Here is a 114,516-nt window from a genome sequence, read left to right on the forward strand (position 1 = left end):
ACCAGGGTGGTGACCGTGTCCCAGCCATAAACGTTCAACAGTGCTCCGGATGAGAAGGAGGCAGCCGCAACAAAGCCGAAAACCAGGAAATCATTGACCGCCTGCACCAGGTTCCGCTCTTCGGGGCGGTAGGTGTCCGTCAGCATGGCGGTGGCGCCTATGAAACCGAAGTTCCAGCCAAGGCCGAGCAGGATCAGTGCGATCCAGAAGTTGGCGAGGTCTACCCCCATCAGCGCAACCGTCGAACATCCGGCCAGCAGCAGCAGGCCGATGGAAACAATTCTCTCTTTGCCGAAGCGGGTGATGAGGTTCCCGGTGAAGAAGCTTGGACCGAACATGGCCAGAACATGCCATTGAATGCCAAGCGTGGCGTCGTTCTGAGACAGACCGCAACCGATCATGGCCAGCGGCGTGGCCGTCATCACCATGCTCATGAGTGCATAGGAACAGATGCCGCAGGCTGCCGCGACAATGAAACGGCGTTGCGTCATGATCTGCAGCAGCGGACGCCCACCCGCTTGGGCATGGCTTTGCCGTTTCGGTTTGGGAATTCGAAGGAATGCCACCAGGAAGAAGGCGACCAGCGACAACCCCGCCTGCGCCAGGTAAGTGCCAGCGAACAGGATCGGCGAGAACAGGTCCTTGGTGGCTATAACCGATTGCGGACCGACAATGCCCGCCAGCACGCCCCCTGCAAGCACCCATGAGATAGCCTTGGGCTTGAAGGCGTCACTTGCGGTATCGGCCGCTGCAAAGCGGTATTGCTGCACGAATGCGCCGGCAAAACCGCTAATGCAGCACCCGAGCGCGAACAGCAAAAACGCATCCTGAAAAACCGCAAAGGCTGCCAGCAGCCCTGCTGTGGCACCGAGAAGCGCTGCGCCCATGAAGCCGGTGCGGCGGCCATAGCGGCGCATGATTATGCCCGCAGGTATGGTCCCGAAAGCGGTTCCCAGGACCATGGCCGACACAGGCAAGGTGGCCAGCGACTTGTCCGTATCCAGCATCGAATACCCGACAAGCGGCGCCGTTGCGATCACGATCGACGCGGAAGCCCCGCCAATCGCCTGGGCCAGAGCCAGAAGCAGCGCGTTTCGTTTTGCCAGACTGTCGTCGACAAAGCTATCGGAGGTCGTCACGGTCATGCGGATACTTTCAGGAAGGCATAAGTTTGCATCGCACATACCACGCCGAGGCCTGAGCGGGAAAGACCGGAAGTTTCATTTGTAACTGGCGACCAACCAGAAAACTACCGGCATGCTGACATGCCACTCTACCTAAGCGGAAACCGCAAAAAAGTGATGTGCATCATCGAAGCGGTTCAATTTTAGCGATAGTCATCTTTCAGGAAAATCCTTGACTGGAACGCCAACTGACAAAGGCGCAACAGCCTTGAACAACCCAAGATCGCATCAGGGAAACAGAGGCGACGATCACCGATAGCGGTGGTCGACCGGTCAATCTTAGGAACTCGATTTTGCTTACAAGAATTTATCTGCTGATACACTCCAAGGAGTACCTGTCATGGGACGTATTATTGCGCAATACGGCAGCAAAGGCAGCCACGTAGAAAGAATACAAAAAGAACTCAATAAATTTTTCAAGGACGAAGGCCGAAAACCGCTCATACCGGACGGCGATTATGGGAAAAATACCAAGGAAGCTGTAATACAGCTTCAAAAAGACTTCTTTCTTTATGTCGACGGTGTCGTCGGCGAATTTACAAACGCGGTCCTGTTCAAACGGGAAATCGCGACGTTGACGCCTCGTCCACGCGATGTCACCCAGGGGCTTTCAATGAGATGCTGGGCTGCGTCCTCGGAGAGCTGGCTGGAAACACGGCCGACGCTCACCAACCGTAACCAGGTCAACATTCTGAACCGGCTCATTGCCCTGGGAGGAGCCACCCCCACTACTGTGCAGCGGCTTGGCATCAATGTACCCAACCCCTTCGGTGGCGCACTTCGGATTCCCCTTGGCCAGACCCAATGGCAAGACCGACTTGGACTGACACCGATTGAGGAACCCTTCGAGAATTTCTATGCCGAAATATGTGCCAGCAGGCTGCAGCAGCACGGCCCGTTGCTTCTCGGTGTCTTTCGCGAAAGAGGTCGCGTCGGACATGTCGTGGTCATGTGGGGAGCGGGAGTAACCGGATCGGACGCCGGTATCCAAGTCATGGATCCTGCAAGAACTCCAAATTCCAGGTTTCTAAGGATTGCAGGTATCCAGGCTGGCGATTTTATGGACGGTGAACACGTGGGAGGAACGGTCATTACCTGGATCCCGGACCGTACTGCGTCAGCCTGGTAAATTCTCAAGATCGTCCGTGGCGATGCTCAAAAGTGGCTGAAGCCCGCGAAGCGGCCGTAGTCGACAGGCTGGCCGTCGTCCACAAGCCGAAGCCCTGCCTCCCCTGCCCGGGCATAACCGATCTGTGTGACGGGACACCCCGCCAGGTGGGCGACCCGGCGAAGGGTATCGGAGCGCTCCTGCGGCACTGCCATCAGGATTTCGTAGTCGTCGCCGCCGTTCAGGCAACGGGCGAAGTCCTCGGGCGACTTGACCTTGAGATGGGCGAGCGCCTGTGACAGCGGAACGAGGTCCAGATCGATCGTCAGTTCCAAAGCCGAAGCATTGGCCATATGGGCACAGTCGGCAATCAGGCCATCCGAAACATCCATGGCAGCCGAAGCATAATCGGCTACTGCCCCGGCAAGCCGCGTACAGGGTCGCGGTAGCAGGTAGCGGTCCAGAATATGTGCTTCTTCGCTCTCGGTCAGATCGTGATCGCGGCAGAAGTCGGGGTTAAGACGGGCCTGGAGACCGGCTGCAGCGTCGCCAATGGTGCCGGTAACAAACAGGAGATCTCCGGGCCGCGCGCCGGAACGCCGGACTGCCTTGCCGGTTTCAACCTCGCCAATTGCGGTGATCGACACCTGCAGTCCGTTGCCGGAGCGAACAGTGTCACCGCCATAGAGATGGAAATCATAGGCTGCCTGGTCGGCAGCAAGCCCGTTGCAGAACCGCTCCAGCCATTCGACCGTCCAGTCTGACGGCAAGGACAGGCCCATCAGATAGCCGCGCGGGCGGGCTCCCTTCGCGGCCAGGTCTGAAAGATTGACTCTCAAGGCCTTGGCGGCGATGGCCTCCGGTGCATCTTCTGCAAAGAAATGAATATCGGCTGCCAGCACGTCCTTTGTCAGAACGAGGTCATAGCCTGGTTGAGGTGTGAGCACTGCGGCGTCATCGGTCAAACCGAGGCTGCCCGGGTCTTTTGCCAGGGGGGCAAAGAAACGCCGGATCAGCTCGAATTCGCCTGGCCGGTCAGCGCCCATGATCAGGAAGCGCCGTCCGTTTTCTTTTCCTCAAGTTCGCCACCGCGCAGTTCATGCGCAAGGCGGTCAAGGACACCGTTCACAAGTCCCGGTTCGTCGTCTTCGAAAAAGGCCTTCGCGACGTCGATATACTCCGAAATGATCACCTTTGCCGGCACGTCCTTGCGGCGCAGCAGCTCGTAGGAGCCGGACCGCAGGATTGCCCGCAGCAGGCTGTCGATCCGCTTCAGGGGCCAGTCTTCAGCCAGCGCGGTGTGGATGTAGGGGTCCAGAAACTTCTGGTCTTCCACGACGCCGGCAAGGATCTGCTTGAACCACTGCTCGTCGGCTTCACGATACTGCTCGCCGTCGATCTCCTTGCCGAGGCGAAAGGCGGTAAACTCGCTGACCACACTGGTCAACGGGGCGCCGCCCACATCCATCTGATAAAGAGCCTGAACGGCGGCAAGGCGCGCCACGCCGCGTTTGTTGGCGGGGCGCACAGTTTTTCCAGCCGGTTTTTCCGGGTCGGCCTTTCCGGTCATTCTTCTTATACTCCAAGACGCTCGCGCAGGGCGATCATGTCGAGGGCGGCACGGGCAGCCGCACCGCCTTTGTCCTTGTCGTCCACCTTCGCGCGGGCCCATGCCTGCTCGTCGTTTTCAACGGTCAGGATACCATTTCCGACAGCCAGATCCGCATCGACGATCAAGTCCATGATCACCCGGTTCGATTCATTGGCAACAATGTCGTAGTGGGTGGTTTCGCCGCGGATGACGACACCCAGCAGAACGAAGCCATCATAGAGCACGCCCTCGTTTTCCATTGCCGTCAGAGCCATGGACAGGGCAGCCGGAATTTCCAGGACACCCGGTACGGCTATCCGGTCATAGCTTGCGCCGGCAGCCTCTATGGTCTTGATCGCGCCCTCAGCGAGCGCATCGGCCAGATCCTCGTAGAAACGAGCTTCAATGATCAGAAGTTTCGGTGCAGCGCTCATGGGTTTTCGTTCCTATGTAAGGCCGCGACAGGAACCACGTCTGCCCCGGTTTGTCCAGTCTCATTCGTAAAGGACCGCGACATCCCGGTGACGAGTTCGTCCCGTGGTTAAGGCGGCAAGCGATATTAGCTCTTTTAGAAGGTGTTGGGACTTTCCCCTATCCGGTCTTGGAGAATTCCGCAAGGCGGGCGGCGTAGCGGGCCATCATATCCACCTCCAGGTTGATCTTGTCGCCGACCTGGCGGTCCGACCAGGTGGTGACTTCCAGAGTGTGCGGGATCAGGAAGACGGAAAACAGAAGGCCGTCGACCTCATTCACTGTCAGGGATGTGCCATCGAGCGCGACCGAACCCTTCTTGGCGATGAACGGTGCGGCTTCCGCCGGTGCCTCGAACTGGAAATAGACCGAATCCGGATGGTCTTCCCGCCTGGTCACCGTCGCCAGTCCGTCGACATGACCGAGGACCAGATGTCCGCCCAGTTCGGCGCCCATCGTCAGCGAGCGTTCCAGATTGAGTTTCTGTCCCACTTTCCAGGCTGCGACATTTGTGAGGGCAAGGGTTTCGGCTGCCGATTCCACCTCGAACCAGTTGCCGTTGGAGCCATTGTCCTTGGCCGTCACCGTGTGGCAGACGCCCGCGCAGGAAATCGAGGCTCCGATGTCGAAGCTGTCCGTATCATAGGCGGTGCGTATCCGCGTTCTCATCCCGGCAGGGATCTTGTCGACAGCAAGGATCTCGCCAAGGTCGGTCACAATTCCGGTGAACATGTCAGGCTCCGCGCCGTCTGAGATAAACAAAACTGTCGGGACCGAAGCGGCCGGCGTCGACCCGCTCGAATTTGGGGTCTTTGAGAACATCTGCAAGGTCAAGACCGTGCAGAGCTGGTATGCCGCCCTCGCCGATTACGATATCGCCGGTCACGACACACAGGTCGTCCACCAGGTCTGCTGCCAGGAAGGACGATGCCAGGCGGGAACCGCCCTCCACCATGACCCGCGTTACACCGCGTGTCGCCAGCGCGCTGAGGATGACGGATGGTTTGATGCCGGTCTCTTCCGCCGGTACCCGGATCACGTTGACGCCTGCGGCTGCCAAATCCGCGATCTTGTCGGCATCTGCCGTGTTGCTGCAGACTAGCCAGACCGGCACATCCACGCAGGTTTGCACCAGTTTGGAGGTCAGTGACAGCCGGGCACACCGGTCGATGATGACGCGCACGGGCGAGCGATCGGCAAGGCCCGGCAGTCTACAGGTAAGCTGAGGGTCGTCGGCAAGGGCCGTGCCGGATCCGACCAGGATCGCATCGCATTCGGCGCGATATCCGTGAACCTTTCGCATCGACAAGGGCCCAGAAATCTTGACCTGCCCTTCGCCCGCCCGGCCGATAAATCCATCCCGGGACACCGCAAGTTTCAGGAACACCACCGGGCGCTGTTTCAACTGCCTGTATGTGAAGCCGCGGTAGAGCGCGTGCATGGCTTTCTCGCGCACGCCCACTTCCACCTCGATACCCGCCTCGCGCAGCATGGCAACGCCCCGGCCCGCGACGCGCGGATTGGGGTCCAGCATGCCAATGACGACACGTTTCACACCGGCTTCGATCAGGGCCTTGGCGCAGGGCGGTGTCCGTCCGTAGTGAGAGCATGGCTCCAGGGTGACATAACACGTTGCCCCTTGCGCCTTTTCCCCCGCCTGGTTCAAAGCGTTGACTTCCGCATGCGCCATGCCGGGACGCGATGTGACGCCCCTGCCAGCGACAATCGCAGTCCCCTCTTCGAAACGGACGATAAGGGCGGCTACGGACGGATTTGGCCACACCCGGCCCAGACCACGACGGGCAAGACGCTCGGCGGCCGCCATGAAACGGGCATCAAGATTGGAAAGCTCGGACATTTATAACCGGATGCTGCGGGTCAGGAGTTCTTGAGAGGATGTCCGTCAGGATCGCTCAGCTCATCGAGAAGGGCTTCGAAATCCTTCGCCTCGCGGAAATTCTTGTAGACGGAAGCAAAACGAACATAAGCAACGTCATCGATGGCCTTGAGGCCTTCCATCACGTGATTGCCGATGGTTTCCGCAGTGATTTCCGTTTCGCCAGAACTTTCAAGCTGGCGAACGATGCCGGAAACCATGCGTTCGATCTTGTCCGGATCTACCGGCCGCTTGCGCACCGCGATCTGCACGGACCGCATCAGCTTTTCCCTGTCGAAGGGAACACGGCGTCCGGAGCGTTTGAGCACCAGGAGCTCGCGCAGCTGCACGCGCTCGAAAGTGGTGAACCGGCCGCCGCAAGTGTTGCAGATCCTGCGGCGGCGGATGGCTGTATTGTCCTCGGTCGGGCGGGAATCCTTGACCTGGGTTTCCTCGCCCCCGCAAAACGGACATCTCATGTCTTAAAGCTCCTGACCGAGCCCTTGATCAGCCCCCGTAGATCGGGAACCGGGCCGTCAGTGCTTCTACCTTGGCTTTGACCGCCGCTTCAACTGCTGCGTTGCCCTCTTCACTGTTTGCGGCCTTCAAACCGTCCAACACTTCCGTGATCAGCAGGCCAACTTCGCGGAATTCCGCTACGCCGAAGCCGCGGGTGGTTGCTGCCGGGGTGCCAAGACGGACACCGGAGGTGACAAACGGCTTTTCCGGGTCGAACGGAATACCGTTCTTGTTGCAGGTGATATTGGCACGGCCGAGAGACTTTTCGGCCACCTTGCCGGTGGCGTTCTTCGGACGCAGGTCCACCAGCATCAGGTGGTTGTCGGTGCCACCGGAAACGATGTCCAGCCCCTGCTCTTTCAGGACTTCGGCCAATACCTTGGCGTTTTCCTGAACAGCGCGGGCGTAGGCCTTGAATTCCGGCTGTAGCGCTTCCTTGAAGGCAACGGCCTTGGCGGCGATGACATGCATCAGCGGACCGCCCTGAAGACCCGGGAACACGGCCGAGTTCATCTTCTTGGCAATCGCTTCGTCGTTGCTGAGGATCATGCCGCCGCGCGGACCGCGCAGAGACTTGTGGGTGGTGGTGGTGACGACGTGCGCGTGCGGCACCGGCGACGGGTGAACGCCACCTGCAACCAGACCTGCGATGTGCGCCATGTCGACCATCAGATAAGCACCGATGCTGTCAGCGATTTCGCGGAACCGCTTCCAGTCCCAGATTCGGGAATAGGCAGTACCGCCAGCAAGTATCAGCTTGGGCTTGTGTTCGTGGGCAAGGCGCTCGACCTCGTCCATGTCGAGCAGGTGATCGTCTTCACGCACGCCATAGGAGACGACGTTGAACCACTTGCCGGACATGTTGACCGGAGACCCGTGGGTGAGGTGACCACCGGAATTCAGGTCCAGGCCCATGAAGGTGTCGCCCGGCTGCAGCAGAGCCAGGAACACGGCCTGGTTCATCTGGCTGCCGGAATTCGGCTGAACGTTGGCAAACTGGCAGCCGAAAAGTTCCTTCGCGCGCTCGATTGCCAGCGTTTCGGCGATATCCGCAAATTCGCAGCCACCATAGTAGCGCTTGCCCGGATAACCTTCGGCATATTTGTTGGTGAAGATCGAGCCCTGTGCTTCCAGCACAGCGCGAGACACGATGTTTTCCGAAGCAATCAGCTCGATTTCATGTTGCTGACGGCCGAGTTCCTTGCCGATCGTGTCGAAGATATCCGGATCGGCCTCAGCGAGGCTGCGGCTGAAGAAACCGGACTGCAGGGACTGATCGGAGCTTTCCATCAAAGACATAGCACCATCCTTGTGTTCTTTTGATAGATCAGGAGCATCGGCGGCCAATGTCCTGAGGGACGCAATCGACCGTCATGCCTGTGTGTGGCGAGGAATTAACACACCCCCCGGCCATAACCAAGGGGCATACCGACGCGTCGCGCTTGGAAAACGACACGGCCTGCAGATCTTGAAGGAATAAAGTCTTCGCAGTCCGGGGCAGGACAAATCAGGTCACGCGATCAGGTTACATTTGTAACTTAGAAGGCATTTCACGTTGTCAATTCGGCGTGAGCCAAAGATTTACGCTACGGCCACAGAACACTGTTAGCGCAAAACGAATTGCGGTGTCGTTTTTGTTGAAACGTTTTAAATGGATAGATTGTTTGCCGTAATTGATCGCAGTTTCTGTCGATCGGGGCGCCCCATCAATAAAGGGTCGGATCAGGCCTGTCTTGCGTGGTCAGGGCCTCCTGTTCCAGGCGGCGGCGCAGCTTGCGGACAGCAAGACGCTTGAGATCTTCCTGCGCGGCAGAGGCAGGGCCAAAAACAGACACTTCAAGACCCGTTTCCGCGTCGATGGCAGTGACCTTGACCTGTTGGCCGATGGGCCGGAACTCAAGATAGATTTCACCACGCCGCTCGTCGCGACTCATTGCCGTTCTCCCGATTCAGCACCCTGTCTTCGATCAGGTGCGCGAATGGAGCTAGAATCCATGAAACGCCGACCTGATCAAGACCGGCGTTTCATGACAAGACAGAATTGCGTGATACTGAGCGCAGCTTACAGGCGCGCCTGCTCACCTGTTCCGTAGAGGTCGTCGCGGTCGTAGATATCTTCGCGGAAATGCACCACACCGTCGGCATTCGCCCAAGCGGTGATGTAGGTGAGGTAAAGCGGAATTTGCGATTTCAGCTTCACATCTTCCCGCTCACCGTTCCGGATAACACCGTCGACCCGACCACGATCCCAGTCCGGAGTGGTCGACTGCAACAGCCAAGTGACCAGCTCACGAACGTTCTGAACGCGCACACAGCCGGAAGAGTGGAACCGGTTCGCTTCGCCGAACAGGGTCTTGGACGGCGTGTCGTGCAGATAGACCTGGTGCTTGTTATGGAAGTTGATCCGCACAGAACCGAGCGAGTTTTCAGAGCCGGGATCCTGGGTAAACCGGTACTGGGTCGCCTCGTCGGTGTTCCAGTCGATCTGCTGCCAGGTCAGCTCGTTGTTGCTCCAGTCGAAGATGCGGATGTTGTTCTTCGCAAGATACTGCGGATCCTCTTTCATCTTCGGGATCAGGTCTTTGCGAATGATGGACTTCGGCACCGTCCAGTACGGATTGAAGTTCAGTTCATAGATCTTGCTGTTGAGGATCGGCGTCTGACGGTCGATCTTGCCCACGACGGCCGTGTGGCGCGAGCGGACCATGCCGTTTTCGACGGCCTCGATCTCTGCAGCCGGAATGTTGACCATCACGTAGCGGTCGCCCAGGAAACCGGACATGGACCGCATGCGGATCATGTTGGTTTCGAGCTGACGAAGGCGCACATCGGCCGGAATGTTCAGGGCGGTAACGGTGCTGTCGCCCATTACGCCGTCCGGAATCAATCCGTGACGCAGCTGGAAGCGGCGCAAACCTGCATCCACGTAGGAATCAAACGTATCGGACAGGCCGGCCTGCTGCTCCAGATCGCCGGACACCATCAAACGGCGGCGCAGTTCGACGACGCGCGGATCCTTGGCACCGATACGAAGCGCCTTGCCACCGGTGGAGACCGTTCCCCAGCCACCGGCCTGAACGATGCGCTGATAGCGATCGATGGCCGCGGCGATGTAGTCGGCCGTCTGAGGCGACAACGTCGGAGCGGAAGACTTCACTTCGGTGATGTGGTCCGTCGCGATATCGAAGTTGTCCGCCCATTCAACCTGCTGGTTCTGCGCGAATGTCATCGGGGCCGTCTGTGCCTGGGCAGCAGTTGCAACCATGACCGGCGTTGCGACGCCAAGCATGATCATGCTCTTGAGCGTTTTTCCAGCAGTCCACTTCCAGTGACGCTTTATCCTGAACGATCCGGATAAAAGGTTCATCGCCGACCCCATGTTGCAGCGCAATTGAGCGCAAAATTTCTTCATGTACTCGGGGTCAGACCAACACAATGAGGCCACCCCGGCGGTTCCTGCTCCCAGTCCTAGCGGAAGGGAGTTAACAAATCGCTTGATTTTTTAACCATCTCGGTTTCAGGAGCACCGCACAAAGCCATTTCAATGTGACCACAAGATGTCAAATTTTCGGGAACAGGTGAAAGTCGGCCAACCATAGCTTCGTTTCTCTGCCGCAACAGAATCTTCACCGTGCAAATTTGCGTGAGGTCGATAACTTCTGGCTCAAAAACAGAAAGCACCGCCCGAGGGGCGGTGCCTTGTCATCTGAATGTCCCGCGAAAGTCTTACAGGCGGTACAGGATCTGGTCGGTCCAGAACCGCTCCAGGCGGCGCAGGGACTTGTTCAGTGCAACGAAGTCCTGCGGGCCGATTTCGCCGACCTGTTCCACCGACAGCATGTGACGCTCATAAAGATCGTTCACGATCTTGGCCACTTCCCGTCCTTTTTCCGTCAGGCTCACGCGGACGGACCGGCGGTCCATGCGCGAACGCTGATGGTGAATGTAACCGGTCTCGACCAGCTTTTTCAGGTTGTAGGAGACATTCGACCCCAGGTAGTAGCCGCGTGTCCTCAGCTCACCAGCCGTCAGTTCGCTGTCGCCGATGTTGAACAGCAGCAGGGCCTGCACGCTGTTCACGTCGGACCGGCCCATACGGTCGAATTCGTCCTTGATGACGTCGAGCAGACGGCGATGCAGTCTCTCAACGAGTGTCAGAGCCTCCAGGTAAAGCGGCTTGATCTCAAGCTCTTCCCCTTCGTTCTGCCCAACAGTATCAACTGCCCTACTTGCGGTGATCATGTGATTGCGCCTCTTATAGTACCTGTCTTTGGACGGATATTTTCCCGCCTTGTTTCGCAATCTAACCGAGCGATTCTAAAATCCGCTTAAGAGACACGCTGAATCATCCGTTAACTTCTCAGGGCCGTTTTAGACTTCCCTTTAACTTGTTGTTCATGATGTTCCCCGCAGGAACTTCACAATCCCAGAGAAATCCTGGGTTTCGCCACCCGAGTTACAGAAGAGAGAGTAGAGCGCCGCCGCTTCCGCGCCCAAAGGCGTTGCCGCACCTGCCGAATTTGCTGCCTCCTGAGCAAGTTTTAAATCCTTGAGCATCATCGCGGCTGCAAACCCAGGTTGATAATCCCGGTTCGCCGGCGAGGACGGCAGCGGCCCCGGCACCGGGCAGTAGGATGTCAGAGACCAGCACTGGCCGGAGGCCGTCGAAGAGATATCGAACAACTTCTGCTTGTCGAGACCCAGCTTCTCGGCAAGCACGAATGCCTCCGATACGGCGATCATGGAAATGCCGAGGATCATGTTGTTGCAGATCTTCGCCGCCTGCCCCGTTCCCGCATCACCGGCATGAACGATGGTCTTGCCCATGATGTCGAGATAGGTCCTGGCCGCCTCGAACGCCTCCACCGATCCGCCGACCATGAAGGTCAAGGTGCCACCGGCAGCGCCGGCTACGCCGCCGGAGACCGGTGCGTCGACCATCTTCATGCCCTTGGCCTGTGCCGCTGCGCTGACCGCACGGGCGCTGTGGACGTCAATCGTGGAGGAATCGATCATGAGCGTGCCGGGTTTGGCATTATCCAGAATGCCGCCCTCACCTTCATAGATCTGACGGACATGTTTGCCGGCCGGCAGCATCGTCACGATCACATCGGCAGCGGCGGCCAGTTCGGCAACTCCGGCGGCCTTTTCACCGCCTTCCGCCTCGTGCGCCGCCATGGCCTTATCGGACAGATCGAAGCCAAGAACCCTGTGCCCGGCCTTGACGAGATTGATCGCCATCGGTCCACCCATGTTGCCGAGGCCGATAAATCCGATAGTGCTCATGATGGTTTCCTCCCAGAGAGATTTTCTGTTGGTTTTGAATCTGTTGGCTGGCCGTCTTGAACCGCTGATCCAGCCTCTTCAAAAACTGATTCAACTGCCGTCAGACAGCATTGGCCTTGTTTTCCCTGTCCATCAGGAAAGCCAGCGCGGCGTAAATCGCAATTGTCAGCAGATAGAATGCGATCTCATAGGGCCGCCGGCCGTAGAGATCGGAAAAGGCGGTGTGCATGACGATCTGACAAAAACAGCGGAAAATCCACATGACCGTGCCCCATGACACGGTCAGCCAGAGGCCCGTCGCGGCCACAAGGTCCAGGACCGCAAAAAAGATGATTGCACCCTGCATGGTCACGGGCATGTCCCAGAACCACAGGCCCCGCCATTCGACAATGCCAATGATGCGCGCCCAGTAGATCATGCCGCCGCCAATCAGAATGATCGCGATGCCGCGCAGGTACCAGATCAGCAACGTGCTCCAGGGTGGGCGGGAATCGATCAGGTCCTGAAAGCTGGTAATCATGTCGTGTCCGGGTCAGATAGGGCTTAGCCGAGCGGCAGGTCTCCGTCAGCAGGTTCCTCGAAATACGACGCCAGCTCGGCGCTGTCCACTTGGCTAATCTGGGAAGGCGACCATTTCGGGTCCTGATCCTTGTCGACCAGCACCGCGCGTATGCCTTCGTAAAACTCTGTCCCCTTCAGAATGCGGGACACGATGCGATATTCAAGCTTCATGCAGTCGTTGAAGGAAAGCTGGCCGCCTCGTTTCATTTGCTCAAACGCGATGAGCACGCTCGTCGGCGACTTTTGCCGGATGGCCGCCGCCGCCTTGCCGGCGAAGTCCGAGCCGGACTTTTCCAGGCGAGACAGGATCTCTTCGACAGAGGATGCTGAAAATGTTTCGTCGATCAGATCGAAACTTTCCGCCACGGGCCCATTTTCCGGTGTAACGAGATAGGGAGCAAGCACGGCGCCGATATCGTCCGCCGTTTCCAGATCCCGTTCCAGGTCCGCAAGGGTTGCTTCTGAAACGGCGTGGGTCAGCACACCGGTTGCCAGGGCGTCGCCCTGCTTCAGCCGGCCTGCGCTGAGCGCACAATATATACCGCTGCTGCGGGGCATGCGCGGCAGGAAGTATGTTCCGCCAACGTCGGGGAAAAACCCGATCCCGGTTTCGGGCATCGCAAACAGCGTCTTTTCAGTGCCGATGCGATGGCTGCCATGAACCGACACCCCAACGCCACCGCCCATGACGATCCCGTTGATAAGCGCAATATAAGGCTTCGGATAGGCCTTGATCTGAGCGTTGAGAATATACTCGTCACGGAAAAAGGCACCCAGCCCGTCCATCTGGCCGCTCATGCGCGCATCGTAAATGCTGCGAATGTCGCCGCCGGCGCAAAAGGCCTTGTCGCCGGCGCCCGTGACGACGACGTGAGCGATTTCCGGATCGTCCGCCCAGCGCGTCAATTGCGCGGCCATGGCAAGAACCATGGCGTGATTGATTGCATTCAGCGCCTTGGGCCTGTTCAAAATCACGAAACCGGCCTTGCCGCGCTTCTGGAAAAGAATCTCGTCGCTCACTGGCGCCTCGCAAAAGAAGAGTCGTTTCAACGGATTGGAATGGAAAACTCGATCAGTCCTTCAGTAACTGCCGCGCAATGATCAGCCGCATGATCTCGTTGGTGCCTTCCAAAATTTGATGCACCCGCACATCGCGGAAATAACGCTCGATCGGATAGTCGCGCAGATAGCCGTAGCCGCCATGAAGCTGCAGCGCTTCGTTGACCACCTTGAAGCCGGTGTCGGTGGCGAGCCGCTTGGCCATGGCCGCGAGTTTGGTCGCGTCATGAGATTTCGCATCCACCGCCGAAGCTGCCTTGTGCAACAACAGCCGCGCTGCTTCCATCTCGGTCGCCATATCGGCAAGGCGGAACTGGAGCGCCTGGAAGTCGGCTATCGGGCGTCCGAACTGCTTGCGCTCCTGCACATAGGCCAGAGCATGATCCAGACAGGCTTGAGCTGCCCCCATCGAGCAGGCACCGATGTTAAGACGGCCACCGTCAAGCGCCGCCATGGCTATCTTGAAGCCCTGCCCTTCCGAGCCGACAAGGTTCGACTTCGGTACCCGGCAGTCCTGAAAATTGACCTGAGCCGTTGGCTGGCTTTTCCAGCCGAGCTTCACCTCGTTGGCACCGAAGCTGAGGCCGGGTGTGCCCTTTTCGACAAGCACACAGGAAACGCCGGAGGGACCCTCGCCGCCCGTGCGGACCATGACCGCGTAAAGATCGCTGACACCGCCGCCGGAGATAAATGCCTTGGAGCCATTCAGGACATAATGGTCGCCATCGTCCCTGGAAGTGGTGCGCAGACTTGCCGCATCAGATCCGGAACCAGGCTCGGTCAGGCAGTAACTGGTGAGCAGATCCATTGTGCAAAGCCGGGGAAGATACTTCTGGCGCAGGTCTTCCGAGCCGTAGGTATCGATGATCCAGGCCACCATGTTATGAATGGAGATATAGGCAGCCGTCGACGTGCAGCCCCTGGACAATTCCTCGAAGATCAGTGTCGCGTCCAGCCGGGTAAGAGCCGAACCGCCGACATCTTCCTTCACATAGATGCCGCCAAAACCAAGCTCTGCGGCCTTGCGCAAGGTGGGTATCGGGAAATGGCTTTCTTCGTCCCACTCCTTGGCGAAAGGCGCGAGTTCTTCCCGCGAAAAGCTTGCAGCCATGTCCTGAAAGGCGCGCTGATCTTCGTTCAGTGAAAAGTCCACGGGTTATCCTCCCTCAAGCGGTGGCGGCGCGATTCCTCCTCCTGAAAGGTCTGCGCCCTGACTTCGCGGCAGCACTAAAGCACATTTGACGCGAACGTCAAACAATCTCTTTTTCTATATTAAATTCAGTTATTTTCCAGAATGTTTGATTGCGTCAATCTGCGTGATAGATTGGCGGCTCACTTCGATCAGAATACGTCTTCCAACGTCGATAAGCGAACAGACAGGGCCCATGTCGTCAAAATCACCCCTTCCGCAGATCACCTCCGACCACATGGACACGCTCCTGGCCGGCACCCGTATGCGCCGCAATCGCCAGAGCGACTGGTCGCGCCGTCTGGTGCGCGAAAACAACCTCACGGTCGATGACCTGATCTGGCCGATCTTCCTGGTGGATGGCGAGAACGTCCGCCAGTCGGTCCCGTCGATGCCGGATGTCGTGCGCCTGTCGGTGGATGAAGCCGTGCGCGAGGCCGAAAAGGCGGCGAAGCTGAATATCCCGGCACTGGCGCTGTTTCCCTATACAGATCCTGGTCTGCGCGACGAAACAGGATCCGAGGCGCTCAATCCGGAGAACCTCACCTGCCGCGCCTTGCGTGCCATCAAGGCGGAAGGGCTGAACCTCGGCGTGATGACCGATGTCGCGCTCGATCCCTACACCAGCCACGGTCATGACGGACTGATGGAGGGCGAAACGATCCTGAATGACGAAACTGTCGATCAGCTCTGCCGGCAGGCTCTGGTACAGGCGGAGGCCGGCGCGGATGTCATCGCCCCGTCCGACATGATGGACGGCCGTATCGGTGCCATTCGCCAGGCGCTCGATTCACAAGGGTACCGTGGAACGCAGATCATGGCCTATTCGGCCAAATACGCCTCTGCCTTCTATGGTCCGTTCCGCGATGCCGTGGGTTCGTCCGGCACGTTGATCGGCGACAAGCGCACCTACCAGATGGACCCGGCCAACACCGACGAGGCTCTGCGAGAAGCCGAACTGGACATTGCTGAAGGCGCTGACATGGTCATGGTGAAGCCGGGCATGCCCTATCTCGACATCGTCCGCCGGATCAAGGACGAGTTCCAGGTTCCGACCTACGCCTATCAGGTGTCCGGCGAATACGCGATGATCAAGGCGGCCGCTGTCAACGGCTGGCTGGACGGCGACAAGGCAATGCTGGAGAGCCTGCTTGCCTTCAAGCGCGCCGGAGCTGACGGTATCCTGACCTACTTCGCCCCCAAGGTGGCCGAGATGCTGGCAGGCGGGAAATGACCTCTGCCGAGGCCAGCCGCGCTGACGAGGTGACATTCGACAAGGTTCAGGAGGCGGCCGCGCTTTTGAAGGGCGCTGTGATCGAAACCCCGTGCCTGCCTGCCCCGCGTCTTTCCCAGCTCACCGGAGCCGATGTCTTCGTGAAATACGAAAACATGCAGGTCACCGGTGCCTTCAAGGAACGCGGCGCGCTGGTGAAACTCTCCAGCCTGACGGCGGATGAAAAGAAGCGTGGCGTCATCGCGGTTTCAGCCGGAAACCATGCCCAGGGGGTTGCCTATCACGCGGGGCGTCTCGGTATACCGGCGACCATCGTCATGCCGGTCCTGACCCCTTTCGTGAAAATTTCCGCAACCCGGAACCATGGCGCCGAGGTCGTGCTCGCCGGCAACACGCTGGCCGAAGCGAAAGAAGAAGCCGACAGGCTGGCCGAACAGAACAATCTCGTCTGGGTTCATCCTTATGACGATGCTCATGTCATTCACGGTCAGGGCACCATTGGCATTGAAATGCTCGCTCAGCAGCCGGATCTCGACACGCTTGTCGTCCCGATCGGCGGCGGCGGGCTGATCGCGGGCATTGCAACGGCGGCCAAGGCACTCAAGCCCTCCGTTGAAGTGATTGGCGTCGAGACCACGCTTTACCCCGGCATGTGGGGTGCCTTCTATGGCAAGGACGTGCGCTGCGAGGGTGCGACCATCGCCGAAGGCATTGCGGTGCGCGACATCGGCGTTCTGACGACGGGAGTCGTCAAAAGGGCCGTCGACGACATTCTGCTTGTTTCGGAAAGCAGCATCGAGCGGGCGATCAACGCCTATCTGACCTTGCAGCGGACCATTGCCGAAGGCGCTGGCGCTGCCGGGCTTGCAGCGTTGCTGACAGATCCGGAGCGGTTCGCCGGAAAAAGGGTAGGTCTGGTTCTGTGTGGCGGCAACATCGATCCGAGGCTTCTGTCGAAAATCGTGGTCCGCGAACTTGCCCGCGACGGCAAACTGGTGTCGATCCGGATCGATACACCGGACCGGCCGGGCGTACTCGGAGAAATCGCGACCGTGATCGGTGACATGCAGGGCAATGTGGTCGATGTGGAACACCACCGCCTGTTCCTGAATGTGCCAGCCAAGGGCGCGACGCTGGACGTCACTTTCGAAGCCTTCGACCGTCCGCACGGCGAGCGCATCGTCGCCGCACTGCGCGAGCGTGCCTTCGTGGTGCGTTATCTGGAAATCGGCGAGCGGATGGACTGAGCCGGCCCCCGGCTCTTCCAGTTTTCCAAGTCAATGCACACCTGAAACGCATCGCAGGTTGGACTGTCAGATCCCTCCTGAAGGATCGGCAGGAGTGCAGATGGCAGGCAGTCGAGGTTTGGCGACCTGCAGATATTTGCGAAACCCGCTCTCAATCACCACATGTTGATCATCGAACACCAAGGGAGCCGCGACATGTCTGCAGAAACCACCTCCGACTATGCCCGTCAGGACGTCTTTGATCCTGTGAGCAATCCGGAGCTGTTTTCCGGTGTACGCAGCCGGCGCATCTTTGCCTTCTTCATTGATCTGATCGTGATCACCCTGTTCACCTTTGCCGCCGGCATCGTGGTGTTTTTCCTGGGTGTGTTCACTCTCGGTCTCGGCTTCCTGCTTTATGGCATTCTGCCGACCGCGGTTGCCCTGCTATATGTCGCCTTCACGCTTGGCGGCCCGCAGGCATCAACTCTGGGCATGCGCGCCATGGGGCTGGAAATGCGCCTTTGGTATGGCGCCAAGCCCTACCCGCTTCTGGCGGCCGTCCATGTCATCCTGTTCTGGTTCTCGGTCTCTCTGCTGACACCGCTGGTTCTGCTGGTGTCCCTGTTTTCCGACCGCAAGCGACTGCTGCACGACCTTGTCCTGGGGACGGTGGTGATCAACTCCGCCTACCATCAGGAACATGCGCGCGCGCAGGCGTAAGGTCAGTTCAAGAGCGCGAGCGACAGGTTCAACAGGCCAGCGAATGCTGTCCACAGCGCATAGGGAATGAACAGCAGCGCGGACAAACGGTCCGCGCGCCAGTTGCCGCCGATAAAATTCAGGATCAGGTACAGCATCACCGTGATGACGCCCAAGGCTGTCCACATGTAGTGAAGCGTGAAAAAGAGCGGCGACCAGACCCAGTTGAGGATCATCTGCCCGTACCAGATCTGCATGATGCGGCTGTTGCCCGCACGCAAATACGTCCGCCAGCCCGCAATCGCAATCATCGCGTAAAGTATGGTCCAGACGGGCGCGAAGACCCAGTTTGGTGGATTGAACGGCGGCTTTCTGAGAGCTTCGTACCACGCCCCCGGAGTGTTCACGATGCCAATCGTGATGCCCGCCCCCAGAACGACGGCCAGAAACAAGACCAGTAAGGGAAGATGTCTGGCAAACGGCGGTGAACTTGAATTTTCTGAACTCATGACTTCATCAACGCGGCTTGCCATCAAGGGTTCCCATTCATCCGGACAAATCAAAGTATTGGCAGCTGAACCTTAGAAGGGTCATTTGCTGAAGGGAATATATCAACGGCAATATTATCTTATGGCTCTTCCATTGCCGGGACCGCCTGCTTTAGAGTGGTGCTTCATGAAATTGGCCATGATGGCTTTGGGCAGGTGAATGCACTCAGTTGATATTGCAATGGCGCTGACCTTCGTGGTGATCGCGTCCACTGTCGTCCTTTACGCGCTTGAGCGTTATGCGATTGAGACAATCGCTCTTGGGTCCGTTTCCGCCTTCATTGTCATCTTTTCGCTGTTTCCGGTTGAGCGGCCGGACGGTTCGCTCATCAGTACCGGCGACTTCCTGTCCGGCTTTTCCAACCCGGCGCTGATTACGGTTATTTGCCTGCTGGTCATCGGCCAGGGCCTGTTCCAGACGGACGCCCTGGAAGCGCCGGCCAAGGCCATCGTCAAGATGACGCGCGGGCGGTCGCTGCGGGCGGCGATCCCGGTTCTGTTGACCGTGGCCGCGCTCAGCGCCTTTTTGAACAATACCCCCGTCGTGGTGATGTTCCTGCCGATCCTCACAGCCGTTGCCGCCACCGTAGGCCAGTCCCCGGCCCGTGTTCTGATGCCGTTGTCGTTTCTGGCCATTCTGGGCGGCATGACAACGCTGATCGGCTCCTCCACGAACCTGCTGGTGGCGAATTTCGCCGCGCAAAGCTCCGATCTGCGGTTGACCTTCTTCAGCTTCACGCCCATCGGGCTGATCATTGCCGGTGTCGGCTCTATCTACGTGCTGTTCATCATGCCCAAGCTGCTTCCGGTGCGCAAAACCATGGCAGAAGAGTTCCAGAGTTCTTCCGGAAAGCAGTTCATCGCCCAGATCGAAATCACCTACGGCCACCCGCTGGTTGGGGTTGAATCCGTGTCCGGCATGTTCCCGAAACTGAAGGACATGACCGTAAGACTGGTTCAGCGCGGCCAAAAGCCGATCCTGCCTCCGTTTGAAAACGTTGTGCTGTCGCCCGGCGACACGGTGATCGTGGCTGCAACGCGCGCCGCGCTTGCCAATGCGCTGGCCCGCAGGCAGCCGCTCATGGAGGCCGATTCGGATACCAACGGCTCAGGCCGCGAGACGCAGGCCCCTGCGGGCACGATCAGCCTTGCCGAAACGGTGGTGGCCCCCGCCTCGCGCCTGATGGGCCGCACCCTGCCCCAGTCGGGCTTCTACACAGACACTGGCTGCCTGGTGATGGGCATTCAGCGCCGCAGCCGCATGCCGCGCATGGCCATGAACGACATTCGCCTGGAAGCCGGCGACGTGCTTCTTGTGGCCGGCAGCGAGGAAGCCATCGCGCGCCTGCGCGGCAATCGTGACGTACTGCTGCTGGACTGGTCGATGGCCGAGGTGCCGCGCAAGCGTTACGCACCACGGGCGCTCGTGATCTTTGCCTTTGTCGTTGCGCTGGCTGCCAGCGGTCTCGTCCCCATAGTCACCACTGCGGTCGCCGGTACGTTCGCCATTATCGTCTCGGGCTGCCTCAACATCCGGCAGGCCATGCGTGCCATCGACAGCCGCATCTTCATGCTGGTGGGCGCCTCTCTGGCAGCCGCCGTTGCACTGGAGGGAACCGGCGGGGCAAATGCCATCGCCACCGGGCTCGTTCATCTTCTGGCCGGAGCATCGCCAACCGTGATGCTGTCGGCGCTGTTCTTTATCGTGATGATCCTGACAAACTTCCTGTCGAACAACGCGGCTGCCGTTCTGTTCACTCCGATTGCGATCAATCTGGCAAACCAGATCGGCGCCAGCCCGGAAGCCTTCGTCGTCTGCCTGATCATTGCGGCCAACTCGTCCTTCGCGACCCCCATCGGTTATCAGACCAACCTGATCGTCATGGGTCCGGGTCACTACAAGTTCAACGACTTTGTGCGGGCTGGTACGCCACTTGCGCTTATTTTATGGTTGACCTTCTCACTGGTCGCGCCATGGTATTACGGACTATAGGACCCGGAATAGAGAACAAATCAAAAGGTTTCGCGGGACAAAACGGTGACACGGCACCCTACAGATCATCCGCAGTTCTATCTTACTGCACCCGCACCCTGCCCCTATCTTGAGGGAAAACAAGAGCGCAAGGTCTTTACCCATCTTGTCGGCCATGGTGCGCCCGCACTCAACGAGGTGCTCACACAGGGCGGGTTCCGGCGCAGCCAGAACATTGCCTACCGCCCGGCCTGCGAACGGTGCCAGGCCTGTATCTCGGTTCGCGTACGCGTCGATGATTTCAAGTGGAGCAAGTCTTTCAAGCGCGTCTGGAAATCAGGGTCCGACATCGTCGGCGCCCGCCTTCCACCCAGCCCGTCAGCCGAACAATACGATCTCTTCCGGGACTATCTGCAGGCCCGTCATGAGAATGGCGGCATGACGGAAATGAGTGTCCTCGACTATGCGATGATGGTTGAAGACACCCATGTCGAAACGCTGGTGCTGGAATACCGGCGACGTGGCCCGAACAGCTTCATCACCGGAGCAGGCGAAGGCCCGTTGCTGGGTGTCGCCCTTTCCGATCAGCTCTCGGACGGATTGTCGATGGTCTATTCCTTCTACGATCCCGAATACGCCAAGACGCCTCTCGGCACCTATATGATCCTCGACCATATCGAGCGCGCCCGGAAGATGAACCTGCCTTACGTTTACCTGGGATACTGGGTCAACGGCTCTCAGAAGATGGCCTACAAGGCGCGCTTCAAACCGCAGGAACATCTTGGCCCCAACGGCTGGCTGATTGTCGACGCAGAGGCCTATCAAAAGGCACCGCATTCGGAAGACTGACAGCAGACAATTTGGTTCGGCCGGATGCCCGATGCATGGCTCAGAGCTTTGCAGCCGCCGAGCTACCGTTCTCACCTCACCCCTCATCCTGACGAAGCGCGCCAGCGCTGTCTCGAAGGATGAGCGGCTTATGTAGAAGCATTTTGCCGATCCCTGGCGACAACACTGCGCGCTTCTTCAACTTGAGGCAGGAAATGTGGCCTCTGCCCGTGGCTGGCAGCGTCTTTCCCGGGATCTTGATTTTCAACAAAACCGATCGGCGAACAGTTTACCGACGGCCTTGCCCCACTCAGGGAATGAATGCGCGGATCTGCCTGAAGACCGAGTGGAACATCTCTTCGGTCAGACGGCCGGTATTGGTGTTGTAGCGCGAGCAGTGATAGCTGTCGAAAAGCGTCAGCCCCGTTCCGGGAAGCTCGTGCTGCGCTCCATGGGCAAAGGCGAAAGATGCCCTGCGTTGACCGAGCGCCGTCAGGAAGGTTTCATGCGCGATGCGGCCGAGCGCCAGTACAGCCTTGATCGATGGATTGGCATCAAGCGTCGACAACAGATAAGGGCGGCACGTCTTGATTTCGGCGCCGGTCGGCTTGTTCTGCGGTGGCAGGCAGCGCACCGCATTGGTGATCATCGCATCTTTCAGCCGCAAGCCGTCGTCCGGACGGGCCAGATACGTACCTTCGGCAAAACCGAACTCGATCATGGTCTGGTAGAGAAGATCCCCGGCGTAGTCGCCCGTGAAAGGCCGGCCTGTGCAATTGGCCCCCTTCATTCCCGGCGCCAGACCGATGATCAGAAGGCGCGGAGACGCATCACCGAATGATGGCACTGGTGCATTGTGCCAGTCGGGATAGGCAACCTTCAACTCCTCGCGCAGAGCTACGAGGCGCGGGCAAGCCGGGCAGTCCGGCGGAGGGTCAACCGGCCAGCTATCTGCAATACGTTCGGACATTGACCGGATCGGCCTCAGTAGTCGTCGTCCTCGTCGTCTTCATCGACGTGCGCGGGCGTTTGCGGACGAGCAGGACGTTCGGACGGATCACGGCCGATCTTGTTTGCAAGGCTCGCCAGATCGATGAAGTGGTCGGCCTGACGGCGCAGATCGTCGGCGATCATCGGCGGCTGGGTCTTCAGCGTTGAAACCACGCTCACCTTGCGGCCCTTGCGCTGCAGGGCTTCCACCAGCGAGCGGAAGTCACCGTCACCAGAGAAGAGGACAACGTGGTCGACCGATTCAACCAGCTCCATGGCATCCACGGCAAGCTCGATGTCCATATTGCCCTTCACCTTGCGGCGGCCGGCGCTATCGACGAATTCCTTCACCGGTTTGGTGATGACCTTGTAACCGTTGTAGTCGAGCCAGTCGATCAGCGGACGGATGGAGGAGTACTCCTGATCTTCGATCAACGCGGTGTAGTAATACGCACGCAGCAGATACGCCTGTCCCTGGAACTCTTTCAGCAAACGTTTGTAGTCGATATCAAAGCCAATCGCCTTGGCAGTTGAGTACAAGTTCGCCCCATCAATGAACAAAGCAACTTTTTCTCGAGCGTCAAACATCTTATTTGAAACCTTTCCGAGTCATACACGCCGCTCTTGCAATGTTGCGTAGGAGGAACTGGCTTCCCGCGACCGAATTCCTGGCGCACGCTTTGAGGCGACGTATATTTTGCTGTAAGTTTACCGCGTATTCCGTGGCGTCACACAGCTTATCATTTTGTTTTGTCAACGGCCTTCTGATTCTGAAAAGGGCCGTTACTAGTGGCCTACACCATTATATTGGAACGCCGCAATGCAAAAGCGAATATGTTGCGCGAAATCAGGCAAAAAAACATCGGATTTTTTGTCTGTGCGTTCAAGGAACTGACTTGCTGCTCTCAAATCTGACAAGGGGTTGCTTTTTGGAAACGTGAACACTATACGCTGGTTCTTCATGTTCCTTAAGCCTATGGAGACGTCGAATGGCGCGCGTGACCGTCGAGGACTGCATCGACAAGGTCGAAAACCGGTTTGAGCTGGTGCTGCTTGCTGCGCATCGCGCTCGTATGATCTCAAGCGGCTCGCCGCTGACCATTGACCGTGACAACGACAAAAACCCCGTTGTCGCGCTGCGCGAGATTGCCGAGCAGACCGTCAGCCCGGAAGACATGAAAGAGGATCTGATCCACTCTCTGCAGAAATATGTGGAAGTGGATGAGCCGGAGGCCGATGCCGTGCCGATGGTTCCGTCCTCCAACCAGCATCAGATGACGCAGGTCAACAATGTTGACGACAGCGCTGTCGAGTTCGACCGCATGTCCGAAGAAGACCTGCTGCGCGGCCTGGAAGGTCTCGTGCCGCCGGAGCGGACCGACGACGTCTGATTTGAGTTCACAAGTTCGTCTGAAGCGCGGCGGGAACACCCCGGCGCTTCTGACGGCTTTTGTCTGTCCCGCTGATGTCTCAGCCGTTTGCCAGGGTCGGTTGCGGCCATGATGCGTCAATACGAACTCGTTGAACGGGTTACGCGTTACAATCCGGACGCCGACGAGGCCTTGCTCAACAAGGCCTACGTCTATGCCATGCAGAAGCATGGCTCGCAGACCCGTGCGTCCGGCGACCCCTATTTCTCCCATCCGCTCGAAGTTGCCGCGATCCTCACGGACCTGCGCCTGGACGACGCGACAATTGCCGTCGCCCTGCTGCATGACACCATCGAGGACACCGATGCGACCCGTGCTGAGATCGACTCCCTGTTCGGCGAGGAAATCGGCAAGCTGGTCGAGGGGCTGACCAAGATCAAGCGACTTGACCTGGTCTCGCAGAAAGCCAAGCAGGCAGAAAACTTCCGAAAGCTTCTGCTGGCCATTGCCGATGACGTCCGTGTGCTTCTGGTCAAGCTGGCCGACCGTTTGCACAACATGCGCACGCTCCACCATATGCCGGAACACAAGCGCGGACGGATTGCCGAAGAAACGATGGAAATCTATGCGCCGCTCGCCGGGCGCATGGGCATGCATGACATGCGCGAGGAGCTGGAAGACATCGCCTTCCACACGCTCAACCCAGAAGCCTATGAAACCATCACCGACCGTCTGGTCGATCTGCGCGAACGCAACCGAGACCTGATCCTGGACATCGAGACAACTCTGACGGAGCGCCTCAGCGAGCGGGGCATGGCTGCCTTGGTGAAAGGCCGTGAAAAACGACCCTACTCGATCTTCCGCAAGATGCAGCGCAAGGCCATCGGCTTCGAGCAGCTTTCCGATATCTACGGGTTCCGCGTCACCGTCGGCACCGTGGAGGCCTGCTACCGCGTTCTGGGTGTCATTCACACGACCTGGCCAACCGTTCCCGGCCGGTTCAAGGACTATATCTCCACACCCAAGCAGAACGACTACAAGTCGATCCACACCACCATCGTCGGTCCATCGCGCCAGCGTGTGGAATTGCAGATCCGCACCATTTCCATGGACAGGGTTGCGGAGTACGGCATTGCCGCGCATGCGCTTTACAAGGACGGGGAATTCGGCGGGCGCAATATTGCCCGCCACACGGAGGACTGCCGCGCCTTCGAATGGCTGCGCAGGACCACCGAGTTGCTGGCCCAGGGGGACACGCCGGAAGAGTTTCTGGAAAATACCAAGCTGGAGCTTTTCCACGACCAGGTCTTCTGCTTCAGCCCAAAGGGCCGGCTGATTGCCCTGCCCCGCGGCGCGACGCCGATCGATTTTGCCTATGCGGTTCATACCGGCATCGGCAACACCTGCGTCGGCTGCAAGATCAACGGCAAGATCATGCCGCTGGTCACCGAGCTGCATAACGGCGATGAAGTTGAAATCATCCGGTCGCCCGCGCAAACGCCGCCACCGGCCTGGGAAGCGATCGCCGTTACCGGCAAGGCTCGTGCCGCGATCCGCCGTGCCACCAGGGAATCCGTGCGCAAGCAGTACGGCGCGCTCGGCGAACACATTCTGAAGCGTGCCTTCGCGAGAGCGGACAAGGCCTATTCCGAAGATCTTCTGGAAGCTGTTCTCGACCAACTGCACCAGGCCAGCGTTGCCGATCTGCTGGCGGCGGTCGGGCGCGGCGACCTTTCGGCACAACTGGTTCTGAAATCAGCCCATCCGGACTACCAGGACGAACGTGTGGCCATTTCCGGTCCACCGATGGAAGAAGGCTGGTTCGGCCTAAAGCAGGGCCATGGAATGAAGTTCCGCATTCCACCGGGAGAGCTGGCTGCAGACAAGGCCGCCGTCAACGCCGATGGCGAAGCCGAAGAAGGCCCTGCCCTGCCGATCCGAGGTCTGTCCGGCGACATTCCGGTCACTTTCGCGCCAGATGGCGGCGCTGTTCCCGGCGACCGTATCGTCGGCATCTTGACCCCGTCCGAAGGACTGACCATCTATCCAATACAATCGCCGTCCCTGAAGGAATTCGACGACCAGACGGAGCGCTGGGTCGACGTTCGCTGGGACATCGACGTCAACAATCCGGAACGGTTCCCTGCGCGCCTGGACATTTCGGCTGCAAACGAACCCGGTTCCCTGGCGACCATCGCTCAGGTGATCGGCGAAAACAGCGGCAATATCGACAACGTCAAGATGATGCAGCGCGCCTCGGACTTCCATCAGATGATCATCGATCTGGAAGTCTGGGATTTGAAACACCTGAACAGGATCATAAACCAGCTGCGTAGCAAGCCGAATGTTTCCAGCGTCAGCCGTGTGAATGGCTAGGCTGCCAGGCGCAGCCGGCAAGAAGGACAAAACCACTTTCGAGTGGACGACAACGCTGATCGACCATGGGCAGGCGCGCAGCCGCCGAAGAATTTTGAGGGGATCTGATAATGACACGCGATGAAGTTCTGGCCGTATTTCGCGAGGCCGGAGCCTTTCTGGAAGGCCACTTCATTCTGACCTCCGGTCTGCGCAGCCCGGTCTTCCTGCAGAAGGCGCGCGTGTTCATGTATCCGGACAAGACGGAAAAACTCTGCAAGGCGCTGGCCGAAAAAATCCAGTCCTCTGGTCTCGGCAGGATCGATTACATCGTGTCACCTGCCCTTGGAGGGCTCATCCCGGGTTACGAAACAGCCCGCCATCTCAACGTTCCGGCCATGTGGGTGGAGCGGGAAGACGGTGAATTTCGCCTGCGGCGCTTCGAAATGCCGCAAGGCGCCCGGGTCATCGTTGTGGAGGATATCGTTACGACAGGCCTTTCCAGTCGCGAAACGGTAACCTCGTTGAAAGCTCTTGGTGCTGAAGTCCTGGGTGTTGCCTGCCTGATCGACCGCTCCGGTGGCGAGGCCGATGCCTCTGTACCGGTAATTGCGCTGGCAGAATACAAGGTTCCGGCCTATGAACCGGATAACCTGCCGCCGGAACTGGCCGCCCTGCCTGCAGTCAAGCCGGGCAGCCGCGGATTGAGCTGAACGAAAAGAACACGGGATCGTACCTTAGACCATGCTGTTTCGCCGAAGAAATAGGCCAACGAGGATCGAGCGGCTGCGTGTCGCCGTCTGGCCGCGGAACAGTTGGGCGCGCTCGACCCGCTATTTCGGCAAGCGTGTGCTGCGACTGACGGCAACACCCCACGCAATTGCCCTCGGCTTCGCCGCGGGGGCGTTCGCCTCCTGCACGCCCCTGGTCGGGTTCCATTTTCTGACAGCGTTCGGGATTGCCTACATGGTGCGCGGCAACCTGATTGCCGCTGCGCTGGGAACATCGGTCGGCAATCCGCTGACATTCCCGTTCATCTGGGCCTTCACCTTCAAAATCGGGCAATGGATTCTCTACGGGCGTGCGCCGCACGCCGACCCCCACCAGGTCCACCAGCAGTTTCAGCATGGTCTTTTCGCAAAGTCGCTCGATGCCCTCTGGCCAATGCTCAAACCGATGTTCATCGGTGCTGTTCCGCTCGGTCTTATCGTCGGAACCGTGTCCTACGTGATCGTTTACAAGAGTGTCGAAGTCTATCAGCGGCGGCGCAGAAACAAACTCGCCGACAAGGGTGCCAGCAAACATGGCCGGCTGTTCCCCGCTCCGGGCAACACTGTGGAAGAAGACGGCAGCGCTTGATTTTCACGGCCGGCAGGTCCAACTAGGGTTTGGACCTCGTCCCAATCCCGCCGCAATCTGGAAAGCAAGGCATGATCCTTGGAATTGGCAGCGATCTGATTGACATCCGCCGGATCGAGAAAACTCTCGAGAGATTCGGAGAGCGCTTCACCAACCGAGTCTTCACCGAAGTTGAGCGAACCAAATCGGACAAGCGCGCAGAACGGGCTGCTTCCTACGCAAAACGTTTTGCAGCCAAGGAAGCCTGCTCGAAGGCACTCGGCAGCGGCATTCGCATGGGTGTCGCCTGGCGCGAGATGGGCGTCGTAAACCTGCCGTCCGGCAAGCCAACCATCGCCCTGACCGGCGGCGCCGCCGAGCGCTTGCAGGCCATGGTACCCTCCGGTTTCAAGACCACTATCGATCTCACAATTACGGACGACTACCCGCTGGCGCAGGCCTTTGTCGTTATTTCAGCCTGGCCGACCGACTGGCCCGAGCCGCAAAAGGCGGATTCCCCCTGAAAGCCCTGCCTTAAGGGCCTTCCTCTCATTGCGTCGGCAGGCGCTAGCGGATAAGAGTCCGGCTGTGAACGGCGCTGCCGAACAGAACGCCGGACGATTTTGATCAAGGGACAAGATGAGCGTGACGGAAAACAAGAAGGATAAGGACAGCGGCCTAGCCGAAACCATCAAGGTTATTGTCCAGGCGTTGTTGCTTGCCCTGATCGTGCGAACATTCCTGTTCCAGCCGTTCAACATTCCGTCCGGCTCGATGAAGGACACCTTGCTGGTTGGCGACTATCTGTTCGTCTCCAAATACAGCTACGGATACTCGCGCTTTTCCTTCCCCTTCGGCCTGGGCCCCTTCAGCGGCCGGATCTGGTCCGCCGAGCCAGAGCGGGGAGATGTCGCCGTTTTCAAGCTGCCGACCGATACGTCCATTGACTACATCAAGCGCGTGATCGGCCTGCCGGGCGATACCATCCAGGTCATCGAGGGCGTGGTGCATATCAACGGCGAACCGGTCAAACGCGAGCGGATCGACGACTACATCGAACAATCGCCCTCTGGTCTCGTGCGCCGGGTGCCGCGCTACCGGGAAACCCTGCCGAACGGCGTTTCCTACGAAACCCTGGACCTGACGACACGCGGAGATAAGGACAACACCCGCGAGTACAAGGTGCCTGAAGGCCATTTCTTCATGATGGGCGACAACCGCGACAACTCTGTCGACAGCCGCTATCTGGACAGGGTCGGCTACGTTCCGTTCGAAAACTTCATGGGCCGTGCCGAAATCCTGTTCTTCTCCGTCAAGGAAGGAACGCCAGCCTGGCATATCTGGTCCTGGCCGTGGAGCGTTCGTTGGGAACGGATTGGCCGGACACTCTAACCGGGGCTTTGGCGGTACGTCGCCGAAGCAGGCAGCATGAAAAGACAACTTCATCAACCAGGGCCGATTTCGGCCCTGAAAAACGCGCTGCAATACGAGTTCCGTGACCTGGAGCTGTTGCGGGTCGCGCTGACTCATGCCAGCGCCCTGCCCCCGTCCGAAACGGTTGCGGGAAGTTATCAGCGTCTGGAGTTTCTTGGTGACCGTGTTCTCGGCCTCGTGATTGCCTCCATGCTGCACAAGCATTTTCCCAAGGCAGACGAAGGTGAACTGGCCCGTCGCTTCAACCATATGGTCAAGCGCGAGACCTGTGCGGAAATCGCGCAGGAACTCGGCGTCGGCGATGCGATGCGCATCGGCCTTGCAGAAGCGCAGACGGGCGGCCGCAAGAAAACCGCCCTTCTTGCCGACATCTGCGAATCCGTTATCGCCGCGATTTACCTGGATGGCGGCTTCGAAGCGGCCGAAAGTTTCATCACGCGCCTTTGGGAGCCGCGTATGCTATCCTGGTCGGGTCCGCTGCGCGATGCCAAGACAACGTTGCAGGAGTGGGCGCAGTCCAAGAGCCTGCCGACGCCGCGATACGATGTCACCAGCCGGGACGGACCGGACCACGCTCCTAATTTCACCGTGTCGGTCACCGTTCAGGGGTTGCCGCCGGGCGAAGGCAAGGGTGGCTCAAAACGAATTGCAGAACAGAATGCGGCAGAAGCCGTGCTGCGCCGGGAAGGCGTGTGGAAGGAATAGAACAGGTTGAGCGACGACACCACCAACGGCGGTCCGATGGACGAGGACGATGACAACGGCTTTCAGGCCCCGACCGGCCGTTTCGACATGCCGCTTCCCGAGCCGTTGCCGGAGATGCCGGCTGACACCAAGGCCGGGTTCATTGCCCTGATCGGCGCGCCCAACGCCGGTAAATCGACTCTGATCAATCAGCTTGTCGGCACCAAGGTATCCATTGTCACGCACAAGGTGCAGACCACCCGCACGATCGTGCGCGGCGTGGCCATGCACGGTGCGGCGCAGTTGGTGTTCATCGATACGCCAGGCATTTTCAAACCCAAGCGCCGGCTCGATCGCGCCATGGTCGATACCGCTTGGGGCGGTGCGCGCGATGCCGATCTGATCGCGCTTCTGGTTGATGCCCGAAAAGGTTTGACCGAGGAAGTGGAGAACATCCTCAAACGCCTTTCCAGCCAACAGGCGCCCAAGGTCCTGATCCTCAACAAGACCGATGTCGCCAAGCGCGAGAAACTGCTTCAGCTGGCGCAGAAGATCAATGAAATCGTCCCGTTTGAAGAGACCTTCATGGTGTCCGCTCTGACCGGCGATGGCACCCAGTCCATTCTGGACTATTTCGCGTCCAAGGTTCCGGACGGTCCCTGGCTCTTTCCGGAAGACCAGCCGTCGGATCTGCCTCTTCGCATTCTTGCCGCCGAGATCACCCGTGAGAAGCTGTTCGAGCGCCTGCACGAGGAACTGCCCTATATCTCCACCGTGGAGACAGAACAGTGGCAGGCCCGCAAGGATGGATCGGCCAGGATCGAGCAGACCATTTACGTGGAACGGGATAGCCAGAAGTCCATCGTGCTCGGCAAACGCGGCCAGACCATCAAGGCGATTTCTCAAGCCGCCCGCGAAGAGCTTTCGGAAATCATCGAAGCTCCCGTTCATCTGTTCCTGTTCGTGAAGGTTCGGGAGAACTGGGCGGACGATCCGGAGCGCTACCGGGAAATGGGGCTCGAATTTCCGAAATAATTTGCGCGGATCTCCGAATCCGCCAAACTCCCGGCCAGACGTGAAACGGGAATCGGCCCTTGGAATGGAGCGGACGCGGCGTGGTGCTGACCACCCGCAAACACGGCGAAAACGATGTCATTCTGGAGGCCATGACGCTGGATCATGGCCGCCACCTCGGCCTTGTGCGTGGTGGTCGTTCCCGGCGGCACCGGCCTGTCCTGCAGCCTGGCAATGAGCTTACCCTCACCTGGAAGGCACGCCTTTCCGACCATCTCGGCCAGTTTCAGATTGAGCCGGAAACGCTGCGGGCGGGTGACCTCATGACCAGCAGTCTCGGTCTGGCAGCGCTCCAGCATCTGGCCTTTCTGCTTCGCCTCCTGCCCGAAAGACATGCCTACCCGAGATTGTTCAATGCGCTGCCCGTGGTTCTGGACCATCTGGAGGCTTCGGACGCGGCAGCCGCGCTTCTGATCCGCTTCGAGCTTGAGGTCTTGCGTGACCTCGGTATCGGTCTTGATCTTTCATCCTGCGTCGCCACCGGCAGCAACGAAGACCTTGCCTATGTCTCACCGAAATCCGCCCGTGCAGTCTGCCGGGAAGCCGGCGCGCCCTATCATGACCGCTTGCTCCCCCTGCCCAGCTTTCTTCTGGACGGGCAACGGCAGGCAGGCAGTGAGCTGACCTGGGCCGATGTCACCCAGGGTTTCGAATTGACGAGCTTTTTCCTGAACAGATACGTGCAGGAACATGAGGCCAGGGACGGCGGCACACGAAACCAGGTGCTCACCGCCCTTGAAAAGCGTTACCGAACCGAATTCCCCTGGAATTTCTGAAACTCCAGAAACACGCCTAATTTGCTTCCGGCTGCACCGGCTGCCAAAGCGAACTGCTCTCGCCCTTGCGAAGAAGGATCGTCTCAACGACACCAGTAACTTCGTTCAGCGGTACATATCCGATGTAATTCGTGTAACGGCTGTCGACCGAATTGTCCCGATTGTCGCCCATTACAAACAGATGACCGTCGGGCACGACATATTCTCTTGTCGTGTCCATTTCTCCTTGCGGATTGAGATCCAGAACCTCGTAACTTCTGCCGTTCGGCAAAGTTTCCCTGTATCGCGGAGCAGAGACCTCAGTACCGTCTGAAGCGTCGTAGCGATAGTCTGCAAGGGCCTGACGTGGAACAGGCACATCATTGATCAGCACCACGCCGTCCTGAAGCCGTATGCGCTCGCCAGGCAAGCCGATGACCCTTTTCAGATAATCGTTTGCCCCTTTTGCAGCGATATTGAAAACGATTACGTCTCCGCGGACTGGCTCATAGTGCTCGCCCATTGAGGGGAAGATTTTTCTCCCAAGAACAACTTCACCGACCTCCAGGGTCGGACGCATGCTGCCTGAAGGAATGGAATAGGTTTTCAGGCGCAACAGGTAAAAATCATTCCAGGACACCACTACAGCAGCAAGAACCAGCGCCACCAAAACGACGATAAGCCAACGAAAAGATTTGCGTCTGGAAGTCATGCACCACCTTGAAGGACCTCACGCGTTTGGCTGCGTGATTGAAACAATCAGAGGATCCACTAGAGGGTGAAGCTGATTCTCACAACTCCTTCCTGCAATCGTAGGTTTTCCCGCGGCGTGTCTTCATCCTGCCTGTGCGGTTTTCTGAGCAGCGGGAGAAATGTCCGGCGTGACGGTGCTGCCCGACAGGGTCATGCCCTTGGCGAACAGACGTCCAAGATCCGCTTCGGAAAGCGGCCTGGAAAACAGGTAGCCCTGCACTTCGCTTGTGCCGAGGCTTTTGAGGATCGACAGTTCTTCCTCGGTTTCAACACCTTCCACAACGCAGGCAATGCCCATGTCCCGGCTGAGGGCCAACAGGGATTTGACGATGCCATATCCTGCTGTATCCGGCCGAATACCGTGGACGAAACTGCGATCGACCTTGATGCAATCGAGCGGCAGCTTGTGGACATGAGTGAGACTTGAATACCCGGTGCCGAAATCATCGAGAGACAGGCGGATGCCGGTTTCCTTCAACGCCAGGATCGCCCGGCTCGCTTCCTTGAAGTCCCACATCACGGAGGTTTCCGTCACTTCGCAATGCAGCCGCGCGGGATCAAAGTCATATTCAGCCAGCAGAGCGAGTATTTCCTGAACGAAACCTCGGGACGACAGGTTGCTTGCCGACAGATTGAACGACACCTTCAGGTCGTCAGGCCAATTGCGGGCCGCTTCAAGCGCCTTGCGCAACAGGGACAGCGTCAGCTTGTTGATCACCCCGCAACGCTCGGCAATGGGGATAAAGTCGCCAGGCGGCACATTGCCCAGCAAAGGGCTGTTCCAGCGGGCAAGGCACTCCACGCCCGTGATCCGGTTATGCACCACGTCCACAATGGGCTGGAAGGCGACCGATATTTCGGTGTCGATATCCGCCGCCTGCAGTGCCTGGGTAATCCTGGCGTGGAACTGCATCTGCTCGCTGTGCCGTGGGCCGAAAACGGCAACCGGATGATTCCGGTTCAATTTTGCTTCCTGCAGAACGTAGACGGCACGTTCCAGCAATTGCGTGGGCGACAGCACGCTTCCATCCACATGCGCTATTCCAGCGGCGTAATTCAACTTCATGCTGCCTTCCGGCAACGGGCAGGCCTCGGCAAAGAGCTCTGTGAAGAAACTGTTGACGTCGGAAAAGGCTGCCGCGTCTCCAACCGCAAGGAGAGCGAACTCGTCGCCGGCGATGCGGGCAACGAACAAGTGCGGTTCGAGTTTGGATTGCAGCCTTCTGACGACCTCCTGCAGGATCTGATCGCCAATGTTGAGACCATAGATGTTGTTGATCGCTCCGAGGCCGCCCAGATCGAACACACACAAGGACAGCGCGTCCCCCGACTGACGAGCCGAGGTGAAGCTTTTTTCCAGTTCCATGAGGAAACACCGCCTGTTCGGCAGACCAGTCATGTGATCGTGATTGGCGATGAAATAGTTCAGATCGCTCAGCTTCTGGGTTTCGTCCTGCTTGTGTTCCAGCTCCTCGGCATGGCGTTTCAGGTCCCTGCCGGCGCGGATCAGGCTGATAAAGCCGCGATAGTGGTTGTTCAGAACGAAAAAAGCGCCCATTGAGGCGGCAATTCCATAGAGTGCGAAATAGGTAAAGACCTCCTCCCCCGTGATGGCAAAATAAAGAAAATACAGGGTATTGGCGCAAAATGCGTTGATGACGGCCACGGCGCGAAAATGGATCAGGCAGAAGAGAAGCACCAGGTTGGCAACGGCAATCGTGAAAACGACCTGAACCTGAAGGTAGGGTCCGCCATAGGGAAAAAGCGACAGAACCCAGATCGAGAAGAGCGCCGGCGAAACAACCGCCAGGATCTTCGTCTGTTTCTGCCAGGTCAGAATTTCGTCGTGATCGGGCGTCATTTTCTGGCGTCTGCGGACAGTCACGATACGTTGCACCGCAAAAGCAGTCACCAGAAGCGGAATGACAAGGGTCAGAAAGACAGGGGCGACCGGCCAATGTGTCAGAGACAAACCCCAGCCACCCGCCAGGCTCATCATGTAGAGGAATGGGGTCTGACGCTGGACGAACTGATATTGCGCAAGCGCGACGTCAGGATCGCCGCTCTCACCGGCAACCCAGGTGGTGAATGACGTCCAGGCCGACGTTACCCAGTTTGACCCCATGAAGGCGCGTTCCAAAGTTTAACAAACCATCGTTAAAATCCACTACTTCATTGTCTTGATACCTCACCTGCCTTGACATGACATTAAGGAAGGGACGTTTTTTTCAGACTTTTACTTTTGTTTTTCTACAAGGCGCCTTCACCGCGTCATCCCATGCTCAGGACGGCACCTGCTCCACCCCGTGCGCCTTCTGATATTCGTAGCTTGGCGTGCACATCAAGAAATGCGCGCATCATCAGCGGCTGCGTCATCGGTAAGTCCGCAGCCCTTGTATGGCTTCTTGTCCTAAAGACACGGATTCATTGCCGGCAGGCGCGGAACTGACAGCAGGTCGTCGACCCTCGCCGTGAACGCCTCGTCCGAAGTTTCGTCAAACCCAGACACCAGACGCGCAGGGAGTTGCACACGCTCGGGAACGTCCGCCTTACAGCTTTTCAACTTTCCAGATATATCCGGCCCGGTCAGATCGTTGCGGAGTTTCCTGAGCATCGCCTGATCGCGCTCCTGCAGTTGGCTCATCGTGACGGGCTCGATCGAATTGGCGAGGATGAAACGATCCATCCGGTCAAGCGCCTCGTCCACAAGACGCGATACGCGCACGTTTTCAACGTCCTGACAGGTGTCGAGCGCTGCCCGCACCAATTGATAGATCCCCTTGGCGCAGAGCACCGCGCCATGGCCGCTTTGATCGAAGGTAGCGATCTTTATTTTGCCGTCCTTGCGTTCCATCTCCAACAGCACATCACCCGGAAGCATGACTTTCCGGATCTCGGTTCCATCGGGCAAAACCTCGAACTCAGGTGCCAAGTCCGGCCGGTCGAAGCAGGAATCGTAAGGCGTGTTCCATGGTGCGGATTGCGCGAAAGCGGCCAATGGAGAAAAGAGCAGGAGCGCGGAAGCAAGACTGCTTGCGGCAAAGGACAGTTATATCACCGGTTCATTCTACGAACGAAATGGGCCCTGCCGAGCTTTCAGTGCCTACCCAGGATTGCATTGATGATTTCGGATTTACCTGTAAAAGACCACCGGGAACAGCCGCAATAGGTTTCTTCGCCAGTCATCGCCGGCCACGCCTGCCTGGACCTACCGATTTCCGTTGAAAATCGGCCAGTTCCGGCCCTTTCCGCGTGCAAGCGAATTGAACCCGCCCGCCGAACAGGTTAGCAGATATCCATGGGAAAAGAGACGACACCGCCGCCAAGCGGCATTGAGAGCATCAATCTCAAGAATGCGCTGGAAGAGCGCTATCTGGCCTATGCCTTGTCGACCATCATGCACAGGGCCTTGCCGGATGTGCGCGACGGTTTGAAACCGGTGCACAGGCGCCTGCTTTACGCGATGCGCCTTTTGAAACTGGACCCTGGGTCCGGCTTCAAGAAATGTGCCCGCGTTGTTGGTGACGTTATCGGTAAGTACCACCCCCATGGCGACCAGGCGGTTTACGATGCTCTTGTCCGTCTTGCCCAGGACTTCGCGCAGCGCTATCCGCTGATCGACGGCCAGGGCAACTTCGGCAACGTTGACGGCGATAACGCAGCGGCCATGCGTTACACCGAAGCGCGCATGACCGACACCGCCAAGCGGCTGCTGGATGGCTTGGACGAAAATGCCGTCGATTTTCGCGAGACCTATGACGGTGAGGACAAGGAGCCCATCGTTCTGCCGGGCGGTTTCCCGAACCTTCTCGGCAACGGCTCGTCGGGCATTGCCGTTGGCATGGCGACCTCCATTCCGCCGCATAATGCGTTCGAGCTTTGCGAGGCGTGCCAGCACCTGATCAAGAACCCGAACGCGGAAACGGGCGAGCTGCTGGAGTACATCAAGGGCCCGGATTTCCCGACCGGCGGTCTTCTGGTGTCGGATCAGGGGTCCATTCGCGAGGCCTATGAAACCGGACGCGGCAGTTTCCGCGTTCGTGCCCGCTGGGAAGTGGAAGACCTCGGCCGTGGGCAGTGGACGATTGTCGTCACGGAGATCCCCTACCAGGTGCAGAAGTCGCGCCTGATCGAGAAAATCGCCGAACTGCTGACAGCGCGTAAACTGCCGCTTCTGGACGATGTCCGCGATGAATCGGCAGAAGATATCCGCATCGTTCTGGTGCCGCGTTCGCGCAACGTCGACGCCAATATCCTGATGGAGTCCCTGTTCAAGCTGACGGACCTGGAAAACAGGTTCTCCTTGAACATGAACGTCCTGTCCATGGGCAAGGTGCCTATGGTGATGGGCCTGAAGCAGGTCCTGCGCGAGTGGCTCGATCACCGCAAGGAAGTGCTGATCCGGCGGTCCGAATACCGGCTCGGCCAGATCAACCACCGTCTCGAAGTTCTGGAAGGCTATCTCGTCGCCTATCTGAACCTTGACGAGGTCATTCGCATCATCCGCGAAGAGGACGAACCCAAAGCCGAACTGATGCAGACTTTCGAGCTGTCGGATGTCCAGGCGGAAGCCATCCTCAACATGCGCCTGCGGTCGTTGCGCAAGCTGGAAGAGATGGAAATCCGCAAGGAGCACGACAAGCTGTCAGCGGAAAAAGACGATCTGACCAAGCTGCTCGGTTCCGATGCGCGTCAGTGGACCAAGATCTCCAAGGAGATTGCGGAAATCTCCAAGGTCTACGGCCCTGAAACCGAAATCGGCAAGCGTCGGACAGACAAGTCCGAAGCCCCCGAAACGGATCTGATCGATATCCAGCAGGCGATGATCGAAAAGGAACCGATCACCGTCATCATCTCCGAAAAGGGCTGGATCCGGGCGATGAAAGGTCACCAGACGGACCTTTCCGGCGTCGCCTTCAAGCAGGGCGACAAGCTGAAGCTGTCGTTGCACGCGGAGACGACGGACAAGATTCTGCTGTTCTCTACCGGAGGCAAGTTCTTCACGCTGGGTGCGGACCGCCTGCCGGGTGGGCGCGGCCATGGCGAGCCGATCCGCCTGATGGTGGAAATGGACGAGGCGCAGGATGTGGTGAACGCCTTCGTTCACAAGCCCGGGCGCAACCTGCTGCTGGCAACCACTGAAGCACGTGGTTTTGTCGTCAGCGAGGATGACGTTGTTGCCAACACCCGCAAGGGCAAGCAGGTGCTGAACCTCAGCGCACCGGCCGAAGCCTCGATCTGCGTGGAGGCATCCGGTGATCACGTGGCCATTATCGGCGAGAACAGGAAACTCCTGGTGTTCCCGCTGGTGCAGATCCCGCAGATGGGCCGCGGCCGCGGCGTTCGCCTGCAGCGCTACCGGGATGGCAACATTTCGGACATTCGCGTCTTCAAGGGCGAAGACGGCTTGACCTGGACAGACAGTTCCGGCCGAAGCTTCACACGGTCGCTGGAAGAGCTCGCAGACTGGCGCGGTGAACGCGGCCAGGCCGGCCGCCTCCCCCCGACAGGTTTCCCCCGGTCGAACAAGTTTGGACCGAGCAAGCTCTAAGGCGAAAACGCGGTCCTTTTCGTGACCGGGCTAAGCCAAACTGGCGGCGCAAAGCCGCCGCCAGTGACCAGGCGTCATCCCGAATGCGCGCTTGAAGTGACGGGTCAGATGGCTTTGATCTGAAAAGCCACTGGCAAAGGCCGCATCGGCAAGGGATGCTCCCGTGTGCAGCTCTGTCTTGGCCCTCTCCAGACGCCGCATGACGAGATACCGGTGCGGGCTCGTTCCAAAGACGTCGCGAAACTGCCGCGACAGGGAAAACCTGTCCATCTGCGCCAGATCCTCCAGCTCGTCCATGCTGATCTGCTCGGCGCAACCTTCTCTCAAATACTCGGCGCAAGCCTTCAGGGACGGCCAGTTCAACGACGCGGCACCTGCCTTGCGGACATCGGCATGCCGGGCAAGGCACGCAGCCAGATCCGTCACCAGACAGTCGCGCCGGAAGTCGCCCATCTCGCAATCGATGTCGGACAGGGCATCCGCCAGATCTTTCCTGAAGCCAGCATCCGAGAGGACCGGTGAGCTGATAAACGGCAGGCGCGCATTGCCTGAGACAGCCAGCGTTTCACTGATCCGCTCCGGCGGAATGTAGATCATGCGATAGCGGAGACCGCGCTCGGTTCCCGCACCGCCATCATGCAGCTCATCCGGATGAATGACGATCACCTGTCCCGGCAGCGAAGCCCGTTTCTCACCGCGATAACTGAAGGTCTGCACACCGCTGATGGTCAACCCTATGGCGTAAGTGTCGTGCCGGTGCGGCGCAAAGCCGTTGCCGTGAAACCGGGCCTCGATGCGCTCGATCCCTTGTTCCGGTGGCGCAACGTGGATCCTGTCCGCTTCAATTGCGCACAAACGTTCAAGACCACCTGGCTTCAGCTCCGCTAGATCGTGCGCTTCCCTTTCTGGATGAAATCCCCGCGTGGAGTTGAAAGTCATGTTCGAAACCAAGTTCGTCGTTGTTGTCCGAGAAGATCTCGCTGTCTGGCAGAAGCTGAATGTGACGGCGTTCCTGTCAACCGGTGTTGCCGCGGCAAAGCCCGGCATAATCGGTGAACCCTATAGCGACGCGGCAGCCAATGTCTATCACCCGATGAGTGTGCAGCCGATCATCGTCCTGAGCGCCGATGCGCAAACACTCGGCAAGATCCACCAGCGCACGCTGGACCGTTCGGTTCCGGCAAGCCTCTACATAGAGGAAATGTTCACGACCGGCCACGACAGCGCCAACAGAGAGGTGTTTTCGCGCTTTGGGCCGGACGACGCAAAAGTCGTCGGCATTGCCTTTCATGCGGACAAGAAGGTCGCGGACAAGATTTCCAAAGGCGCGAAGATGCACGCCTGATCGGCCGGCGCCACGACCTCCTTGCGCCAAGGCGAGGCATTGCATCGGTTTGCCGACGCTGCAAGTGCCTGATGGGGCAGAGGCAAGGAGAGGTCTGCCCCGCCCGCCTCCTTCAAAAGTCGGGTCAATCTCGACTCGACTGCGCATGTCATTTCCGGGCACTCTTGGGCAAAGAGAACCCGGGAGGACATATGATAGGGGCGTTCACGTTCAACACCAGTCAACGGATCGTTTTCGAGAATGGAGCAGCGGCGAACCTGGCAAGCCACGCGGCTTCCTTTCTGGGGCGCCGCCCCTTTCTCGTAACCGATCCAGGCATTGCTTCCCTTGGCCTGCAAGCATCCTGCGAAGCCGCGCTGGCCGGTGCCGGGCATGAATTGGGCCGGTTCAGCGATGTCGTTGCCGATCCGCCGCGGTCGCTCGTCGATGCAGCCGTGGATGCGGCCCGTACTCACGGGGCGACATCCGTCATCGGCTTCGGCGGCGGTTCGTCTCTGGATGTCGCCAAGCTGGTCGCGCTGCTGCTGGGCAGCAACGAGGATCTGGACGATGCCTGGGGCATCGGAAACGCCAAGGGCCCGCGTTTGCCGCTGATCCTCGTTCCGACAACTGCAGGAACCGGATCGGAGGTCACTCCGATTTCGATCATCACGGTCGGGGAGGAAGAAAAACGCGGCGTCGTTTCCCCCTTCCTGCTGCCTGATGTCGCGATCCTCGACCCGCTGCTGACCCTTGGCCTGCCAGCGCCGGTAACAGCGGCCACCGGTATTGATGCGATGGTCCATGCCATTGAAGGCTACGCCTCGAAATCCGCGAACAACAATCCCGTTACTAGGATCCTAGCCGTTGAAGCCTTGAAGCTGCTGGGTGCCAATATCGAAAAGGCTGTGTTCACACCGGACGACAAGGACGCACGCGGTGCCATGTTGCTAGGGTCCATGCTCGCCGGCATGGCCTTTGCGAATTCTCCGGTGGCTGCGGTTCATGCGCTTGCCTATCCCATCGGCGGCACGTTTCACGTGCCGCACGGCCTGTCCAACGCGCTGGTTCTGCCGCATGTTCTGAAGTTCAATAACACCGTTGCTTCAGACACTTATGCCGAGATTGCCCCAATTGTCTTTCCGGCACTTGCCGAGGTCAGCGATGCCAGCGCGCGCGCTGATCATTTCGCGGAACACCTTGCGAGCCTTGCCGCAAAACTGGGCCTTGAAACACGCTTGCGCGATGTCGGCATCAGCGAGGCTGATCTGCCTAAATTGGCAAGCGATGCCATGAAACAGACGCGCCTTCTGGTCAACAATCCGCGTGAACTTGGCGAAATGGACGCGTTCGACATCTACAAGGCTGCTCTATGAACTTCACAGCTTCTCCACAAGCAGCCAGACCTGCTCCTTTAAAACGGTCCGACTTCAAAGCTTTTCTACATATCCCCACAAGATGGATGGATGTGGACATCTATGGGCACGTCAACAATGTGCAGTATTTGAGCTATTTCGACACGGCCGTTAACAGCTGGTACGTTGAAAAGAAATTGCTCGACCCACTCAGCAGTCCCGAGATCTTCCTTGTGGTCGAAACCGGCTGCCATTACTTTGCAGAACTCACCTTCCCCTCTGTCGTTTCCGCAGGGTTGAAGGTGGAGAAACTCGGCTCGACGTCTGTGGTTTTCCGGGTCGGATTGTTTGCCGGTGAAGCCGAGACAACTGCGGCACACGGCCGCTTTGTGCATGTCCACGTGAACCGCGAAACGCGCAGGCCCTGCCCCCTTCCCGACTGGAAACGGGACATTCTGGAAAGTTTGACGGTTTAGGTTCCGAAGCTGTCTTGTGAGACAGTTGAGCTATGAGAGATCACAGGCAATCCACGGGAAAGGCCCGGGACAGGCGTTTTCACTACCCACAGCAACTGCACAGCTCTTCCACACGTTATGCGCATGCCTTCAACAGGTTACACACACTCACGGAATTGTCCTGAAGTGCTGCTGTGGATAGCTGAAGTTAGCTGAAGTTCTTCATCAAACGGGACTTTTCCCGCTGCCAATCGCGCTTCTTTTCGGTTTCGCGTTTGTCGTGCAGCTTTTTCCCGCGCGCCAGTGCCAGTTCCAGCTTTGCCCGGCCCTGGTCATTGAAATAGAGCTTGAGCGGAACAATCGTCTTGCCTTCCTTCTGGACGGCACCCGCGAGCTTTCCGATTTCGCGCTTGTGCAACAGCAGCTTGCGCGGGCGGCGCGGTTCGTGGTTGAACCGGTTGGCCTGCAGGTATTCTGGAATATAGACGTTGTAGATCCAGATCTCGCCCTGATGCTCGGCAGCGTAAGACTCGGCAATGTTCGCCTTGCCATTGCGCAGAGACTTGACCTCGGTGCCTTTCAGCTCGATGCCTGCTTCCAGCGTATCTTCAATCTCGTAATTGAACCGGGCTTTCCGGTTGTCGGAAATGATGGTCCGCCCCGGATCGCCCCCTTTTCTCGGAGCCATTTTTATCCTTCCGGCGTCAGTGCCATGGATTTGAGTTCGTCTCGAACAGGCAAACCATCGAGACGAACGTCAGTTCCAGGCGACAAGCGCCATTTCTTTTCCGGTCAGTTGATCAGGCCGGCATGCGCCATCGCAGCGCGAATTTCGGCCTGTGCGGCCTCGGTCACCGGCAGCAGCGGCAGCCGAAGCTCTTCATCCACCTTGCCAAGCAGGGAAAGCGCGTATTTCGCGCCCCCCGGGCTCGGCTCCAGGAACATGGCCCGGTGCAGCGGTGCCAGACGATCCTGATACTCAAGTGCCTTCTTGTAGTCGCCAGCAAGTGTCGCTGCCTGGAATTCGGCACACAACCGAGGCGCTACGTTGGCGGTTACGGAAATGCAGCCGACACCGCCATGTGCATTAAAGGCAAGCGCGGAGATGTCTTCACCGGAGAGCTGGACAAAATCGGGACCACACAGATGGCGTTGACGGCTGGCCTTGGCCATGTCGGCGGTCGCATCCTTGACGCCCTTGATGTTCTCGCAAGTTTCAAACAGTTCGGCCATCGTTTCCGGAAGCATGTCGACGATCGAGCGGCCGGGAATGTTGTAGATGAAGATCGGAATCCCGACGGCATCGTTGACGGCCTTGAAATGGGCCTTCATGCCGGCCTGGTTCGGCTTGTTGTAGTAAGGTGTCACGACCAGCAAGGCATCAGCGCCAGCCTTTTCGGCGTGCTGAGCGAAGTCGATTGCCTCGATCGTGTTGTTGGAGCCAGCGCCCGCCATGACGGGAACGCGGCCGGCAGCCGCTTCCACGCACAGCTCCACCACCCGCTTGTGTTCGTCGTGGGTCAGCGTCGGGCTTTCCCCGGTCGTTCCAACAGGCACGAGACCGGATGAGCCTTCGCCAATCTGCCAGTCGACAAACTCCTGGAACCGTTTCTCATCAAGCGCTCCGTCCTTAAACGGGGTAATCAGCGCTGGAATTGAACCTTTGAACATCTCGGTTTCCTCTTGGATGATTGTCGCGGTTCCGACAGGCGGAAAGATATCTTTTTCAGATGGAGGCGCAACATACTCATCTGCTGAAGAAGGAGCAATGGTTCCAACGCCATAGAACTGCAGCTTTTCGACTTTTCTTGCCTCAACTGCGCTCTTCGAGCGACACCTGCCGCCTCCTTTTCAAACCCGGATAAGAAGTCTTCCTATTGGCAGCCCTCCGCATTCCACCCTATCTTTGAAAAAAATTCTGGATGGAAACGCTACGGGAGACACTCATGGCTTCTGCGCCACAAGAAGCATTTCGCAACACCGACACCGCGCCAACTCCCCCGGTGGTCGAGTTTACCTGGAAAAGCCCGGACGGGCTGACCCTTTCGGGGCGCGAGTGGCCAGCGGCAAAGGCTGCGTCCGAAGGCGCAACGCCTCCCGTTCCGGTTCTCTGCTTACCAGGACTTTCCCGAAACACACGGGATTTCAATGAGATCGCTCGCTTTCTTCAATCCCGCGGCCACAGGGTCATCGCTCTTGACTACAGGGGGCGCGGCAAGAGCGAGTGGGATCCAGACTGGCGAAATTACGCGCTGACCGTTGAAGACAAGGACATCGACGCCGCCATCGAAGAATTGAACCTGGACCGCTTTGCCGTGCTTGGAACCTCACGGGGCGGTTTGCATGCCCTTGCCATGGGCCTGCGCTACCCGGCATCCCGGATGGCCGCCGTGATCTTCAATGACATCGGTCCGCATATCGAGATGCGCGCGATTCACCGGATTGCCGCAACACTTGGCCATCACATGAAAAACGACTCCCATGAGGAGATCGCGGACAAGCTCGAACATACGCTCGGGTATCAGTTTCCAGGTTTCGTCAAGGCGGACTGGGTGAGACTGGCCCACCAGCTAGCATCGGAACGCGACGGACATGTCGTGATGGACTATGATCCGGCCCTCGCCCATCAATTGGCAAGCCTGGATGATGCCACGCCCACACCCGATCTTTGGCCGCTCTACGAAAAGCTGACCGACAGGCCGGTTCTGGTCCTTCGCGGGGAACATTCCGATTTGCTGAGTGCGGACACCTGCCGCCGCATGATGGAGAAACATCCCAACGCGGCATTGAAAACCGTTGCCGGCCAGGGACATGCCCCGGTTCTGTGGGATGGCGAGACCCATAAAACGATCTCGGAATTTTTGAAATCCGTCTGACCCTGATCAGACGGCAATGTGCGGGCTTCTGAGCTTCTGAGCTTCTGAGCTTCTGAGCTTCTGAGCTTCTGAGCTTCTGAGCTAGCGCAACACAATGTGCGTAGCTCTTTGCAGACATTTTGCCTCGACAAGACAAAAGAAAACCCGGCGTTTCCGCCGGGTTTTCCATCAAACCTCGAGAGAGGGTTGATTAGAAGGTGCGCTGCATACGAACACCGAAGAGGAGTTCGTCAACGTCAGACGCAGAGCTCGGGTCGGTGTTGGCGTAACCAACGTCAGCACCCATTACGAAGCCAGAGACCGGCTCCCACTGTACGGAACCGTCGATTGCCCAACGGGTCAGGTCGGTTGCGCCGTTCGGCTGATCGATGTCCATGTAGGAACCGTCGAGTGCCAGACCGATCGTGGAAGTTGCCTGGATGTAAGCACCAGCCGACAGGGAGTAGCCGGTGGAGGTGCCGCTGGTCGGGCCGTAATCGGAGACTGCTACGCCGCCAACGGTGCTGCCTGCGCCGATGTAGGACAGAGCGCCGTCTGCGTAGAAGCCCTGGAAGAAGATGTTGGAACCGGAGTTCAGCATCGGCAGGTTGATGGCTACGCCACCGCCGATTGCCCAACCGAGGGAATCGTCAGCACCGTTGTTGGTTGCGCCGGTCTGGTGTGCGTTTGCACGATCCGGGTAAACCTGATGCAGAGCACCGGACAGCTGTGCAGAACCCCAGCCCTGGGAAACGCCGAGAGCAGCGACCAGGTCCGGTGCACGAGTGCCGCCGTAGGTGCCAACTTCACGATGCGAACGATCTTCCAGAGCGATCGTAGCGGAGAAGCCGTTGCCGAAAGCTGCGGTGTAAGCGATCTGGTTGACCGTCTGATCGGACCAGTTACGGCTAACAACACCCATGAACGTCTGACCGGTAAAGATGTCGAAGTTCGAGGTCAGAAGACCAGCCGTCAGGCCGCCCCACTGGATGTAAGCGTTGTCGAGCGTTGAGGAGCCGACAGCGTTCGTAACGGTGGAGTACATGGAGACGTATGCACGCAGGGTACCGAATTCGGTTGCGGTGCGAGCGTCCAGGTACAGGTAACCGCGAGACAGCCAGGAGTAGCCGTCGGAGTCACGGTTGCCCCATGCGCCGTTGTCCAGCGTGTTGTTGACGACAACCTGGGTACGAACACGGCCGCCAACGCGGAGGCAGGTTTCGGTGCCCGGGATGTAGTAGAAGCGTGCGCCGTAAGCGTCACAGACGCGAACGTAATCAACCGGCTCCGGAGCAACCGGAAGATCGGCTGCCTGTGCGGTGGTGGCAGCAGCAGCAGCTGCAGCGCCGAGCATCAAGCTCTTGAGTTTCATATCTGACCTCCAATCAGTCATTTCAATTGGCACCAAAGTGAAGCGCCATTGTCCCCGCGAATTGTTTCTGAGTTTGCCACCGACCGGAGGTTGGACGTCCGAGGCAGACAAATCAGTGCGGCTCGAAGCCGCTCGCAAGGATGACCATACGCATCCAATTTCGCGGTTCAACACAGAATACGGTTCTGACCTACCGCAGCGGCTGTTTTCAAAAACCGGTGTTGCGCGAATGTCACAAAAACAGATGGGAAATTTAGAAACTGTTAGGATTCTCGGCAAAAACGCCGGTTTGACCGGCCCTTGACCGGGAGGCTTCGCGCCTCACCCCATGCGGATTCTCGGGGAATCAAAATGGGGACGGCCCGGCAGATTGAAGCCTGCCGGGCCGCGTGACTGACTGGAGTTCAAAGGATCACAGCCAGAAATCTAATCAAATGATTAGAAAGTGCGCTGCATACGAACACCGAAGAGGAGTTCGTCAACGTCAGATGCGTTGTCCGGGTCGGTGTTGGCGTAACCAACGTCAGCACCCATTACGAAGCCAGAGACCGGCTCCCACTGTACGGAACCGTCGATTGCCCAACGGGTCAGGTCGGTTGCGCCGTTCGGCTGATCGATGTCCATGTAGGAACCGTCGAGTGCCAGACCGATCGTGGAAGTTGCCTGGATGTAAGCACCAGCCGACAGGGAGTAGCCGGTGGAGGTGCCGCTGGTCGGGCCGTAATCGGAGACTGCTACGCCGCCAACGGTGCTGCCTGCGCCGATGTAGGACAGAGCGCCGTCTGCGTAGAAGCCCTGGAAGAAGATGTTGGAACCGGAGTTCAGCATCGGCAGGTTGATGGCTACGCCACCGCCGATTGCCCAACCGAGGGAATCGTCAGCACCGTTGTTGGTTGCGCCGGTCTGGTGTGCGTTTGCACGATCCGGGTAAACCTGATGCAGAGCACCGGACAGCTGTGCAGAACCCCAGCCCTGGGAAACGCCGAGAGCAGCGACCAGGTCCGGTGCACGAGTGCCGCCGTAGGTGCCAACTTCACGATGCGAACGATCTTCCAGAGCGATCGTAGCGGAGAAGCCGTTGCCGAAAGCTGCGGTGTAAGCGATCTGGTTGACCGTCTGATCGGACCAGTTACGGCTAACAACACCCATGAACGTCTGACCGGTAAAGATGTCGAAGTTCGAGGTCAGAAGACCAGCCGTCAGGCCGCCCCACTGGATGTAAGCGTTGTCGAGCGTTGAGGAGCCGACAGCGTTCGTAACGGTGGAGTACATGGAGACGTATGCACGCAGGGTACCGAATTCGGTTGCGGTGCGAGCGTCCAGGTACAGGTAACCGCGAGACAGCCAGGAGTAGCCGTCGGAGTCACGGTTGCCCCATGCGCCGTTGTCCAGCGTGTTGTTGACGACAACCTGGGTACGAACACGGCCGCCAACGCGGAGGCAGGTTTCGGTGCCCGGGATGTAGTAGAAGCGTGCGCCGTAAGCGTCACAGACGCGAACGTAATCAACCGGCTCCGGAGCAACCGGAAGATCGGCTGCCTGTGCGGTGGTGGCAGCAGCAGCAGCTGCAGCGCCGAGCATCAAGCTCTTGAGTTTCATATCTGACCTCCAAAAGTCAATTTTCATTGGAACCGAACCTGACCCTCAAGGACCGGCGGGCTCCATCCCCGCGATTTCGTACAAAAACAATTCAGCAGAAAAGACAGAACCGTTTTTACTGGCGATTACTCGCCGTCGCAGAGGCTAAGAACCAAACTCGACCTGGCACAGCAAGCCCAAACTGCCTCGGGTAAGCACAGTCAGGTATCTGTGTGTTTTTTCTGCAACATGCTGTTTTGCAAACCATTTTCCATTCCCTAAGGGAACAGGAAAACAATCACCCCAGCAAAACCCTGCAAAAATCACGAACACGTGAGGCAGACCTCGCGCCCTTTCCGGGACAAGGCAACAAAGAACAAATGAAAACATCCAAAATCTAAGATAACCAACAAACAAAAATCGTCACAAACTTCAAGTTTTTGAGTGAATATATCTATTATGTTTTTCATTTTTTCTTTATTTATTCTTTGTTAATGGAATAATCGAGAAAAAACAAAGAAATTCACACGCTTCCCTTTAGGAATGTGAAACGCCACTCAGACGAGTGGAGAAAATCCTCTGAAACCCGAATACACAAGGCGAATCTCGTCTTCCACATACTTTGCGGCACATTCTGAATCGGAAAGATTCGCAGTGATTGGGTCAAACAAGGCATGTTGCAGGGATTCGGCCGCTCCAAGCCGGAAAATCCAGGACCGGGCGAATGTGCCTGCTGAAACGGTTTGTCCGCCGCCCAATGACCTTCGGCGGACATCATTTCACCACTTCAATTATCTGGGCGACCCGCGGTGCTTGATCAATGTCCCCTGCCCCCTAGCGCAGAAGAACCGTTACTCCGGCACTGTTGCCATTGGCATCGAGCACGGTCACATCGGCAAAGCCCGGTGTGTCCGGCTGCCAGACGAGTTGTCGCTCCCGCTGGCCGGTGTGAAGGGGTTTGCCGTTGACCAGGAAGGAAAAAGGTCCGGCGCCGCCCTTGAACTTGACCACTAGAGGCTGCGACGCCTGGTTCGACGTGGTGCTGTCCCGTGCGAATCCCAGATCGAGTTCAGCACCGTCCGGTGGGTAGGAAATCTGCAAGGCGTCGCCCGTTCGCATGGTGCCGCGGTTTTGCGGCAAGCGGGCGAAGCGAAGCGGTTCGGGAACCTGCCGCCCGGCAACACCCATAGCTTCCGCCGGACCATCGGGGAGCGGAACCATGTCCGGCCCCAGGATCTGAAATGTCTCAAAGAGGATCGGTACGGCGACAGACGCTCCCGTCGCCCCGGGAACAGGCGTGCCATCCGGCCGTCCCGACCAGATTGCCACCACATAACGTCCGTCATAACCAACCGCCCAGGCATCCCGGTAGCCATAGGCGGTGCCGGTCTTATAGGCAACATGGTGCGTTTCGGCGCTTTGCGGCTGCGGCAATCCAGACAGAATGTCGCCGACCAGCCAGGAGGCCTTTTCAGACAGGACGCGGGCCGTGGACACCGGCGGCCTGTCTCCTCCGCAGTCCGCCCGGCAGACCGACAGAGCGACCGGCTCTCCTCCACGCGCCATTGCCGCGTAGGCCTGGGTCAAGTCCCGAAGGGATAGGCCGAGACCGCCAAGGCTGATGGCAAGGCCAGGGGCGATGCCTTTCTCCATGACGGGATTGGCACCGGCCCGTTTCAACCGCGCAATCAGCCTTGCGGGCCCGACGGCTTCCAACAATTTCACGGCCGGTGTGTTGAGAGACAGCTGCAGCGCTTCGCGCAGGGTGACCGTCCCCTGGTAGGATTGGTCGAAATTTGTCGGCTGGTAACCGCCGATGTTGGTTGCCCGGTCTTCAATGAAGCTTTCCGGCAGACCGACACCTTCTTCAAAGGCAAGACCGTAGATGAACGGTTTGAGTGTTGACCCCGGCGAACGGGTGGCACGCGTCATGTCGACATGGCCCTGGCGGCGCGTGTCGAGCAGGTCCGGCGCACCGACACTTGCCAGAATCTCTCCGCTCTGGTGATCTGCCACCAGAATTGCCAGAGAGACGGGCGCAGGCATCGTCTCGCTCTTGCGCCTGGCCAGCGCTTCGAGCGCGCGCTGAAGCTCAAGGTCGATGGTCAACCGGTGGACGGGCGATTGAGGCGAATCGGCACGTGCCTGCCGGCTTTCATGCGGTGCCAGGAACGGCATTGCGTAGCGCATGGACCTGACCGGCTCTGCCGCAGCCGAATCTGCCTCTTCCTTGCTTAGAACGCCGGCGGCCGCTGCCCGGTGTAGCACCCGGTTTCGGGCTTCGCGAGCGCGCTCGGGAAAACGGTCTGGCCGCCGAGCCTCCGGACTTTGCGGCAGCGCCACCAGCAACGCGGCTTCTGCAGGCGTGAGACGGTTCGGCTCCTTGCCGAACCAGGTCAGGCTTGCCGCACGCACACCTTCCAGATTGCCTCCGAAGGGAGCCCGCAGTGCGTAGAGCCGCAGGATGTCTTCTTTCGAGAATGCCGCCTCAAGCTGAATGGCTCGAAGCAATTGCTCATACTTGCGCTCAAGCGACTTTGTCGGCTGCTCTTCCAGCAACCGCGCGACCTGCATGGTGAGTGTCGAACCGCCTGAGACGATACGGCCGTTCCTGAGGCTCTGCAGGGCCGAGCGAATCAATGCCTGCGGATCGAACCCGCCATGGTCGAAAAAACGCTTGTCCTCAAACGCCAGCAGCATCCGAAAGTAAAGCGGATCGATTTCGGCCAGTTCCACCGGCAAGCGCCACTTGTCGTCCTGGCTGGTGAAGGCACGCAAAAGGCGGTCGGTCCGGTCGAGAACGACGACCGACAACGACAGATCAGATACACGGGGTGGAACCGGCAAGGACGCGTAGTCGTGCCCCACCTTTGCAAACAGGCAGAGCGACAGCGCGGCAGCGCCAAGACCAGTGGCGGCCAGCCACCGCCGGGTCATTTGCCAGTCCCGCCGCGCCAACGTCTTCATCGTCCGCCCTTACCGCGTCGGCCCGAGAACGACCAACCTGCCGGTTGCCGTGATGGCGCGCCGATCCGGACGATACATGTCCTCGACCGATGCCGGCGGATGCGTATAGTCCCCCGGCGTTGCCGCCCTGGCGAGATAGGCGAAGGTCAGTTCCTTGCTGCTCCAGCGGGTCTGGTCGACAGCCACTTCGAAACGGTCCTTGTAGAAGGCCGAATGCTCGGGCTGATCGATCGTATCCAGGAACGAAAGGCCGCCGAGATCACCGGATCGCACCAGTCGCGGATTGTCGATCGCAAGACCGGCAGGCAAGCGGTCGACCACCATCAGTCGGCCCGGATGATCCGTCAGGGCCCGCACGGTCACGACCACGGCAAGCCGCGTGTTGACGGGAACAGCGGTTGGGTCGATCGGGTTGCCGTCCAGGTCGTAGACCGTCCGCTCGACGGCATAATCCTTGCCACCGGCAGGTTCAGGCACCAGCGGCTGACCGGCCACGGAAACGAGAAGCTCCGTTGCAGCCTCACCGTTGTTTTTCACCTCCGCCGGGAATCCTGCGACTTCACTGCCAGCCAGCGACCACGCCAGACGCCCCGGTGTCACTTCACCGCGAACGGAAATCTTCGCGTCCTGCGCGGATTCGTTGAGCGCATTGGCAGCCAGAAGCAGCCAGGCCATGTCCTGGGTCGACCGGTATGGCTTGTTGGCCTGGGCCGTTTTGAGGAAGTCGATGGCTTCTGTCTTCAGACTGTCGTCCATGGATGCCGAAACGACATAGTCCGTCACGCCGGCGCTGTCGCGCAGGATCGAGCCATAGTCGTCGCGGTAATACTGCGGAGCTTCCTTCGGCAAGGCGGCAAGTGCCGCTCGGAAACCGGTTGCCGCCCGCTCACGCTCGCCATAAAGGGCAAGCCCGGCGGCAACCTGTGCCTTGGCGAGCGGTGTTGCGAAGTTCTGCAGCTTGGCATCCAGGTAGTAGCGAAGGTCGCCCATCGAGGCGCGGCCGTTGCGAGCCAGCACGTAAAGTGCATAGGCGATATCTTCGCCGCCATCCTGGAAGTCGGACGAATAGGCCAATCTGTTTTCCAGATTGTCCAGCGCCGAGGTGAACGCAAGGTCGGGCACCAGATAGCCCTTCTCGCGAGCCCGCGTCAGGAAGTCGGTGACATAGGCGTTCAGCCAGGTGTCGCCACCGCCATAGCTGTTCCAGAGACCAAAATCACCGGAAGAGGACTGGTTCGACAGGATCCTGGCAATCGCCTTGACCACCCGTTCCCGAATGGCGCTGTCACCGCCCAGACCGGCAGCCTCCGCAACTTCGCTGAGATAAAGCAGCGGCAGGGCACGGCTGGTCGTCTGCTCGGTGCAGCCATAGGGATAACGGTCAAGTGCTGCCAGAAGGCCAGCGACATCTATGCTTGCCGCGCCGCCCGCGGACAGGGTGATATCAACCGTGTCTGCACGCAGGCCGTCGAACGTATCCGCATCCAGAGAGAGACTGTCGCCCGATGCCAGCGAGAAGCTGGACTGACGGACGACTTCGGGCTGGGTATCTTCAACCTCGAGGTTGAAACGCTTGACGAAGACTTCGCCCTGCGGCCCGGTTAGAGACGCCACGACCTCTGACCTTGTCAGCATGTCTTCAGCTGAAACAGCCAGAAGAACCATCTGTTTCTTGCCGTTTTCCAGATCAAGCGTGCGCGACTGATCCGTGCTGCCGCCTTCCAGGCGAAGTCCATCCGCCACAGAGACGTCGAGCGTATAAGCGCCCGAAGGACCATCGACATTGTCGATCTCCAGCGCGATGCGTGACTGGTCGCCCGGTGCCAGGAAGGCTGGCGCACTTGCCGTGATTACGACCGGTGAACGCACTTCCACTTCCTGATCGGCTGAACCGACACCGTCCTTTGTCCAGGCAACGGCCATCAGTTTGACCGCGCCATTGAAGGCCGGGATGTCGAAGGAGACCGTCGCTTCGCCGTTGTCACCAACGGTCACCAGTCCGGAGAAAAGGGCAAGCGGTTCTTCGTCTGGTGGGGGTGCATCGAGCCGCATGCCTGCGGCGTCTCCTCCGGATCGGACCCGCCCGCGCGTTCCCGCCATTCGGTCGATCAACTGGCCATAGAGATCACGGAAATCGGTGCCAAGGCGGCGCTGGCCGAAGTACCATTTCTCCGGATCGGGTGTCTTGAATCCGGTGAGGTTCAGGATGCCGACATCGACGGCGGCAACCGTCAGATAGGCCTGCTCTCCTGCTTTCAGGTTCGCAAGTTTCACCGGCACGTCCAGTGTCGTTTCGGGCAGGATCCGGCTCGGTGCCGACATTTCCACGTCAAGCGCCCGGTCACCCGGATCGACCTGCAACCAGGACAGGCCAACCGCACGCGATGGCATTCGCTTCTGGTCAAGGTCCATGGGGCGGTAGAGGCTTGCCGTGATGTAGGCTCCGGCCCCCCAATCGTCACTGACCGGTATCTCGACCTCGGTTTCCTCGGCTGCCACCTCGACGGTCTTGCTGGCCAGCAAACCGCCGGAAACAACATTGACCACGGCAATCCCGGCCATCTGCGGCTTCAGGCGCAGTTTAGCCGTGTCACCCGGCCGGTAGCTGGTCTTGTCGAGGCCTACGTCCAGATAATCAGGCGTGTCGGACGATGCATCAGCGGAATACCAGCCAGCGTTGAAGGTGACGCGGGTGGATGTCTGCAGCGGTCCGCTGCCCTCGACATCGAGACGGTACTCGCCCCATTCCACCGGAAGGGAAAGCTGTGCCGGCTGCCCGGCGGTCACCTGCAAGGTGCCGGTCGCGACACGGCGGGTTGTGGTGATCGGTTCATAGGACCAGTTGCCGTCATAACGGTACCACTGATACCGCCGGTCGACCTTTGACAGGGTCCAGCCGATATCGGCCGCATCCATCTCCTGTCCGTCCTCATCAATGACGATCACGGAGAAATCTGCGGGGCCGCCTTCGTCGACACCACCGTCATCGAAGGCAGGCTTCACGCCAATGCGCGGTCCATCGATGGCGACGGGCAGATCCAGATCCCGCTCCACATAACGGCCACCGGCTTCCACCAGGCGCGCAATCAGCTCACCGGTATAAAGCATGGTCGTCTCGGGAAGGTCGGGCATGAAGACATCAAAGGTGAGCTTGCCGTCGTCGCCGGTCTTCAGGCCGGACGACAGAGACCCGCGCTGGGAATAAGCGTCCGCATCGGCAATGCCGAACTGGTAGCCAGGATGGGCTTCAAGTGTGCGGATCGGCCGTACGATGACATCGCCTTCCAGTGTCTGGCCGCTCGCCGGTGAACCGTAGAGATATTTGGCATCCAGGGAAACCGCTGTCGGCCCGGTGCGGTTGAAGGCCTTCGCATCGGTCTTCAGGTCAAAATCGACTCGCTCGGGCTGATAGTCTTCCACAAGGAAGGTCTGTTCGGTGAGTGCCCTGCCCTTCGGATCGGCAAAGACCTGCCAGGACCAGATCCCCTGTTGCGCAGAGGCTGTCAGCGTCACGTCCTGTAGGTGACTTCCGAGCCCGCCGTCGTTCACGGTAAAGCGGGCGTGCTCAACCCCGTCGGGGCGGTTGAAGATGAAGGTGAGCGGAAAGTCTTCCTGTGCGGTCGCACTTGCGTTGCGCAGCAGAGCCTGTGCGTGCACGGTTTCGCCGGCCTTGTAGATACCGCGATCCGTCCAGGCAAAAACGTCGAGCGGGCCCGGTGCAGCGCGGCCTTCGACACCGCGGTCGGACAGATCGAACGCAGGCTTACGCAGGTCGAGGAAGGAATAGTCGCCCTCGGGCGTTTCCGCGACCAGAATACCAGGTGCCTGTCCACCCCGGCCACGTGTGAGACCGACGGCAAAATCCGCAAAACCTTCCGCGTTGCTGACGGTTTCACCCAGAATGTCGTTGTTGACGGCCAAAAGGCGCACGGTCACGCCTTCCAGTGCTTCAGCGCTTGTCAGAGAGCGAATGTTGGCCGAAATGCCGTTGTCACCCGACAGGGCCGTCAGGCCAAGATCCGACACAAGGAACCATTGGGTCGCAAGGGTCCCCCAACGGTTCTGCTGATCCAGCTTGGAGCGCGCGGTCATCGCGTAGACGCCCGGCTTCAGCTCAATACCGGTTTCGGAAATCGGTATCGCGGTGGTTATGTCCTGGTTGAGGTCGTTGCCGGTTTCCACGATCCCGGTCCAGACCTTCTCGCCCAATTCGTCCTCGATCTGATCCGCCCGCCAACTGTCGAGCTGCCGCAGGAAGCGGTTGTCGCGCAGGATGTCGGCGATGGAACGGTTGCCGATGCGGTAAATCGAGGTTTCGACTTCCGAGGTGTTTACGGAAACGATCGGAATGGTGGGATCCCCACCGGCGGGAAGGACGTAGGAGCGGCTCAAGAAGCTGACAGAAGGCGCGCGGTCCTTGACATAGACCGTCAGGTCGGCGGTCTTTTCCAGTTTCTCGCCATCGGCGGCCGGCAGGCCACTGCGCGCTGTAATCTGGTAGCGGCCACCGTGCTTGAGCCCGTCGGCACAGATCTGGTTGCCTTCCGATTCGATTGCAAAGGTGCCCTCACCGCTTACGCTGACATAAGGGCTCATGTCCTGGCCGAGCGGCAGTTTTTGCGAAAAGACCAGACAGATGCGCGGGGACGCACTGTCGGAATCCACTTCGTGATCGACGATCCGGAAGCCATGTTCGGCCACCAGATCCGCATACTGACGGCGGACGCTGGAGTTTTCCTCAGCCGCCAGTGATGCCCGCAAAGCCTTGATCGCAGTCTTGTATTCGCTGCTGCGGATCAGCGAACGGCCCAGCATTTCCAGCGCCAGGGCACGTTCCGGTGCACTCACCGAGCGCAGATAGGCATTGATCGAGGCGGAAACCGCGTTCTTGCGTTTGGTTTCCCTTGCCTCCCAGCTATCAGGATCCTGCAGCATCAAGGCCGTGGCGAGCTGGGTCCAGGCATCGAACTCGCCCGGTTCCAGCTTGATCAGTTGGAGGAAGTCAGCTTCGGCAAGCGCACCGTTGCGCGCACCGAGGGCGTCCTGACCGCTGCGGCGCAGTTGATCTGCCGTCTGGCCGTTGGGACGTACCGAATTTGCTATGCTGAGGGAATAGGTCTGCGCGCTTTCCAACTGAGACTTGGGAACAAAAACCAGTTCCGCCTTGCGATCCGCGCTCTGGTCGGCGCGCGGTGCTTTGACCTCGACGACACGACCGGCGACAGCACCGGCAAAGCTCTGCAATTCGCCGTAATCGGTTTTCAGAAAACACCAGCCCGCAGAGGTGTTGAAGGTGAAGGCGCGGCATTGCGAGTCGCCCAGGCAGACGGACTTGCAGCCGTCCAGATCGACATCTTTCACGGTGCGATAGTCACCGCCGAAAAAATCGGCATCGTCGATGGTGACTATTCGCCGGTCCTGCGCCCCTGCGGATGTGGCCATGATGCCGGCCAGGCCTGCGGTTGCCACAGCGAGGAGCGTTGTCTGCGCGGCCGTCTTGAAGCGGTGCTTGAAATTCATGGAAAGCCTTTGGGAAACAATCGAAAAAACGAACATGGCCAATCCTCCGGGGCCGATAATTTCCCCTATCAAGGCACCGGATCGTGACAAGGACAAGGCAAAAAAGATTTTAGAGTGAACTCTGCTGACGCTAGGGCGTCACCCCGTAAATGAAAACGAAATGGCATGAGAAATGACGAACCGCGTCGGGCGGGTTTCCCAGTGCTGGCTTTATGCCCGGTCAAGCATGCTGAGGAAACGCGGTGACCCCAATTTCATGTCTTTGAGATGTGACCGGATTGGTCTTCCCAAGCGTTATGAAAGCCTCAAACGAGCTATATTTCCTGCGCTTCCACACCTTGAAACCTTAGCCGATCCTGCCGACAAGCTCCTCGATCAGCAACGCAACTTCCTGGGCAGCCTTGCTGGACGGTGCGTCCTCGGTCACGGCGTAACCCTTGCCCATGGCGGAGGCAAATAAGGTTCGGTTGCCAAGGCGCGCATTGAGTGCATCATAGCCGGAGGCTGCAATGGCCTCAGCCATTTCGCCTGTCAGGGACGCACGGGGCGGCACGCGATTCAGCACCAGCAGGGCGGGGGTATCTTCCCGAGCGGCCATCTCGATGGTCTGCGACGTAGCCCATAGATCGACAGGTGTCGGCTGGATCGGAACAATCACGAAGTCCGCTGCGTCGATGGCCGGCTTGGCATCGCTGTCGGTCTTGGGTGGTGTATCGATCACCACATAGCCATGAGACTTGGCGAGCGAACGGGCCTCGCGCCGTGCGCCCCACCCGGAAGCTGTCCGGAATTCAAGGCCGGTGTTGTCTTCACCAAGGCTGTCTTCCCGTGCCTCGAACCAGGTCCCCAGGGAGCCTTGCGGATCCACGTCGAGGATCGCCACAGGTTCGCCGGATTGTCTGGCAAGCGCAACGGCAAGATGGGCCGCGAGGGTGGTTTTCCCTGACCCGCCTTTTTGCTGTGCAACAGTCAATATCCGTCCGGACATGCCTAAACCTCCAGAATTTCACCAATATATTGCGCTGTTGTTTTTCGCAACGCAACAAATCTATGGCTTATCCAAATGAATTTCCGCCGCGTTTACGGAAATATGCCTATGATCAGACTTGGTGTCTTTTGAAAGCTACCGTTGAGGGAGGCGCACCTGAAGGAACTGCAAGAGCGAAGCTGGGCCCTGAGATGGCGTAATCCGGCGTTCTGCAAGCGCCTTTTGTATGACGCCCTGCAACAGGACCCGACACCGGATCCCGGTAACCGGCCGCTTCAGTTCAATCTTGCCTGGCTGGAGCGCTGGTCCGGTCATTTCGATGCGGCGGCAAAGCTTGCCGACGAGGCCTTTTCGATGATGGATCCGAAGCAGGATCCGGAAGGCTGGTCCGAACTTCTGGTGATCAAATCGGTCTGCGTCTACAGCCTCGGTGAACTCAGCAAGGCCGATGCCATTCTGGGGGAAAGCCTCGAAATCCTGGGCGCCGGGGCCCATGGCCCTGCCGGCATCGAACCGCTGACCGTGCTCGCCAACATGTGCGCCTATTATCACGACTATGAAAAGGCACAGTCCAAGCTGCAGGAAGCCATGTCCATCGCCGACCGGCTGGGCCTTGTCTATGAACGCTCTCACATCCTGCAAACCCTGTCGCGAACCGAATTGCGCTGCGGCACCGTTGAAGCTGCCGTCGACGCGGCGAAGGCCTGCCTGGCAGATGCGCTCGAGCATCGCAACGCCGTAAATCTTCCCTACGCCTACGAGGTTCTGGGGGCTGCGCTGGTGGAAGCAGGTTCGCTGGAAGAAGCGCGCAGATGCGCCGCCAAGGGGCTTGCGGCGTCTCAGTTCAGCCAGGACCAACGGGTCGCCTGCCACCTCTATTACGTACTGGGTTTGAGCCTTTTTGAAGAAAAACGCTTCGACGAGGCACGGGCGGAACTGGAAAACGGTCTTCTGAATGCGGCGGGCGCCGACTATAACCACTGGATGCGGAGCTTCTACCTGAAGCTTTCACAGACCCATGAAGCTCTGGAAGAGCATCGCAGCGCGCTGGACTATCTGAAGGCCTATGTGACCCTTCAGAAAAAGATGTTTACCGAGGAAACGGAACGTCAGAGCAACGACTTTCGCAATCGCATGGAGTTTCGGCTGGCGCACAGCAAGGCCGATTACGAGCGGGAGCTTCGCACCAGAACCGAAACCCTGAATGCGGAATTACAGGAGGCCAACACCAGCTTGCGGGAACTCAACGCCCGGATCGAGTACAATGCCCTGCATGATGCGCTGACAGGTATCGGCAACCGCCGGATGATGTCGAAATTCTTCGAAACGACCAGATCCGGCATGGCGCCGGGCGTGAAGGTCGCCGCCGTCTTGATCGATCTCGACCGGTTCAAGAGCGTCAACGATCATTACGGCCATTCGGTCGGAGATCAGGTTATCAAGGCGATAGCCGGCCGGTTGTCGGATCTGCTGCAAGAAGGCGAGACGATTGTGCGGATGGGCGGGGACGAATTTCTTATCCTGTCGACGCGGCGCATTGGTGCCGAAAGCCTTTCAGCCCTGGCCGAGCAGATCGTCCACGAAATCAACCTGCCGATTCCGATCGAGGGCTCTAACGACAGGACAGTCGGTGCGAGCGTCGGCGTCGCGGTTCAGCCCAACGGACCTGACTTGGAATACGAGCTGCTCAGGAACGCGGATGAAGCCATGTATCAGGCAAAGAAAACGGGCCGCAACAGGAGCTGCCTCCATTCCAGCCTGGATGTTTCCCTGTCCCAGGGCGCCGACGCGTCCTGAAGCTATGACCAAATCCTTTTCCGGCAAGAAGAGCGGGCAAGAAAACCTTGCCGCTATTTTCCGCCAAGCGCCGTATAGACATTCCAGGACGGACGGCCCGTCACCGGAAGGCCGTGGCGCGCCTCGGCCTTGCGGATGCCTTCACGAGTGGCCGGGCCGACCTTTCCATCCGGCTCGCCGACATTGAAGCCATTGCGGTTGAGGAGCTTCTGCAACTCCACGCGCTGCGCACGGGAAAGGCCCGGGTTATCTGTCGGCCACGGGGTCTTGAACGGGTCGCCCCCGGAAACGAGCTCCGACAACAGGGCAATCGCCAGTCCGTAGGAGGTCGACGCATTATAGGAGCGAAGCGCCCGGAAGTTGCGCGTCACCAGGAAGGACGGACCGCCCGCCCCTGCCGGCTGGATCAGGGCCGCGTCCAGGTTGCCGGAAAGGCCGCCACCGTCGATTTTGGTGAAGCCCCGTTTGGCCCAGGTCGACAGGGACGAGTAGTTCTTCAGGCCCGACGGGCCGCTGTAGCTCTTGGGTGCCTTGACCTCGTACCCCCATGGCCGGCTGTTGCTCCAGCCGGCGTTTTTCAGGAAGTTCGCTGTTGACGCCAGCGCATCGGGGACCGAATTCACCAGATCCTTGCGGCCATCGCCATCAAAGTCGACGGCAAGGCTGTTGTAGGTGCTCGGCATGAACTGGGTCTGACCGAAGGCACCCGCCCAGGAACCAACAAAATCCTTGGCCGGAACATCGCCGCGCGAGGCAATCTGCATGGTCTTGATCAGTTCGCCCTGGAAATACTTCTGGCGACGCTTGCCGGCGCAGACCAGATTGGCGAGCGCATGCGGGGTGTAGAAGTCGCCACGGAAATTGCCGTAATCGCTCTCGATGCCCCAGACGGCCAGGACCACGTGCCGGTCGACCCCGTATCTCTTTTCGATGGAGGAAAGCGTGCTGTTGTGCTTTTTCAGGTTGGCCTTGCCGTCCTGGATGCGCTGCGTATCGACCAGAAAGGCCATGTAGTCCCAGATTTCGGTCTTGTGTTCGGGCTGGGACGTCGAGAAGCGGATGACTTTCTCGTCAAAGGTTACGCCCGACAACATGCTTTCGGCTATGTCCGGACGGACACCAGCGGCAACCGCCTGCTTTTTCAGGGAGGCCACGCAGCTTTCGATGGCAAAGGCCGATCCAGTCATTGCCATCATCGACAGACCGGTTCCAAACGCAACATTCACAAGATGATTTCGCATGCCCTGACGCACAGGCCCCTCCGCAGCTTCGAAGCAGTTTCCGAACGCTGCCACGCTAGCGCGACATAAATGCGGCAAAAAGGGGGGAGCTGGAGTTATCAAGACAAACCCGGCCTATTGCCAGGCCGGGTCGTCTCTTTTTCCGGTTCGAAGGCTCTTATTTGCCTTCAATCAGCTTCCGGCGCAGCCAGCCGGACGTCTGGTCCATCAGGATCACCACGACGATGGTGAGGATGATGATGTAGCTGGTGTTTTCCCAATCACGCGAGGTCTTCATGGTTTCCACCAGCAGGAGACCGATGCCCCCTGCCCCGAGCGCGCCGATAACGGTGGCCGACCGGGTGTTGGATTCCAGGTAGTAAAGCACCTGGGAGACGAAAACCGGCAGGATTTGCGGAATGACTCCATAGCGATACCGCTGGATTTGGTTGGCACCGGTCGCCCTGACGCCCTCAACCTGCTTGTTGTCGATGTTCTCAAGAGCTTCGGAAAACAGCTTGCCGAGCGAACCGGTGTCGGTGAAGGCGATTGCCAGCGCCCCCGTGAGCGGTCCGAGGCCGAAGGCCCGAATGAAGATCAGCGACCAGATCAACATGTCGATGCCGCGCAGGAAATCGAACAGGCGGCGCGTTCCGAACCGAAGCAGCTTCGACGGCGTGAAATTGCGCGCCGCCAGGAACGCCAGCGGCAGACCGAAGAACGCGGCCGTGAGTGTTCCGAGCACGGCCATCATGATGGTCTCGAACAGGGCGGTGAAGACCTTGCCGTGCTGCCAGTCGGGGTTTTCCAGGAACTCGTTGACAATGAACCACAGGTTCGATGTGTCCGGGTCCATGCGGTCGGAACTCAGCGCCAGCGCATAAAGCTGGCTGAAGGACATGCCGTGGAGCGGCGAGCGGAACGGGAACCAGAAGTTTTCCCAGCCGCCGAAGTAGTTGTGGACCTCGATCTTCGTCTTGGTGATCTGCAGGCGCCGGTCAAGCGTCGGGCGAACGTCGAGCTTGCGCGGGTCGACCTTGATCCAGTCGGGAGCCGGCCCTTCCGGCAGAACCGTTTCGACGCCCTTGGCGGTCGCGGTGCCCTCCACCACCCCGTACCCGGGAATGGTGAAAACCGCCGTCCTGCCGTCGATCTCGACCTGGTAGCCGTCGCCAAGGTCGACCACACCGTTTTCGCCGTTGAGCTGCACCCACTCGGGCACTTTCGCATTGTCATAGGTGGCGGTGCGTTCGCCTTCGATTGCGACTTCGAACTCGTTGCGCCGGAAATCCTTGGTGACGTGCACCTTGTAGGCAACGGAATCGGTTGCCAGGATCACGGCCCGCTCAGGCTGGGCGCGGGAGAGCAGTTCTGGCACGCCGAAAGCAAACCACGTATAGATGAGGTATGTGAGGATCGCGAGCGGTACGGCCACGGTGATCAGCGCCCGCTGACGGACCTTGCTCCATACCAGATCCTGGGTGACGGGTGTTTCGAGCGTATCGACGGTCATGAGAAATCCCCTCAATGCGCCCGGCCGGAGCCAACCAGCTTGCCGCGCAGATAAGACGAAAGCTGGTCGATGGCCATGATGGTGATGAACAGAAGGACGAAGATCGCGGCGGTTTCATCGCCTGCGCCCTTGCCCCAGCCGATGGTGCGACGCAGCTCCTGGCCGATACCACCGGCGCCGACGAAGCCGAGAATGGCCGATGCCCGCACATTGATTTCCAGGCGCAGCAGGAAGTAGCTGAGATAGTTCGGGGCGACCTGCGGCAGCACCGCAAAGCGGATGCGCTGCAGCCAACTGGCCCCGCACGCCGACAGGCCCTCAATGGGCTTGCGGTCGATGTTCTCGTTCACTTCGGAAAAGAGTTTGCCGAGCGCCCCGGCAGTGTGAAAGGCAACTGCGATCATGGCCGGCACCGGACTGGAGCCGAGCACGAAGATCAGGAAAAGGGCTATGATCAGTTCGGGAAAGGCGCGCGTGATGTCCATGATGCGGCGGACAACCGGGATCAGCGGTCCCCAGCTATCGACATTGCGTGTAGAGGCCATGGCCAGCACCACCGCCATCGCGCCGCCCAGGAGGGTCGCAACCGCGGCAATGTTCAAGGTTTCCAGCATTGCCGGAACGAACTGCAGTATCAGCGAGAAAAACGCCGGTCCGGCGTCAATGGCTTCAAGGACGATCTCGCCCGGATAGTCGAAGAACTTGGACAGGCCCTGAATGAACCCGCCGGAATTCATCGCATTGGATTTCGAATATCCGGAGACCAGAACCGCGACGACCAGCAACAGCCCTATCAACGAATAGAGCTGGCGGCGTTTGCGCATGGACAGGATTTCCTGCTCGAGTGCGGCAACAGCCATTGTTTGGAACCTTTACTTGATGCTCGCTTCAACCGGAGCGGGGTGGCGGTGCAGGCTAAACCCTGCCGCGCCCAGGCCCTTCGGGCGGTGTTGAGGTCCGTTGCCGGTCCTCAGGACAAAACGCGGGCCGTAAACCGGCCCGCGCAGAGTTCGAATTCGACGATTACTCGCTCTTTGCCTTGCGGGCAGCGACGATCGACTCGTAAGCTTCATGGGAGATCGGCTCGAAACCGCGTGCTTCACCGGCCATGACGCCATAAGCGCATTCCTGGTCATCCTTGACGAGGTTGGCCATCAGTTCGGTCATCTTCGCCTTGACGTCGTCCGGCAGTTTCTTGGACAGAACAACCGGGCCTTCCGGGATTACCGGCGAACGCCAGATTTCCTTGATCTCGGTCATGTCGACCAGACCGGCATCGGTTGCCTTGCGCAGCGCACCGGAGTTGTAGCCGTCTTCCCATTCGCCGAGACCGTCAGCCCAGGTCACACCGGCATCGATGTCGCCGTTGAACACGGCAACGATGGTCTGCTCGTGACCGCCAGTGAAGACGACGTCGGAAAAATACTCGCCCGGCTTCATGGAGTAGCCGAGTTTCGGGATTTCGATGGACGGGATCAGGTAGCCGGACGTGGAGTTCGGGTCACCGAAGCCAAAGGTCTTGCCCTTCATGTCTTCAAGGGAATTGATCTCGCTGTCGACGCGGGCAAAACCGATGGAGTAGTAACCGTAGCTGCCATCGTTGTTGACCTTGACGAGAACCGGCTCAACGGCTTCCGGGTCGGTCAGGAAGACTTTGGCATAGCCGGAAGCGCCCAGCCACGCCATGTCGAGGTTGCCGCCCAGCAGGCCTTCGATAACGCCATTATAGTCAGCGGGAGCGAACAGCTTTGTGGGAACGCCGAGCAGTTCCTCGGTCTTTTCACGCAGGCATTCGTTGGCACGCAGACGGTCGGAAGCGTTTTCGCCGCCGAGCAGGCCGATACGGAATTCCGTGATTTCCGCTGCACCGGCAGCAGAAGCGTTCAGGGCAATCATGCTGACGGCAGCAAGCGCAGCAACTTTAGCAACGAGTTTCATTTGGGACACTCCCCGAGAGTTCTCAATATTGATGACGTTAAGCGGGTGCGCAGGCGGATCAGACCGCTGCTGCCGCCGGGGTCATCGCACCGGCGGATTCTCTGGAACCGGACTGGCCGGCATCGATGGCGGTGGACGTTGCCGCCTCGTTAAAACTCTCATCGGCACCGTAGATTTCGCGTGCGACAGCCGTGGTCAGTGCTTCCGGAGCCCCGTCGAACACGAGGAAACCGTCGCGCATGCCAATCACCCGGTCGCAATAGGTCCGGGCGGTGTCGAGCGTGTGCAGGTTGCAGATGACGATCTTGTTGTCGCGCTCATGAATTTCGCGCAGCGCATCCATGACGATCTTGGCATTCATCGGATCAAGCGAAGCAATCGGCTCGTCCGCCAGGATCATGTGCGGGTCCTGCATCAGTGCGCGGGCAATGGCGACGCGCTGCTGCTGACCGCCGGACAGTTCCTCGGCCCGTTTGGTGGCTTCCTGGGCAATGCCCAGCCTGTCGAGCGCAGCAAGCGCGGAACTGACGTCTTCCTGGCTGAAGATGTTGAAGAGGCTTTTCAAGGTACCGTGACCGTTGAGACGGCCCAGCATCACGTTGGTCACCACATCCAGGCGCGGAACCAGGTTGAACTGCTGGAACACCATCGCGCAATCGCGCTGCCAGCGGCGCATCATGCCGCCCTTCAGACCGAGAATGTCACGGCCCTCAAACAGGATCTGCCCGGAGCTTGCAGGCGTCAGCCGGTTGATCATGCGCAGCAGCGTGGACTTGCCGGCACCGGACCGGCCGATGATCCCGACCATTTGCGGTTTTTCGATATTAAAAGTTACTTTGTTGACCGCGGTCCGAGACCCGAAGGTCTTGGTGACTTCCTGAAATTGAATCACGCGTCAGCCCTGTCCGTTGTGTTCTTTGTGCTGCGCGACAAGAGCCACCGGACGATTACAGAAAAATGACACTCCTTTGACGGGAAGCCTAAAATTTTATGACAAATCAATGACATCCCTGCCCAGGCAACAGGCAGACCGACCGTTGGAGGCAGAGATTCCGCAAGTCTCTCAGCACTTTCCGGGTGCAATTGTCATTCCGTTTGCCTGGTTAAAATCTGCTCAGAAATCCGTGCTCAAATTGACGGCAATCTCCCGCTCGTGGCCGTTTTCGCCTGCGGCGCCTCACACAAAAAAAGACAAGGAAGTCACCTCAACGTCATCAAAGCGTCATGACGGGCGACACTGACACGGCTAAAAGGCGGCTCTGCTGTCCTTACCACTATCGATGGAGCCCACATGTCCGCGCCGACCCAAAAGCCCGCCTTGAGCGAAGCCCCGAACATCCATCCGGACGCCAGGGTGCTGAACTGTGATCTTGGTATCTGGACCGAGGTCGGTGCACGCACAGAAATGCGCGAAAGCAGCATGGGGGACTATTCCTATATCGTACAGGAAGGTGACGTTGTCTGGTCGACCATCGGCAAGTTCTGTTCCATCGCCCGACGTGTGCGCATCAACCCGGGCAACCACGCAACCTGGCGCGCCTCCCAGCACCATTTCACCTATCGCGCGGCAGCCTATGACCTTGGCGACGACGACGCGGACTTCTTCCAGTGGCGCAAGGACGACTGGGTGACCATCGGCCATGACGTGTGGATCGGCCACAATGCGACAGTGCTTGCCGGCGTCTCCATCGGCACGGGGGCGATTGTCGCTGCCGGGGCCGTCGTTTCCAAGGACGTCGCGCCCTACACTGTTGTCGGTGGTGTGGCCGCCAGGGAAATCAAACGGCGCTTCACAAAACAGCAGGAACAGGCGCTGATCGATATTTCCTGGTGGGACTGGAACCATGACGAGCTGAAGCAGCGGCTTCCGGACTTTCGCAAGTTGTCCATCGACGAATTCATCGAGAAATACAGCTAATCCTGCCAATGAAAGGGGCACGGCCACATTTGGCCCTGCCGCCGTTTCCCGCTGCCCAAAGAGCCAGGAACGCGTTACACTTGTCGCATGCGAACAGAAACCGCCGTTCTTGAAAGCAGTCTTGGCCCGTCACTCCGGCGCTGGCGCGTGCTGAACCGGGTTAAACAGGAAGCCCTGGCTCTCGAGCTCGGCGTCTCGCAGACGCGGATTTCGCGCTGGGAGAGCGGCAAAGTGCAGCCGAGCGGCAACGACAGGGCGAAAATCACCCGCTTGCTGCGCGCCCGTCCGCAGAGCGCCGCAGACAATGCCCTTCTCGATCTCGTGTCCCGGTCCGCTGTTCCCGTGCATCTGGTGTGCGACCTGACACACAGACTGCTGGCCATGTCCGCCCCGCGTGCCTGCGAATGGCGCGCCCCGGTGAGCGAGTTTCTCAACCGTCCCCTGTGGCGCTTTGCGTCCGAAGGCATAAGGGCAACCGAGCACCGGCTAGCTGACTATGGCTGGTTCGAGCCGGACGCCCCGGACATTGTCTACAGGACGGAACATGTCGATTTTCCGGAAATGACCATTCCGGAGAGCACCATCCGGATATCGCGCCTGCCGCTGTCCGACGGACGTTTTGCCCGCCTTGTCCGCGAGGAGCTGCCAGGCGGGTAAGCCGGCGCGTATTGCTGGCGCATAAATTATGCGAAACATCGCCCGCCCCGGTGGCCCGTCCTAATCTGGCCACCATGACAAACATCCCTCCTTCCCTCGATTTTCCGGAAATTTCGCCGGACAGACTGACCGGTCTGCTGGAGTTTCTGCAATCTGCCGAGCAGCTTAAAGACACGCTTCGCTCGGGCACGACCGCCAGCGGTCGCCCCGAAAGCACAGCCGAACACAGCTGGCGGCTTGCCTTGATGGTTCTTCTGTTCGAACAAGAGCTGAAGAACATCGACTTGCTCAAACTCCTGAAGCTGACACTGGTACATGATCTCGGCGAAGCCATTTCGGGAGATGTTCCCGCCCCCTTCCAGACGCCCGGCGACAACCGGCAGGAACGGGAACGGCAGGACTTTCTGACCCTGTGCGCCCCACTGCCGGCAGACATGGCTGAAGAGCTGCTTTCCCTTTGGGATGAATATGCAGCAGCAGAAACGGCGGAGGCTCGAATTGCCAAGGCGTTCGACAAGCTGGAAACCATGCTTCAGCACGTTCTTATGCCGCGGCAGGAGTCCTCTTTTTACGCTTTCAACCTGGGCTACGGCGTTGATCGCACCTATTGCAGCGCCCTTACGCGCCAGATCCGGGCCAAGGTCGATGGGTTGACCCGGGCCTTGATGGAGGATGCGGGCCGGGAAAGCGCCTGAACGTCCCTTCATTTCCGGCTTGGACAACCTCGCTGCTTACCGAACAATCTTCCGACAGGAACAGGCAGGTTCTTATTTGCCGCGATTGGGTTTACGCTTGCCGATGTGCCAGTCACACACTGCCGGAGGAAGCAGCATGTACACTATCCTGCCCCGCAGCCAGGGTGCCGTTCTCGGGGTTGAAATTTCCGGAAAAGTCGATGTTGATCAGGAAAAGAGCCTGATCGCCAAGGCCGAAGAACTGATCGAGGAACAGGGCAAGATCAGCGTGCTGGTCGTTATGGGCGATCATGTCGGCGTGTCCTTCGAGGCTGCGAAGGAGGACATCAGATGGGTGCTGGCCAACATGCAGCACCTCAACAAGATCGCCATCGTGACGGACAGCAAGTTGCTGGCCGCCCTTGTTGCGATTGACGCGACATTCGCAAAGATGCTCGGTATTCAGGAAAAACACTTCGACCGGGACGAAATCGACATTGCCTGGCACTGGGTCGAAAGTCCGGCCTGAAGCCTTACGGCAAATAGCTCCGGCCACTATCGCTTTCCCGACTGCCCCGCCCCTGGAGCCGATCAGATCAGGCTTCTGCGATGATTAGCGCGATCAGGCATCGACGAGCTGCTCTTCGCTCAGGAAGGCGACCTGTTTCACCTGACCTTCCCTCACCTCGATCATCTGGCCCTGAGGGACCTCCATCCAGCAGCCGCGGGCTTCGTCCAGTGGTTCTGAGACCACCATCACGCCGTCGTCATAGACGCGGTAATAGAGCGTCGGCGCGAAGTTGTCCGACGCGTAGCGGGCGGCATAGAGCGTCTCCCCATCCGACCAGCCGGCGGCAAAACGCATATGCGGCGTCGTACCGGCGTATTTGGAAAGAGCCTCGGCCTCGAACACCGCTCTGGCCATGGCCGCCCGCGGGTGCTGATTGAGGCCGTAGGCGAGCGCGACCAGAAACAGGCTTTCGCTGTCGGTGCCGCCGATGCGGTCGCGGTAGAGGTCGTCCGGGATCATGTTGTCGAGACGGCGGCGCACCTTGTCGTAGCCGCCGACCTGGCCGTTGTGCATGAAGGTCCAGCGCTGAAACGTGAACGGGTGGCAATTGTCCCGCGTTGTCGCTGTTCCCGTGGACGCGCGCACGTGGGCCAGAAAGTGGCGCGAGCGTATGTGTTTGGCAATCTGCAACAGATTCGGATCCGACCAGGCCGGCCGCACGTCCTTGTAGACGCAGGGCGTTTCCCGGTCGCCATACCAGGCGACGCCGAACCCGTCGGCGTTGACGGATGTCTTGCAGGAAAGTGCGTTACGGCTCTGGTCAATCAGCGAATGCGCGGGATCGCAGATGACTTCTTCCAGATACTTCGGAGCTCCGCTCCAGGCAGCCCAGCGGCACATGTCGACTTGGTGTCCTTCAAGCGGCGTCTTGCATCGCCTTGAACCGGGCCGTGGCTTGGTCGCACGCGTAACGGTCCGCGGCCGGATAGGGATGCAACGCCAGATCTTCGACGGCAGCAATGATCCTGTCCGCCTTGTCTACTGTCATGAGCACCGAAAAATTGAGCCGTGTCCAGCCGGGTTTCTTCAGTTCTTCACCGGAAAGAATACCGGACCGCAGCGCTTCGGACTGTTCCGGACCGATATCCAGCAGCCGGTGGGCGTAAGGCCCCGCGCAGGCGCAACCGCCACGGGCCTGGATGCCATAAAGGTCCGACAGCATGCGGGTGACAAGCTGCTGGTGGACATAGCCCCCGCGCTCCAGATCCCGTACCCGAAACGAGAACACCGGCAGCACATTGCGAGCCTTGTCGTTGCCGAGAATTTCAATCGCCGGATTGTCGCGCCAGACGGCCAGAGCCCTGGCCCGCCAGGCGGCATTCCGCTCATCCATCAACCGTTGTCCGATGGCTTCCTTGACCAGAAAGGCCAGGGCTGCGCGGATGTCACCAATGACGTTCGGCGTCCCGGCTTCCTCGCGGGCCGCAAGATTGCCGGAGTAGTCGTGAGCCCAGGGTGAGACGAAACGAACGGTACCGCCCCCCGGAAAGACCGGGGTCGCCTTGCTGACGGCCGCCTTGCGCACGATCATGACACCGGAGGCGGCAGGCCCGCCGATGAACTTATGCGGTGAGACGACGACAGCGTCCTTCTGAGCATCCGTCCCGGCTTTCATGTCGATCGGCAGGTAAGGACCCGAGCCGGCGCAGTCCCAGACGCTGAGAGCGCCGTAGCGCTTCAAGAGACGCGTAACCGCTTCGTCGTCGGTAACGATGCCGGTGACGTTGGACATCATCGAAAACGCCCCAACAATGAGGCGGCCGGAGCCTGCATTGCGCAGCACCTCTTCCAGTTCGGCAAGATCGGGACCTCCCGTCTCTGCTTCGTCAATCTCGATGACCTCGGCTCCGCTTTCCCGCCAGGGAAGAATGTCTGAATGATGCTCGTAGGGTCCGATGACAACGAGCGGCTCTTCACCGCGCTCAGCAGCAGCGGAAACGCCAAGAAGATGCACCAGCCGGTTGAGCCCTGCGGTGGCGCCAGAGCCGCAGAAGACCGTCGCGTAGCCTTCGTCAGCCCCGCAGATTCGTGCGATTTCAGACCGCGCCGCCTCGCGCATCCGCGTCATGGCGCTGCCGCAGTAGGACGCTTCCGTGTGGCTGTTCGCGTAGACCGGCAGGATTTCTCCCAGAACGAATTCCTCGATCTGGCGCAGGGCCCGTCCGGAGGCAACGTAGTCGGCATAGATGAGTTCCCGTTCACCGAACGGTCCGGAAATGGATGCTCCCTCGCCGATCAATCCCGCCCGAAGGCGGGAGATAAGGTCCGGGGCTTTCAGATCATCGATGAAATGATCGAGTGCCGTACCAGTTTTTTGGGTCATCATATGCTCCGAAACGACTTTTCCGGATCATACGACCACTTTTAGTGAGATTTCTTCACCTATTTCAATTGTCCCGTTTCTAATTTTGTGTCATTTGATCTAATATGGAGAAAAAATTCGATCATATTGACCGTGCGCTGTTGCGCGCCCTTCAACGGGATGCCCGCCTGTCGCAAAGAGACCTTGCAGACAAGGTTGGCCTTTCCCAGAACGCTTGCTGGCGCCGGTTGAAAACGCTCTATGACAGCGGCTTGATCGAAGGGCACACGATTCGCCTGGATCCGGCCCGGCTTGGACTGAACCTTACCGTCTTCGTGATGATCCGGACCCGGCACCACTCCAAGGAGTGGCTGGAAACGTTCCGCAGTGAAGTCGTGGCCATTGCGAACGTGATCGATTTCTACCGGATTGCCGGCGACTACGACTACATGCTGAAAGTGGTGGCCGAAGACATGAATGCCTTCGACCGGGTGTATCAGCGCCTGATCGAGAAGGTCGACCTGGACACGGTCACGTCCTACATGACCATGGAATCGATCGCGGATGCCCGCGATCTTCCGATTTAGCTAATTTTTCTCAAATTGAGTTATGCAATTTAAACTTACTTCAGAAAAACTTATCAATCTCGGAATTACGAAAAAATCCGCCAAGCATATTATTATTAATTTTAATACCCAAAGGAGGTTTCCTCGAGTTTTTACCCTCAATTCGAGGTTGAAAACTATCATCAAACTCCTCAAGGACTTTCAGACTTCCCAAAATCCCTCCGATATTTACATCGAAATCCTCGAATCTGCTCAATGTTTCATCACCCACGCCAGCCAAGCAGTTCTGTACTGACCGAATATCTTCTCTGAAAAAATGGAATTTTTCAGCAATTAGCCAGCCCCATCGTTCAAACGCACTCCCTCTGTTAAGCTGCACAGCGTTAACAAGAAGGCTGACATAAGGATCTTCAACTTTAGAGAATGCGTCTACTGACCTTCGGTAACAGATCAGGCTTTGCTCCATAGTCGTGCGGCTGCGTGTCACCATGGCGCAGGCGGATAGTAAATTCCCTGCCTCTGAAAACACGGACCCTTGTATTACAGCGGGCTCATCATTGAGATCATCTGATCCAGTCGCGCTATAAACACAGCTAGAAACTAATTCAGCTTTATCAGGATTATTAATCTGAACCGTAGCATCAGCCCGAGTCGCCTCATGAATAGCAACTAAGAAATGCTTAGCCCAGTTACTATGAACTTGCTTCCTTTTGGCAATATTTTCTATTGCTTTCCATAGTTGTATCTCAACGTCTTTATTTTCATCCTCTACGACCGCTTGGTCAGTTAGTCGCTCATTTCTTTGCTTCAATAGCCATGCGGCGGCTCGCTCTTTGCGAAGTTTAGCCGCTTCTGTTTTTTGGCGCACGGCATCTACGCCCCTCTCAAATGCCAAGGCCAACAAATTTTCCTTGGCGCGGGGAACCATTGCTGGTGGCACCTCAATTTGATCGATTGCTTCGTCGATTACATCGTCAATTTCTGACGTTGACTGCGAAGGCTCTGTCATTTTTCTATCCGGAGCTAGCCAGGTATTTATCTATTTCTCGACCTAAGCGCTTGTCGTACCTGTTTAAACTCGACGTAACCTCATTCACTAGGCCCTCAACAAGTTCATAACATCGGTCTCGAAACACATTCTCTGGGCTTTGATTTAGCCCGATTGTGTCTTCTTTCAATTTAATTCTTCGTAAAGCGCTCTTAACCTTTTGTGATTGCGCACTTTCTTCTGAGAACCCACTGACCATTCTCGAAACCTCGTCACATCGGCTTTTTACGGCTTCAGATTTCACATACTCCGACGACAGGAGGTCGGAGAACCCATCGTCATAGTCATAAAGGTATAAAAACCGCGCTAGCGAGCTTGCTCTTTTGAGAGCCTTAACTGGTTTGGCTTCGAGCTGTCTTTTGCATTCTTTTATCAAGAACACAAAATAAGCGAACAACTCACGCATGTCCAAAAGAGGCCAAACCTTTCCATTCAAACTGGCCTTTTCAAAAATTACCGCTTCCTGAAAAGAAAAGCTCTCCAGAGCGAGCCCAGCCTTTCTCAGGCCGGTTTGAGAAGGCAGGATCATGTTGGTGATTGGGATCGGTCCATATTTTTCTGAAAAACCTATAAAGTCAATTTTTGATCGGCATCCAGACAGCTCACTAAAGAAGCTTTCGTGTTCTGCCAATTTTTGATCGCGCTCCCCATTACACACATCTATTAGGTCAATATAAGGCGGCCGACGATCCGAAAACTGCTTCAACTCGATAGGAATAAGTCCATCATACTCCGCAAAAATCTTATTCTTAAATGCCTCAGGTATCATAGTACGATCATCGAAAACGTACTCAGCAATATCCACGTCCCCAATCTCTGGTACTTCAGAGGTTCGAACTGAAGTGCCGGAAAGACAAATACTGCTCTCGATACCAATTTTGGTCAATTCCGCGAAGTTGCAAAATTCCAAAAGCGTCTCATCGTCAGGAAATGACTCTACTAAAGGCCAAGGTATGACTACTCGCCAAACGTCGATTTCCTTTACAAGATATCCTACAGGTACATCAATCGAGGTGTAAATTTCCCTCTCAGAAATTTGGGCGAGCTCACAAAGCTGACGAGTTTGGTCTTCCAATATTGCTATTGCTTCCAAAGACTCATCACTAACAGCATCCATTTCTTCAGAAAGAACTCTGCTCATGACTTCAAATAAAACTTCGTGATAAATTGACTTGTTCATAACCAACACAATCGCACAATTCAGATATCCCTATCTTAGATAGTTAATCCAAATAATTGCAATCGATTTTCCGCAAAGATACGTTGGATGCTGGCACCGGGTATCACCGTCGGCGTCCGCCACCGCCAGGACGCTGTGCTCGCGCCTGCGGACGCGAGCGCTCGACATTGCGCTGACGATTGACCTGCCGGTTGCCGGCGGTTCTGGCCCGCTGGTCCCGGCTGAGATGTGCGGGAGCCTGGGGACGTGTTGCTGGACGGGTCGCCGGGCGCTGCACATTGGGTTTCTGGACGTTCGGCCGCTGGACACTGGGCCGCTGCACATTCGGCGTCTGTACATTGGGACGTTCCGCCGGCCGTTGCACAGTTGGCCGTTCCACATTCGGGCGTTGGACGTTCGGACGCTCGACATTCGGGCGCTGACCTGCAGGCAGGTTGGTCGGGCGCTGAATGTTGGGACGGTTCTGAACCTTGTCGCCCAACGGCCTGTTGGCAAGCGCGGCTCCTGCGCCCGCACCAATTGCGCCACCTGCCAGACCGGCACCTATATCCCCGACACGGTCCTGGATCGCGTCGCGGGAGGGAGCAGCAACCTCTCCCCAGCGGCCGCCTTCGAACTTCTGCCATTTTTCGCCATCCCGGCGATAAACGCTTCCATCCCGGCCGGCAAAGACATCACCCCGGCGATCAAGGTTGGCCACCTGGCCGAGATTGCCTTCCTTTTTCCAGCGCTGGACGGCGCCCGCCTGAAGATCACGCGTGCGCGACCATTCCGGCCCGCTCACCACCTTGCCTCCCCAGGAGCCGTAAATGCCTCTTGCTCCGCCAACCACGACACGATTGCCCGTACGCGGATTATAGGCACTGATGAAGCCGGCACTGCCGCGCGGCCCGCTGATGGCGGCACCGCGAATATAACCACCGGTACGGGGATTGTAGATGCCGCCACCGGCAATGCCGCGCAGCGGGCCATATGCATAACCATAGCGCCCGAAGGTACCCCGGACCGGGTTGTAGAACGCACCGATGCCATAGGTCACCGGACGTGGAAAATAGATCGGACGCAGACCCGGGCGGTACCAGGGCCGGTAATAGTATCCGGTGCCATAAACGAAGACACCCCACGACAGGAATCCGGCCAGATAGCCCATGGTATAACCGTACCAGACTGCTCCCGGCTCGCTGTCATAGATGCGCACATATGTGGTGTTGTAAACCGGGGAAGACGGCGGAATGGTGTAGATCTCGTCCGGTACGGCCGTTGCGACGGCAAACGGCCCCTGAGGGCTGTCGCCGACGAACCAGACACCATCCTGCAGCACATAATATTTCGCGCCGACCTGGATCACCTGGTCGCTGGTATTGACCGCGTAGGACATCGACGTGCCGTCGATCTTCTCAAATTCCGGATCCCCCGCGTAGGAAACATCCGCGCTGACGGAACCGACCTCGACACGGGCGGTCGTAGGAATGCTGGCCTTCAACCGGGCCTGAGAGGCCTCCGAGGTGCCCGGAATGGATGAGCGGACGGAATAATAAGGCGCGTCTTCCGGCAGGTTCTGGAAATCGGACGGCATGTCCGGCGTCGTGAAGGTCCATGGCCCCTGAAGCGAGTCAGACTTGAACCATCGTCCCGACACGAGAATGTACCAGGTGGACGTGGATTTCAGGAAGAACACATCGCTGTCGGTGTTGGAGGCCCATTCCAGATCGGTGCCTTCCACCGGCTCCAGCGCAGGCTCGCCATCAAAGACGATCATTTCGGCCGGTTTGTCGGAATAGATCACCTTTGGCGGTGTGTTGTCGGCAAACGGCTCCCCTGGAATTGCTTCCCGGGTTTCCTTCCAGTTGTCGTCGTCGGGCAGAGAGCCGATCAGCTCCGGCAGCTTGTCGACCGCTTGCCAACCGGCGGATACGTCCGTGGTTTTCATCCAGGACTTTTCATCACGAAGATAGAGCTCGCCGCTCTCGTCGATCTTCAGAATGTCCCAGTTGCTGTTGACCACGAAGCTGAGACCCTGGTCGCCCTTGACCGGTGCAAAAATGGGGGCGCCCTCGGTCTGGACGAGAATGGATGGCTCGGTGGAAATGAAAATTGGCGGCGCTTCCGAATTCAGGCCCTGGACATCGTCCATGCGCTTGTATTCGGCAAGGCCTGCAGTGATCCGATCCTCTTTCACGGTGATCGTACCGGTCGGCATGATCTTGCCGACCTGGAGGGACAGATCGGTAAGGGATTGCCGGTCCAGTGCGGAAAAATCCAGCTCCGTCACCTGGATCTGGTTGATGTCCACCTCGCTCTTGTCGGGGTCGGCCACGGTCACGCCGCTGACGCCAATCACACCGAACACCGGCTTGGCATCCTTGCCCTTGATGTATTCCGCGGCCACAAGCGCCTTCAGCGTCTTGAAATTGTCCCACTCGGTAAACTGCGGCTGGTAGAGCACCAGTGTCGCTCCGGCATCTGTCTGGAACGACCGGGGCCAGCCTGTTGTCTGTTCCGGTTCGCTGAGCTGCAGATACTGACCGCTGACGAAGCCGTTCTGGCCGTTGTAGCTGATGGAGCACCAAGCGCCGCTGTCGTCGCAGTTCTCCATTTCAACCTGCGTGCCGGAGGGCACGGTTCCGAGGGAACCGAAGTTTGTTCCAGGTCCTTGCCGGAAATTGACGTTGGCGGTTGTCAGGGCTGGCGCGGCAAGCACGCCATTGATGAAAACTGTTTGCAAAATCAGCGTTGAAGACAGAAGAACGGAAAGTGACTTACGCATTTGGACCTCCCAGGGGCTGGTTCGGCCAGCTCTGCCGATGTCGGTGCTTGTGTCTGCGCACGTTCGGGAACGGCTCCGCCCCGAAGCAAACTGAAAATCGTGGTAACGCCTATTCCCTGTGAGGGTCGTCACCATTAAATCTTACGTGGAGTGATATTCTATCCGCAAGATCACGTTGAAAAAAAACTACATTTCGACCAGGAGTTTACGGGAATGTTAAAGCGCTACGCTCTGCCAGCCTTTCTTGCAGGGATCATCTCCATCGGCGCGTTCCCGCCTGTCGCTCCCCAGAAGGCCTGGGCTGAGATCTTTTATTGCGAAAGCACGCGGACACCCAACGGCAGCGAGCCCTACTGCAACTTTCTGCTGTTCGACAAGGCGTTCACCCGCCACATGCAGGTGATTGTTGCGCAGGGAGCGCGCCGGGACATCGACGTCAACGGCCGCTACGACGTGTTTTGCGTCCTGGTTCAAAACCACAGGAACGTTCCGGACAATTTCGCCTACCGAAAGCAGCAGTGCAAAACGACGGACACGGGGCGAGAATACAAGGTACCGATCCGGGCCATCAACATGCGCCGCGGACGGGACGGCTTCAGTTCCAACAACGTTCAGTCCCTGTTGCCGAAGGAACGCTGGTAGCCCACGGGATCACAGCCGGATCAAACGAAAAAGGCCGGCGCAACACATGTCGCACCGGCCAGGGTTCCGGAAGGCAAGCCGCTTTTAACAGGCGACGGAAGAAAGCGTCTGAGCCCGCAGCGTGACGGCCTGCCCTGTGCGGGCTGACTGCTGCGCCGCCAGCCCCATTTCGACGGCCCGCCATCCATCTTCCAGCGTCACTTCAGGCGCCGGCTTTTCGCCGCGCACCACTGCAACGAAGCCTTCGTGCTGGTAGAAGGTCGAGCCGTTATGATCGCCCGCGTGGAGGATCAGTGGATCGACCGGAATGTCGATCTGGCGCGGGCCCTTGGGATACCGCGGCGACACGACAAGCTGGGGCACCGGCGGCTCGCCGAGGTGTTCGGGCCAGAAGCGGCCTGGGCCCGGCACGAAAGCTTCGATCTTGCCTTCCGGGCCGACGGCCGAAACCTCTTCCTGAAACCGGGCTCCTTCGGCAAACATGCAGAGTTCGAGCATGGCCCGGGCGCCATTTTCAAAGTCGACGATGACATAGCCATTGTCGAGGATATCCGGCTGCTCGCCGTTGTAGATCTCGTCCTTGTGGTTGGCATCCTGGCCTGCGGAGGCCATCACGCGGACGGGCTCGCATTTCATGATCAGCCGCATGAGATCGAAGAAATGGCAGCATTTCTCGACGAAGGTTCCACCGGAGTAGCGGTTGAAGCGGTTCCAGGCGCCGACCTTGTCGAGGAAGGGGAAGCGGTGTTCGCGGATGGTCAGCATCTTGATACCGCCGGTGGCCGTTTCCGCCTGTTCAATCAGCGCCGCGATCGGCGGCATGTAGCGATATTCCATCGCCACCCAAACTGGCGCCGGATAGGACGCCTTGAAAGCCTCAAGCTCGGCAACGTCCTTCGGATCGGTGAAGAGCGGTTTTTCCACGAGAAGCGGCAGCGGGCGCTTGCGGCGGATTTCTTCCATCTGCGGCACATGGCAGTGGTTCGGGCTGGCAATCAGAATGCAGTTGAGCTCTTCAACATCCAGCAGCTCCGAAATGGAACCGGCAAACCGTGCTCCGGGCGCAAATCTTGCCGCCTCTTCCGCCATCCCGGCGTCCGGCTCGAAGATCACCGTAACTTCGGTGTCCGGCAGCAGTGCGATGTTGCGCAGGTGCTCCTGCCCCATCATTCCGCAGCCAATGACGCCATATCTTACCTTTGCAGGCATTCAATCCTCCATGCGCGGTGGCATTCCCTGTCCACCTATTTCAAACGCTGCACGTAATGCGCCCTGTCCGTATCGAACCAGGTTCGCGAATATTCGACCGGCTTGGGCCGATCCGCCCAACTGAACCGTTCGATAAACCCTGTGAGAGTTCCCGCCGTCTTCTGAAAGGTCTCCGGCGTCCAGTCCGGCAACGCGCCGATGGTGACCCTGTCTTCCGCACGCACGATCCAGAACCCCAGATGTTTCTGGTAAAAGCGGTAGAGAGAATCGGACAGGAGTTCGCGGCGAACGAAGCCGGCGTCCCCGTCCAGCCAGATTTCCTCTACCGCGATCATCACATCGTTTAGAAACCTCAAACGCCGGATCCGGGTGCCTTCTGCGCTGGTGCCGAAGAGCGGCAGGTCGTCAGGCTTGTCCATGCGCTGCACTTCAAGAATGTCTGCCCTTGGCAGGCCGCCGCCCGTCAGAAGCTCCAGGCGGAACATGGCGTAGACGCTTTCATGCGTGCCGCCCTGGCGTATGTAATTTCCCGACCCCTGGATCCGCTCCAGTAAGCCCTTTTGCGTAAGGTCGGCAAGCGCCTTGCGCAGGGTTCCGATGGAGATCCCAAGCTCCTCCGCCATCTCCCGTTCCGGCGGCAAGCGCTCACCGTCGATCAGCCGTCCAGCCGCAATATCCCTGATCAAAAGCTCGCTTATCTGCACGTATAGCGGCAGCGCGGTCGAGGTTTGCGAGGCGGTTGACATGATGGTTCGAGGGTCTCGTTTTCAAAATTGATACACTATTGATTTACATCAAAACGGGTGATATGCAAGAAGAAATCGAACGCTAAATGAAGCCATTCGAAAACAAACGAAAATAGCGAAACCGGAACCGCGCCTCATTCGGCGATCTCGTGTTTCGCTATTCGACAAGATGGTTCAAGGGAGGCACTTCATGACCGTAGTCCCAGTCACGTCACCGGATCTCGATGCAGCGGAGGTATCCTGGTTCGCCGCATTGTGTTCCGACGACTACCAGTTTCTGGGCGTACCCGAAGGCCACCTGCGTTCCTCCTGGGAGCATTGCTCTTCCATCGTGAAGACAGCCGAGGAGCAGGGCTTCCGCAACATCCTGTGTCCGTCGTCCTATCAGGTCGGTCAGGACACACTGTCCTTCGTGGCCGGCTGCGCGCCGATCACAGACAAGATCAACCTGCTGGCGGCCGTCCGCTGCGGCGAGATGCAGCCGATCATGCTGGCACGCACCATTGCCACGCTGGACCACATGCTGGAAGGCCGACTAACGGTCAACATCATCTCGTCCGACTTTCCGGGCGAACAGGCCGACAGCAGCTACCGCTACCAGCGTTCGCGGGAAGTGGTGGAAATCCTCAAGCAGGCCTGGACCCAGGACGAGATCAACTACGAAGGCCAGATCTACAACTTCAAAGGCCTGACCACGGATCCGGTGCGTCCCTATCAGACCGGTGGTCCCTTGCTCTATTTCGGCGGGTACTCCCCCGATGCGCTGGACCTGTGCGGCCAGCATTGCGACGTCTATCTGATGTGGCCGGAAAAGGTGGAAGAACTGGAAGGCCGCATGAAGGCGGTCAACGCTGTTGCCGAAAAATACGACCGCACTCTCGACTATGGCCTGCGTGTGCACATGATCGTGCGCGACACGGAGAAGGAGGCGCAGGAATACGCGGACTGCATCGTCTCCAAACTCGATGACAACCAGGGAACGGCCATCCGCGAGCGGGCTCTCGATGCCAGGTCTCTTGGGGTGAGCCATCAGGCCAAAAACCGCGAGATCGCCGATGAATTCGGCTATATCGAACCGAACCTCTGGACGGGTGTCGGCCGGGCGAGATCCGGTTGCGGGGCAGCGCTGGTCGGATCAACCGATCAGGTGATGTCCAAGATCGAGGCCTATCAGAAGATGGGCATTCGCGCCTTCATCTTCTCCGGCTATCCGCATCTGGAAGAAGCCAAGCATTTCGGGTCGCGGGTTCTGCCGAACCTGAAGACCTGTTCCCTGCCGCACGCCTATGGCCGTGTCCCGGCTGAAACACCGGCAACGCCGCTCGGCAAAGGAGTGCGCCGCTAATGGATCGCGTGAAGCTTTCTGACACTCTTGAATTCTCCCGCCTGATCTACGGCATGTGGCGCATCGGCGACGACAGCGATACGTCAACTGCTTACGTGGAACGGAAGATCCAGACCTGTCTCGACCAGGGCATAACCACGTTCGACCAGGCAGACATCTATGGTGGATATACGGCGGAAGCCGTTCTGGGCGGTGCGCTTAAGGCCAATCCGTCCCTGCGCGGCCAGATGGAAATCGTCACCAAATGCGACATCGTCGCGCCGGCCGGGCGATATTCCGATGCCAAGGTGAAATATTACGACACCTCCCGCGCCCATATCGAAAAGTCGGTCGAGATGTCCCTCAAAGATATGGGCATCGAGACCATCGACCTGTTGCTGATCCATCGCCCGGATCCGTTGATGGACCATCATGAGACCGGGGCCACGCTCGACGACCTGGTCAAGAGCGGCAAGGTGCGTAACGTCGGCGTCTCCAACTTCCGCCCCTGGGACTGGGAACTGCTGCAGTCCGCCATGTCGAACCGGCTGGTAACCAACCAGATCGAGATCTCGCTGAAGGAAATCTCTCCCTTCACCAATGGCGACCTAGCATTTCACCAGCGCCTCGGCACCCGGCTGATGGCGTGGTCGCCTCTGGGTGGAGGCTCGCTGATTTCCGAAAGCGGACAGCTGGGCACCGTTATGGACGACATCGCCGCGCAGGCCGGTGTCGACCGGTCCGCCGTCGCTGTTGCCTTCCTGCTGGCACATCCGGCGCAGCTGCTGCCGGTCATGGGCACGAACAATCTGGAGCGCATTGCCCAGATCTCCGATGCGCTGAAAGTCAGCCTGGATCGCGAAACCTGGTACCGTCTTTACGAGGCGGCTCTTGGAACAGAGGTGCCATGATGACCATGCAGAATGCCAATCATACCGTTACCTTCGAACCCGATGCCGACAACACTCGCCTGTTGCGCGATGCGTTCAGCCGATTCGCCACCGGCGTTACCGTCGTGACGACCGGATCGGCCGACGGCCCTGTCGGCATTACCGCAAACAGTTTCTCGTCCGTCTCTCTGGAGCCACCGCTGGTGCTGTGGATGCCGGACAAGGGGGCGCGCAGGTTCCGCTACTTCGAAACCGCCGAACATTACGCCATCCACGTGCTGAGCCACGAACAGGCGGAAGTCTGCAACGGTTTTGTGCGCAACGCCCACGCCTTCGATCAACTCACCTACACGATCGACAGCAACGGTGTGCCGTTGATTGAGAACTGCCTCGCCCGTTTCGAGTGCAAGAGATTTACTGCCTATGAGGGCGGCGATCATCTGATCGTTCTCGGGCAGGTTCTGCAGGCAGAGATGCGCTCGGGAGAAGCCCTGACATTTTATGCAGGCAAACTTGGACAAATCGCTCCAAAGTAAGGGCGCAAAACGGGGCGGCAAACGGCCCGTCGTGGAGGAAAGTGACAGGCCTTCTGTTTCAGGAGATCGCAGAAGACCGCTTCGCCACTTTAAACAAGATCAGCTTTCCGGTTCTCATGTTCGCGCACATGAAACCAGTTGGTCCAGGGAGGAGCCCGGATGGGCATATTGCTGGCGGTCCTTGCACCGCTCGACTTCGTCAATTCGCTGCTGTTGCGGATTGGCCGGGGTATCGGCATCATTGCCGTGGCTCTGATGGTGATCGCGATCCTGGTTCAGGTCGTATTTCGCTATGTCTTCAACAATGCCCTGCCCTGGCCGGATGAAGCAGCCCGTTTCTGCATGCTCTGGATGACCGGTCTGATGGCGCCAACGGCGTTCAGAAGAGGCGGTTTCGTTGCCATCGACATGTTCACCCATTCCCTGCCCCGCATTGTGGGCAGCGTGATTTCGCTGGTTCTTCTGCTGATTTCTCTACTGGTGCTCGTCGTCGCGCTGAAGATCGGCTTTTCCGAAGTCACCGGCTTCGGGGGGCGTTTCGCAACCGCTTCTCTCTATGTGCCGGGCAATCTTTCCTTCAGCGAATGGATCCGTGTGCCGCGCAGCTGGATGATGGCGTCCATCCTCGTCGGCGTCTTCCTGCTGACGCTCGTCAACATCGAGCTGATCCTGCGCAACATCATCGCCAGTTTCGGTGGCGTCGACCGCATGCCGGTCATTCCCGATCCCGACATGGCAGGAGCTGACTGATGCTTATCTGGTTCCTCCCCGTCTTCCTTGTCTTCCTGCTGATCGGACTGCCGGTCTTCTTCGGGCTGCTGGCGGCCCCCGGCCTCTTGCTCTGGCTCAACGGTCAGGAAAAAGACATCACGCTGCTTTACCGTAACGTTTACAACGGCATGGACAGCTTTCCTCTGATGGCGATTCCGTTCTTCATGCTTGCAGGCGAGCTGATGAACAAGGGTGGCATCACCATGCGGCTGGTGGAATTCAGCCAGGCCTTGATGGGACATCTGCGCGGTGGCCTTGCCCATGTGAACATCCTGTCGTCGATGCTGTTTGCCGGTCTGTCCGGGTCTGCCGTTGCCGATACCTCCGCCCTCGGGTCCATGCTGATCCCGGCGATGGAGAAGCAGGGCTACACCCGCCGTTTCGCCGCGGCGATTACCGCTGCAAGTTCCGTGATCGGCCCCATCATTCCGCCATCGGGCATCATGATCATCTACGCCTACGTCATGGGCGAAAGCGTTGCCGCGCTGTTCCTGGCCGGCATCGTGCCTGGCATCATGGTCGGCATCGGCCTGATGCTGATGGTCAAGTTCATGGCCAACAAATACGATCTGCCAAAGGCCCAGAGGATTGTCAGCCCCGGCCAGACCCTGGCACCGGTGGAATACTGGTTTTCCTTCATCGTGCTGCGGGCAAACCTGGCCGCCCTGTTCACGGTGATCGCGGATCTCGTGATCGGCATGACCGGGTTTGAAGCTCTTTCCACGACGACATCCTTCATCCTGTTCGCGGTCTTCCTCGCGCTCTCCCACATGCTGCTCTGGCGCCTCAGAAGTGCCGTCTCGGCGGATTTCCGGGTCGTGTGCAAGAAAGCCGTCGCCCCGTTGCAAACGCCGATCATCATTCTCGGCGGTATTCTGCTGGGTGTCTTCACACCAACGGAAGCGGCCGCGGTCGCCGTTGCCTATGCGCTCGTCATCGGTTTCTTCGTACTTCACTCCATCAAGGTCTCCGAGATCCCGGGTGTGCTGAACAGGGCCGGCATAACCTCCGCAGTGGTGCTGCTGCTGGTCGGAGCGGCGATGGCCTTCAAGACCGTCGTCAGCCTCAGCCACGCACCAGAAATCATGGCCGAGTTCGTCCTGACCCTGTCGGAAAACCCGCTGATCCTGCTGTTTCTGATCAACCTGCTGCTGTTCGTGGTCGGCATGTTCCTGGATGCGGGCCCGGCGATCATCATTCTCGGGCCGATCCTCGGACCGATTTTCGTCAACCTGGGCGTCGACCCGATCCATTTCGCCATCATCATGAGCGTCAACCTGACCATCGGCCTGGCAACGCCGCCAATGGGTCTGGTGCTCTTCGTTGCGGCCTCGGTTTCAAGAGAACGGGTTGAAACCATTGCCAAGGCCATTCTGCCGTTTCTGGCGGTGGAGATCGCGGTGATCTTCCTGATTACCTACATTCCGGCACTTTCGATGACGATCCCGCGTCTGACCGGATTTGCCAACTGATCCTGAGCTGTTCAAAGGGAGGAACCTAATGCTCAAAACTGCACTGAAAACGCTCACCGTCGCGGCGATGCTCGCCGGATCGTCGCTGAGCGCGCTTGCCGCGGACTACACGCTGCGCGCAACCGCCAACTCCAACGAAAACGACGAAGACTATGACGGCCTCGTCGTTTTCAAGAACTTCGTTGAAGCCGCATCCAACGGTGCCATTGAAGTCGAACTGTTCATCGGTACGCAACTTTGCTCCAACGGTGCTGAATGCCTTCAGGGCATTTCCGACGGTGCCATCGACATCTACATCTCCACCTCAGGCGGTGCGGCAGGCATCTTCCCGTATGTGCAGGTTCTCGACCTGCCCTACATGATGAGCGATGACCGGATTGCCGAGCATGTCCTGTCCGGCGAATTCACCCGCACCATGCGCACCATGGCGCTGGAAGATTCAGGCGATACCATCCGCCTGATGACCATCGGCAACACCGGCGGCTGGCGCAACTTCGCCAACACCAAGCACCGTGTGGCCAAGCCGGAAGACCTGAAGGGCCTGAAGATCCGTACCGTTGTGGCCGACCTGCCGCAGGAACTGGTCAAGGCCCTTGGGGCTGCTCCGACCCCGATCCCGTGGCCGGAACTGTTCACCTCACTGCAGACCGGCGTTGTCGAAGGTTCCAAGAACGGCATCACCGACATCATGGGCATGAAGTTCCCGGATGCCGGTCTTCAGTATGTCACCCTCGACGGGCACGCCTACATGGGCGCCCTGTGGTGGATGAACAACGAGAAGTTCCTGTCCATGCCGGAAGACCTTCGCCGCGTCGTGGTGGATGGTTTCTATGCCCTGCAGCAGGCGACCTTCGCTTCGCCGAAGCGCAAGTCGATCAAGGCGTATGAAGACTTCGTCGCCGGCGGCGGCGATCTCTATGTTCCGACCCCGGAAGAAAAGGCAGCCTTCAAGGAAGCCGCCGCACCGGTCTATGACTGGTTCAAGGGCAATGTCGGACGTGGCGGCGAGATCTTCGGCGCTCTGGAAGAAGCCGTGGCTGCGGCCGAAGCCGACATCAATGCCGATCGCTCTGCCGATCTGAACTGACCCTAATACCGTGTCACGCCCAGCCCCCGCAGGGCGTGACACCTTCTACCGATGACCGCTACGCCGCGACGGCGTCTGTTAGCGTCCCGGTCAGAACCGGGCCCAGAGCAGTCCCCGAACATCAATTGAACGGATACATCCAGACCTTGTAATCGCCGACCAGGATATGCGCCTTCTCAATCTCCTCTTTGGTCATCTTCTTGACCACCTCTTCCAGAGAGATCGCGGCGTCGGGGTCTCCCCCGATGGCGGAGAGCGTGTACCACATGTAAGCCCGTATGAGATCCGGAGCCGGCATGCCTCGGCCGACCTCATAGTACCAGCCGACACCGGACTGGGCACCCGGGTGCCCCTTCATCGCGCTTCTGAGATACCACTCGAACGCCCGCTGGTCGTCGCGCTCGACACCCAGCCCCATTGCGTACATCACACCGATCAGTTCTTCCGCATCCGCGTTGCCCGAGCGGGCGGCCGGCCAGAGTTCCTTCATCGCCTCTTCGTAACGGTTGGCTTCCATCAGGTCGCGCGCGGCTTCGATTTCGGCCTGAGCAGAAGCCGTGCAAAGCCCGAGAGCAAAAAGAGCGGCGGTCAGCGTGGTCTTCATGTCTTGCGGTTGCTTCCTCTGGTGTTCGGCCTGTCGGCACCGGCATTGGCCACCGAACTGCCACCGCCTCTCAAACAGGACGACTTCATCGCCTTTGACAGCAAGCAGGCAGCGCTCGGCCAGTTGCTTTTTTACGACAAGATCCTCTCCGGCAACAGGAATATTGCCTGCGCCACATGCCACCACCCGACCCTTGGCACCGGGGATCGGTTGTCGCTCGGCATCGGCGAAGGCGGCGAAGGGCTGGGTCTTCAGCGGATGGCCGGAACCGGTGACAGCCGCATTAAGAAACGGATTCCGCGAAACGCTCCAGGTCTTTGGAATTTGGGGGCAAAAGAGCTTCACGTCCTGTTTCACGACGGCCGCCTGTCGATTGCCTACACCTTCGAGAACGGCTTCAACTCTCCGGCCGAAGAATGGCTGCCAACCGGGTTCAACTCCCTGCTCGCAGCCCAGGCTGTCTTCCCGGTAACGGCCCAATTCGAAATGGCCGGCAATCCGAAGGAAAACGAAGTCGCCGGGGCCATTTACGACCGCATCGACAATGCCTGGCCGATCCTCGCCAAGCGGGTCCGCATCATCCCCGAATATGGCCGCCTGTTTGTCGAAGCCTTCGACCATATCAAAGCGCCGGAAGAGGTCACCATCGTAGAGATCGCCAACGCACTCGCGGCTTTTCAGGCGCTCGAATGGCAAAGCTTCGACAGTCCGTTCGACGCCTATCTCGCCGGAGATGAAAGCGCTCTCGACCCGGCCCAGACGCGCGGCCTCGAACTCTTTTACGGCAAGGCAAAGTGTTCCTCCTGCCATTCCGGCAAGCTGCTCAGCGACCAGAAGTTCCACGCCTTGGGCCTGCCTCCCTTTGGCCCGGGCCGCACACGCAGTTTCGATCCGATGGTTCGCGATGTCGGGGTGATGGGCGAGACCGACCGCCTGGAAGATGCCTACCGGTTCCGGACCCCGATGCTGCGGAACGTCGAGCTTACGGCCCCTTACGGGCACAATGGCGCCTATCCGACGCTTGAAGGGATCATCCGGCATCACCTCGATCCCGAAGGGATGCTGAAGGCCTGGAAGCCGGAAACTGCAGCCCTGCCTCAGGCGCCGTGGCTGGAAGCCATCGATTTCGTGGTCTGGAATGACGCTCGTGAGATGGCGCGGCAGGCCCGTTTCAGGGATATTGAACCTCTCTCCCTTTCGGATTCGGAGATTGCCGATCTGGTGGCTTTCCTGAAAAGCCTGACCGGCACGCAGTCTGTCACGTCTCCGCCCTTCGGCATTCCTGCCACTGTCCCGAGTGGCCTTCCGGTCGACCGGTAAACATCAACAAGGATTTGAAGCTTTTCATGGTTAGTCCATTGAAAGACCAGGCAAGCCGCCTGTTCCCGGGTATTGCGATCGCCGGGCTTGTCGCCATCGCTGCGCAGTTCCTGAACGAGCACTACGGCGCGCCGGCCATGCTGATGGCCATCCTGCTCGGAATGCCACTGAATTTCCTGTCGGAAGAACAACGCACGGGCGAAGGCATCGCCTTCGCCGCACGCACGCTGCTGCGCATCGGTGTTGCCTTGCTGGGTGTGCGTATCAGCGTGGAAATGGTGCAGCAGTTGGGCCTGCCGTTTCTGCTGCTTGTGATCCTCGGCGTTCTGGCCACCATCGGTTTTTCGCTGCTGATCGGCGGCTTCTTCGGCCGGGACAGGTTGTTTTCGTTTCTTACAGGCGGAGCCGTCGCCATTTGCGGCGCTTCGGCGGCCATGGCCATCGGCTCGATCCTACCCAAGCGCGAGCATGCCGAACGCGACCTTGCCTTCACGGTGATCACGGTAACGGTGCTGTCCACCCTGGCGATGATCTTCTACCCCATTCTGAGCTCTTATCTCGGGCTTTCGATGTATGCGACCGGGGTTTTTCTCGGCGGTACAATCCACGACGTGGCCCAAGTCGTGGGCGCTGGGTTTTCGATTTCCGAGGAAACCGGAGACCTTTCGACGCTGGTCAAACTCATCCGCGTCACCATGCTGGCCCCCATCGTGCTGGTTGCCGCGCTTATCCTGCGCAAGAGTTCGGAGCCGGGCAGCGCGCGTCCGCCGATCATGCCGGCGTTTGTCGTCGCGTTTCTGGTTCTTGCCGCACTCAATTCATTCGGTTTCATTCCGGAGGTTGCCAAGGAGGCCGCCGGGCACGTTTCCCGCTGGGCGCTGCTGGCTGCAATTGCGGCGGTGGGCATGAAAACCTCGATCCCAAAACTTCTGGAAGTAGGTGGTCCGGCCATCTGGATGCTTGTCACACAGACCGCGTTTCTGGCGCTCTTCGTCATCGGCGGGATCTGGTTGATCGGCTGATCTTATCATCGGCCTTCCGGCACCCCATATCAGCGCATGAAACCCCGGTTCTTTTCAAGGGCCGGGGCTTTTCTTGTGCGGGCGAGTATGGAATATAGCTCGCACCTCTTTTGGCGGAACGGCAAATACGCCGTGACAAGCCGGACCGGACTTGTTTCCGCCCAAACATTTCGAAAGCGTTTGGATGAAAAGCTACATCACCACCCCGATCTACTACGTCAACGGTTCTCCGCATATCGGTCACGCCTTCACGTCCGTGATGGCCGATATCCTGAAACGCAACCGGCAGGCGCTGGGGTATGACATGATGCTGTCCACCGGCGTGGACGAGCATGGGCAGAAGAACCAGGAAGCGGCGGAAAAGGAAGGCATGTCCGTTGAGGACTACCTTGACATGCGCTGCGCGGAATTCCGGGCCGTCTTCGACCGTCTGGATGTGGCTTACGACTATTTCGTTCGCACCAGCCGCGAAGGCCACAAGACGGCCGTTGCCGGTATGGAGCAGTCGATCTTCGACAAGGACCTGATCGTCAAGAAGAACTACACCGGCACCTATTGCAAGGGCTGTGAAGAGTTCAAGAAGGAATCCGATCTGACCGAAGAAGGTCAGTGCCCGCTGCACCCGACGATGAAGGTAGAGCAGACCGAAGAGACCAACTACTTCCTGAAGATGGAGCCGTTCCGCGAGCGTCTTCTGCAGCACATCGCTGACAATCCGGACTTCGTTCAGCCAGAAGCGTTCAAGAACGAACTGAAGCAGATGCTGTCCGAGCCGCTGGAAGATCTCTGTATCTCCCGGCCGAAAGCCCGTGTGACCCTTGGTATCGAACTGCCGTTCGACACCGAGTTCGTGACCTATGTCTGGTTCGACGCACTGGCGAACTACCTCACCAACATCAACTGGCCGGAAGAAGGCTACGAGAGCTGGTGGGCTGAATGCGAGCATCTGATCGGCAAGGATATTCTCAAGCCGCATGGCGTCTATTGGCCGATCATGCTGATGGCCGCCGGTCTGCCGCTGCCGAAGAAGCTGTCTGTCCACAGCCACTGGGTTGGTGCCGGCGGCGTGAAGATGTCGAAGTCCATCGGCAACGTCGTTGATCCGATCGAGGTGATCGAGAAGCTGGGCGTCGACGCCTTGCGCTGGTACCTCGCACGACACATGCGCGCGGACAGCGACAGCCAGATTTCGGTCGACTTCATCACCCAGTCCTACAACACGGAACTGGGCAACAAGATCGGCAACCTGCTGTCACGTGCGGCGAAGTTCTCCAAGGCCCGTTTCGACGGCAAATTGCCTGCGCCCGGTCCTTTGTCAGCCGAGGACGAAGCGATCCGCAAGTCCGTGCTCGAAGCCACCAAGGGCATGGGCGAATGGATCAACCTTGCTGAAATTCCGGCTCGCGTGCAATCGATCATCACCGTCGCCGACGAGATGAACAACTACTTCGCCGAGCAGGCTCCATGGGATCTGATCAAGAACGAAGAAACCCGTGAGCGCTGCCAGACGGTGATCTACGTGACGTTGGACAGCCTGCGCATCGTGATGGAAGCGTTGACCCAGGTTATCCCGGCATCTGCCGGCAAGGCGCTGGCCATGCTGAACGCCCCGGCGGTCACCAGCCCGTGGAAGCCGGAACTTGACCGGCTGGAAGGCAATAGCGATCTCGGCGAAATCGAGACGCTCTTCCCTCGCGTTCAGTAAGCCTCACCATGGCTTGAACAAAAAGAAGCGCCCCGCACCGGGGCGCTTCTGAAGCCAGGCTATGAGGCCGCCTTTACGCAAAATCTGCCTTCAGCCCCCATTCCCCTGCAGTGCCCGTTCCCTGCAATCTCGCCTGGAAATACCAATTTCGGCGACTTCGCGATCATCACCGTCGTAGTATTCGTACCAGACATGCCAGCCGGCGATGGTCACGATCGTTTCCGCGCAGACCGCGTCCATTGAGGCAGGCTTCATGGTTGTCTCCAACCACTCCTCCAGGCCCTTCGCGCCGGACCGGGGCTCTGGCAATCGATACGTGTAATAGATCGCCTTGTATTGAAGGTCGATGTCCGCCCCCTCAAAGTTCACGGCACCAACGAGACCCGTGGGCGGCATGGCTTGTGCGGTGAAGCTGCTCCGCTCTGCGATCCGCTCGACACGCAATCGGATCAACTCCCCATCTGCCAGAGAATTGATCTGCCCAAGAGACACTAAGACCGCGATGGCAAGAACGCCCACGAGGATGCGCGCACCCCTTGATGAAGGCGTGTAGCGAGGGCGCTCCGGCGCTTCGCGTGGCGGCAGAAAAATCAGAAACAGATTGCCGATGGGAATGATGCCCAGAAGAGCGACAGCATGCCCCCTTCCCGCGTCCCTTGCACGCAGCACGGCAACCCGCGCATAGGCACCGCCGGCAACGAAAGAGATGGTGGCAGCAATCCAGGGCAAACGGTGGGAAAAAGCGTCCGGCAGATACCTGTAGGCGGCATAAAGCAGCCCCAGCAATGTTTCCGACAGAAAAACCGCAATGGCTACCTGCCAGACAACATACATCATGATGGAGCCGTGATTGCTCTTGATCGGCCTGTTTGCGAGTGCCTGGCGGTCATGAAAAACATCAAACGCGAGGACGGCCAGAAAACCGGCAATGATCGCAAGCCAGTTCAACGCGTCGGTATTGACGTTTCCGAAACCCATGATGCTCTCCTCCGGGCGTGCACCCCCCCTCATCAGTCGCAGGCTGTGGCGGCATTAAACCACAGTTTCGGGCAACGTAACGTGATCCCGGGCACAAAGCCCGGCCGGGAAATCGGAGCGCTGAAGTCGTCGGAGGGCGTTGGTGCTGGCGAGCAGTGCCGTCAAAAAACGGCACTCTGCGCCGCAAGGTGCGAAAAGAGCCATGCCGCCCGAGCGTGACGACCTCTCATAATGTCAATTCAGCCCAGTGAGAGGACGCGCGAACCAGAAATTCCCTAGAGAAGACCAGCGACTTCCATAGCCTTGTCGATTTCATGGCGCGTTGTGTCTGTCACCGGCGTCAACGGCAGGCGGACATCTTCAAGGCAAAGCCCCAGTCTCGACAGGGCATATTTGGCGCAAGCCGCCGGCGGTTCCAGGAACATCGCCGTATGCAGAGGCAACAATCGGTCCTGATAGTCTCGCGCAAGTTCGAGATTTTCCGCCAGCGAAGCACTCTGGAATTCCGCGCAAAGGCCGGGAGCCACATTTGCTGTCACTGAAATACATCCCTGCCCGCCATGGGCATTGAAGCCCAGCGCAGCGGCATCTTCGGCACTGAACTGCAGGAACGCCTTGCCACACAGGGCCCGTTGCTTGCTGACCCGCTCCATGCTGCCGGTGGCATCCTTGACGCCGATGATCCGCGACCAGCGCGCCATCTCGGCCATGGTTTCCGGCAGAATGTCGATCACGCAGCGGCCGGGGATATTGTAGAGGATGATCGGGATCGCGCTGTTGTCGTGAAGAACCTTGTAGTGGCTGAGCAGACCCGCCTGGTTCGGCTTGTTGTAATAGGGCGTGACCACCAGTGCCGCATCCGCACCGACGGCTTCAGCATGCTGCAGCATGTCGAGGGATTGTGCCGTCGCGTTTGAGCCCGTGCCGGCAATAACCGGAATGCGCCCTGCCACGATGTCGACGACACGCTTGATGATGTCCTTGTGCTCGATCTTGGAGACAGTCGGGCTTTCACCGGTGGTCCCGACAGCAACCAGCCCGTCGCTTCCCTCGGCTATGTGCCACTCCACGAGACGTTCCAACGCATCGATGTCAACACTTCCGTCCCGGAACGGCGTGACAAGGGCGGGAATGGATCCCTTGAGTTCGAGCATGTGACATCCTCCCGGAGCCATGCTGCCAGCGAGCGCCGCCCCGTGTCCATCGATTGACTGGCGTTACCGATGTGCCACCAAAAGCTTGCCGCTGGCAACCAGCCTTGCCCCTGCATGAACACCTTCCTGCGGTTGGTCTGGCGATCAGGCAGCCAGAAACTCCAGACGATCATCCAGCCGCGCCGGCGTAATTTCCAGAATTTCGGGTGTCACGACGCCTTCCGCAACGAAGGGATCCTCGGCAACAAAGCCTTCGAGCTTTTTCAGGCTGGTGCCGTGAGCCAGAATCCCGCCGCCCCGGCTCGGCTGCAAGCTGCCAACCATCAGGAAATACCCCTCTTCAAACCCACGCTGAATCCAGGCCTTGTGCGCTTCCATCAGCTCGGCCGCACGCGTTTTGTCTGCAAAGGTCAGTGTCACGACAAACATTTTCGTCTCCATGTAAGTTCATGTGAAAGGCAAAGGCGATTTACTGGCTGCGGTTCTGATCCGTTCCGGCCTGGATGCAGTCCAACCAGGTCAGGATCTTGGAAACCTCTCGCTCGACATAGGCTTTGTCCTTGAAGGCTTGGGCGAGCGTCGCGACGCCCTGGCTCCAGCCAAGGACATGCAAGGCATTGTCCCTGGAGTTTTCACCACAGCCGAGTTCGAGGAACTGCTGCTCGAGCCAGTTGCCGAACAGGACCATGATCTCATTCGCCCTCTCGCTGGAGGGGTGATCGACTTTGGCGAGTTCCGTTGTCAGTGTGCCGACAGGACAGCCGTACGCCATGATCTTCGCCTGATTAACGATGACGATCCGGACAAAGCACTCGATCCGCTTCCTTGCCCCGTCCGCCGTCTCGTCCCATTTGGCGAGCAGCTTTCTGCGGTCCGACAACCGCTTGTCGATGACCGCATCCAGGATCTCGTCCTTGGTCTTGAAGTGGTAATAGAAATTGCCGCGCGAGATTTTGACCGCTGCAGCAATGTCGGCAAAGGACGTTTGCGCGAACCCCTGCGCATAGAAAAGGCTGTCCGCCGCATCGACGATCTGACGCCGTGTTTCAACTGCCGTCACCATATTCGCCTCCGCCTGCTTCCCGCACGAGCCTTTAGGACAATTGACCTAAACATGAATTAGGACGATTGTCCAATTTCGTCAAGTCCAGTTGAATGCAGACGGAAAGCGCATTTGAACACGCAGGCACGCAAAGGCTTCGAGAAGACAAAAAAAGCAGCGGCGCTCTGAATTGGTTCTGCCTCACATCAATGTGAAGCGTGGTTGTGGCAACTCCTGACACTCACTGTCAGTAGATCTTGTTTAGGATGCCCGCAGGCAACGAGACCTCGCCTGCCTGCGGGCAAATTTCAAAAAACACCATCACTCTCAACGACTTGATGACTTTGGCAACAATTTTGCGTCAAATGTGGATTAACTGAAACAATGTACGTTTTGATCAACACGATGCAACCAACAGCTTTGACCGCGCATTTATGCACAGGGTGGGTGCGATTTCCGGCATTGGAATGCCGCGTTCGTTGCCTATCTAGAGACCGCTTGGTGGCAGACACAGGTTCGGCTGGAGGCACAGCAGCCGGTTCCCGCGTGGAGGGATAGATATGACTTTGCTGGATGAGCGGATGCAGGAAGCACCGCGTTCCGACGTTACGGACCTGTTCGAACAGGTCAGGGCACAAACACTCGCGCTCGCCGCACCGCTCTCTCCTGAGGACATGGGGCTGCAATCCATGGAAGATGCCAGCCCGCCGAAATGGCATCTGGCGCATACCACCTGGTTTTTCGAAGAATTCATCCTGAAGCCTTCACTGCCCGGCTATCGGCCGCCTGACGATCGCTTCGCTGTCCTGTTCAATTCCTACTATGTCCAGGCAGGTCCGAGGCACACCCGGTCAAAACGGGGCTTGCTTTCGCGGCCAAGCGCAGCCGATGTGCTGGAATACCGCTCCCATGTGGAAGACGCCCTGCGCGAAGGATTGGCCTGCAACGCCTTTTCCCTGGAGCAGGACAAGCTTGAAGAGCTGATCACACTCGGCTGCCATCATGAAATGCAACATCAGGAACTGCTGGTAACCGACCTTCTGCACGCCTTTTCCTTCAACCCCCTGCTGCCTGCCTATGTCGAAGCCAAACCGGTTCCAGTGAGCGCGGTCGAAGACGCCAAGTGGGTGACCTATGACGGCGGTCTTCTTGAAATCGGCCATCAAGGGACCGGTTTTGCCTATGACTGCGAAGGGCCGCGTCAAAAGGTCTGGCTGGAGCCCTACCGGCTGGCGGATCGTCCTGTCACCAACGGCGAATGGATCGCCTTCATGGAAGATGGCGGCTACACCAACCAGACGCTTTGGCTGATGGAGGGCTGGGCTGTTCGGGAACAGAACGGCTGGGACAGCCCTCTCTACTGGTGGCAGCAGGACGATCAGTGGTGGACGTTCACCTTGCAGGGTCCCCGCCCGGTCGACCTTGCAGCGCCGGTTGTTCATGTCAGCTATTACGAAGCAGACGCCTTTGCCCGTTGGGCGGGACACCGGCTGCCGACGGAAGCCGAGTGGGAAGCCGCCGCAGAGCCGACCGGGATTGACGGCAATTTTCTGGAAAGCGGAGCGTTTCTGCCGGTTGGGCGCAAACCCGGCCTCTGGGGTGATGTCTGGCAATGGACCAGCAGCGCATTCAGCCCCTATCCGGGCTTCAGACCACCCGAGGGGGCCATTGGCGAATACAACGGCAAGTTCATGGTCAACCAGATGGTGCTGCGCGGCGGGTCCTGTGCAACGCCGAAGGAACAGATGCGGGCCTCCTACCGCACGTTCTTCTATCCACACCAACGCTGGCAGATGCTCGGCCTGAGGCTGGCGGGAGATCAATGATGACCAAGCATGTATCCCCTGAGGCGCAGGCAGATTTGTTTCGAGACGACATTCTTGCCGGGCTGTTGAAAGACAGGAAGGTCATCAGCAGCAAGTGGCTCTATGACGATGTGGGCTCACATCTGTTCGAGGCGATTACCGAACTGGACGCCTATTATCCGACCCGCATCGAGATTTCGATCCTGACGAAGAACGCAAAGAAATACCGCCGTCTTCCCGGGGCGCGTGGTGCCATGGTGGAACTGGGAAGCGGATCGAGCCGCAAGACAGATCTGCTGCTGGACGCCTTTCCGGATCTCTCCGTCTATATGCCGATAGACATCTCTGCCAACCATCTGAAGGCTGCCGCCGAACGGGTGCGCCGCGCGTACCCGTCTCTGGCGGTCATTCCGGTTGCCGCCGATTTCACGCAGCCCTTCGGACAGCTTCCGCTGCTGCCTGAACTGCCTGTGCTGATCTTCTTTCCCGGCTCCACGATCGGCAACTTCGAAAAGTCAGAGGCTGCGGCGCTCTTGTCGAACATTCGTTCCGCCATGCCGGAGGCCAGCCTGATCATCGGCGTCGACCGGCCCAAGGACGCAAAGGTCCTGCAAGAAGCATATGACGACCCAGCAGGCATCACGGCGGCGTTCAACCAGAACCTTCTGCAACGGATCAACCGGGAACTGGACGGCACTTTCGATCTCGCCACCTTTGCGCACAAAGCCATCTGGAACGTGAGCGAAAGCCGGATTGAAATGCACCTGGAGAGCCTGACGCAGCAGACGGTATCGATCGCCGGTGAGACCATCGCTTTTGCAAAGGGCGAGACGATCCATACGGAAAACTCGCACAAATACAGCGAGGACGCCTTTGAAGGCATCGCCCGCGAAGGCGGATGGCAGATCACAGACATCGACAGTGACGAGAACGACTGGTTCTCCATCTACACGTTGCAGGCCGCCTAGGCCCATCGCAGCAAACAAACGGGAGGCCTCCTAAGGGAGGCCTCGCCCGAAACCGAAACTGCTGCTTTGTCTAATGTCTGTTCGGTCTCCCCCGATGAAGCCGCCGGGGTCTTTTTGACCCTGCCTGTGACACCCGGAAAATCTTGTGATCGCCCAAGGCGGGAGCCGAGGAGTTCAGTGTTTGAGCCTAAAGGTCAGACCTTCCGCTGTCGGACTTCCCATCGCCATAACAAACAAAACCCTTAGATGCAAATTCATTAATAAATTCAATTTATGCATGTATTCTCTTGAGGGCGGATCTGAGCTTTGTCCGGGATCTGCTGCGCCTGGTTCATCTTTTTCAACAATAGATAAAAGCTTCTGACGAGACCCGGGACTGCCGAAAAACAGCCAGATATTGCGACCGCAGAGCACAGGCGGCTCCCGGTGCGAAACATTTGTTTCACAAATTGACAATGTAAAAAACAAATGAAACAGTAACCGGATGGAAACTATTTCGCCGCCCCCTTTGCGCACCGCCATTTCGGCCAATTATGCCGAATTGAGCGATGCCTTGCGGACGGCGGCGGACTATATCGCAGAAAATCAGGTTGAAATCGCCACCCGAAGCCTGCGCTCGGTCGCATCGGCCAGTGGCGTTTCGCCGGCAAGCTATACAAGGCTTGCCAGAGCCTTGGGCTTTTCCGATTACGAAGCCCTGCGCGAGCAGGCCCGGAACGAATTGAGCCATCGCGGGCGGGACACGTTTCGAGACAAGGCCAGGAAGCTTCGCTCCGATGCCGACCTGCCTCTGCTGCCGCGTCAGGTTTCCGCCTGTATCGACAATATCAAGGCGCTGGTGGATGACATCGACCCGGCGGTTCTGCATGCCGCTGTCGACCGGCTCAGCCAGTCCCGGAAGATCATCCTGATCGGCGCCCTCGCCTCAGCTGGTTTTACCGACTATTTCGCCTATCTGGCCAAGTGGTTCGACGACAGGTGGATTGTGGCCGGACGCAATGGCGCGACACTGGGCAGCACGCTTGCCGGCATTACCTCAGACGATACGGTCATCGTCCTCTCCAAACACCCTTATGCCCATCGCTCGGTGCGCGCGGCCGAAGTGGCGGCAGGAAATGGTGCACAGGTGATTGTCCTGACCGACAGCCACGCCTTTCCAGGATTGCAATTCGCGACCTACCACTTCATACAACGCACTGAAAGCCCTCACTTTTTCTCGTCTTACGCAGCCACGCTTGTGCTTATCGAAACCATCACAGGCATGCTGGTTGCGCGGGCCGGAGCCGAGGCGGAAGCCCGGATCCAGGAGGTCGACAGACACAATCGTCTGCTCGACGAATTTGAAAACGTCTAGCGTGGATCGCCATGCCGGACACAAGAAATGAAACAAAGGGAAGCCAAGTCAAATGATGATGAAACTGAACCTTGCGGGCGCCGTTCTGGCGACCAGCATCGCCTTCACCGGAGCAGCCTCTGCAGAGCAATTCATCACCATCGGCACCGGTGGTGTGACTGGCGTTTATTATCCGACGGGCGGAGCGATCTGCCGGCTGGTGAACAAGGGCCGGAAGGATCACGGCATTCGCTGTTCCGTGGAATCCACAGGCGGGTCCGTCTACAACATCAACACCGTACGCGAAGGCGAGCTGGAGTTCGGCGTTGCCCAGTCCGACTGGCAGTACCACGCTTATAATGGCACCTCCCAGTTCGAGGAAAAGGGCCCGTTCGAAGACCTGCGCGCCGTCTTTTCCGTGCATCCGGAGCCGTTCACCGTTGTTGCCCGCGCCGATAGCGGCGTCTCGTCCTTCGAAGACCTGAAAGGCAAGCGCGTCAACATCGGCAACCCGGGATCCGGTCAGCGCGGCACCATGGAAGTTCTGATGGAAGCCATGGGCTGGTCCACGGATGACTTCGCGCAGGCAACCGAGCTGAAGGCTGCGGAACAGTCTGCTGCCCTGTGCGACAACCAGATCGATGCGATGGTCTACACGGTCGGTCACCCGTCCGGTTCCATTCAGGAAGCCACCACGGCGTGCGATTCCAAACTCGTGAACGTGGATGGTGAGGTTGTCGACAAGCTGATCGCGGACAACAGCTACTACCGCAAGGCCACCATTCCGGGCGGCATGTACCGCGGCAATGACGAAGACGTCACCACCTTCGGCGTCGGCGCAACCTTCATCACCTCCGCTAAGGTGGACGATGAAGTCGTCTATACGCTGGTCAAGTCGGTGTTCGAAAACTTCGATGCCTTCAAGAAGCTGCATCCTGCGTTCGCCAACCTGAAGCCGGAAGAAATGGTGAAGGACGGCCTGTCTGCACCGCTGCATCCGGGTGCTGCGAAGTACTACAAGGAACAGGGCTGGATTAACTAAGCCCTTTCGCGCAATGCGGGTCCGGTTCCTGACCGGGCCCGTTCCTCTGCTGCGGCCCATTGACCAGATGACGGGCCAAAGCTTTTCTTGAAAGAATTGACAAATGCCACGGGCTGCGTGGCTTTCGGGTGCCAGCCTCGCGCAACATTGCCGTTGCGCTTCAGCCGGAAGACCGGGGGGAACTTCATGTCTGAGCAAAACCAGCCGAACGGACGGGACCAACGACAGGGACTATCTGAAGCGGAACTTCAGGAACTCGTAGCCTCCTCCGATTCCGGGTCCAGAAACCCCGCGGGATCCGTGGGGATCATGATCGCCACCGTGGCGCTAATCTGGTCCTGTTTCCAGGTTCTGCTCGCCTCGCCCATCGTCTACTACGTGCTGCCGTCGGACATCATCAACAACAGCCGCCAGGTGCACCTGGCCTTTGCGATGTTCCTGGCATTCATGGCCTATCCGGCGCTTTCCAGCAGCCCGAGACACCGCGTTCCGATTCAGGATTGGGCCCTGGCGATTTTCGGCGCCTTCATTTCGCTCTACGGTTTCTTCTTCTACGACAAGATCGTTGCAAACGGGGGGCTCGCGGACGACACCGACAAGTGGTTTGCGCTTGCGGGCATTGTCGTTCTGTTTGAAGCCGCGCGCCGGGCGCTCGGCCCGGCCATGGCCATCGTCGCCACCGTTTTCCTGCTCTACGTGTTCTTCGGTTCGTCCGAATGGGTCCCGGAGGTCATCCGCTGGAAAGGCGCTTCGCTGCAAAAAGCGATGAGCCACATGTGGATCACTTCGGAAGGCGTCTTCGGCATCGCGCTCGGGGTCTCCACCAAATTCGTCTTCCTGTTCGTGCTTTTTGGTGCCTTGCTGGATAAGGCCGGTGCGGGCAACTACTTCATCAAGATGGCCTTCGGCGCGCTTGGCCACCTGAAGGGTGGGCCTGCCAAGGCTGCCGTCGTCGGCTCTGCCGCCACCGGCCTCATTTCCGGCTCGTCGATCGCGAACGTCGTCACTACGGGTACATTCACCATTCCGCTGATGAAGCGAGTCGGCTTCACCTCCGAGCAGGCAGGCTCGGTCGAGGTCGCGTCATCCGTGAACGGCCAGATCATGCCACCGGTGATGGGTGCTGCCGCCTTCCTGATGGTCGAATATGTCGGCATTTCCTATGTCGACGTGATCACCCACGCCTTTCTGCCGGCCGTTATCTCCTACATCGCGCTGGTCTACATCGTGCACCTGGAAGCCGTTAAACGGAACATGCCCACCATCGGGCATAAGACCGTTTCGACCCTGCGCACCATCATCGGCATGTTCGTGTTCTTCGCCGCCTTTGCCGCTCTGTGTTATGGTGTGCAATACCCGGTCGGCTGGATTGTCGCCCTGGTGCCGGAAGGCGCCTCCTGGGTTCTCGCATTGCTGGTTTTCGTTGCCTATCTCGCCCTTTTGAAACTGGCCGCGAGCGTCGATGATCTTCATCCGGACGATCCCAATGCCAAGGAAATCACGCTTCCGGATATCTCGCAGATCTACAAGGCCGGGCTTTACTACCTGCTGCCGATTGTCGTTCTGGTCTACTTCCTGATGATTGAACAGAAGTCACCGGGCCTTTCCGCCTTCTGGGCAACGGCGCTTCTCTTCGCGATCCTCCTGACCCAGCGTCCGATCAAGGCGATCTTCCGGGGCGAGAGCGAGACCGTCGAAGCCTTCAAGTTGGGGGTCGTCGATCTCGTTCATGGCATGATCGACGGCGCGCGCAACATGATCGGCATCGGTCTTGCCACCGCAACCGCCGGCATCATCGTCGGCACCGTAACCCTGACCGGTATTGGCCAAGTGATGGCGGATCTCGTCGAGTTCGTGTCCGGCGGCAATCTGGTGCTGATGCTGGTCTTCGTCGGCATTCTGTCGCTGGTGCTGGGCATGGGCCTGCCGACGACAGCCAACTACATCGTCGTTTCTTCCCTGATGGCCGGTGTGGTGGTCGAACTCGGCGCGCAATCCGGGCTGATCGTGCCGCTGATTGCCGTTCACCTGTTCGTCTTCTATTTCGGCATCATGGCGGATGTGACGCCACCCGTGGGGCTTGCCTCCTTTGCCGCGGCGGCGGTGTCGGGGGGCGATGCGATCAAGACAGGCTTCACCGCATTCTTCTATTCCCTGCGGACCGTTGCCCTGCCTTTCGTCTTCATCTTCAACACCGATCTTCTTCTGATCGACGTCACCGTGACCCAGGGCATACTCGTCTTCATCATGGCGACGATAGCGATCCTGGTGTTTACCGCCGGCACGATGGGCTACTTCCTTACCAAAAACAGGATCTATGAAAGCGTCGCGCTGGTGCTGGTCGCCTTCATTCTGTTCCGTCCGGATTTCTTCATGAACCGCATCCAGCCTCCGTACGAGATCGTCCCTCCGGATCATTTCGTCGAAGCAGTTGGCGATGCGCCGGCAGGAAGCGAAATCCGTCTGGTGCTGAGCGGTCCTGATTTCGACACCGGCAATACGATGGAAACACGCATCGCCATCACGCCCGGGACCGAAGATGGCGGAGAAGCCAGGTTGCAGGCGCTTGGCCTGACGACTCTCGAAGAGGACGGCGTGCTGAAGTTGGAGGAACCCTTCCCTGGAACGCCTTACTTCGAGCAGCTTGGCACGTTCGACTTCTATGGCGACGAACCGGTGGTCGTGAAGGAAGCCAGGCTCGAGGCGGATCAATTACCCAAGGAACTGATTTATATTCCGGGGCTTCTGCTTCTCGCCCTCGTCGTTCTGCTCCAGCGCGCCCGCGCACGCCGGAGCCCCCGTGAAGAAGGAGTAGCGGCATGAGCAAATCCATCCTGTGCGCTATCGACATCCAGCAAGACAACGACGGCATGGTGTTGGAGACGGCCGACAAACTTGCCCGTCTGGATGAGGCCCAGCTCGACGTGATCACCGTTGTTCCGAGCGCCGGCATCAATCTTGTTGCGTCCTACTTCGATGAGAACTTCCAGGGCCAGATGGTCGTGGAAACCCAGAAGAAGCTGGTCGAGAAGGTCTCAAGCATTCTGGGGGCCGAGAGAAACAGCCAGATCCGGCACCTGGTTGCGACCGGCTCGATTTACGAGGAAATCCTCGAAGTGGCGAAGAAGATCGGGGCGGATCTTATCGTCATTGGGGCTCACCAGCCGCATCTGAGTGAATTCCTGCTTGGGCCAAACGCGGCCCGGGTGGTGCGTCACTCCAAGTGCTCGGTCTATGTGGTGCGCGACTAAGCCCTCAGCCATCTGACAGAAGCGCGGCTTTCAGCCGCTCGGCGTCCATGCCGAGCGGTCGCTTGTTCGGCCAGGCGATGAAATAGCCCATACCCGTCTTGAGCGTAGCGCCATCCAGCGGCACGAGTCGTCCGGAGGAAATCTCTTCCCGCAATAACGGCAAGGCGCCAAGCGCGATCCCCTGCCCCTTCAACGCCCACCCTATGGACTGGTTGTAACTTGCACACATGTCAACAGGCCAATCCTTCAGGTCCGTTCTGCCTGTGCGCTGGATCCAGCCAGCCCAGTCGATCCAGTTCGGTGCCAAACGCGGGTAGTTAAGAAGCGATGACTGCTTACCGTCTCCTCCCGACCGCAGGAATTCTATAATCTCCGGCGCCCCCACGGGTGTCAGGGCCTCCTGAAACAGAAGCTCCGAATGCCAGCCTGGAAACCGGCCGTCTCCGTGCAGAATGACAAGGTCATGCTCGGGCTTCAGCAGGTCTCCCAGATCGTCTGCGGTTGCCAGATTGAACAGGCAGGCTTCTTCGGACAGCGCAAAGTCCTTGAGTTTCGGCTGGAGCCAGAAGGCGGCAAGTGCCGTCACTGACGCGATCCGCACGACGGGCCTTTCGGGCACTTTCAGCGCACTCAGCGCCTGTGTCAGATAATCCAGCGTCATGCCGGTTTTCTCTGCCAGATAGGCCCCGGCTTCAGTTGGCTGAAGCCTGCGGCCCGACCGCTCGAACAGGTCAACGCCCAGCCAGTCTTCCAGCTGACGGATGCGTTTGGAAACCGCAGCCTGAGTCACGAACAGCTCATCGGCGGCTTCCGTAAAATTCAGATGACGCATGGCAGCTTCGAAGAAGACCAATGTGTCGAGTGGCGGAAGTGATTTACGATAGGATTGCATTACTGCAGGTTATCAATTGATCCGATTTTTTCCAATCTTTCAAAGAACCGCTGCCTGTTAAATATTCCATTTAGTTGAACTGGAGACGATGACAGATGGCGGAACTGGACTGGCACGCGGAGCGCAGTGACCTTCAGGGTCTGTCGCAGCTCGACCGAACCCCCGAGGTGGAAGGGATCGACCTGGTGGCCGTGCGCACCTATCGGCAACAACGTGTACGGCAGAAGATGGCCGAATATAATGTAGATGCGGTGATCCTGTCAGATCCGGTCAACATCCGCTACGCGACCGGCACGCGGAATATGCAGGTGTTTTCCATGCGCAACGCACCGTCGCGCTACCTGCTGTTGACCCAGAACCGCTCAATCCTGTTCGAATTCACCGGCTGCCTTCATCTTGGCCAGGGGTACGAAACCGTTGATGAAGTCCGTCCGTCGAAAACCGCAAGCTTCGTCGCCGCCGGCCCGCACATTGCCGAGCGGGAGCGCGCCTGGGCAACGGAGATGGCAGACACGATCCATGACCTGACGGGCCTCAAGCACGCTACGGTGGGTTTGGAACGGCTCAATGCGGGAACTGCTATTGCGCTGAAAGAAGCCGGTCTGAACGTGGTCGACGCGCAACATCCGGTAGAGAAGGCGCGCGCAATCAAGTCATCGGAAGAAATGAAATGCGTGATAGCGTCCCTGCGTGCCACAGAGATTGGCGTCGGCAAGCTGAGAGAGGCAATCCGCCCCGGACTGACAGAGGCTGAACTCTGGTCGGTGCTGCATAAATCGATCATCGAGCAGAACGGTGACTACGTCGAAACGCGGCTCCTGAACGCTGGCGCGCGCACCAACCCGTGGTTCCAGGAAACATCGGACAATGTCATCGGCGCAAACGAGCTGATTGCCCTCGATACGGATGTCGTCGGCTGCCATGGTTACTACGCTGACTTTTCCCGCACCTTCCATTCAGGTCCGGATCGGCCGACAGACACCCAGCGCGAGCTTTACAAGGTTGCCTATGAGCAGGTTCACCACAACATGGGCATCCTCAAGCCCGGCATGAGCTTCCGTGATTATGCCGACCGGGCGTGGAACATCCCCGAGCGCTACTATGCCCACCGTTACTACCTGTCCGCCCATGGCTGCGGCATGACCGGTGAATACCCTTATCTCTATCACCACGGCGATTTTGCGGATGCCGGCTATGACGGCATCGTGGAGCCAGGCATGACGCTTTGTGTTGAAAGCTTCATTGGCGAGAAAGGCGCGAAGGAAGGCGTGAAGCTGGAACAGCAGGTCCTGATCACCGAAACCGGCATTGAGACCCTGTCCCGGTTTCCGTTCGAGGCACATCTCCTGGTTTAGGGTATGGACCTAACGGCTCAGCTGCGAATCGCCAGGAACAGGGCGAACACACCGACGAGAACAAGGCTGGAAGCCCAGACGCGGTCAAGATTGAACCACGCCTTTTGCAGAAAGCGCAGGCCCAGCCAGAAATAGACGCCGATAGCGAGAAGACCACCGGCAAGCGCCATGGCGAGCGTGTGAACAGCTGCGACCAGCAACGCCATCTTGAGATCCGCACCCATGAGTGTGCTTGCAGCTGCGTGGCCGGCCTCCTGCTCCATCGCGCAGATGCCCAGATAGATCGGCACCAGCATAAGGCCCGCACCATGGGCAATCGCTACCAGAAAGGACCATAGGCCAAGTTTCGCCGGTGAGATCCGGGCCAGAAAGCGCGGATGTCGATCGGTGATCAGCAGGTAAAGCCCCATGCCGATCACTAGACAGGCGGCCCCAATGCGGATTTCCCTTTCCAGGTTCACCAGCGCCGCCATCGCCGAAAACGGCAGCAGAATGACCAGCATTGCCGCCAGATGCCCTGCGGCAAGCAGGACAAGCGCACGCGGCAGGGCCAGCGCACGCTGCTCCATCAGGGCGGCCGACACAGCCAGCGGCCACCCCATGCCCGGGTTCAGGCCATGATAGAGCCCCGATGCAATGACGGCCCACCAAAGAGCCGTCACACTTGCCTCGTCCAAAACCTAGACCGACGGGAAGCAGAAACTGTCGGTCGAACAGTCACCGCCCTCGAGGCGGATCTGGTGCGAGCGGTATCCCTTCGGAAACTCGACCCAGAAATCCGGATCGAGCGTCAAACCGCCACCGGTCGCAACACGGGCCATTACCATCGCGGCCCCGCCCTCTCCGGGATAGAACTGATCGTCCCAAGTGGAATAGAGGGAATTTGTCCAGTAGACCCGCTGGCCGTCCCGGCTGATCTCGACCATCTGAGGTCCGTAGCCAAAGGTCTTGCCGTTCGGATGTTTGGTCTTTTTCACGATCCCGCCGATCTCGACCTTGCCCGCAAGCGTCGGATTCATCGGGTCCGAGACATCATACTGGTGCATCTCGCCCGTGCCCCAGCAGGCAACATAGAGATATTTGTCGTCAAGGCTGAGGTCGATGTCGGTCACCAGCGGCGGAACCGCGGAAAAGCCTTTCAGGAGTTCAGGCAGGTCTGCCGGGTCGGCCGGCTGCGGGTCGATGGTGATGGTCTTCTTGGCTTCAAACGTGCCGTCATCCTTGCGCCACCAGGTGAAGATCGCCCCCTGCAGGTTGGTGGTGTCGACGACAACCCCGCAAAAGCCGTACTGTTTGGCCGGATCGTGGGCTGGACGAACCTCAAGGGCCATCTGGTGGTTTTCGCCAAGATCGATGGTCTGGATGTTCCTGCGCCCGCGAAGATCCCAGAAATGCAGCTTGTGGCCATACTTGTTGGACAGAAGATCTTCCGCGACAAGCCCGTTTTCGAATTGCGGCGGCAGCCCCCATTCGGACGACACCATGTAGTCTCGCGGCAGGTTCCACCAGAAATCATAGTGCTTGTCCTGGATGCCGCGATCCATTTCGTACCGGCCGAGAATGTCGAAGGTCTCGCAGTCCATGATGAAAATGCCCGGAGGCCCGTCGGTGCCGTCAGCACCGCTGCCGCCAAGGGTGGAGACATATATCCCCTCCGGTCCGCAATGGATGGTGTGCGGGCGGGAATAGCCTGTCTTGGCGAAGACTTCCTCCGGTTCGATGATCTTGTGAATTTTCGCCTGCAGCGGCTCTTTCACATCAATGATGTAAATACGCGACGACCGGATACCCGGAATAATCAGATAGCGGCGTTCCAGAAAGGCGTGGCCCGTCAATGGCGACAGGGCCGAGGAACAGGCGTTCCAGCCGAAATGGTGGAATTCGTCGCCCTTGTTCGGCATGAAGACGGAGTGGACGATCTTGCCGTAGTCCGGGCTTTCCGGATCGACATTGACGACGGCCAGGCCATCGGGCTGCGAGAAATCGGGACTGAGCATCAGGGTGAAAGCCAGTTTTTCAACCGGCGCTTCCATCGCCATGCGCGGCGTCGGATAAAAACTCGGATCAGGCCTCAAATTCATGTCGTCCTCCCTAAACGTGATGAAATTCAAGACGGGATGTCTGCAGTCCTTTTCTTGTTTTTGCCGACCTCCCGAATACGTCTCCAATGCTGCTCGTCATGCATCATGCATCCGGATTTTGCCGATGATCACTTGCCGGACCAAAGGCCATTCCGATTGCAGTTCTCAAAGAATGCCCGAAATAAGATTACGGGTCGATGGCGAAAACGCATCCCAACTTTCCCGGGATGCCCAGAACAGAAAACCTCGACATCAAGTTTCGTTGCAACACGATTTCGAAATGGCCAGCATCGGCGCAATTATTTGCCCTTGCCCTAAAAACAGCCCTAGGCAATCCTGCGATTGCCGCCTATCTAATCGTAAGATTGCGATGGATCACAATGACCATTGTTCTGTTCTTAGCTCCCGTTTACCGCACGACCCGTTCCGGAGACTATCCTTATGAGTGACCCGACCTATACCCCGCCCAAAGTCTGGACCTGGGAGCAGCCAAGCGGCGGCCAGTTTGCCAATATCAACCGGCCCGTTTCAGGTGCGACCCATGAAAAGGACCGGCCCGTCGGCAAGCACCCGCTTCAGCTCTATTCCCTGGCGACCCCGAACGGCGTCAAGGTGACGGTGATGCTCGAAGAGCTGCTGGCGCTCGGCCACAAAGGCGCCGAGTACGACGCCTGGCTGATCAAGATCAACGAAGGCGACCAGTTCTCCAGCGGCTTCGTGGAGGCCAACCCCAATTCCAAGATCCCGGCCCTTGTCGACCACTCGACCGAAACTCCGACCCGCGTGTTCGAATCCGGTTCCATCCTGCTTTATCTGGCTGAGAAGTTCGACGAGTTCCTGCCAAAGGACCCGGCCAAGCGCACCGAAACATTGAACTGGCTTTTCTGGCAGATGGGTTCTGCTCCCTATCTCGGCGGCGGTTTCGGCCACTTTTACGCCTATGCGCCGGAAAAGTATCAGTACCCCATCGACCGTTTTGCGATGGAAGCCAAGCGCCAGCTAGACGTTCTGGACAAGGCTCTGGCCGACCGTCCCTATATCGCCGGTGACGATTACACCATCGCCGACATGGCGATCTTCCCCTGGTATGGCGGAATGGTGCTTGGCCGGGCTTATGATGCCGCGGAATTCCTGTCTGTTCACGAATACAAGAACCTTCTGGCCTGGGCCGAGAAGATCGATGCCCGCCCGGCAGTTGTGCGCGGGCGCAAGGTGAACCGCACCTGGGGCGAAGATCACGAGCAGCTTCCAGAGCGTCACGATTCAGCTGATCTGGATGCCAAAGCCGCCCTGGACCCGGCTGCAGAATAAAATTTCGTTTTGCGGAGGGTCTGTCCCCAGGAACCGCCGCCGGAAATTTTTACACGCCCCGTCTTGGGTCAAAGAGGCTGGATATTGCAAGCGACCGGGAAAATTTACTATTTCCCGGCGCTTTTTGAGTATTCCGACTCCGGAATGCCCTCTGGCACAGTTTCCGATACCCTTATTTTGTAAATCCCGTGAAATTTATATCGCGCTGCTCTGACTGTGCAGTGCGGTAATACCCTCCAAATTCAATCGGAAGACACCTTGTCATAAGTAAAATTTTCGTTTCTAAATTCGCAGCACGTTTGTGAGGGACAGGGCGCACGGGGGGAGCTTGTTCGCCGAACCGGCCAACTTGACCTCACCACAGGCCATTTCCTCGACACTTGCTGGAGAGACGTATGCCAGAAGCCCTAAAGATCGGCACACCAAAGGAAACCTTCCCCGGGGAGAACCGTGTGGCGATGACACCCGAATCCGCAAAGCAGCTGCAGAAGCTCGGCTTCACCTGCCTTGTGCAAAGCGGAGCCGGAACCGCCGCCGGATTTTCCGACCAGGCTTATGAAGAAGCCGGTGTCGAAATCGTCAAGACTGCTGCAACCCTCTGGAAAAATTCGGACATCGTGACCAAGGTCCGGCAGCCGGACGACAAGGAATTGGGCTATCTGACCAAGGACAAAACCCTCATCTCCTTCTTCAACCCCGGCAGCAACGCCGACGGGCTGGAGAAAGCGAAGGAATCGGGCGCCAACGTCATTGCCATGGAAATGGTGCCGCGCATCTCGCGTGCCCAGAAGATGGATGCTCTCAGCTCCATGGCCAACATCGCCGGCTACCGGGCCGTCATTGAGGCCGGCAACAATTTCGGCCGCTTCTTCACCGGCCAGATCACGGCTGCGGGCAAGGTTCCGCCGGCCAAGGTGCTGATTGTCGGCGCAGGCGTCGCAGGCCTTGCCGCCATCGGCACCTCCACGTCGCTTGGCGCAATCACCTATGCGTTTGACGTTCGCCCGGAAGTGGCCGAACAGGTCGAATCCATGGGGGCGCAATTCGTCTACCTGGATTTTGAGGAAGAACAGCAGGACGGCGCCGCGACCGGCGGTTACGCCAGCGTCTCCTCGCCGGAGTTCCGCGAAGCCCAGCTCGCCAAGTTCCGGGAACTGGCGCCGGAGATGGACATTGTCATCACCACGGCGCTGATCCCCAACCGGGAAGCACCGAAGCTCTGGCTGGATGACATGGTCAAGGCCATGAAGCCGGGTTCGGTGATCGTCGACCTTGCGGCCGAGCGCGGCGGCAACGTGGATGGAACTGTCAAGGACGAGAAGGTCGTCACCGAGAACGGTGTGACGATTATCGGTTATACCGACTTCCCCTCGCGCATGGCGGCTCAATCCTCCACGCTTTATGCGACCAACATCCGCCACATGCTGACTGACCTGACCCCTGAAAAGGACGGTCAGATCGTTCACAACATGGAAGACGACGTCATCCGTGGCGCGACCGTGACCTATGACGGTGAGATCACCTTCCCGCCGCCACCGCCAAAGGTGCAGGCAATTGCGGCAAAGTCGAAGGAAAAGCCGAAAGAGCTGACGCCGGAAGAAAAGCGCGCGCAGGAAGCAGCCGCCTTCAAGGCGCAGACGAAACAGCAGGTGACCCTGCTGGCAGTCGGCGGCCTGCTGCTGCTGCTGGTGGGCCTCATCGCCCCGGCCAGCTTCATGCAGCACTTCATCGTCTTCGTGCTGTCCGTCTTTGTCGGTTTCCAGGTCATCTGGAATGTCAGCCATTCGCTGCACACGCCGCTGATGGCTGTCACCAACGCCATTTCGTCGATCATCATCCTCGGTGCGCTGATGCAGATCGGGTCGGGATCCTTCCTGGTCATCCTGCTGGCAGGTCTGTCCGTCTTCATGGCCGGGATCAACATCTTCGGCGGTTTCCTCGTCACCCGGCGCATGCTCGCCATGTTCCAGAAATCCTAAGGAGGCCGGCAGATGGAATTCGGTTTCACAACCGCCGTTTACGTTGTTGCGGCTGTTCTGTTCATCCTGTCCCTGGGCGGCCTTTCCGGTCAGGAAAGCGCCAAGCGCGCGATCTGGTACGGCATCGCGGGCATGGGACTGGCCGTTGTCGCCACCCTCATCGGCCCGGGCTCCGGCTTGTGGCTGTTGTCTCTGATCCTGATCGCTGCAGGTGGCATTATCGGGTATTTTGTGGCGCAGCGCGTCCAGATGACCGAAATGCCCCAGCTCGTTGCAGCCATGCACTCGCTTGTGGGTCTGGCCGCCGTCTTCGTCGGCTACAATGCCTATATCGAACTCGGCAACGTGCTGGCGATGGGCGAAGAAGAGCGCCATGCGCTTGAAGGCTTTGCCGCGATCCTGGCGCACAAGACGCCGATCGAACAGTCGATCCTCAAGGTCGAGGTGTTCCTGGGTGTCTTCATCGGTGCCGTGACCTTCACCGGCTCCGTCGTCGCTTTCGGCAAACTGGCCGGCAAGGTGACCTCCAAGGCAGAAAAACTGCCGGGCGGCCACATGCTGAACGCCGGTGCGGCAGCGCTCAGCGTCATCCTGCTGCTGATGTTCCTGAACGGTGCGGGCATCTGGACGCTGATCCTGATGACGCTGCTGGCGTTCTTCATCGGTTACCATCTCATCATGGGCATCGGCGGCGCCGACATGCCGGTGGTGGTGTCGATGCTGAACTCCTATTCGGGCTGGGCCGCGGCCGCCATCGGCTTCTCGCTCGGCAACGATCTCCTGATCGTGGTCGGCGCGCTGGTCGGTTCGTCCGGTGCGATCCTGTCCTACATCATGTGCAAGGCGATGAACCGGTCGTTCGTCTCCGTTATCCTCGGCGGCTTCGGCAATACCACCGGCCCGGCCATGGAAGTGGAAGGCGAACAGATCGCAATCGACAGCGACGGCGTTGTTGCAGCGCTCGAAGATGCCGACAGCGTCATCATCGTTCCGGGCTACGGCATGGCGGTTGCCCAGGCACAGCAGTCGGTCAGTGAACTGACCAAGCGTCTGCGGTCCAAGGGCAAGGAAGTACGCTTCGCGATCCACCCGGTCGCAGGCCGCCTTCCCGGCCACATGAACGTGCTCCTTGCCGAAGCCAAGGTGCCATATGACATCGTTCTGGAAATGGACGAGATCAACGAGGACTTCCCGTCAACGGATGTCGTGATCGTCATTGGTTCCAACGACATCGTCAATCCGGCTGCCCAGGAAGACCCGAACTCCCCGATCGCCGGCATGCCGGTTCTGGAAGTCTGGAAAGCGAAGCAGGTCTTCGTTTCCAAGCGCGGTCAGGGCACGGGGTATTCCGGCATCGAGAACCCGCTGTTCTACAAGGAGAACACCCGGATGTTCTACGGCGACGCCAAGGCCAGCCTCGACAAGCTGCTGACCCAGATCGGCTAAGTCTGAGTGACGAGATATCGAGAAGCCGTCCCGGGAGACCGGGGCGGCTTTTTTGATGGCAGAGCCCCGCCCCATCCACCGTCATTCCGGACAAGCGCAACACAAGTTGGGCGCCGATCCGGAACCCAGATATCAGCGTGAGCGCAGCGAACGCCGCCGCTCTTTCAATTCCGGTTCGGTGTGCCTTCGGCACGAATATATCTGGAGTCCGGATCGGCGTTCGGCTTCGCCTGATTTGTCCGGAATGACGGCCCCTAAAAAAACGAAGGCCACCGGGATCCCTTCCAGGTGGCCTTTGTGTTGTTTCCAAAAGAAGTGCCCTATCCGCGAAGGCGGGCACCGTCCTTGTCGAAATAGAACGACTTGCCTTCCGCGATGCCGAAGCTCAACTCGGCACCTGGCTTGATGTCGTGCTGACCGAAGAGCCGTGCAGTGATCTGCTGGTCTTTCACCTTCGCGATCACGTTGGTGTCGCCGCCGAGCTGTTCCACATGCTGCACGGACGCCTTGAGTTGCCCCTGGTCGCTCTGGAACAGGTCTTCCGGTCGCACCCCCAGCGTGCGGGTGTCGCCTTCGCTAATCAGGCTTGCGGGCATGAAATTCATGGCCGGTGAGCCCAGGAACCCTGCCACGAACTGGTTGACCGGGTTGTTGTAAAGCTCCATCGGACTGCCGACCTGTTCGACGCGGCCAGCGCGGAGAACGACGATCTTGTCGGCCAGCGTCATGGCTTCGGACTGATCGTGGGTCACATAGATCATCGAGGTCTTGAGCTGCTGGTGCAGGTTTGCGATTTCCAGCCTTGTGTTCATGCGCAGCGCCGCATCCAGGTTCGACAGCGGTTCGTCGAAGAGGAACAGTTTCGGATGGCGCACGATGGCCCGGCCGATCGCGACGCGCTGGCGCTGGCCACCGGAGAGTTCCGACGGGTAGCGGTCGAGATAGTCCTCGAGGTTCAGCATGCGGGTAGCCTCGGCAACACGCTGCTCGATCACCTGCTTGCTCTGCTTTTCCTGCTTGAGCGCGAGGGTCATGTTGTTGCGCACGTTCAGATGCGGATAAAGAGCATAGCTCTGGAACACCATGGCAATGCCGCGTTTGGACGGCGGCGTCGTGTTCACGATCTCCCCGCCAATGCGAACCTCGCCGGAGGACACGTCTTCAAGACCAGCGATCACGCGCAACAAGGTGGATTTGCCACATCCGGACGGCCCGACAAAAACGACGAACTCGCCGTCTTCCACCTCAAGATTGATGTCCTTCAGGACATGGACATTGCCGAATGACTTGTTGACGTTTGTCAGGGTTAGCGCCGTCATGGCGTTAGCTCCTTTAGCATGACTGAGTGACCGGTGCGGATGCTCTCGTCGGCCGCCAGGCAAATTGCCAGCGACCGGACGGCATCCTGCATGTGCCGGCTGAGATCGATGTTTTCTGAAATCGCGCGCAGCATGAAAGCCTGCTCTGCATCACAAAGTTCCTGATGGCCAGGTTCGCCCGGCAGGTCGATGCGCCTGTCCCCTTCCGGTCGATGGACAAGAAGCCCGCCGACCCGCGTGTGGCCGTCAACATCGGCGGATGCGCCCTTGTCGTCCTCGACAATCGAGACAGAACCGGCGGGCGAGACAACATCCTTCACGAAGAAGGCTGTCTCGGACATCATCGGTCCCCAGCCGGCTTCGTACCAGCCGACCGAGCCATCGTCGAAGAAGACCTGAAACTGGCCGTAATTGTACATGTCAGGCGCAATTTCGTCGGAAAGCCGCAGGCCCATGCCGTGAACCTTAACGGGTTCGGCGTCGGTGATCTGGCACCAGACATCGACATAATGGACACCGCAATCGACAATAGGCGCAGTCGTCTTCATCAGAGCCTTGTGGGTCTCCCACTCCGCGCCTGTGCTCTGCTGATTGAGGTTCATGCGGAAAACATATGGTCCGCGAAGCTCCCTCGCCTCCTCGATCAACCGAACCCAGGAGGGGTGATGTCGCAGGATATAGCCGACCACCAGCTTGCGGCCGGTTTTCTTTGCGCAGTCGACCACCCGCGAGGCATCGGCCACGGTGGTCGCAAGCGGTTTTTCGACAAAGACATGGGCACCTGCCTGCATCGCAGCGACAGCATAGTCCGCATGGGTGTCGGAATAGGTGGAGATCACCACCAGGTCCGGTTTGGTCGTTTCCAGTGCCGTTTCGTAATCCGTGAAGACCGGATAAGCGGCAAGGTCCGGGTGCGTTACCTGCCCGGAGCGGTTGACGAGGCCGACGATCTCGGCCCCCTCATGCTTGTGGTGCGCCAGCGCGTGCGAAAGCCCCATGTTGCCGAGGCCGACAATCAGAACCCGGATCATTTGACAGCTCCCGAGGTAATGCCGCGGATGAGCTGGCGCGAGAAGATGACGTAAAGAACGAGCACCGGCAGGATCGCCATGGAAAGCGCTGACAGGACCGCGTTCCAGTCGGTGACGAACTGGCCGATGAACACCTGACTGCCGAGGGTCAGGGTCTTGGTTTCTTCAGCCGGGGCGAGGATCAACGGGAACCACAGATCGTTCCAGATCGGGATCATGTTGAAGACGGCAACCGTCGCCATTGCCGGACGCACAAGCGGCAGCACGAGGCGGAAGAAGATCGTGTATTCCGACAGCCCGTCGATACGTCCGGCGTTCTTCAGATCGTCCGACACCTGCCGCATGAACTCGCTCAAAATAAACACCGCCAACGGCAGCCCCTGTGCCGTATAGACCAGGATCAATGCCATCAGCGAATTGACCAGGCCGGTGGCAACCATCATTTCCAGAATGGCCACGGTGCCGATGCGGATCGGGATCATGATGCCGAGCGCCAGGTAGAGACCCATCAGCATATTGCCCTTGAAGCGGTATTCGCTGAGGGCAAAGGCCGCCATGGCCCCGAAAACCAGAATGAAGGTCAACGATACTACGGTGACGATCATGGAGTTCTGGAAGTAGAGGAAGAAATCCCCCTGCTTCATGACGGTCTGATAGCCGATCATCGAGAAGCTGTCGGCATTGGGCAATGCCAGCGGTTCGCGGAAGATCGCCTTTCGCGATTTGAAGCTGTTGATCAGGATCACGAAGACCGGGAACAGCGCGATCAGCGTGTAGAGGATCAGGGCGCCATGCATGGCGGCGGTGTTCAGCGGGTTGGTACGCGCCTTGTTCATGTGACGACCTCCCTTACAGCTGATATCTGCGCATCCGGGTCTGGATGCCGAAGAGGTAGAGACAGACGCCTATCAGGATGATCGCGAACATGGCGCTGGCGATTGCCGAGCCCATGTAGGGATCGCCGAGCTGAAGCTGGAACCCGAAGAACGTGCGGTACATGAAGGTGCCGAGAATATCGGTCGAGAAATCCGGCCCTGCCAATGCCCCCTGCGCCGTGTAGATCAGGTCGAAAGCATTGAAATTGCCGACGAAGGTCAGGATCGAAATAATGCCGATGGACGGCAGGATCAGCGGCAGCTTGATCTTCCAGAAGGCCGACATGCCGGTGATGCCGTCGATCTCGCCGGCTTCCAGGATCTCTTCGGGAATCGACAGAAGCGCGGCATAGATGAGCATCATCGGAATGCCCACGAACTGCCAGACCGAAATGAGTGACAGCGCAGTCAATGCGTATTCTTCCTTGCCGAGCCAGGGCGCGAACAGCGATTTCAGGCCGACGGCATCCAGCATGGAGGGCGCAATGCCCCAGATTGGCGACAGGATCAGCTTCCAGGCGAAACCGACAATCACGAAGGAGAGGATCGTCGGAATGAAGATCGCCGAGCGATAGAAGGCTGCGAACCGAAGCCGTGGGTGACTGAGAATGGCTGCCAGCGCGACACCGATGGGGTTCTGGACCAGCATATGAACGAGGAAGAACCAGAAATTGTTTCCCAGCGCGTTCCAGAACTGATCCGACCAGAGCGGATCGCCAAGAAGCGTGATGAAATTCTGCAACCCCACAAAGACGCGCTCCTGATCAACCTTGCTGTAAAGGGCAAGGCGAAGCGTGTTGAAAAGGGGAAAGATCATCACGGCCGTGTAGACAAGGACCGCTGGGGCCAGAAACACGACGATATGCCAGCGGAAGCGAGGCCTGCTCATAAGAAGCTCCGGTCAAATGCCCCGGGCAAGCCTTCGGCTTGTCCGGGATACAGATGTTCCTGGGGCAAGCCTTCGGCTTGTCCGGGATATAGACTTCCCAGGGGCAAGCCGAAGCTGGCCCGGGAACAGAGTTCCCGGGCGATGCGAATGCCGCCCCGGAAACCATTTGTCATTTGTGCAGATTACTTCTGCGGCTCGTACCAGCTTGCCAGGCCGTCCTGCAGCTTCTTGCCGAGTGCCTCTGGCGTTTCCGTGCCCTTGATGGCCGCAGCGGATGCACCCCAGGTTTCGTTTTCCAGGTTCGGTGTGCCGCGAGACAGGATCTGATAGGTGGACCGGATGGTGCTTTCGCACTCGCCGCGCCAGCTTGCGAATTCCTTCGCCAGCGGATCTTCCAGCTCAACAGGCGTCTTGGACAGCGGGAAGAAGCCCGGCAGAGCGTTGCCGAAGATGGCCGCAAATTCCGGAGAAGCCACCCATGCCAGGAATTCCTTGGCCTGTTCGGGATGCTCGGTCTTGGCGTTCATACCGATGCCGATATCGGTGTGATCGGAGATGTAGCACTTGTCACCGGCATTGCGGACCGGCGGCTTGAAGGCGCCCATTTCAAAATCAGCCTGGGTGTTGAAGCCGGAGATTTCCCAGCTACCGGCCGGATAGATCGCGGCGCGGCCGAGCGTGAACAGGTTCTGGCTGTCCGGATAGGTCTGTGCCTCATAGCCGTCACCCAGGTATGGCGCCCACTTTGCCAGCGTGGCGTAAGGCGCAACCCACTGCTCGTCGGTGAGCTTCTGCTCGCCTGCGATCAGCGCCTTGCGGCCTTCCTCGCCCTTCCAGTAGTTCGGGCCGATGTTGTTGTAGCCCATGGTGGCCGCTTCCCACTGGTCATTGGTGCCCATGGCCATCGGGATATAGGTGCCGTCTTCCTTGATCTTGTCGAGAGCGGCGAAGAACTCTTCCTCGGTCGTCGGAACTTCGATACCCAGTTCGTTAAACGCGTCCTTGTTGTAGATGAAACCGTGAATGACGGCGGCCATCGGAACACAGAAACTTGCCGAAGCGTCATCGGTCTGCCACGCGGCCTTTGCCACGTCGGAGAAGTTGTCCATGGCATCCATGCCGGACAGATCCGCCAGGTGTCCGGCTTCATAAAGCGCCAGCGAGGCGTCGAACGGGCGGCAGGTGATCAGGTCACCCGCGGAGCCGGCATCGAGCTTGGAGTTCAGCGCGGCATTGTATTCCGTCGGCGCGGACGGGGTGAATTTCAGCTTGATGCCGGGATGCGAGGCTTCGAAAGCCGGAATGATCTTTTCCTGCCACAGCGCGAGATCGTCGTTGCGCCAGCTTTCAATTGTCAGCGTGACGTCTTCGGCGAAAGCCGCGGACGTAAAGAGCGCAGTGCTGGCCATCGCCAGAGCGAGAATATTGCGTTTCATAAGACACCTCCGAAAAGTTCCATCCATTGCTGGACGTTCCATGGTGCTCGCTCACGACGTTGGAGACTATCCCGTTTCCTGGCCCGGCCTGCCCTAATAAGGCCTGCCGCTGCCTTTCACGTTTTTGTTTTACCGCCAGATACAGAACACCATGCGCCGGAGAGCTTCAGCCCTCCTGCTCGCGATATATAATACCTATTTGATACCACTTGTCGACCTATTAGTTTGAATTCGTGAAAATCATTTTTTGACCAAGAAATCATACTGTTGAACAGATTATTGGTATTATATTGGAATTATTTTTTATGGTTTTTCTGTTTAAAGGTATCATTGCGACACGTTTAAGATCGACCAAAACGGGCCAAAAGCGCCCTCTGCGACTGTCTTTTGAAAAAGACCGGCTCATTTCCGGCCTGATCAACGGCCTCTGCCCAGGTGTCGACTGTCTTGTCCACCAGAATATCGCGGCTGTCTGGCGAGCAACCTCTGGAACCCAGCCTCACCTACCCGTCATAAACACCTGATACCAATACGTTTTTCTGCTTAACAGCAATAACCGCACGGAAGACCGGCCTGCAAATGCAATTACAATGCGGACAATCGCTCGCGGCCTGGCTGCGCTTGAAAAGGAAACAGCCTGATAAGTGGCGAGGCAAGAAAATGCGGATCGAGACGCTCGCTCAGCTTTTGCATGTGCCGGCACCTGCACGATGCCGGCGACGCTGATCAATTGTCTGACTCGCGTCAGGCAGACTTGCAGTCAGGCAGCCAGGCGGCG

101 protein-coding genes (2 of these 101 only partly in view) are annotated in these 114,516 nt (G+C 58.7%); 46 read left to right on the top strand and 55 right to left on the bottom strand.

Annotation, left to right across the window (positions count from 1 at the left end):
- On the bottom strand, positions 1–1,145 hold the 5' portion of the coding sequence (locus V1T76_RS11010; protein ID WP_330560705.1) for an MFS transporter. Its footprint begins 79 nt before the window's first position; 1,145 of the gene's 1,224 nt are visible here — the first part of the coding sequence; its start codon is at positions 1,143–1,145; its stop codon lies beyond the left edge, outside the window.
- Positions 1,146–1,524: 379 nt separating this feature from the next.
- Here V1T76_RS11010 and V1T76_RS11015 point away from each other — a divergent pair, with 379 nt between their 5' ends.
- The gene (locus tag V1T76_RS11015) at positions 1,525–2,313 is read left to right on the top strand and encodes a peptidoglycan-binding protein (RefSeq protein WP_330560706.1); all 789 of its coding nucleotides are present in this window, start codon (positions 1,525–1,527) and stop codon (positions 2,311–2,313) included.
- 26 nt (positions 2,314–2,339) lie between these two features.
- Here the strand turns inward: V1T76_RS11015 and thiL are convergent, their stop codons facing one another.
- The 14 genes from thiL to V1T76_RS11085 form a co-directional block, all read right to left on the bottom strand.
- Complete coding sequence (thiL, locus tag V1T76_RS11020; protein ID WP_330560707.1) at positions 2,340–3,338, bottom strand: thiamine-phosphate kinase; 999 nt, start codon at positions 3,336–3,338, stop codon at positions 2,340–2,342.
- A 2-nt stretch (positions 3,339–3,340) separates the two neighbouring features.
- The gene (gene nusB / locus V1T76_RS11025) at positions 3,341–3,862 is read right to left on the bottom strand and encodes a transcription antitermination factor NusB (RefSeq protein WP_006931565.1); all 522 of its coding nucleotides are present in this window, start codon (positions 3,860–3,862) and stop codon (positions 3,341–3,343) included.
- Positions 3,863–3,867: 5 nt separating this feature from the next.
- Positions 3,868–4,317, bottom strand: a complete 450-nt coding sequence (gene ribH / locus V1T76_RS11030) for a 6,7-dimethyl-8-ribityllumazine synthase (protein WP_330560708.1) — start codon at positions 4,315–4,317, stop codon at positions 3,868–3,870.
- Between the two features lie 157 nt (positions 4,318–4,474).
- Positions 4,475–5,086: a riboflavin synthase gene (locus V1T76_RS11035; protein ID WP_330560709.1), complete on the bottom strand. Its 612-nt coding sequence runs from the start codon at positions 5,084–5,086 to the stop codon at positions 4,475–4,477.
- 1 nt (position 5,087) lies between these two features.
- A complete protein-coding gene (gene ribD / locus V1T76_RS11040) occupies positions 5,088–6,212 on the bottom strand; it encodes a bifunctional diaminohydroxyphosphoribosylaminopyrimidine deaminase/5-amino-6-(5-phosphoribosylamino)uracil reductase RibD (RefSeq protein WP_330560710.1) in 1,125 nt (374 codons plus the stop codon).
- 20 nt (positions 6,213–6,232) lie between these two features.
- Positions 6,233–6,709, bottom strand: a complete 477-nt coding sequence (gene nrdR, locus V1T76_RS11045) for a transcriptional regulator NrdR (protein WP_330560711.1) — start codon at positions 6,707–6,709, stop codon at positions 6,233–6,235.
- A 28-nt stretch (positions 6,710–6,737) separates the two neighbouring features.
- Positions 6,738–8,048 (bottom strand): serine hydroxymethyltransferase, encoded by a 1,311-nt coding sequence (gene glyA, locus V1T76_RS11050; RefSeq protein ID WP_330560712.1) that lies wholly within the window; start codon positions 8,046–8,048, stop codon positions 6,738–6,740.
- A gap of 407 nt (positions 8,049–8,455) precedes the next feature.
- Entirely contained in the window at positions 8,456–8,683 is a 228-nt protein-coding gene (locus tag V1T76_RS11055) for a DUF6898 family protein (protein ID WP_330560713.1), read from the bottom strand.
- Positions 8,684–8,811: 128 nt separating this feature from the next.
- Positions 8,812–10,116 carry a L,D-transpeptidase family protein gene (locus tag V1T76_RS11060; RefSeq protein WP_330560714.1) on the bottom strand — a complete coding sequence of 435 codons (1,305 nt, stop codon included), beginning with the start codon at positions 10,114–10,116 and terminating at the stop codon, positions 8,812–8,814.
- Between the two features lie 359 nt (positions 10,117–10,475).
- Positions 10,476–10,991, bottom strand: a complete 516-nt coding sequence (gene ldtR / locus V1T76_RS11065; RefSeq protein WP_330560715.1) for a transcriptional regulator LdtR — start codon at positions 10,989–10,991, stop codon at positions 10,476–10,478.
- A 153-nt stretch (positions 10,992–11,144) separates the two neighbouring features.
- Complete coding sequence (gene mmsB, locus V1T76_RS11070) at positions 11,145–12,035, bottom strand: 3-hydroxyisobutyrate dehydrogenase (RefSeq protein ID WP_442970106.1); 891 nt, start codon at positions 12,033–12,035, stop codon at positions 11,145–11,147.
- A gap of 100 nt (positions 12,036–12,135) precedes the next feature.
- Positions 12,136–12,555 (bottom strand): DUF6163 family protein, encoded by a 420-nt coding sequence (locus tag V1T76_RS11075; RefSeq protein WP_330560716.1) that lies wholly within the window; start codon positions 12,553–12,555, stop codon positions 12,136–12,138.
- 23 nt (positions 12,556–12,578) lie between these two features.
- A complete protein-coding gene (locus V1T76_RS11080; RefSeq protein ID WP_330560717.1) occupies positions 12,579–13,616 on the bottom strand; it encodes an enoyl-CoA hydratase/isomerase family protein in 1,038 nt (345 codons plus the stop codon).
- 52 nt (positions 13,617–13,668) lie between these two features.
- Positions 13,669–14,808: an isobutyryl-CoA dehydrogenase gene (locus tag V1T76_RS11085; protein WP_330560718.1), complete on the bottom strand. Its 1,140-nt coding sequence runs from the start codon at positions 14,806–14,808 to the stop codon at positions 13,669–13,671.
- Positions 14,809–15,082: 274 nt separating this feature from the next.
- On the opposite strand from V1T76_RS11085, the gene hemB reads away from it, so the two are divergent.
- The 3 genes from hemB to V1T76_RS11100 all read left to right on the top strand — a co-directional run bounded on the left by hemB (position 15,083) and on the right by V1T76_RS11100 (position 18,027).
- Positions 15,083–16,078, top strand: coding sequence for a porphobilinogen synthase (gene hemB / locus V1T76_RS11090; protein WP_330560820.1), 996 nt, complete (start codon positions 15,083–15,085; stop codon positions 16,076–16,078).
- Entirely contained in the window at positions 16,075–17,325 is a 1,251-nt protein-coding gene (locus V1T76_RS11095) for a threonine ammonia-lyase (RefSeq protein WP_330560719.1), read from the top strand. The genes hemB and V1T76_RS11095 overlap by 4 nt, the downstream gene beginning before the upstream one ends.
- Before the next feature lie 195 nt (positions 17,326–17,520).
- On the top strand, positions 17,521–18,027 hold the full coding sequence (locus V1T76_RS11100; RefSeq protein WP_330560720.1) for an RDD family protein: 507 nt from the start codon (positions 17,521–17,523) through the stop codon (positions 18,025–18,027).
- A 2-nt stretch (positions 18,028–18,029) separates the two neighbouring features.
- Here V1T76_RS11100 and V1T76_RS11105 read toward each other — a convergent pair whose 3' ends face one another.
- Complete coding sequence (locus V1T76_RS11105) at positions 18,030–18,539, bottom strand: TspO/MBR family protein (protein WP_330560721.1); 510 nt, start codon at positions 18,537–18,539, stop codon at positions 18,030–18,032.
- Between the two features lie 175 nt (positions 18,540–18,714).
- On the opposite strand from V1T76_RS11105, the gene V1T76_RS11110 reads away from it, so the two are divergent.
- Positions 18,715–20,547 (top strand): SLC13 family permease, encoded by a 1,833-nt coding sequence (locus tag V1T76_RS11110; protein ID WP_330560722.1) that lies wholly within the window; start codon positions 18,715–18,717, stop codon positions 20,545–20,547.
- Between the two features lie 45 nt (positions 20,548–20,592).
- Positions 20,593–21,375, top strand: coding sequence for an arginyltransferase (locus V1T76_RS11115; RefSeq protein ID WP_330560723.1), 783 nt, complete (start codon positions 20,593–20,595; stop codon positions 21,373–21,375).
- 289 nt (positions 21,376–21,664) lie between these two features.
- On the opposite strand, the gene V1T76_RS11120 is transcribed toward V1T76_RS11115, so the two are convergent.
- Entirely contained in the window at positions 21,665–22,324 is a 660-nt protein-coding gene (locus V1T76_RS11120; RefSeq protein WP_330560724.1) for a uracil-DNA glycosylase, read from the bottom strand.
- A 14-nt stretch (positions 22,325–22,338) separates the two neighbouring features.
- Positions 22,339–22,932, bottom strand: coding sequence for a LabA-like NYN domain-containing protein (locus V1T76_RS11125; RefSeq protein WP_040438758.1), 594 nt, complete (start codon positions 22,930–22,932; stop codon positions 22,339–22,341).
- Positions 22,933–23,333: 401 nt separating this feature from the next.
- Here V1T76_RS11125 and rpoZ point away from each other — a divergent pair, with 401 nt between their 5' ends.
- From rpoZ to recO, 9 genes are all read left to right on the top strand, one after another.
- Complete coding sequence (gene rpoZ / locus V1T76_RS11130; protein WP_006931531.1) at positions 23,334–23,735, top strand: DNA-directed RNA polymerase subunit omega; 402 nt, start codon at positions 23,334–23,336, stop codon at positions 23,733–23,735.
- A 108-nt stretch (positions 23,736–23,843) separates the two neighbouring features.
- Entirely contained in the window at positions 23,844–26,090 is a 2,247-nt protein-coding gene (locus V1T76_RS11135) for a RelA/SpoT family protein (RefSeq protein WP_330560725.1), read from the top strand.
- Between the two features lie 110 nt (positions 26,091–26,200).
- Positions 26,201–26,782 (top strand): orotate phosphoribosyltransferase, encoded by a 582-nt coding sequence (gene pyrE, locus V1T76_RS11140; protein WP_330560726.1) that lies wholly within the window; start codon positions 26,201–26,203, stop codon positions 26,780–26,782.
- Positions 26,783–26,813: 31 nt separating this feature from the next.
- Positions 26,814–27,428 (top strand): DUF2062 domain-containing protein, encoded by a 615-nt coding sequence (locus V1T76_RS11145; protein WP_330560727.1) that lies wholly within the window; start codon positions 26,814–26,816, stop codon positions 27,426–27,428.
- A gap of 71 nt (positions 27,429–27,499) precedes the next feature.
- Entirely contained in the window at positions 27,500–27,931 is a 432-nt protein-coding gene (acpS, locus tag V1T76_RS11150; protein ID WP_330560728.1) for a holo-ACP synthase, read from the top strand.
- Between the two features lie 115 nt (positions 27,932–28,046).
- Complete coding sequence (lepB, locus tag V1T76_RS11155; protein ID WP_330560729.1) at positions 28,047–28,799, top strand: signal peptidase I; 753 nt, start codon at positions 28,047–28,049, stop codon at positions 28,797–28,799.
- Positions 28,800–28,835: 36 nt separating this feature from the next.
- Positions 28,836–29,546, top strand: coding sequence for a ribonuclease III (gene rnc / locus V1T76_RS11160; RefSeq protein ID WP_330560730.1), 711 nt, complete (start codon positions 28,836–28,838; stop codon positions 29,544–29,546).
- 87 nt (positions 29,547–29,633) lie between these two features.
- Positions 29,634–30,560, top strand: a complete 927-nt coding sequence (gene era / locus V1T76_RS11165) for a GTPase Era (RefSeq protein ID WP_330560821.1) — start codon at positions 29,634–29,636, stop codon at positions 30,558–30,560.
- A 59-nt stretch (positions 30,561–30,619) separates the two neighbouring features.
- Positions 30,620–31,375, top strand: a complete 756-nt coding sequence (gene recO, locus V1T76_RS11170) for a DNA repair protein RecO (protein ID WP_330560731.1) — start codon at positions 30,620–30,622, stop codon at positions 31,373–31,375.
- 16 nt (positions 31,376–31,391) lie between these two features.
- Here recO and lepB (V1T76_RS11175) read toward each other — a convergent pair whose 3' ends face one another.
- The 3 genes from lepB (V1T76_RS11175) to V1T76_RS11185 form a co-directional block, all read right to left on the bottom strand.
- Positions 31,392–32,066, bottom strand: a complete 675-nt coding sequence (lepB, locus tag V1T76_RS11175) for a signal peptidase I (protein WP_330560732.1) — start codon at positions 32,064–32,066, stop codon at positions 31,392–31,394.
- A gap of 123 nt (positions 32,067–32,189) precedes the next feature.
- Entirely contained in the window at positions 32,190–34,232 is a 2,043-nt protein-coding gene (locus V1T76_RS11180) for a putative bifunctional diguanylate cyclase/phosphodiesterase (protein WP_330560733.1), read from the bottom strand.
- A gap of 285 nt (positions 34,233–34,517) precedes the next feature.
- Positions 34,518–35,039, bottom strand: coding sequence for a hypothetical protein (locus tag V1T76_RS11185; protein WP_330560734.1), 522 nt, complete (start codon positions 35,037–35,039; stop codon positions 34,518–34,520).
- A 366-nt stretch (positions 35,040–35,405) separates the two neighbouring features.
- On the opposite strand from V1T76_RS11185, the gene parC reads away from it, so the two are divergent.
- Positions 35,406–37,658 carry a DNA topoisomerase IV subunit A gene (gene parC, locus V1T76_RS11190; protein WP_330560735.1) on the top strand — a complete coding sequence of 751 codons (2,253 nt, stop codon included), beginning with the start codon at positions 35,406–35,408 and terminating at the stop codon, positions 37,656–37,658.
- Positions 37,659–37,688: 30 nt separating this feature from the next.
- Here parC and V1T76_RS11195 read toward each other — a convergent pair whose 3' ends face one another.
- A complete protein-coding gene (locus V1T76_RS11195) occupies positions 37,689–38,597 on the bottom strand; it encodes an AraC family transcriptional regulator (RefSeq protein ID WP_330560736.1) in 909 nt (302 codons plus the stop codon).
- On the opposite strand from V1T76_RS11195, the gene V1T76_RS11200 reads away from it, so the two are divergent.
- From V1T76_RS11200 to V1T76_RS11210, 3 genes are all read left to right on the top strand, one after another.
- The gene (locus V1T76_RS11200; protein WP_330560737.1) at positions 38,596–39,003 is read left to right on the top strand and encodes a DUF2000 family protein; all 408 of its coding nucleotides are present in this window, start codon (positions 38,596–38,598) and stop codon (positions 39,001–39,003) included. The two genes, V1T76_RS11195 and V1T76_RS11200, sit on opposite strands and share 2 nt — an antisense overlap.
- A gap of 191 nt (positions 39,004–39,194) precedes the next feature.
- Positions 39,195–40,358: an iron-containing alcohol dehydrogenase gene (locus V1T76_RS11205; RefSeq protein ID WP_330560738.1), complete on the top strand. Its 1,164-nt coding sequence runs from the start codon at positions 39,195–39,197 to the stop codon at positions 40,356–40,358.
- A complete protein-coding gene (locus V1T76_RS11210; protein ID WP_330560739.1) occupies positions 40,355–40,813 on the top strand; it encodes an acyl-CoA thioesterase in 459 nt (152 codons plus the stop codon). Before V1T76_RS11205 ends, V1T76_RS11210 begins: the two co-directional genes overlap by 4 nt.
- A gap of 187 nt (positions 40,814–41,000) precedes the next feature.
- Here the strand turns inward: V1T76_RS11210 and smpB are convergent, their stop codons facing one another.
- Positions 41,001–41,480 carry an SsrA-binding protein SmpB gene (gene smpB / locus V1T76_RS11215; RefSeq protein WP_330560740.1) on the bottom strand — a complete coding sequence of 160 codons (480 nt, stop codon included), beginning with the start codon at positions 41,478–41,480 and terminating at the stop codon, positions 41,001–41,003.
- A gap of 104 nt (positions 41,481–41,584) precedes the next feature.
- Complete coding sequence (gene dapA, locus V1T76_RS11220) at positions 41,585–42,463, bottom strand: 4-hydroxy-tetrahydrodipicolinate synthase (RefSeq protein ID WP_330560741.1); 879 nt, start codon at positions 42,461–42,463, stop codon at positions 41,585–41,587.
- 275 nt (positions 42,464–42,738) lie between these two features.
- On the opposite strand from dapA (V1T76_RS11220), the gene V1T76_RS11225 reads away from it, so the two are divergent.
- Positions 42,739–43,668 carry an alpha/beta fold hydrolase gene (locus tag V1T76_RS11225; protein ID WP_330560742.1) on the top strand — a complete coding sequence of 310 codons (930 nt, stop codon included), beginning with the start codon at positions 42,739–42,741 and terminating at the stop codon, positions 43,666–43,668.
- Positions 43,669–43,858: 190 nt separating this feature from the next.
- Here the strand turns inward: V1T76_RS11225 and V1T76_RS11230 are convergent, their stop codons facing one another.
- The 5 genes from V1T76_RS11230 to parA form a co-directional block, all read right to left on the bottom strand.
- Complete coding sequence (locus V1T76_RS11230) at positions 43,859–45,019, bottom strand: porin (RefSeq protein WP_330560743.1); 1,161 nt, start codon at positions 45,017–45,019, stop codon at positions 43,859–43,861.
- Positions 45,020–45,457: 438 nt separating this feature from the next.
- Positions 45,458–46,618, bottom strand: a complete 1,161-nt coding sequence (locus V1T76_RS11235; RefSeq protein WP_330560744.1) for a porin — start codon at positions 46,616–46,618, stop codon at positions 45,458–45,460.
- Between the two features lie 813 nt (positions 46,619–47,431).
- The gene (gene pbpC / locus V1T76_RS11240) at positions 47,432–49,534 is read right to left on the bottom strand and encodes a penicillin-binding protein 1C (RefSeq protein WP_330560745.1); all 2,103 of its coding nucleotides are present in this window, start codon (positions 49,532–49,534) and stop codon (positions 47,432–47,434) included.
- 39 nt (positions 49,535–49,573) lie between these two features.
- On the bottom strand, positions 49,574–55,120 hold the full coding sequence (locus V1T76_RS11245; protein ID WP_330560746.1) for an alpha-2-macroglobulin family protein: 5,547 nt from the start codon (positions 55,118–55,120) through the stop codon (positions 49,574–49,576).
- A gap of 310 nt (positions 55,121–55,430) precedes the next feature.
- A complete protein-coding gene (parA, locus tag V1T76_RS11250; RefSeq protein ID WP_330560747.1) occupies positions 55,431–56,072 on the bottom strand; it encodes a ParA family partition ATPase in 642 nt (213 codons plus the stop codon).
- 141 nt (positions 56,073–56,213) lie between these two features.
- Between parA and V1T76_RS11255 the strand changes: the two genes are divergently transcribed.
- Positions 56,214–57,869 carry a diguanylate cyclase domain-containing protein gene (locus V1T76_RS11255; protein WP_330560748.1) on the top strand — a complete coding sequence of 552 codons (1,656 nt, stop codon included), beginning with the start codon at positions 56,214–56,216 and terminating at the stop codon, positions 57,867–57,869.
- A 53-nt stretch (positions 57,870–57,922) separates the two neighbouring features.
- On the opposite strand, the gene V1T76_RS11260 is transcribed toward V1T76_RS11255, so the two are convergent.
- The 5 genes from V1T76_RS11260 to phnC all read right to left on the bottom strand — a co-directional run bounded on the left by V1T76_RS11260 (position 57,923) and on the right by phnC (position 63,432).
- Positions 57,923–59,110, bottom strand: coding sequence for a lytic murein transglycosylase (locus V1T76_RS11260; protein WP_330560749.1), 1,188 nt, complete (start codon positions 59,108–59,110; stop codon positions 57,923–57,925).
- Between the two features lie 157 nt (positions 59,111–59,267).
- The gene (phnE, locus tag V1T76_RS11265) at positions 59,268–60,602 is read right to left on the bottom strand and encodes a phosphonate ABC transporter, permease protein PhnE (RefSeq protein WP_330560750.1); all 1,335 of its coding nucleotides are present in this window, start codon (positions 60,600–60,602) and stop codon (positions 59,268–59,270) included.
- An 11-nt stretch (positions 60,603–60,613) separates the two neighbouring features.
- Positions 60,614–61,462, bottom strand: a complete 849-nt coding sequence (gene phnE / locus V1T76_RS11270; RefSeq protein WP_330560751.1) for a phosphonate ABC transporter, permease protein PhnE — start codon at positions 61,460–61,462, stop codon at positions 60,614–60,616.
- Between the two features lie 163 nt (positions 61,463–61,625).
- Complete coding sequence (gene phnD, locus V1T76_RS11275) at positions 61,626–62,540, bottom strand: phosphonate ABC transporter substrate-binding protein (protein WP_330560752.1); 915 nt, start codon at positions 62,538–62,540, stop codon at positions 61,626–61,628.
- 58 nt (positions 62,541–62,598) lie between these two features.
- Positions 62,599–63,432 (bottom strand): phosphonate ABC transporter ATP-binding protein, encoded by an 834-nt coding sequence (gene phnC, locus V1T76_RS11280; RefSeq protein ID WP_330560753.1) that lies wholly within the window; start codon positions 63,430–63,432, stop codon positions 62,599–62,601.
- Positions 63,433–63,831: 399 nt separating this feature from the next.
- Here phnC and V1T76_RS11285 point away from each other — a divergent pair, with 399 nt between their 5' ends.
- The 4 genes from V1T76_RS11285 (at position 63,832) to V1T76_RS11300 (ending at position 66,318) form a co-directional block, all read left to right on the top strand.
- Positions 63,832–64,458, top strand: coding sequence for a DapH/DapD/GlmU-related protein (locus tag V1T76_RS11285; protein ID WP_330560754.1), 627 nt, complete (start codon positions 63,832–63,834; stop codon positions 64,456–64,458).
- An 87-nt stretch (positions 64,459–64,545) separates the two neighbouring features.
- Positions 64,546–65,115, top strand: coding sequence for a helix-turn-helix domain-containing protein (locus V1T76_RS11290; protein WP_330560755.1), 570 nt, complete (start codon positions 64,546–64,548; stop codon positions 65,113–65,115).
- 74 nt (positions 65,116–65,189) lie between these two features.
- A complete protein-coding gene (locus V1T76_RS11295) occupies positions 65,190–65,810 on the top strand; it encodes an HD domain-containing protein (RefSeq protein WP_330560756.1) in 621 nt (206 codons plus the stop codon).
- 136 nt (positions 65,811–65,946) lie between these two features.
- Entirely contained in the window at positions 65,947–66,318 is a 372-nt protein-coding gene (locus V1T76_RS11300; RefSeq protein WP_330560757.1) for an STAS/SEC14 domain-containing protein, read from the top strand.
- A gap of 93 nt (positions 66,319–66,411) precedes the next feature.
- Here V1T76_RS11300 and V1T76_RS11305 read toward each other — a convergent pair whose 3' ends face one another.
- Positions 66,412–67,200, bottom strand: a complete 789-nt coding sequence (locus V1T76_RS11305) for a class II glutamine amidotransferase (protein WP_330560758.1) — start codon at positions 67,198–67,200, stop codon at positions 66,412–66,414.
- A 16-nt stretch (positions 67,201–67,216) separates the two neighbouring features.
- Complete coding sequence (locus V1T76_RS11310; RefSeq protein ID WP_330560759.1) at positions 67,217–68,686, bottom strand: aminotransferase class V-fold PLP-dependent enzyme; 1,470 nt, start codon at positions 68,684–68,686, stop codon at positions 67,217–67,219.
- Between the two features lie 101 nt (positions 68,687–68,787).
- Between V1T76_RS11310 and V1T76_RS11315 the strand changes: the two genes are divergently transcribed.
- Entirely contained in the window at positions 68,788–69,249 is a 462-nt protein-coding gene (locus V1T76_RS11315) for an Lrp/AsnC family transcriptional regulator (protein ID WP_330560760.1), read from the top strand.
- Positions 69,250–69,289: 40 nt separating this feature from the next.
- On the opposite strand, the gene V1T76_RS11320 is transcribed toward V1T76_RS11315, so the two are convergent.
- From V1T76_RS11320 to V1T76_RS11330, 3 genes are all read right to left on the bottom strand, one after another.
- Positions 69,290–70,237, bottom strand: a complete 948-nt coding sequence (locus V1T76_RS11320) for a hypothetical protein (protein ID WP_330560761.1) — start codon at positions 70,235–70,237, stop codon at positions 69,290–69,292.
- Between the two features lie 4 nt (positions 70,238–70,241).
- Positions 70,242–71,456 carry a hypothetical protein gene (locus V1T76_RS11325; protein WP_330560762.1) on the bottom strand — a complete coding sequence of 405 codons (1,215 nt, stop codon included), beginning with the start codon at positions 71,454–71,456 and terminating at the stop codon, positions 70,242–70,244.
- A gap of 103 nt (positions 71,457–71,559) precedes the next feature.
- On the bottom strand, positions 71,560–74,223 hold the full coding sequence (locus V1T76_RS11330) for an SH3 domain-containing protein (protein ID WP_330560763.1): 2,664 nt from the start codon (positions 74,221–74,223) through the stop codon (positions 71,560–71,562).
- Between the two features lie 213 nt (positions 74,224–74,436).
- On the opposite strand from V1T76_RS11330, the gene V1T76_RS11335 reads away from it, so the two are divergent.
- The gene (locus V1T76_RS11335) at positions 74,437–74,865 is read left to right on the top strand and encodes a hypothetical protein (protein WP_330560764.1); all 429 of its coding nucleotides are present in this window, start codon (positions 74,437–74,439) and stop codon (positions 74,863–74,865) included.
- 84 nt (positions 74,866–74,949) lie between these two features.
- Here V1T76_RS11335 and V1T76_RS11340 read toward each other — a convergent pair whose 3' ends face one another.
- Both V1T76_RS11340 and V1T76_RS11345 read right to left on the bottom strand, forming a co-directional pair.
- Positions 74,950–76,074, bottom strand: coding sequence for a Gfo/Idh/MocA family protein (locus tag V1T76_RS11340; protein WP_330560765.1), 1,125 nt, complete (start codon positions 76,072–76,074; stop codon positions 74,950–74,952).
- A 35-nt stretch (positions 76,075–76,109) separates the two neighbouring features.
- Positions 76,110–76,820, bottom strand: coding sequence for a GntR family transcriptional regulator (locus V1T76_RS11345; protein ID WP_330560766.1), 711 nt, complete (start codon positions 76,818–76,820; stop codon positions 76,110–76,112).
- Between the two features lie 190 nt (positions 76,821–77,010).
- Here V1T76_RS11345 and V1T76_RS11350 point away from each other — a divergent pair, with 190 nt between their 5' ends.
- The 6 genes from V1T76_RS11350 (at position 77,011) to V1T76_RS11375 (ending at position 82,900) form a co-directional block, all read left to right on the top strand.
- Complete coding sequence (locus V1T76_RS11350) at positions 77,011–78,165, top strand: LLM class flavin-dependent oxidoreductase (protein WP_330560767.1); 1,155 nt, start codon at positions 77,011–77,013, stop codon at positions 78,163–78,165.
- On the top strand, positions 78,165–79,055 hold the full coding sequence (locus tag V1T76_RS11355; protein WP_330560768.1) for an aldo/keto reductase: 891 nt from the start codon (positions 78,165–78,167) through the stop codon (positions 79,053–79,055). Before V1T76_RS11350 ends, V1T76_RS11355 begins: the two co-directional genes overlap by 1 nt.
- The gene (locus V1T76_RS11360) at positions 79,052–79,570 is read left to right on the top strand and encodes a flavin reductase family protein (RefSeq protein ID WP_330560769.1); all 519 of its coding nucleotides are present in this window, start codon (positions 79,052–79,054) and stop codon (positions 79,568–79,570) included. The genes V1T76_RS11355 and V1T76_RS11360 overlap by 4 nt, the downstream gene beginning before the upstream one ends.
- A gap of 159 nt (positions 79,571–79,729) precedes the next feature.
- A complete protein-coding gene (locus tag V1T76_RS11365; RefSeq protein WP_330560770.1) occupies positions 79,730–80,320 on the top strand; it encodes a TRAP transporter small permease in 591 nt (196 codons plus the stop codon).
- Entirely contained in the window at positions 80,320–81,813 is a 1,494-nt protein-coding gene (locus tag V1T76_RS11370; protein ID WP_330560771.1) for a TRAP transporter large permease, read from the top strand. Before V1T76_RS11365 ends, V1T76_RS11370 begins: the two co-directional genes overlap by 1 nt.
- 28 nt (positions 81,814–81,841) lie before the next feature.
- Positions 81,842–82,900 (top strand): TRAP transporter substrate-binding protein, encoded by a 1,059-nt coding sequence (locus V1T76_RS11375; protein WP_330560772.1) that lies wholly within the window; start codon positions 81,842–81,844, stop codon positions 82,898–82,900.
- A 121-nt stretch (positions 82,901–83,021) separates the two neighbouring features.
- On the opposite strand, the gene V1T76_RS11380 is transcribed toward V1T76_RS11375, so the two are convergent.
- The gene (locus tag V1T76_RS11380) at positions 83,022–83,504 is read right to left on the bottom strand and encodes a tetratricopeptide repeat protein (protein ID WP_330560773.1); all 483 of its coding nucleotides are present in this window, start codon (positions 83,502–83,504) and stop codon (positions 83,022–83,024) included.
- A gap of 3 nt (positions 83,505–83,507) precedes the next feature.
- Between V1T76_RS11380 and V1T76_RS11385 the strand changes: the two genes are divergently transcribed.
- The 3 genes from V1T76_RS11385 (at position 83,508) to metG (ending at position 87,551) form a co-directional block, all read left to right on the top strand.
- Entirely contained in the window at positions 83,508–84,824 is a 1,317-nt protein-coding gene (locus V1T76_RS11385; RefSeq protein WP_330560774.1) for a cytochrome-c peroxidase, read from the top strand.
- 26 nt (positions 84,825–84,850) lie between these two features.
- Entirely contained in the window at positions 84,851–85,846 is a 996-nt protein-coding gene (locus V1T76_RS11390; RefSeq protein ID WP_330560775.1) for a YeiH family protein, read from the top strand.
- A 184-nt stretch (positions 85,847–86,030) separates the two neighbouring features.
- Positions 86,031–87,551: a methionine--tRNA ligase gene (metG, locus tag V1T76_RS11395; protein WP_330560776.1), complete on the top strand. Its 1,521-nt coding sequence runs from the start codon at positions 86,031–86,033 to the stop codon at positions 87,549–87,551.
- 90 nt (positions 87,552–87,641) lie between these two features.
- On the opposite strand, the gene V1T76_RS11400 is transcribed toward metG, so the two are convergent.
- From V1T76_RS11400 to V1T76_RS11415, 4 genes are all read right to left on the bottom strand, one after another.
- Positions 87,642–88,529: a hypothetical protein gene (locus V1T76_RS11400; protein ID WP_330560777.1), complete on the bottom strand. Its 888-nt coding sequence runs from the start codon at positions 88,527–88,529 to the stop codon at positions 87,642–87,644.
- A gap of 275 nt (positions 88,530–88,804) precedes the next feature.
- On the bottom strand, positions 88,805–89,683 hold the full coding sequence (gene dapA, locus V1T76_RS11405) for a 4-hydroxy-tetrahydrodipicolinate synthase (RefSeq protein ID WP_330560778.1): 879 nt from the start codon (positions 89,681–89,683) through the stop codon (positions 88,805–88,807).
- Between the two features lie 144 nt (positions 89,684–89,827).
- Entirely contained in the window at positions 89,828–90,112 is a 285-nt protein-coding gene (locus V1T76_RS11410) for a YciI family protein (RefSeq protein ID WP_330560779.1), read from the bottom strand.
- Positions 90,113–90,152: 40 nt separating this feature from the next.
- The gene (locus V1T76_RS11415) at positions 90,153–90,746 is read right to left on the bottom strand and encodes a TetR/AcrR family transcriptional regulator (protein WP_330560780.1); all 594 of its coding nucleotides are present in this window, start codon (positions 90,744–90,746) and stop codon (positions 90,153–90,155) included.
- A gap of 539 nt (positions 90,747–91,285) precedes the next feature.
- On the opposite strand from V1T76_RS11415, the gene egtB reads away from it, so the two are divergent.
- From egtB to V1T76_RS11445, 6 genes are all read left to right on the top strand, one after another.
- The gene (egtB, locus tag V1T76_RS11420; protein WP_330560781.1) at positions 91,286–92,551 is read left to right on the top strand and encodes an ergothioneine biosynthesis protein EgtB; all 1,266 of its coding nucleotides are present in this window, start codon (positions 91,286–91,288) and stop codon (positions 92,549–92,551) included.
- On the top strand, positions 92,551–93,498 hold the full coding sequence (gene egtD / locus V1T76_RS11425) for an L-histidine N(alpha)-methyltransferase (RefSeq protein WP_330560782.1): 948 nt from the start codon (positions 92,551–92,553) through the stop codon (positions 93,496–93,498). The genes egtB and egtD overlap by 1 nt, the downstream gene beginning before the upstream one ends.
- Positions 93,499–93,982: 484 nt before the next feature.
- The gene (locus V1T76_RS11430) at positions 93,983–94,852 is read left to right on the top strand and encodes a MurR/RpiR family transcriptional regulator (protein ID WP_330560783.1); all 870 of its coding nucleotides are present in this window, start codon (positions 93,983–93,985) and stop codon (positions 94,850–94,852) included.
- Between the two features lie 52 nt (positions 94,853–94,904).
- The gene (locus tag V1T76_RS11435) at positions 94,905–95,873 is read left to right on the top strand and encodes a TAXI family TRAP transporter solute-binding subunit (RefSeq protein ID WP_442970107.1); all 969 of its coding nucleotides are present in this window, start codon (positions 94,905–94,907) and stop codon (positions 95,871–95,873) included.
- 186 nt (positions 95,874–96,059) lie between these two features.
- On the top strand, positions 96,060–98,696 hold the full coding sequence (locus tag V1T76_RS11440; RefSeq protein WP_330560784.1) for a TRAP transporter permease: 2,637 nt from the start codon (positions 96,060–96,062) through the stop codon (positions 98,694–98,696).
- Positions 98,693–99,124, top strand: a complete 432-nt coding sequence (locus V1T76_RS11445; protein WP_330560785.1) for a universal stress protein — start codon at positions 98,693–98,695, stop codon at positions 99,122–99,124. The genes V1T76_RS11440 and V1T76_RS11445 overlap by 4 nt, the downstream gene beginning before the upstream one ends.
- Before the next feature lie 4 nt (positions 99,125–99,128).
- On the opposite strand, the gene V1T76_RS11450 is transcribed toward V1T76_RS11445, so the two are convergent.
- A complete protein-coding gene (locus V1T76_RS11450) occupies positions 99,129–100,016 on the bottom strand; it encodes a LysR family transcriptional regulator (RefSeq protein WP_330560786.1) in 888 nt (295 codons plus the stop codon).
- Between the two features lie 95 nt (positions 100,017–100,111).
- Between V1T76_RS11450 and V1T76_RS11455 the strand changes: the two genes are divergently transcribed.
- Positions 100,112–101,371 (top strand): M24 family metallopeptidase, encoded by a 1,260-nt coding sequence (locus tag V1T76_RS11455; protein WP_330560787.1) that lies wholly within the window; start codon positions 100,112–100,114, stop codon positions 101,369–101,371.
- Positions 101,372–101,388: 17 nt separating this feature from the next.
- On the opposite strand, the gene V1T76_RS11460 is transcribed toward V1T76_RS11455, so the two are convergent.
- A complete protein-coding gene (locus tag V1T76_RS11460) occupies positions 101,389–101,973 on the bottom strand; it encodes a hypothetical protein (RefSeq protein ID WP_330560823.1) in 585 nt (194 codons plus the stop codon).
- 78 nt (positions 101,974–102,051) lie between these two features.
- Positions 102,052–103,452: a selenium-binding protein SBP56-related protein gene (locus V1T76_RS11465; RefSeq protein ID WP_330560788.1), complete on the bottom strand. Its 1,401-nt coding sequence runs from the start codon at positions 103,450–103,452 to the stop codon at positions 102,052–102,054.
- A 441-nt stretch (positions 103,453–103,893) separates the two neighbouring features.
- On the opposite strand from V1T76_RS11465, the gene yghU reads away from it, so the two are divergent.
- The 3 genes from yghU (at position 103,894) to V1T76_RS11480 (ending at position 108,188) form a co-directional block, all read left to right on the top strand.
- Positions 103,894–104,763 carry a glutathione-dependent disulfide-bond oxidoreductase gene (gene yghU, locus V1T76_RS11470; protein ID WP_330560789.1) on the top strand — a complete coding sequence of 290 codons (870 nt, stop codon included), beginning with the start codon at positions 103,894–103,896 and terminating at the stop codon, positions 104,761–104,763.
- Between the two features lie 395 nt (positions 104,764–105,158).
- A complete protein-coding gene (locus tag V1T76_RS11475) occupies positions 105,159–106,742 on the top strand; it encodes a Re/Si-specific NAD(P)(+) transhydrogenase subunit alpha (RefSeq protein ID WP_006931425.1) in 1,584 nt (527 codons plus the stop codon).
- 12 nt (positions 106,743–106,754) lie between these two features.
- Positions 106,755–108,188, top strand: coding sequence for an NAD(P)(+) transhydrogenase (Re/Si-specific) subunit beta (locus tag V1T76_RS11480; RefSeq protein ID WP_330560790.1), 1,434 nt, complete (start codon positions 106,755–106,757; stop codon positions 108,186–108,188).
- Positions 108,189–108,508: 320 nt separating this feature from the next.
- On the opposite strand, the gene V1T76_RS11485 is transcribed toward V1T76_RS11480, so the two are convergent.
- The 6 genes from V1T76_RS11485 to V1T76_RS11510 form a co-directional block, all read right to left on the bottom strand.
- Positions 108,509–109,507 carry an ABC transporter ATP-binding protein gene (locus V1T76_RS11485; RefSeq protein ID WP_330560791.1) on the bottom strand — a complete coding sequence of 333 codons (999 nt, stop codon included), beginning with the start codon at positions 109,505–109,507 and terminating at the stop codon, positions 108,509–108,511.
- The gene (locus tag V1T76_RS11490) at positions 109,504–110,538 is read right to left on the bottom strand and encodes a Gfo/Idh/MocA family protein (protein ID WP_330560792.1); all 1,035 of its coding nucleotides are present in this window, start codon (positions 110,536–110,538) and stop codon (positions 109,504–109,506) included. Before V1T76_RS11490 ends, V1T76_RS11485 begins: the two co-directional genes overlap by 4 nt.
- The gene (locus tag V1T76_RS11495) at positions 110,535–111,374 is read right to left on the bottom strand and encodes a carbohydrate ABC transporter permease (protein WP_330560793.1); all 840 of its coding nucleotides are present in this window, start codon (positions 111,372–111,374) and stop codon (positions 110,535–110,537) included. The genes V1T76_RS11490 and V1T76_RS11495 overlap by 4 nt, the downstream gene beginning before the upstream one ends.
- Positions 111,375–111,387: 13 nt before the next feature.
- A complete protein-coding gene (locus V1T76_RS11500; RefSeq protein WP_330560794.1) occupies positions 111,388–112,302 on the bottom strand; it encodes a carbohydrate ABC transporter permease in 915 nt (304 codons plus the stop codon).
- Between the two features lie 182 nt (positions 112,303–112,484).
- Positions 112,485–113,738 (bottom strand): ABC transporter substrate-binding protein, encoded by a 1,254-nt coding sequence (locus tag V1T76_RS11505; RefSeq protein WP_330560795.1) that lies wholly within the window; start codon positions 113,736–113,738, stop codon positions 112,485–112,487.
- 760 nt (positions 113,739–114,498) lie between these two features.
- Positions 114,499–114,516: the final stretch of an ABC transporter ATP-binding protein gene (locus V1T76_RS11510; RefSeq protein WP_330560796.1), read on the bottom strand. It continues 1,044 nt past the right edge of the window; only the last 18 of its 1,062 coding nucleotides appear in the window; its start codon lies beyond the right edge, outside the window; the stop codon is at positions 114,499–114,501.

The organism is Roseibium sp. FZY0029, from assembly GCF_036350355.1.
Classification (GTDB): Bacteria; Pseudomonadota; Alphaproteobacteria; order Rhizobiales; family Stappiaceae; genus Roseibium.

What these genes read in the sequence shown, in the direction of transcription:
- V1T76_RS11015 (WP_330560706.1), top strand. Translation starts at nt 1,525, where the DNA reads ATGGGACGTATTATTGCGCAATACGGCAGCAAAGGCAGCCACGTAGAA.
- thiL (WP_330560707.1), bottom strand. Translation starts at nt 3,338, where the DNA reads ATGGGCGCTGACCGGCCAGGCGAATTCGAGCTGATCCGGCGTTTCTTT.
- nusB (WP_006931565.1), bottom strand. Translation starts at nt 3,862, where the DNA reads ATGACCGGAAAGGCCGACCCGGAAAAACCGGCTGGAAAAACTGTGCGC.
- ribH (WP_330560708.1), bottom strand. Translation starts at nt 4,317, where the DNA reads ATGAGCGCTGCACCGAAACTTCTGATCATTGAAGCTCGTTTCTACGAG.
- V1T76_RS11035 (WP_330560709.1), bottom strand. Translation starts at nt 5,086, where the DNA reads ATGTTCACCGGAATTGTGACCGACCTTGGCGAGATCCTTGCTGTCGAC.
- ribD (WP_330560710.1), bottom strand. Translation starts at nt 6,212, where the DNA reads ATGTCCGAGCTTTCCAATCTTGATGCCCGTTTCATGGCGGCCGCCGAG.
- nrdR (WP_330560711.1), bottom strand. Translation starts at nt 6,709, where the DNA reads ATGAGATGTCCGTTTTGCGGGGGCGAGGAAACCCAGGTCAAGGATTCC.
- glyA (WP_330560712.1), bottom strand. Translation starts at nt 8,048, where the DNA reads ATGTCTTTGATGGAAAGCTCCGATCAGTCCCTGCAGTCCGGTTTCTTC.
- V1T76_RS11055 (WP_330560713.1), bottom strand. Translation starts at nt 8,683, where the DNA reads ATGAGTCGCGACGAGCGGCGTGGTGAAATCTATCTTGAGTTCCGGCCC.
- V1T76_RS11060 (WP_330560714.1), bottom strand. Translation starts at nt 10,116, where the DNA reads ATGAACCTTTTATCCGGATCGTTCAGGATAAAGCGTCACTGGAAGTGG.
- ldtR (WP_330560715.1), bottom strand. Translation starts at nt 10,991, where the DNA reads ATGATCACCGCAAGTAGGGCAGTTGATACTGTTGGGCAGAACGAAGGG.
- mmsB (WP_442970106.1), bottom strand. Translation starts at nt 12,035, where the DNA reads ATGAGCACTATCGGATTTATCGGCCTCGGCAACATGGGTGGACCGATG.
- V1T76_RS11075 (WP_330560716.1), bottom strand. Translation starts at nt 12,555, where the DNA reads ATGATTACCAGCTTTCAGGACCTGATCGATTCCCGCCCACCCTGGAGC.
- hemB (WP_330560820.1), top strand. Translation starts at nt 15,083, where the DNA reads ATGGACACGCTCCTGGCCGGCACCCGTATGCGCCGCAATCGCCAGAGC.
- V1T76_RS11095 (WP_330560719.1), top strand. Translation starts at nt 16,075, where the DNA reads ATGACCTCTGCCGAGGCCAGCCGCGCTGACGAGGTGACATTCGACAAG.
- V1T76_RS11100 (WP_330560720.1), top strand. Translation starts at nt 17,521, where the DNA reads ATGTCTGCAGAAACCACCTCCGACTATGCCCGTCAGGACGTCTTTGAT.
- V1T76_RS11105 (WP_330560721.1), bottom strand. Translation starts at nt 18,539, where the DNA reads ATGGCAAGCCGCGTTGATGAAGTCATGAGTTCAGAAAATTCAAGTTCA.
- V1T76_RS11110 (WP_330560722.1), top strand. Translation starts at nt 18,715, where the DNA reads ATGCACTCAGTTGATATTGCAATGGCGCTGACCTTCGTGGTGATCGCG.
- V1T76_RS11120 (WP_330560724.1), bottom strand. Translation starts at nt 22,324, where the DNA reads ATGTCCGAACGTATTGCAGATAGCTGGCCGGTTGACCCTCCGCCGGAC.
- V1T76_RS11125 (WP_040438758.1), bottom strand. Translation starts at nt 22,932, where the DNA reads ATGTTTGACGCTCGAGAAAAAGTTGCTTTGTTCATTGATGGGGCGAAC.
- rpoZ (WP_006931531.1), top strand. Translation starts at nt 23,334, where the DNA reads ATGGCGCGCGTGACCGTCGAGGACTGCATCGACAAGGTCGAAAACCGG.
- V1T76_RS11135 (WP_330560725.1), top strand. Translation starts at nt 23,844, where the DNA reads ATGATGCGTCAATACGAACTCGTTGAACGGGTTACGCGTTACAATCCG.
- pyrE (WP_330560726.1), top strand. Translation starts at nt 26,201, where the DNA reads ATGACACGCGATGAAGTTCTGGCCGTATTTCGCGAGGCCGGAGCCTTT.
- V1T76_RS11145 (WP_330560727.1), top strand. Translation starts at nt 26,814, where the DNA reads ATGCTGTTTCGCCGAAGAAATAGGCCAACGAGGATCGAGCGGCTGCGT.
- acpS (WP_330560728.1), top strand. Translation starts at nt 27,500, where the DNA reads ATGATCCTTGGAATTGGCAGCGATCTGATTGACATCCGCCGGATCGAG.
- lepB (WP_330560729.1), top strand. Translation starts at nt 28,047, where the DNA reads ATGAGCGTGACGGAAAACAAGAAGGATAAGGACAGCGGCCTAGCCGAA.
- rnc (WP_330560730.1), top strand. Translation starts at nt 28,836, where the DNA reads ATGAAAAGACAACTTCATCAACCAGGGCCGATTTCGGCCCTGAAAAAC.
- era (WP_330560821.1), top strand. Translation starts at nt 29,634, where the DNA reads ATGCCGCTTCCCGAGCCGTTGCCGGAGATGCCGGCTGACACCAAGGCC.
- lepB (WP_330560732.1), bottom strand. Translation starts at nt 32,066, where the DNA reads ATGACTTCCAGACGCAAATCTTTTCGTTGGCTTATCGTCGTTTTGGTG.
- V1T76_RS11180 (WP_330560733.1), bottom strand. Translation starts at nt 34,232, where the DNA reads ATGGGGTCAAACTGGGTAACGTCGGCCTGGACGTCATTCACCACCTGG.
- parC (WP_330560735.1), top strand. Translation starts at nt 35,406, where the DNA reads ATGGGAAAAGAGACGACACCGCCGCCAAGCGGCATTGAGAGCATCAAT.
- V1T76_RS11200 (WP_330560737.1), top strand. Translation starts at nt 38,596, where the DNA reads ATGTTCGAAACCAAGTTCGTCGTTGTTGTCCGAGAAGATCTCGCTGTC.
- V1T76_RS11195 (WP_330560736.1), bottom strand. Translation starts at nt 38,597, where the DNA reads ATGACTTTCAACTCCACGCGGGGATTTCATCCAGAAAGGGAAGCGCAC.
- V1T76_RS11205 (WP_330560738.1), top strand. Translation starts at nt 39,195, where the DNA reads ATGATAGGGGCGTTCACGTTCAACACCAGTCAACGGATCGTTTTCGAG.
- V1T76_RS11210 (WP_330560739.1), top strand. Translation starts at nt 40,355, where the DNA reads ATGAACTTCACAGCTTCTCCACAAGCAGCCAGACCTGCTCCTTTAAAA.
- smpB (WP_330560740.1), bottom strand. Translation starts at nt 41,480, where the DNA reads ATGGCTCCGAGAAAAGGGGGCGATCCGGGGCGGACCATCATTTCCGAC.
- dapA (WP_330560741.1), bottom strand. Translation starts at nt 42,463, where the DNA reads ATGTTCAAAGGTTCAATTCCAGCGCTGATTACCCCGTTTAAGGACGGA.
- V1T76_RS11225 (WP_330560742.1), top strand. Translation starts at nt 42,739, where the DNA reads ATGGCTTCTGCGCCACAAGAAGCATTTCGCAACACCGACACCGCGCCA.
- V1T76_RS11230 (WP_330560743.1), bottom strand. Translation starts at nt 45,019, where the DNA reads ATGAAACTCAAGAGCTTGATGCTCGGCGCTGCAGCTGCTGCTGCTGCC.
- V1T76_RS11235 (WP_330560744.1), bottom strand. Translation starts at nt 46,618, where the DNA reads ATGAAACTCAAGAGCTTGATGCTCGGCGCTGCAGCTGCTGCTGCTGCC.
- pbpC (WP_330560745.1), bottom strand. Translation starts at nt 49,534, where the DNA reads ATGACCCGGCGGTGGCTGGCCGCCACTGGTCTTGGCGCTGCCGCGCTG.
- V1T76_RS11245 (WP_330560746.1), bottom strand. Translation starts at nt 55,120, where the DNA reads ATGTTCGTTTTTTCGATTGTTTCCCAAAGGCTTTCCATGAATTTCAAG.
- parA (WP_330560747.1), bottom strand. Translation starts at nt 56,072, where the DNA reads ATGTCCGGACGGATATTGACTGTTGCACAGCAAAAAGGCGGGTCAGGG.
- V1T76_RS11260 (WP_330560749.1), bottom strand. Translation starts at nt 59,110, where the DNA reads ATGCGAAATCATCTTGTGAATGTTGCGTTTGGAACCGGTCTGTCGATG.
- phnE (WP_330560750.1), bottom strand. Translation starts at nt 60,602, where the DNA reads ATGACCGTCGATACGCTCGAAACACCCGTCACCCAGGATCTGGTATGG.
- phnE (WP_330560751.1), bottom strand. Translation starts at nt 61,462, where the DNA reads ATGGCTGTTGCCGCACTCGAGCAGGAAATCCTGTCCATGCGCAAACGC.
- phnD (WP_330560752.1), bottom strand. Translation starts at nt 62,540, where the DNA reads ATGAAACTCGTTGCTAAAGTTGCTGCGCTTGCTGCCGTCAGCATGATT.
- V1T76_RS11285 (WP_330560754.1), top strand. Translation starts at nt 63,832, where the DNA reads ATGTCCGCGCCGACCCAAAAGCCCGCCTTGAGCGAAGCCCCGAACATC.
- V1T76_RS11290 (WP_330560755.1), top strand. Translation starts at nt 64,546, where the DNA reads ATGCGAACAGAAACCGCCGTTCTTGAAAGCAGTCTTGGCCCGTCACTC.
- V1T76_RS11295 (WP_330560756.1), top strand. Translation starts at nt 65,190, where the DNA reads ATGACAAACATCCCTCCTTCCCTCGATTTTCCGGAAATTTCGCCGGAC.
- V1T76_RS11300 (WP_330560757.1), top strand. Translation starts at nt 65,947, where the DNA reads ATGTACACTATCCTGCCCCGCAGCCAGGGTGCCGTTCTCGGGGTTGAA.
- V1T76_RS11305 (WP_330560758.1), bottom strand. Translation starts at nt 67,200, where the DNA reads ATGTGCCGCTGGGCTGCCTGGAGCGGAGCTCCGAAGTATCTGGAAGAA.
- V1T76_RS11310 (WP_330560759.1), bottom strand. Translation starts at nt 68,686, where the DNA reads ATGATGACCCAAAAAACTGGTACGGCACTCGATCATTTCATCGATGAT.
- V1T76_RS11315 (WP_330560760.1), top strand. Translation starts at nt 68,788, where the DNA reads ATGGAGAAAAAATTCGATCATATTGACCGTGCGCTGTTGCGCGCCCTT.
- V1T76_RS11320 (WP_330560761.1), bottom strand. Translation starts at nt 70,237, where the DNA reads ATGACAGAGCCTTCGCAGTCAACGTCAGAAATTGACGATGTAATCGAC.
- V1T76_RS11325 (WP_330560762.1), bottom strand. Translation starts at nt 71,456, where the DNA reads ATGAACAAGTCAATTTATCACGAAGTTTTATTTGAAGTCATGAGCAGA.
- V1T76_RS11330 (WP_330560763.1), bottom strand. Translation starts at nt 74,223, where the DNA reads ATGCGTAAGTCACTTTCCGTTCTTCTGTCTTCAACGCTGATTTTGCAA.
- V1T76_RS11335 (WP_330560764.1), top strand. Translation starts at nt 74,437, where the DNA reads ATGTTAAAGCGCTACGCTCTGCCAGCCTTTCTTGCAGGGATCATCTCC.
- V1T76_RS11340 (WP_330560765.1), bottom strand. Translation starts at nt 76,074, where the DNA reads ATGCCTGCAAAGGTAAGATATGGCGTCATTGGCTGCGGAATGATGGGG.
- V1T76_RS11345 (WP_330560766.1), bottom strand. Translation starts at nt 76,820, where the DNA reads ATGTCAACCGCCTCGCAAACCTCGACCGCGCTGCCGCTATACGTGCAG.
- V1T76_RS11350 (WP_330560767.1), top strand. Translation starts at nt 77,011, where the DNA reads ATGACCGTAGTCCCAGTCACGTCACCGGATCTCGATGCAGCGGAGGTA.
- V1T76_RS11355 (WP_330560768.1), top strand. Translation starts at nt 78,165, where the DNA reads ATGGATCGCGTGAAGCTTTCTGACACTCTTGAATTCTCCCGCCTGATC.
- V1T76_RS11360 (WP_330560769.1), top strand. Translation starts at nt 79,052, where the DNA reads ATGATGACCATGCAGAATGCCAATCATACCGTTACCTTCGAACCCGAT.
- V1T76_RS11365 (WP_330560770.1), top strand. Translation starts at nt 79,730, where the DNA reads ATGGGCATATTGCTGGCGGTCCTTGCACCGCTCGACTTCGTCAATTCG.
- V1T76_RS11370 (WP_330560771.1), top strand. Translation starts at nt 80,320, where the DNA reads ATGCTTATCTGGTTCCTCCCCGTCTTCCTTGTCTTCCTGCTGATCGGA.
- V1T76_RS11375 (WP_330560772.1), top strand. Translation starts at nt 81,842, where the DNA reads ATGCTCAAAACTGCACTGAAAACGCTCACCGTCGCGGCGATGCTCGCC.
- V1T76_RS11380 (WP_330560773.1), bottom strand. Translation starts at nt 83,504, where the DNA reads ATGAAGACCACGCTGACCGCCGCTCTTTTTGCTCTCGGGCTTTGCACG.
- V1T76_RS11390 (WP_330560775.1), top strand. Translation starts at nt 84,851, where the DNA reads ATGGTTAGTCCATTGAAAGACCAGGCAAGCCGCCTGTTCCCGGGTATT.
- metG (WP_330560776.1), top strand. Translation starts at nt 86,031, where the DNA reads ATGAAAAGCTACATCACCACCCCGATCTACTACGTCAACGGTTCTCCG.
- V1T76_RS11400 (WP_330560777.1), bottom strand. Translation starts at nt 88,529, where the DNA reads ATGGGTTTCGGAAACGTCAATACCGACGCGTTGAACTGGCTTGCGATC.
- dapA (WP_330560778.1), bottom strand. Translation starts at nt 89,683, where the DNA reads ATGCTCGAACTCAAGGGATCCATTCCCGCCCTTGTCACGCCGTTCCGG.
- V1T76_RS11410 (WP_330560779.1), bottom strand. Translation starts at nt 90,112, where the DNA reads ATGTTTGTCGTGACACTGACCTTTGCAGACAAAACGCGTGCGGCCGAG.
- V1T76_RS11415 (WP_330560780.1), bottom strand. Translation starts at nt 90,746, where the DNA reads ATGGTGACGGCAGTTGAAACACGGCGTCAGATCGTCGATGCGGCGGAC.
- egtB (WP_330560781.1), top strand. Translation starts at nt 91,286, where the DNA reads ATGACTTTGCTGGATGAGCGGATGCAGGAAGCACCGCGTTCCGACGTT.
- egtD (WP_330560782.1), top strand. Translation starts at nt 92,551, where the DNA reads ATGACCAAGCATGTATCCCCTGAGGCGCAGGCAGATTTGTTTCGAGAC.
- V1T76_RS11430 (WP_330560783.1), top strand. Translation starts at nt 93,983, where the DNA reads ATGGAAACTATTTCGCCGCCCCCTTTGCGCACCGCCATTTCGGCCAAT.
- V1T76_RS11435 (WP_442970107.1), top strand. Translation starts at nt 94,905, where the DNA reads ATGATGATGAAACTGAACCTTGCGGGCGCCGTTCTGGCGACCAGCATC.
- V1T76_RS11440 (WP_330560784.1), top strand. Translation starts at nt 96,060, where the DNA reads ATGTCTGAGCAAAACCAGCCGAACGGACGGGACCAACGACAGGGACTA.
- V1T76_RS11445 (WP_330560785.1), top strand. Translation starts at nt 98,693, where the DNA reads ATGAGCAAATCCATCCTGTGCGCTATCGACATCCAGCAAGACAACGAC.
- V1T76_RS11450 (WP_330560786.1), bottom strand. Translation starts at nt 100,016, where the DNA reads ATGCAATCCTATCGTAAATCACTTCCGCCACTCGACACATTGGTCTTC.
- V1T76_RS11455 (WP_330560787.1), top strand. Translation starts at nt 100,112, where the DNA reads ATGGCGGAACTGGACTGGCACGCGGAGCGCAGTGACCTTCAGGGTCTG.
- V1T76_RS11460 (WP_330560823.1), bottom strand. Translation starts at nt 101,973, where the DNA reads ATGGGGTGGCCGCTGGCTGTGTCGGCCGCCCTGATGGAGCAGCGTGCG.
- V1T76_RS11465 (WP_330560788.1), bottom strand. Translation starts at nt 103,452, where the DNA reads ATGAATTTGAGGCCTGATCCGAGTTTTTATCCGACGCCGCGCATGGCG.
- yghU (WP_330560789.1), top strand. Translation starts at nt 103,894, where the DNA reads ATGAGTGACCCGACCTATACCCCGCCCAAAGTCTGGACCTGGGAGCAG.
- V1T76_RS11475 (WP_006931425.1), top strand. Translation starts at nt 105,159, where the DNA reads ATGCCAGAAGCCCTAAAGATCGGCACACCAAAGGAAACCTTCCCCGGG.
- V1T76_RS11480 (WP_330560790.1), top strand. Translation starts at nt 106,755, where the DNA reads ATGGAATTCGGTTTCACAACCGCCGTTTACGTTGTTGCGGCTGTTCTG.
- V1T76_RS11485 (WP_330560791.1), bottom strand. Translation starts at nt 109,507, where the DNA reads ATGACGGCGCTAACCCTGACAAACGTCAACAAGTCATTCGGCAATGTC.
- V1T76_RS11490 (WP_330560792.1), bottom strand. Translation starts at nt 110,538, where the DNA reads ATGATCCGGGTTCTGATTGTCGGCCTCGGCAACATGGGGCTTTCGCAC.
- V1T76_RS11495 (WP_330560793.1), bottom strand. Translation starts at nt 111,374, where the DNA reads ATGAACAAGGCGCGTACCAACCCGCTGAACACCGCCGCCATGCATGGC.
- V1T76_RS11500 (WP_330560794.1), bottom strand. Translation starts at nt 112,302, where the DNA reads ATGAGCAGGCCTCGCTTCCGCTGGCATATCGTCGTGTTTCTGGCCCCA.
- V1T76_RS11505 (WP_330560795.1), bottom strand. Translation starts at nt 113,738, where the DNA reads ATGAAACGCAATATTCTCGCTCTGGCGATGGCCAGCACTGCGCTCTTT.